The 98,107-nt window shown below is 71.9% G+C and carries 89 protein-coding genes and 2 tRNA genes; 34 read left to right on the top strand and 57 right to left on the bottom strand.

Going from position 1 to position 98,107, the window contains the following annotated elements; genetic code table 11:
* Window positions 1-184: 184 nt before the first annotated feature.
* The 3 genes from AC5JJ1_RS18700 to AC5JJ1_RS18690 form a co-directional block, all read right to left on the bottom strand.
* Window positions 185-1,906, bottom strand: a complete 1,722-nt coding sequence (locus AC5JJ1_RS18700; RefSeq protein WP_495786620.1) for an FAD-dependent oxidoreductase — start codon at window positions 1,904-1,906, stop codon at window positions 185-187.
* A 250-nt stretch (window positions 1,907-2,156) separates the two neighbouring features.
* Window positions 2,157-3,302: a CaiB/BaiF CoA transferase family protein gene (locus tag AC5JJ1_RS18695; RefSeq protein ID WP_495786619.1), complete on the bottom strand. Its 1,146-nt coding sequence runs from the start codon at window positions 3,300-3,302 to the stop codon at window positions 2,157-2,159.
* 90 nt (window positions 3,303-3,392) lie between these two features.
* Complete coding sequence (locus tag AC5JJ1_RS18690; protein ID WP_495786618.1) at window positions 3,393-3,758, bottom strand: cupin domain-containing protein; 366 nt, start codon at window positions 3,756-3,758, stop codon at window positions 3,393-3,395.
* A gap of 169 nt (window positions 3,759-3,927) precedes the next feature.
* On the opposite strand from AC5JJ1_RS18690, the gene AC5JJ1_RS18685 reads away from it, so the two are divergent.
* On the top strand, window positions 3,928-5,475 hold the full coding sequence (locus tag AC5JJ1_RS18685) for a PAS domain-containing protein (RefSeq protein ID WP_495786617.1): 1,548 nt from the start codon (window positions 3,928-3,930) through the stop codon (window positions 5,473-5,475).
* On the opposite strand, the gene tsaD is transcribed toward AC5JJ1_RS18685, so the two are convergent.
* The gene (tsaD, locus tag AC5JJ1_RS18680) at window positions 5,465-6,508 is read right to left on the bottom strand and encodes a tRNA (adenosine(37)-N6)-threonylcarbamoyltransferase complex transferase subunit TsaD (protein ID WP_495786616.1); all 1,044 of its coding nucleotides are present in this window, start codon (window positions 6,506-6,508) and stop codon (window positions 5,465-5,467) included. The two genes, AC5JJ1_RS18685 and tsaD, sit on opposite strands and share 11 nt — an antisense overlap.
* A gap of 43 nt (window positions 6,509-6,551) precedes the next feature.
* Between tsaD and hemC (AC5JJ1_RS18675) the strand changes: the two genes are divergently transcribed.
* The 5 genes from hemC (AC5JJ1_RS18675) (at window position 6,552) to AC5JJ1_RS18655 (ending at window position 11,138) form a co-directional block, all read left to right on the top strand.
* Window positions 6,552-7,541 (top strand): hydroxymethylbilane synthase, encoded by a 990-nt coding sequence (gene hemC, locus AC5JJ1_RS18675; protein WP_495786615.1) that lies wholly within the window; start codon window positions 6,552-6,554, stop codon window positions 7,539-7,541.
* Entirely contained in the window at window positions 7,534-8,265 is a 732-nt protein-coding gene (locus AC5JJ1_RS18670) for a uroporphyrinogen-III synthase (protein WP_495786614.1), read from the top strand. Before hemC (AC5JJ1_RS18675) ends, AC5JJ1_RS18670 begins: the two co-directional genes overlap by 8 nt.
* A gap of 38 nt (window positions 8,266-8,303) precedes the next feature.
* On the top strand, window positions 8,304-9,677 hold the full coding sequence (locus tag AC5JJ1_RS18665) for a COG4223 family protein (RefSeq protein ID WP_495786613.1): 1,374 nt from the start codon (window positions 8,304-8,306) through the stop codon (window positions 9,675-9,677).
* A 4-nt stretch (window positions 9,678-9,681) separates the two neighbouring features.
* Complete coding sequence (locus AC5JJ1_RS18660) at window positions 9,682-11,004, top strand: heme biosynthesis HemY N-terminal domain-containing protein (RefSeq protein ID WP_495786612.1); 1,323 nt, start codon at window positions 9,682-9,684, stop codon at window positions 11,002-11,004.
* A 59-nt stretch (window positions 11,005-11,063) separates the two neighbouring features.
* Window positions 11,064-11,138: transfer RNA gene (locus AC5JJ1_RS18655), tRNA-Thr, on the top strand.
* Window positions 11,139-11,156: 18 nt separating this feature from the next.
* Here AC5JJ1_RS18655 and AC5JJ1_RS18650 read toward each other — a convergent pair.
* Window positions 11,157-11,378, bottom strand: a complete 222-nt coding sequence (locus AC5JJ1_RS18650) for a hypothetical protein (RefSeq protein WP_495786611.1) — start codon at window positions 11,376-11,378, stop codon at window positions 11,157-11,159.
* A 209-nt stretch (window positions 11,379-11,587) separates the two neighbouring features.
* On the opposite strand from AC5JJ1_RS18650, the gene AC5JJ1_RS18645 reads away from it, so the two are divergent.
* Window positions 11,588-11,914, top strand: a complete 327-nt coding sequence (locus AC5JJ1_RS18645) for a hypothetical protein (RefSeq protein WP_495786610.1) — start codon at window positions 11,588-11,590, stop codon at window positions 11,912-11,914.
* Between the two features lie 99 nt (window positions 11,915-12,013).
* Here AC5JJ1_RS18645 and AC5JJ1_RS18640 read toward each other — a convergent pair whose 3' ends face one another.
* The 3 genes from AC5JJ1_RS18640 to AC5JJ1_RS18630 form a co-directional block, all read right to left on the bottom strand.
* The gene (locus tag AC5JJ1_RS18640; protein ID WP_495786609.1) at window positions 12,014-12,337 is read right to left on the bottom strand and encodes a hypothetical protein; all 324 of its coding nucleotides are present in this window, start codon (window positions 12,335-12,337) and stop codon (window positions 12,014-12,016) included.
* A gap of 18 nt (window positions 12,338-12,355) precedes the next feature.
* A complete protein-coding gene (locus tag AC5JJ1_RS18635) occupies window positions 12,356-12,556 on the bottom strand; it encodes a hypothetical protein (protein ID WP_495786608.1) in 201 nt (66 codons plus the stop codon).
* Window positions 12,557-12,639: 83 nt separating this feature from the next.
* A tRNA-Ala gene (locus tag AC5JJ1_RS18630) sits at window positions 12,640-12,715 on the bottom strand.
* Between the two features lie 127 nt (window positions 12,716-12,842).
* Between AC5JJ1_RS18630 and AC5JJ1_RS18625 the strand changes: the two genes are divergently transcribed.
* From AC5JJ1_RS18625 to AC5JJ1_RS18615, 3 genes are all read left to right on the top strand, one after another.
* On the top strand, window positions 12,843-13,553 hold the full coding sequence (locus AC5JJ1_RS18625) for a CoA transferase subunit A (protein ID WP_495786607.1): 711 nt from the start codon (window positions 12,843-12,845) through the stop codon (window positions 13,551-13,553).
* Window positions 13,554-13,565: 12 nt separating this feature from the next.
* A complete protein-coding gene (locus tag AC5JJ1_RS18620; protein WP_495786606.1) occupies window positions 13,566-14,216 on the top strand; it encodes a CoA transferase subunit B in 651 nt (216 codons plus the stop codon).
* Between the two features lie 203 nt (window positions 14,217-14,419).
* Window positions 14,420-16,351, top strand: a complete 1,932-nt coding sequence (locus AC5JJ1_RS18615; protein WP_495786605.1) for a potassium transporter Kup — start codon at window positions 14,420-14,422, stop codon at window positions 16,349-16,351.
* Between the two features lie 118 nt (window positions 16,352-16,469).
* On the opposite strand, the gene AC5JJ1_RS18610 is transcribed toward AC5JJ1_RS18615, so the two are convergent.
* From AC5JJ1_RS18610 to AC5JJ1_RS18600, 3 genes are all read right to left on the bottom strand, one after another.
* Entirely contained in the window at window positions 16,470-17,555 is a 1,086-nt protein-coding gene (locus AC5JJ1_RS18610) for an alkene reductase (RefSeq protein WP_495786604.1), read from the bottom strand.
* An 85-nt stretch (window positions 17,556-17,640) separates the two neighbouring features.
* Window positions 17,641-18,933, bottom strand: coding sequence for an AmpG family muropeptide MFS transporter (locus AC5JJ1_RS18605; RefSeq protein WP_495786603.1), 1,293 nt, complete (start codon window positions 18,931-18,933; stop codon window positions 17,641-17,643).
* A 138-nt stretch (window positions 18,934-19,071) separates the two neighbouring features.
* Entirely contained in the window at window positions 19,072-19,680 is a 609-nt protein-coding gene (locus AC5JJ1_RS18600) for a hypothetical protein (RefSeq protein ID WP_495786602.1), read from the bottom strand.
* A 104-nt stretch (window positions 19,681-19,784) separates the two neighbouring features.
* On the opposite strand from AC5JJ1_RS18600, the gene AC5JJ1_RS18595 reads away from it, so the two are divergent.
* Window positions 19,785-21,026, top strand: coding sequence for an alpha-hydroxy acid oxidase (locus AC5JJ1_RS18595; protein WP_495786601.1), 1,242 nt, complete (start codon window positions 19,785-19,787; stop codon window positions 21,024-21,026).
* Here the strand turns inward: AC5JJ1_RS18595 and AC5JJ1_RS18590 are convergent.
* From AC5JJ1_RS18590 to AC5JJ1_RS18580, 3 genes are read right to left on the bottom strand one after another with little or no spacing between them, the layout of a single operon-like run.
* Entirely contained in the window at window positions 21,013-21,477 is a 465-nt protein-coding gene (locus AC5JJ1_RS18590) for a cytochrome P450 (protein WP_495786600.1), read from the bottom strand. The genes AC5JJ1_RS18595 and AC5JJ1_RS18590 overlap by 14 nt on opposite strands.
* Entirely contained in the window at window positions 21,371-21,748 is a 378-nt protein-coding gene (locus AC5JJ1_RS18585; protein WP_495786599.1) for a hypothetical protein, read from the bottom strand. Before AC5JJ1_RS18585 ends, AC5JJ1_RS18590 begins: the two co-directional genes overlap by 107 nt.
* The gene (locus AC5JJ1_RS18580; RefSeq protein WP_495786598.1) at window positions 21,741-22,325 is read right to left on the bottom strand and encodes a helix-turn-helix domain-containing protein; all 585 of its coding nucleotides are present in this window, start codon (window positions 22,323-22,325) and stop codon (window positions 21,741-21,743) included. Before AC5JJ1_RS18580 ends, AC5JJ1_RS18585 begins: the two co-directional genes overlap by 8 nt.
* Window positions 22,326-22,471: 146 nt before the next feature.
* On the opposite strand from AC5JJ1_RS18580, the gene AC5JJ1_RS18575 reads away from it, so the two are divergent.
* Window positions 22,472-23,278: a class I SAM-dependent methyltransferase gene (locus AC5JJ1_RS18575; protein ID WP_495786597.1), complete on the top strand. Its 807-nt coding sequence runs from the start codon at window positions 22,472-22,474 to the stop codon at window positions 23,276-23,278.
* 9 nt (window positions 23,279-23,287) lie between these two features.
* On the opposite strand, the gene AC5JJ1_RS18570 is transcribed toward AC5JJ1_RS18575, so the two are convergent.
* Together AC5JJ1_RS18570 and AC5JJ1_RS18565 are read right to left on the bottom strand one after the other, a co-directional pair.
* Window positions 23,288-24,586, bottom strand: coding sequence for a VWA domain-containing protein (locus AC5JJ1_RS18570; protein ID WP_495786596.1), 1,299 nt, complete (start codon window positions 24,584-24,586; stop codon window positions 23,288-23,290).
* A complete protein-coding gene (locus AC5JJ1_RS18565) occupies window positions 24,586-25,542 on the bottom strand; it encodes an AAA family ATPase (RefSeq protein ID WP_495786595.1) in 957 nt (318 codons plus the stop codon). The genes AC5JJ1_RS18570 and AC5JJ1_RS18565 overlap by 1 nt, the downstream gene beginning before the upstream one ends.
* Here AC5JJ1_RS18565 and AC5JJ1_RS18560 point away from each other — a divergent pair.
* Genes AC5JJ1_RS18560 through AC5JJ1_RS18550 form a run of 3 tightly spaced genes read left to right on the top strand, consistent with a single transcriptional unit; the run spans window position 25,508 to window position 28,683 of the window.
* Window positions 25,508-26,158: a tripartite tricarboxylate transporter TctB family protein gene (locus AC5JJ1_RS18560; RefSeq protein WP_495786594.1), complete on the top strand. Its 651-nt coding sequence runs from the start codon at window positions 25,508-25,510 to the stop codon at window positions 26,156-26,158. The genes AC5JJ1_RS18565 and AC5JJ1_RS18560 overlap by 35 nt on opposite strands.
* Window positions 26,159-26,162: 4 nt before the next feature.
* Window positions 26,163-27,674, top strand: coding sequence for a tripartite tricarboxylate transporter permease (locus AC5JJ1_RS18555; RefSeq protein ID WP_495786593.1), 1,512 nt, complete (start codon window positions 26,163-26,165; stop codon window positions 27,672-27,674).
* A gap of 31 nt (window positions 27,675-27,705) precedes the next feature.
* On the top strand, window positions 27,706-28,683 hold the full coding sequence (locus AC5JJ1_RS18550; RefSeq protein ID WP_495786592.1) for a tripartite tricarboxylate transporter substrate binding protein: 978 nt from the start codon (window positions 27,706-27,708) through the stop codon (window positions 28,681-28,683).
* An 87-nt stretch (window positions 28,684-28,770) separates the two neighbouring features.
* Here AC5JJ1_RS18550 and AC5JJ1_RS18545 read toward each other — a convergent pair whose 3' ends face one another.
* The 4 genes from AC5JJ1_RS18545 to AC5JJ1_RS18530 all read right to left on the bottom strand — a co-directional run bounded on the left by AC5JJ1_RS18545 (window position 28,771) and on the right by AC5JJ1_RS18530 (window position 35,588).
* Entirely contained in the window at window positions 28,771-32,928 is a 4,158-nt protein-coding gene (locus AC5JJ1_RS18545) for a glycosyltransferase (protein WP_495786591.1), read from the bottom strand.
* Window positions 32,929-32,971: 43 nt separating this feature from the next.
* Window positions 32,972-33,937, bottom strand: a complete 966-nt coding sequence (locus AC5JJ1_RS18540; RefSeq protein WP_495786590.1) for a GDP-mannose 4,6-dehydratase — start codon at window positions 33,935-33,937, stop codon at window positions 32,972-32,974.
* A 9-nt stretch (window positions 33,938-33,946) separates the two neighbouring features.
* Window positions 33,947-34,927, bottom strand: coding sequence for a GDP-mannose 4,6-dehydratase (gene gmd / locus AC5JJ1_RS18535; protein ID WP_495786589.1), 981 nt, complete (start codon window positions 34,925-34,927; stop codon window positions 33,947-33,949).
* A 94-nt stretch (window positions 34,928-35,021) separates the two neighbouring features.
* Window positions 35,022-35,588, bottom strand: a complete 567-nt coding sequence (locus AC5JJ1_RS18530) for a DUF1003 domain-containing protein (protein WP_495786588.1) — start codon at window positions 35,586-35,588, stop codon at window positions 35,022-35,024.
* A gap of 91 nt (window positions 35,589-35,679) precedes the next feature.
* Here AC5JJ1_RS18530 and AC5JJ1_RS18525 point away from each other — a divergent pair, with 91 nt between their 5' ends.
* Entirely contained in the window at window positions 35,680-36,528 is an 849-nt protein-coding gene (locus AC5JJ1_RS18525) for an AAA family ATPase (protein ID WP_495786587.1), read from the top strand.
* Between the two features lie 6 nt (window positions 36,529-36,534).
* Window positions 36,535-37,725 carry a vWA domain-containing protein gene (locus tag AC5JJ1_RS18520; RefSeq protein WP_495786586.1) on the top strand — a complete coding sequence of 397 codons (1,191 nt, stop codon included), beginning with the start codon at window positions 36,535-36,537 and terminating at the stop codon, window positions 37,723-37,725.
* Between the two features lie 122 nt (window positions 37,726-37,847).
* Here AC5JJ1_RS18520 and AC5JJ1_RS18515 read toward each other — a convergent pair whose 3' ends face one another.
* The 12 genes from AC5JJ1_RS18515 to AC5JJ1_RS18460 all read right to left on the bottom strand — a co-directional run bounded on the left by AC5JJ1_RS18515 (window position 37,848) and on the right by AC5JJ1_RS18460 (window position 49,602).
* Window positions 37,848-38,861: a c-type cytochrome gene (locus tag AC5JJ1_RS18515; RefSeq protein WP_495786585.1), complete on the bottom strand. Its 1,014-nt coding sequence runs from the start codon at window positions 38,859-38,861 to the stop codon at window positions 37,848-37,850.
* A gap of 179 nt (window positions 38,862-39,040) precedes the next feature.
* Window positions 39,041-40,114, bottom strand: a complete 1,074-nt coding sequence (gene pufC, locus AC5JJ1_RS18510; protein WP_495786584.1) for a photosynthetic reaction center cytochrome PufC — start codon at window positions 40,112-40,114, stop codon at window positions 39,041-39,043.
* Window positions 40,111-41,088 (bottom strand): photosynthetic reaction center subunit M, encoded by a 978-nt coding sequence (pufM, locus tag AC5JJ1_RS18505; RefSeq protein WP_495786583.1) that lies wholly within the window; start codon window positions 41,086-41,088, stop codon window positions 40,111-40,113. The genes pufC and pufM overlap by 4 nt, the downstream gene beginning before the upstream one ends.
* A 28-nt stretch (window positions 41,089-41,116) precedes the next feature.
* Window positions 41,117-41,941, bottom strand: a complete 825-nt coding sequence (gene pufL, locus AC5JJ1_RS18500) for a photosynthetic reaction center subunit L (RefSeq protein WP_495786582.1) — start codon at window positions 41,939-41,941, stop codon at window positions 41,117-41,119.
* Window positions 41,942-42,043: 102 nt separating this feature from the next.
* Window positions 42,044-42,220 carry a light-harvesting antenna LH1, alpha subunit gene (pufA, locus tag AC5JJ1_RS18495; RefSeq protein WP_082012450.1) on the bottom strand — a complete coding sequence of 59 codons (177 nt, stop codon included), beginning with the start codon at window positions 42,218-42,220 and terminating at the stop codon, window positions 42,044-42,046.
* Window positions 42,221-42,236: 16 nt separating this feature from the next.
* On the bottom strand, window positions 42,237-42,542 hold the full coding sequence (gene pufB, locus AC5JJ1_RS18490) for a light-harvesting antenna LH1, beta subunit (protein WP_495786581.1): 306 nt from the start codon (window positions 42,540-42,542) through the stop codon (window positions 42,237-42,239).
* 52 nt (window positions 42,543-42,594) lie between these two features.
* Window positions 42,595-44,037, bottom strand: a complete 1,443-nt coding sequence (bchZ, locus tag AC5JJ1_RS18485) for a chlorophyllide a reductase subunit Z (protein ID WP_495786580.1) — start codon at window positions 44,035-44,037, stop codon at window positions 42,595-42,597.
* A 4-nt stretch (window positions 44,038-44,041) separates the two neighbouring features.
* Window positions 44,042-45,523: a chlorophyllide a reductase subunit Y gene (gene bchY, locus AC5JJ1_RS18480; RefSeq protein WP_495786579.1), complete on the bottom strand. Its 1,482-nt coding sequence runs from the start codon at window positions 45,521-45,523 to the stop codon at window positions 44,042-44,044.
* Window positions 45,524-45,525: 2 nt separating this feature from the next.
* Window positions 45,526-46,545, bottom strand: a complete 1,020-nt coding sequence (locus AC5JJ1_RS18475; RefSeq protein ID WP_495786578.1) for a chlorophyllide a reductase iron protein subunit X — start codon at window positions 46,543-46,545, stop codon at window positions 45,526-45,528.
* A complete protein-coding gene (bchC, locus tag AC5JJ1_RS18470) occupies window positions 46,542-47,477 on the bottom strand; it encodes a chlorophyll synthesis pathway protein BchC (protein ID WP_495786577.1) in 936 nt (311 codons plus the stop codon). Before bchC ends, AC5JJ1_RS18475 begins: the two co-directional genes overlap by 4 nt.
* Window positions 47,478-47,530: 53 nt before the next feature.
* Window positions 47,531-48,646, bottom strand: coding sequence for a methyltransferase (locus AC5JJ1_RS18465; protein WP_495786576.1), 1,116 nt, complete (start codon window positions 48,644-48,646; stop codon window positions 47,531-47,533).
* A gap of 86 nt (window positions 48,647-48,732) precedes the next feature.
* Complete coding sequence (locus tag AC5JJ1_RS18460; protein ID WP_495786575.1) at window positions 48,733-49,602, bottom strand: polyprenyl synthetase family protein; 870 nt, start codon at window positions 49,600-49,602, stop codon at window positions 48,733-48,735.
* A gap of 68 nt (window positions 49,603-49,670) precedes the next feature.
* Here AC5JJ1_RS18460 and crtD point away from each other — a divergent pair, with 68 nt between their 5' ends.
* From crtD to AC5JJ1_RS18440, 4 genes are all read left to right on the top strand, one after another.
* Window positions 49,671-51,224, top strand: coding sequence for a 1-hydroxycarotenoid 3,4-desaturase CrtD (gene crtD, locus AC5JJ1_RS18455; protein ID WP_495786574.1), 1,554 nt, complete (start codon window positions 49,671-49,673; stop codon window positions 51,222-51,224).
* On the top strand, window positions 51,221-52,087 hold the full coding sequence (locus AC5JJ1_RS18450; protein WP_495786621.1) for a carotenoid 1,2-hydratase: 867 nt from the start codon (window positions 51,221-51,223) through the stop codon (window positions 52,085-52,087). Before crtD ends, AC5JJ1_RS18450 begins: the two co-directional genes overlap by 4 nt.
* A gap of 662 nt (window positions 52,088-52,749) precedes the next feature.
* On the top strand, window positions 52,750-53,916 hold the full coding sequence (locus AC5JJ1_RS18445) for an FkbM family methyltransferase (protein WP_495786573.1): 1,167 nt from the start codon (window positions 52,750-52,752) through the stop codon (window positions 53,914-53,916).
* Window positions 53,909-54,724 carry a class I SAM-dependent methyltransferase gene (locus tag AC5JJ1_RS18440; protein ID WP_495786572.1) on the top strand — a complete coding sequence of 272 codons (816 nt, stop codon included), beginning with the start codon at window positions 53,909-53,911 and terminating at the stop codon, window positions 54,722-54,724. Before AC5JJ1_RS18445 ends, AC5JJ1_RS18440 begins: the two co-directional genes overlap by 8 nt.
* A gap of 125 nt (window positions 54,725-54,849) precedes the next feature.
* On the opposite strand, the gene AC5JJ1_RS18435 is transcribed toward AC5JJ1_RS18440, so the two are convergent.
* Genes AC5JJ1_RS18435 through AC5JJ1_RS18425 form a run of 3 tightly spaced genes read right to left on the bottom strand, consistent with a single transcriptional unit; the run spans window position 54,850 to window position 61,089 of the window.
* Window positions 54,850-55,893 carry a class I SAM-dependent methyltransferase gene (locus tag AC5JJ1_RS18435; protein ID WP_495786571.1) on the bottom strand — a complete coding sequence of 348 codons (1,044 nt, stop codon included), beginning with the start codon at window positions 55,891-55,893 and terminating at the stop codon, window positions 54,850-54,852.
* 2 nt (window positions 55,894-55,895) lie between these two features.
* Window positions 55,896-59,846, bottom strand: a complete 3,951-nt coding sequence (locus AC5JJ1_RS18430; RefSeq protein WP_495786570.1) for a glycosyltransferase — start codon at window positions 59,844-59,846, stop codon at window positions 55,896-55,898.
* Window position 59,847: 1 nt separating this feature from the next.
* Entirely contained in the window at window positions 59,848-61,089 is a 1,242-nt protein-coding gene (locus tag AC5JJ1_RS18425) for a class I SAM-dependent methyltransferase (RefSeq protein ID WP_495786569.1), read from the bottom strand.
* A gap of 524 nt (window positions 61,090-61,613) precedes the next feature.
* On the opposite strand from AC5JJ1_RS18425, the gene AC5JJ1_RS18420 reads away from it, so the two are divergent.
* Entirely contained in the window at window positions 61,614-62,399 is a 786-nt protein-coding gene (locus tag AC5JJ1_RS18420) for a DUF2189 domain-containing protein (protein WP_495786568.1), read from the top strand.
* Between the two features lie 66 nt (window positions 62,400-62,465).
* The gene (locus tag AC5JJ1_RS18415; protein WP_495786567.1) at window positions 62,466-62,714 is read left to right on the top strand and encodes a hypothetical protein; all 249 of its coding nucleotides are present in this window, start codon (window positions 62,466-62,468) and stop codon (window positions 62,712-62,714) included.
* Here AC5JJ1_RS18415 and AC5JJ1_RS18410 read toward each other — a convergent pair.
* From AC5JJ1_RS18410 to AC5JJ1_RS18400, 3 genes are read right to left on the bottom strand one after another with little or no spacing between them, the layout of a single operon-like run.
* Window positions 62,703-63,029 (bottom strand): hypothetical protein, encoded by a 327-nt coding sequence (locus tag AC5JJ1_RS18410; protein ID WP_495786566.1) that lies wholly within the window; start codon window positions 63,027-63,029, stop codon window positions 62,703-62,705. The two genes, AC5JJ1_RS18415 and AC5JJ1_RS18410, sit on opposite strands and share 12 nt — an antisense overlap.
* A 20-nt stretch (window positions 63,030-63,049) precedes the next feature.
* On the bottom strand, window positions 63,050-64,096 hold the full coding sequence (locus AC5JJ1_RS18405; protein ID WP_495786565.1) for a phytoene/squalene synthase family protein: 1,047 nt from the start codon (window positions 64,094-64,096) through the stop codon (window positions 63,050-63,052).
* Window positions 64,077-65,618, bottom strand: a complete 1,542-nt coding sequence (locus AC5JJ1_RS18400; protein ID WP_495786564.1) for a phytoene desaturase — start codon at window positions 65,616-65,618, stop codon at window positions 64,077-64,079. The genes AC5JJ1_RS18405 and AC5JJ1_RS18400 overlap by 20 nt, the downstream gene beginning before the upstream one ends.
* 54 nt (window positions 65,619-65,672) lie before the next feature.
* Here AC5JJ1_RS18400 and AC5JJ1_RS18395 point away from each other — a divergent pair, with 54 nt between their 5' ends.
* Entirely contained in the window at window positions 65,673-67,160 is a 1,488-nt protein-coding gene (locus tag AC5JJ1_RS18395; RefSeq protein ID WP_495786563.1) for an alpha/beta hydrolase, read from the top strand.
* Here AC5JJ1_RS18395 and AC5JJ1_RS18390 read toward each other — a convergent pair.
* The 19 genes from AC5JJ1_RS18390 to bchF all read right to left on the bottom strand — a co-directional run bounded on the left by AC5JJ1_RS18390 (window position 67,138) and on the right by bchF (window position 87,897).
* The gene (locus tag AC5JJ1_RS18390) at window positions 67,138-68,445 is read right to left on the bottom strand and encodes a DUF3422 family protein (RefSeq protein ID WP_495786562.1); all 1,308 of its coding nucleotides are present in this window, start codon (window positions 68,443-68,445) and stop codon (window positions 67,138-67,140) included. The genes AC5JJ1_RS18395 and AC5JJ1_RS18390 overlap by 23 nt on opposite strands.
* Complete coding sequence (gene bchO, locus AC5JJ1_RS18385; protein ID WP_495786561.1) at window positions 68,442-69,338, bottom strand: alpha/beta fold hydrolase BchO; 897 nt, start codon at window positions 69,336-69,338, stop codon at window positions 68,442-68,444. Before bchO ends, AC5JJ1_RS18390 begins: the two co-directional genes overlap by 4 nt.
* Before the next feature lie 49 nt (window positions 69,339-69,387).
* Window positions 69,388-71,094 carry a magnesium chelatase subunit D gene (locus AC5JJ1_RS18380; RefSeq protein WP_495786560.1) on the bottom strand — a complete coding sequence of 569 codons (1,707 nt, stop codon included), beginning with the start codon at window positions 71,092-71,094 and terminating at the stop codon, window positions 69,388-69,390.
* Complete coding sequence (gene bchI / locus AC5JJ1_RS18375; RefSeq protein WP_495786559.1) at window positions 71,091-72,113, bottom strand: magnesium chelatase ATPase subunit I; 1,023 nt, start codon at window positions 72,111-72,113, stop codon at window positions 71,091-71,093. The genes AC5JJ1_RS18380 and bchI overlap by 4 nt, the downstream gene beginning before the upstream one ends.
* A 49-nt stretch (window positions 72,114-72,162) precedes the next feature.
* A complete protein-coding gene (locus AC5JJ1_RS18370; RefSeq protein WP_495786558.1) occupies window positions 72,163-72,435 on the bottom strand; it encodes a high-potential iron-sulfur protein in 273 nt (90 codons plus the stop codon).
* A gap of 102 nt (window positions 72,436-72,537) precedes the next feature.
* Complete coding sequence (gene hemA / locus AC5JJ1_RS18365) at window positions 72,538-73,749, bottom strand: 5-aminolevulinate synthase (RefSeq protein WP_495786557.1); 1,212 nt, start codon at window positions 73,747-73,749, stop codon at window positions 72,538-72,540.
* A 30-nt stretch (window positions 73,750-73,779) separates the two neighbouring features.
* A complete protein-coding gene (gene puhE / locus AC5JJ1_RS18360; RefSeq protein ID WP_495786556.1) occupies window positions 73,780-74,604 on the bottom strand; it encodes a putative photosynthetic complex assembly protein PuhE in 825 nt (274 codons plus the stop codon).
* A gap of 15 nt (window positions 74,605-74,619) precedes the next feature.
* Window positions 74,620-75,693, bottom strand: coding sequence for a magnesium-protoporphyrin IX monomethyl ester (oxidative) cyclase (gene acsF, locus AC5JJ1_RS18355; protein ID WP_495786555.1), 1,074 nt, complete (start codon window positions 75,691-75,693; stop codon window positions 74,620-74,622).
* Window positions 75,690-76,001: a hypothetical protein gene (locus AC5JJ1_RS18350; protein WP_495786554.1), complete on the bottom strand. Its 312-nt coding sequence runs from the start codon at window positions 75,999-76,001 to the stop codon at window positions 75,690-75,692. The genes acsF and AC5JJ1_RS18350 overlap by 4 nt, the downstream gene beginning before the upstream one ends.
* A complete protein-coding gene (gene puhC / locus AC5JJ1_RS18345) occupies window positions 75,998-76,456 on the bottom strand; it encodes a photosynthetic complex assembly protein PuhC (RefSeq protein WP_495786553.1) in 459 nt (152 codons plus the stop codon). The genes AC5JJ1_RS18350 and puhC overlap by 4 nt, the downstream gene beginning before the upstream one ends.
* Before the next feature lie 11 nt (window positions 76,457-76,467).
* Window positions 76,468-77,118, bottom strand: a complete 651-nt coding sequence (gene puhB, locus AC5JJ1_RS18340; RefSeq protein WP_495786552.1) for a photosynthetic complex putative assembly protein PuhB — start codon at window positions 77,116-77,118, stop codon at window positions 76,468-76,470.
* A gap of 14 nt (window positions 77,119-77,132) precedes the next feature.
* On the bottom strand, window positions 77,133-77,909 hold the full coding sequence (gene puhA, locus AC5JJ1_RS18335; RefSeq protein ID WP_495786551.1) for a photosynthetic reaction center subunit H: 777 nt from the start codon (window positions 77,907-77,909) through the stop codon (window positions 77,133-77,135).
* 27 nt (window positions 77,910-77,936) lie between these two features.
* The gene (locus AC5JJ1_RS18330; RefSeq protein ID WP_495786550.1) at window positions 77,937-79,349 is read right to left on the bottom strand and encodes a BCD family MFS transporter; all 1,413 of its coding nucleotides are present in this window, start codon (window positions 79,347-79,349) and stop codon (window positions 77,937-77,939) included.
* The gene (gene bchM, locus AC5JJ1_RS18325) at window positions 79,346-80,041 is read right to left on the bottom strand and encodes a magnesium protoporphyrin IX methyltransferase (RefSeq protein WP_495786549.1); all 696 of its coding nucleotides are present in this window, start codon (window positions 80,039-80,041) and stop codon (window positions 79,346-79,348) included. Before bchM ends, AC5JJ1_RS18330 begins: the two co-directional genes overlap by 4 nt.
* Window positions 80,041-80,955 carry a ferredoxin:protochlorophyllide reductase (ATP-dependent) iron-sulfur ATP-binding protein gene (bchL, locus tag AC5JJ1_RS18320; protein WP_495786548.1) on the bottom strand — a complete coding sequence of 305 codons (915 nt, stop codon included), beginning with the start codon at window positions 80,953-80,955 and terminating at the stop codon, window positions 80,041-80,043. The genes bchM and bchL overlap by 1 nt, the downstream gene beginning before the upstream one ends.
* Window positions 80,952-84,524: a magnesium chelatase subunit H gene (locus AC5JJ1_RS18315; RefSeq protein ID WP_495786547.1), complete on the bottom strand. Its 3,573-nt coding sequence runs from the start codon at window positions 84,522-84,524 to the stop codon at window positions 80,952-80,954. Before AC5JJ1_RS18315 ends, bchL begins: the two co-directional genes overlap by 4 nt.
* A 4-nt stretch (window positions 84,525-84,528) precedes the next feature.
* Entirely contained in the window at window positions 84,529-86,049 is a 1,521-nt protein-coding gene (gene bchB, locus AC5JJ1_RS18310) for a ferredoxin:protochlorophyllide reductase (ATP-dependent) subunit B (RefSeq protein ID WP_495786546.1), read from the bottom strand.
* A gap of 4 nt (window positions 86,050-86,053) precedes the next feature.
* Window positions 86,054-87,337: a ferredoxin:protochlorophyllide reductase (ATP-dependent) subunit N gene (locus AC5JJ1_RS18305; protein WP_495786545.1), complete on the bottom strand. Its 1,284-nt coding sequence runs from the start codon at window positions 87,335-87,337 to the stop codon at window positions 86,054-86,056.
* Window positions 87,334-87,897 (bottom strand): 2-vinyl bacteriochlorophyllide hydratase, encoded by a 564-nt coding sequence (gene bchF, locus AC5JJ1_RS18300; protein ID WP_495786544.1) that lies wholly within the window; start codon window positions 87,895-87,897, stop codon window positions 87,334-87,336. The genes AC5JJ1_RS18305 and bchF overlap by 4 nt, the downstream gene beginning before the upstream one ends.
* 441 nt (window positions 87,898-88,338) lie before the next feature.
* Here bchF and AC5JJ1_RS18295 point away from each other — a divergent pair, with 441 nt between their 5' ends.
* The 10 genes from AC5JJ1_RS18295 (at window position 88,339) to AC5JJ1_RS18250 (ending at window position 98,059) form a co-directional block, all read left to right on the top strand.
* Window positions 88,339-89,025, top strand: coding sequence for a cobalamin B12-binding domain-containing protein (locus AC5JJ1_RS18295; protein WP_495786543.1), 687 nt, complete (start codon window positions 88,339-88,341; stop codon window positions 89,023-89,025).
* Between the two features lie 63 nt (window positions 89,026-89,088).
* Window positions 89,089-90,519, top strand: a complete 1,431-nt coding sequence (gene ppsR, locus AC5JJ1_RS18290) for a transcriptional regulator PpsR (RefSeq protein WP_495786542.1) — start codon at window positions 89,089-89,091, stop codon at window positions 90,517-90,519.
* A 4-nt stretch (window positions 90,520-90,523) separates the two neighbouring features.
* Window positions 90,524-91,411 (top strand): chlorophyll synthase ChlG, encoded by an 888-nt coding sequence (gene chlG / locus AC5JJ1_RS18285; protein WP_495786541.1) that lies wholly within the window; start codon window positions 90,524-90,526, stop codon window positions 91,409-91,411.
* Window positions 91,408-92,703, top strand: a complete 1,296-nt coding sequence (locus AC5JJ1_RS18280) for a BCD family MFS transporter (protein WP_495786540.1) — start codon at window positions 91,408-91,410, stop codon at window positions 92,701-92,703. The genes chlG and AC5JJ1_RS18280 overlap by 4 nt, the downstream gene beginning before the upstream one ends.
* 13 nt (window positions 92,704-92,716) lie before the next feature.
* Window positions 92,717-93,907 carry a geranylgeranyl diphosphate reductase gene (locus AC5JJ1_RS18275; protein ID WP_495786539.1) on the top strand — a complete coding sequence of 397 codons (1,191 nt, stop codon included), beginning with the start codon at window positions 92,717-92,719 and terminating at the stop codon, window positions 93,905-93,907.
* Between the two features lie 16 nt (window positions 93,908-93,923).
* Window positions 93,924-94,925, top strand: coding sequence for a hydroxymethylbilane synthase (hemC, locus tag AC5JJ1_RS18270; protein ID WP_495786538.1), 1,002 nt, complete (start codon window positions 93,924-93,926; stop codon window positions 94,923-94,925).
* A 65-nt stretch (window positions 94,926-94,990) separates the two neighbouring features.
* Window positions 94,991-95,839 carry a substrate-binding periplasmic protein gene (locus tag AC5JJ1_RS18265; RefSeq protein WP_495786537.1) on the top strand — a complete coding sequence of 283 codons (849 nt, stop codon included), beginning with the start codon at window positions 94,991-94,993 and terminating at the stop codon, window positions 95,837-95,839.
* 7 nt (window positions 95,840-95,846) lie between these two features.
* Entirely contained in the window at window positions 95,847-96,518 is a 672-nt protein-coding gene (locus tag AC5JJ1_RS18260) for an amino acid ABC transporter permease (RefSeq protein WP_495786536.1), read from the top strand.
* A complete protein-coding gene (locus AC5JJ1_RS18255; RefSeq protein ID WP_495786535.1) occupies window positions 96,518-97,195 on the top strand; it encodes an amino acid ABC transporter permease in 678 nt (225 codons plus the stop codon). Before AC5JJ1_RS18260 ends, AC5JJ1_RS18255 begins: the two co-directional genes overlap by 1 nt.
* A 108-nt stretch (window positions 97,196-97,303) precedes the next feature.
* Entirely contained in the window at window positions 97,304-98,059 is a 756-nt protein-coding gene (locus AC5JJ1_RS18250; protein ID WP_495786534.1) for an SDR family NAD(P)-dependent oxidoreductase, read from the top strand.
* The last annotated feature ends 48 nt before the right edge of the window (window positions 98,060-98,107 follow it).

Genomic DNA, 98,107 nt, shown 5'->3' with positions numbered 1-98,107 from the left:
CCCGTCGCCAGCAAACCCAAACCCGACAGGCTGCTAGAGCGGTTTCCGTTCGCGTAGGCTCACGGAAGCCGCCCCAGGCTGTTGGTCAGGGGAGCCCATTGCTCCCATTGGGTGACTCCGCCTGATGGGAGCTGGCTCCGGGGCGCGCCACCCCGATCGGGCCCCATCGCCGGGCGAGCCGCAATCAGGCGCCCGATCCCGCCAGCACCTGGTGCACCGAGGAGACGACGACCGAGCCCTCGCCGACCGCGGAGGCGACGCGCTTGACCGAGCCGGCGCGGACGTCGCCGACCGCGAAGATGCCGGGGATGCTGGTCTCCAGCACATGCGGGGCGCGGCCGATGCGGCGGGCCGGGCTGTCCGCCTCGGCATCGCCGGCGCCGGCGCCGACGCGCACGAAGCCCTGGGCATCGAGGGCCACGCCGCAGCCGGCCAGCCACTCGGTGTTCGGCACGGCGCCCAGCATGAGGAAGAGATTGGCCATGCGGCGCGGCTCGCTCCGGCCGGTGCCGCGGTTGGTCCAGGTCACCCGCTCGAGATGGCGCTCCCCGTCCAGCCCCGTGACCTCGGTCTGCGTATGCAGCGTGATGCGCTCCGACGCCTCGATGCGGCTGACCAGGTAGTCCGACATGCTGGCCGCCAGCCCCTCGCCGCGCACCAGGATGTGGACATGGGCGGTGCGGCGAGAGAGGAATATGGCGGCCTGCCCGGCCGAGTTGCCGCCGCCGACCACCACCACCTCCTCGCCCTCGCAAAGCCCGGCCTCGACGGCGGTGGCGGCGTAGTGGATGCCGCCGCCCTGCTCGAAGCGGACGAAATTGGGCAGGTGGTCGAGCCGGCGGTAGCGCGCGCCGGTCGCTAGCACCACGGCCCGCGCGCGCACCGCGGTGCCGTCCTCGAGATGCAGCGCGAAGGGATGAACCGCGCAGTCGAGCCGCAGGACCGGGCAGGCCACGGCGATGCGGGCGCCGAATTTCTGCGCCTGCACCTGCGCCCGCCCGGCCAGGGCCCCGCCGGAGATGCCGGTCGGGAAGCCGAGATAGTTCTCGATCTTGGAGGAGGTGCCCGCCTGTCCGCCCGGCGCCTCCGCTTCCAGCACCAGGGTCGAGAGCCCCTCGGAAGCGGCATAGACCGCAGCCGCCAGGCCGCTCGGCCCGGCGCCGACGACCGCGACGTCGAACACCGCCCCGGCCTCCAGCCGCTCCGTCAGGCCGAGGCAGGCGGCGAGCTCGGCATTGGACGGCCGCTGCAGCACCCGCCCGGGGCCGCAGAGCACCACCGGCAGGTCGTCCGGCCCGAGCCGCTGCGCGGCCAGCAGCGCGGCCGCCTCCGCATCTGCCGAGGCATCGAGCACCCGCACCGGGTAGCCGTTGCGCACGAGGAAGCGCTCGATCCGCAGCGCATCGCCGATGCCGCTCTCGCGCGAGCGGATCAGCGCGACGCCGCCCTGGCCGTGCTGGATGAAGCCGATGCGCCGCAGGATGAAGGCGCGCATGATGGTCTCGGCGATGTCCGGCTCCGCCGCCAGCAGCCGGCGGAACTGGGCGCGGTTCAGCCGCAGCACCTCGCCGCCCCGGCCCATGCGACCGCCGACCAGGATCTCGCGGTCGTTGAAGAGGTCGAGCTCGCCAGTGAACTGGTACTCGGTATGCACGGTGAAGACCTGCGCAGCATCCTCCGGGCCGTCATAGATCTCGATGGCGCCGGAAAGGGCCAGGAAGAAGTCCACGGTCCGGTCGCCGCGGCGGAACAGCACCGTGCCGGCCGGCAAGGCCTCCACCTGGCCGAAGGCACGGGCCCGCGCCACCTGCTCCCCGGTGAGGCGCGGGAAGGTCTGCGCCTCGCGCAGATAGGGGTCGCTCGGGTCGGCGGCGCCCACGGCTGCGCCGATCTGCGCATGGCTCATCCTGGTCCTACTCCTCCTTGGGCGCAGCGGCGGCGCTGCCCTCCCGGTGGCGGGCCTCAGGGCCGGCCTGCCTCTGGCGGTCGCGGACCCTACCCCGCCGGGCAGCCAGCGGATAGGAAGCCGAAAGGCGGGGTCGCAACAGGCCGAATGCGACGTCGGCGGTGCCCAATGGCCGCGATCCGGGAGGGATGGGCGAGGCAAGCCGGCGCGGCAGCCGGACGGTCCTGCCCGGCCGGCGCCCTTCGCCCGGTCAGGCGGCTGGCCGGGACGGCTTCGGCACCGGCGCGCCGAAATCGGCATTCGCCTCGCCGAGCGCCGGCGCGCCGCGCTCTACTGGCGGCCTCGCCCCGTCGAAGGCGACCGGCAGGCCGATCCCGCGCGGCGCATCGGGCGCGGCGACGACCATCCCGAGCGCCTCGGTCTGCGGATGCGCCGCGACCGCGGCCAGGTCATGGATCGGCGAGCAGGGCACGCCCGCCGCCTCCAGCGCCGCCGCCCACTCCTCGCTGCCCCTCGTCCTCATCGCCGCCTCCAGCAGCGGCAGCAGGATGTCGCGGTGGGCGATGCGGTCCTTGTTGGTGCGGAAATGCGGGTCGGCGCCCCATTGCGGATATCCGAGCACGGCCGCGAATTTGGCGAAGAGCCGGTCATTCGCCGCCGCCACCACGATCTCGCCGTCGGCCGTGTCGAAGGCCTGGAAGACGATCAGCTTCGGGTTGCCGCTGCGGTGCCGCGGCGGCTGCCGCCCGGTCTCGAAGAAGCCGGCGAAATGCTGCCCCATCCAGCCGAGCCCGGTCTCGAAGAGCGAGGTGTCGACCGTGGCCCCCTCCCCCGTCAGGTGCCGCCGCTGCAGGGCGGCGAGGCAGCCGAGCGCCGCCCAGACCCCGGTGCCGAGGTCGAGCACCTGCATCCCGACCCGGGCCGGCGCTGCCTCCGCGCTGCCGTTCACGCTGAACATGCCGGCGAAGGCCTGCACGATCGGCTCGTAGCCCGGCTTCAGCGCCAGCGGCCCGGCGGCGCCGAAGGCATGGAGCGAGCAGTAGATCAGGCGGGGATTCAGCGCGCGCACCGCCTCGGCCCCGAGCCCCATCGCCTCGAGCGAGCCGGGGCGCATGTTCTGGACGAAGATGTCGGCCCCGCGCAGGAAGCCGCGCAGCCACTCGACCGCCGCCCGGTCCTTCAGGTCGAGGGCGATGCTGCGCTTGTTGCGGTTCACCGCGTGGAAGGTCGTCGCCGTGCCGGCATGGAAGGGCGGGCCCCAGAAGCGGGCGTCATCGCCCTCCGGCCGCTCGATCTTCACCACCTGCGCGCCGAGCAGGCCGAGGATCTCGCCCGCATAGGGGCCGGCCAGGTTCTGCCCGAGCTCGACCACCGTGACCCCCTGCAAGGGCAGCATGGCGGCGCCTTCCTTCCGCGGACGTTCCGCGGAAAGTCTGGGCGCCGCCGCCGGCTACGGTCAAGCCAAAGGGGGTCAAGCCAAGGTGGGTCAGGCCGGCTCGAAGTCGAAGTCGCCGTCCTTCGACTGCCATTGCTGCACGGTCAGCACCTGCGCCCCGCCCTCGCTCTCATGCGGCCCGTGCACCTGCCCGGCCGGATGGGTGAGGAAGCCCCCCGGCCCCAGGCGCTGCCCGCCATCGATCAACTCGCCGCTGAGCACGTAGTGCATCTCCGAGCCCTTGGCATGCGAATGCGCCGGAATGAAGCCGCCCGGCGGGATGTGGACGATGCTGGTCACTACCCCTCGCCCCGCGTCCTCGTTCAGCACCTGGATGCGGAATTCGCCCCGCGCCCCGGGAATGACGAAGGGCGCCGCCGCCACCTCCGCCGCTGCCTGCCTGATTCCGTCCGCCATGCTCGCCGCTCCCCGCTTGTCGCCGGGCCAACGCCCGCTCGCCGTGCCGGGTTGCCGCCCTGCTCCCGATCTGTTGACCACCACGGAAGGGCCGGACGGGTTCCGCATCTGACGCGATACAGCATTGTGCGCCTCCACTCGTTCAACCTCGGCGCGTCGAACGGCATTGATGACACCGCGATTCATCGGCCTGTGCGCAACGCCGCCGCTCGTCCTGGCGCTGGCAGCGCTTGCCCTCTGGCAAGCCGATGGTGCGGCGCGCCAGCGGCTCGTTCTCCCCATCCTCCTGCTCTCCGCCCTCTGCCTCATCCTCACCGCCTGCCTCATGGCCGAGCGCCCGCGTGCCGATGGGGGGCCGGGCGAGCGCCGCTTCCGCGCCCTGGCCCGGGCCGGCGACCTCGTGCTCTGGCGTGGCGATGCCGCGGGCGCGATCCTCGAGGCCGAGGGCTGGACGGAGCTCACCGGCCAGGGGCTTGAGGCGCTGCGCGGCGCCGGCTGGCTCGAGATGCTGCACCCCGCCGACCGCGCGCCGACGCTTGCCGCCTGGGCCGAGGCGCGCGCCGCCCTGCGGCCCGTCGACATCGAGTACCGGGTCCGCACCAGGGCGGGCGCCTGGCACTGGGTCCGCGCCCGCGCCGTGCCGACGGAGGGCGAATGGGTCGGCCTGGTCGAGGATATCCATGAGCGCCGCCAGGCCAGCCTCGACCTGGCCGAGCGGCAGGAGAAGCTCGCCCTCGCCCTCGCCGCCGCCCGGCTGGTGAGCTGGGAATACGATGTCCGCGCCGACCGCGGCCGCCGCGTCAGCTATGCCGAGGAGGTGCTGGACGCCCCTGTCCCGGCGAATTTCACCCTGGCCGACTGGGCCGCCGCCATGCATCCCGAGGACCGGCCCATCGCCCTCGGCCGGCTGCAATCCGCGATCGACGGCCAGGCCATGGAGGTCGCGGCCGAGTTCCGCGTCCGCCGCCGCCCGCCGGCCGAGGGCTGGGCCTGGGTCTCCTCCCAGGGTGCGGTGACCGAGCGGGACCCGGCAACCGGCCGGGCGCTGCGCATCTCCGGCATCTCCCGCGACGTGAGCGAGCGGCGGGAGGCCGAGGAGCGCCGGGTCCTCCTGATGCGGGAGGTGGACCACCGCGCCAAGAACGTCCTCGCCGTGGTGCAGTCCGTCCTGCGCCTGACCCGACGCGACCGGCCGGAATCCTACATGGCCGCGGTGGAGGCCCGGGTCGCCGCCCTCGCCCGCGCCCATACGCTGCTGGCGGAGCGGGGCTGGGTCGGCGCCGATCTCCGCCTCCTCGCCGAGCGAGAGCTGGCCGTCTGCCCGCCCGGCGTGGCGAGGCTGGAGGGGCCACCGCTCGCCATCGCCGCCGGCGCGGTGCAGCCGCTCGCCATGGTGGTGCACGAGCTGGCGGCCAATGCGGGCAAGCATGGCGCCGCCTCGGTGCCGGCCGGGCGCGTCGTCCTCGCCTGGCGGCTGGAGGCGGGCCAGCTCCATCTCGACTGGACCGAATCCGGCGGCCCGCCGGTGCAGGCGCCCTCGGGGCGCGGCTTCGGCACGCGGATGCTGGAGGCGGTGCTGCGCGGCCAGCTCGGCGGAACGCTGGACCTGCGCTGGGAGGCGGGCGGGCTGGCCTGCTGCATCGCCCTGCCCGCCGCCCGCGTCCTGGCCGGGGCCGGGCACGCCTCGCGCCTGCCGGCCGCCGAGCCTATGCCGTGAGCTGGTCCAGCGGCCAGCGCGGCCGCGGCGCATGGCCGAGCGGGTCGGCCAAGCCGCGCCGCAGCCGCTCGATCCCGGACCAGGCGACCATCACCGCATTGTCGGTGCAGAGCCGGATGGGCGGCGCCACCAGCGGCAGCCCCCGCTCCCCCGCCACCCGCCCGAGCGCCGCGCGGACCGCCGCATTGGCCGCGACGCCGCCGGCGACCACCAGCGCCGTCGCCGCGGGCAGCATGTCGAGCGCATGCCGCGCCCGGTCGGCCAGCACCGCCGCCACCGCCGCCTGGAAGCCGGCGGCGAGGTCGGCCTGGTCCCCTGCCGGCAGCGCGCCCGGCGGGTGCCTGGCGACGGCGTGGGCAACGGCGGTCTTCAGCCCGCTGAAGGAGAAGTCGCAGCCGGCCCGCCCCAGCAGCGGCCGCGGCAGGGGGTAGCGGCCCGGATCGCCGCCCGCGGCCAGTCGCTCCAGCGCCGGCCCGCCCGGCCAGGGCAGGCCGAGCAGCTTGGCCGACTTGTCGAAGGCCTCGCCCACCGCATCGTCGAGCGTGGTGCCGAGGCGCCGGTATTGCCCCACTCCCTCCACCGCGACGCACTGGCAATGCCCGCCCGAGAGCAGCAGCAGCAGGTAGGGGAAGCGCACCCCGCCCTGCACCAGCCCCGGCAGGGTGGCGGTCAGCGCATGCGCCTCGAGATGGTTCACCGCGACGAAGGGCAGCCCATGCGCGATCGCCAGCCCCTTGCCGAGGCTGGCGCCGACGATCAGCCCGCCGATCAGCCCCGGGCCGGAGGTCGCGGCGATGCCGGCGAGGCCGCCGAAGCCGAGCCCGGCCTCCTCGACCACCCGGGCGGCGAGGCGCGGCAGGTGCTCCAGATGGGCCCGCGCCGCGATCTCCGGCACCACGCCGCCGAAGGCGGCATGCTCCTCCAGCTGGCTCAGCACCGCCTCGGCGAGGATCGTCCCATCGGCCCGCAGCACCGCCGCCGCCGTCTCGTCGCAGCTCGATTCCAGGCCCAGCACCGCGGCCGACGCGTCCATTCCCGCTCTTTCCCCTCGTGCATGGCGGTTCTATGTCACCGCGATGCCGCTCGACGAGACCCTCGCCCAGCTTCCGCGCCATGGCCGCGCCCTGCCGCTCCGGGTCGGTACGCGCGGCTCGCCGCTGGCGCTGTGGCAGACCCGGCACTTCCTGTCGATCATCACCCGCGTCTGCCCGGTGCTGCGCGATGCGGAGGCCTTCGAGGAGCGGATCATCGCCACCTCCGGCGACCGCATCCAGGACCGGCCGCTGGCGGATATCGGCGGCAAGGGCCTCTTCGCCAAGGAGATCCACGAGGCGCTGCTCGACCGCCGCGTCGACTTCGCGGTCCACAGCCTGAAGGACCTGGAGACGGAGCTGCCCGCCGGCATCACCCTGGCCTGCACCCTGGCGCGGGAGGATGCGCGGGATGCCATCGTGCTCGGCCCCGGCTGCACCCCGCCGGACCCGGCCGACCCCTATGGCTGCCTGCCGGCCGGGGCCGTGATCGGCACCGCCTCCGTCCGGCGGCAGTCGCAGATCCTGCACAGCCGGCCCGACCTCCGCTGCGAGGTGATCCGCGGCAATATCCAGACGCGACTCGGGCGGGTGCGGGCCGGCGACTTCGCCGCCTCCTTCCTCGCGCTCGCCGGGCTGCGGCGGATGGGGCTGGAGCGCGAGGCCGGCGTCGTCCTCGATGCCGAGGCGATGGTGCCGGCCGCCGGCCAGGGCATCGTCGGCATCACCTGCCGCAGCGCGGATGCCGAGCTGCGGGAGCTGCTCTCCGCCATCGAGGACCTTACAGCGGCGGCGGTCAGCCGGGCGGAGCGGGCGCTGCTCGGGGCGCTGGACGGCTCCTGCCGCACGCCGATCGGCGGCCATGCCCGGCTGCTGCCGACCGGGGCGCTGCACCTCACCGGCCTCGTCGCCCGGCCGGATGGCAGCTTCCTGTTGAAGCGCTCCGTCACCGGCGCGGCGGCGGATGCGGCCCGGCTCGGCGCCGCACTCGGGGCAGAGCTGCGCGCCGACAGTCCGGCCGACCTCTTTGCCTGAGGCCGTCCTCGTCACGCGGCCCGAGCCGGGGGCGGAGGAGACGGGGCGCCGCCTCGCCGCCCTCGGCTGGGAGCCGGTGTTGGCCCCTGCCCTCCGCCTCGCCCCGCGGCCGCTGGCGGTCCCTGCCGGCGTGCAGGCCCTGCTGCTGACCAGCCGTGCCGCGGCGCGGGCGGTGCAGCCCGGCACGCTGCCGGCGAGCCTGCCCGTGCTGGCCGTCGGCGAGGCGACGGCGGCGGAGGCGCGGCATAGCGGCTTCGTGAATATCGAGGCGGCAGCCGGCGATGCGGCGGCGCTGGCGCAACTGGCGGCTGCGCGGCTCGACCCCGGGGCGGGGCCGGTGCTGCTCGCGGTCGGCGAGGGATATGGGCTGGAGGTGGCGCTGGCGCTGCGCCAGCGCGGCTTCCGGGTGCAACGCCGGGTTGCCTATGCCGCCGCTCCGGCGCCCATCCTGCCGGATGCGGCGCGGGACGCGCTGGCAGCCGGCCGGGTCGTTGCTGCGCTGTTCTTCTCGCCGCGTTCGGCCCATTGTGCCATGTCCTTGTTCCAAGAGGCCGGGTTGGCCGAAACCGCCGCGTCGGTCATGGCGTTGGCGCTGAGCCCCAGGGTCGCGGCGGCGCTTCAAGCAGCACCCGCCCCCCTGGCGTGGCGCGCCGTGCGTGTCGCCGACCGGCCCGACCAGGACTCGCTTCTGCAACTGCTCGGACCCAGGTTAGCGAAACGATGAGCAAAGCCCCCGACCCGAAGTCAAAGGTGTCGCGCCCCATGGCGCAGACCCGCCCCCCGAGCGGCCCCCTCGCCGCGCCTCCCGGCGCCGGTCCGGAGGTCGGCGCGGAGCCCATCCCGGCCGCCGCCGGCATCACGCCGCCGGACGAGACGCCGGTGCCGAGGCCGGCGACGGCCGCGCCGCCCCCGCCTCCACCGCCGCCGCCGCGCAATTCGCCGCTGAACGAGCCGGGGCCGCGGCCCATGCTCGGGCGGCGCATCGATCCCGCTGCGATCGTCATCGGCATCGGCGGCGCGGTGCTCGTGCTCGCCCTCTGGTGGCTGCTGACGACGCCGCGCTCTTTGCAGGAGGCCAGCGTCGATCCCGGCCGCGTGGCGCAGATCGAGCAGCGGCTGACCGCGCTCGACGGGCTGCGCGGCGAGGTCGGCGCGCTGAACGGGCGCATCCAGCAGGTGCAGCCGCTCGAGGCGCGCATCAAGAGCCTCGAGGAGCGGCCGGTGGCGACGGATACCCGGCCGATCGAGACCCGCCTCGCCGGCCTCGCCGAGCAGGTGGCGGCGAATGAGCGGAGCGACGGCCAGTCCGGCGAGCGCAACACGGCGCTGGAGCGCCGGGTGCAGGCGCTGGAGGCGAAGCCCGCCGTCGATCCGGCCGGCTTCGCCCCGCGCGATGCCGTGCAGCAGCTCGCCGGCCGCGTCGAGCGGCTGACCGAGCGCGTCGAGCAGCAGGCCGGCGGCATCGACGGCAAGCTGCAGGACGGGGCCCGCGCCGCGGAGCAGCGCCTCGCCGCGCAGGACAAGGCGGTGCAGGACCGGCTGGGCGCGCTGGAGGCTTCGCTCAACCAGCGCCTTGCGGCGCTGGAGGGCACGCTCGGCCAGCGCATGGCGGCGCTGGAGCAGGCGCAGCAGCGGCTCTCGGCGATCGAGGGGCGCACGGCCCGCCTCGCCGCCATCGACGGGATGCGCGGCGCGCTGGCGGCCGGGCAGCCGCTCGGCCAGGCGCTCGGGAGGATCGACCAGCCGCCGCAGGCGCTCTCGCGCTTCGCCCAGTCGGCGCCGCCGACCGAGGCCTCGCTCCGCCTCTCCTTCGAGGATGCGGCCAAGGCGGCGCGTGCCGCCTCCGACGCCGCGCAGGGGCCGGATGGCAGCCGCGGCGGGGCGGTGGACAGCGCCCTTTCCCGCCTCGGCGGGCTGGTGACGGTGCGCCGCGGCGACCAGGTGGTCTGGGGCGATGCGGCGGAAGGCGAGATCGAGCGCGCCCGGCGCGCGCTGGAGGCCGGGGATATCGAGATGAGCCTGCAGCATGTCGACAAGCTGCCGCCGCCGGCGCGGCAGGCCATGCAGGGCTGGGCCGACCAGGCCCGTGCCCTGATCGCGGCGCGCGCGGCGCTCCGCCAGCTGGCGGCGGGCTGAGCCGATGGCGCGCGCGATCTGGGTGCTGCTGCTCCTCGGCATCGGCACCGCCGCCGCCATCTGGCTCGCCGAGCTGGGCGGCACCGTCGAGGTCAGGGTGGGCGAGGCCTATGTGGGCACCAGCTTCGCCATCGCCCTGCTGGTCCTCTGCGTCGGCATCCTCGTGCTGTTCGGCCTCTTCAGCCTGATCGGCGCGATGCGCCGCTGGCCGGGGCGGGCGCGGAACCGCCGCGCCTGGCGCCAGCGGCATGACGGCGACGCGGCGCTGACCCGGGCGCTGGTCGCGCTCTCGGCCGGCACCGCGGAGGCGGCGCAGCTCGAGGTGCGGAAGGCCCGCAAGCTGCTGGGCGACACGCCGCAGACCCTGCTGCTGGCGGCCGAGGCCGAGCGCCTCGCCGGCCACGACGAGGCGGCCTCGGCGGTCTTCCGCCAGCTCGCCGAGCGGGACGACGCCCGCTTCATCGGGCTCCGCGGGCTGCTGCGGCAGGCGATGGCGCGGGGCGACTGGGATGCCGCCCTCGCCCTCGCCAAGGAGGCCGAGATGGTGCAGCCCGGCGCCTCCTGGCTGCGGGAGGAGCGGGCGCAGCTCGCGCTCCAGACGCGGAACTGGCGGGAGGCGCTGAGCCTCGCGCCGAAGGAGGCGCCGCGCGCGCCGCTCGCCCTCGCCGCGGCAGGGCAGGAGCGGGATGCGGCCAAGGCGGCGGAGCTGGAGCAGCAGGCCTTCCAGGCCGATCCGACCTTCGTCCCGGCGGCGATCGCCCATGCCCGGCGGCTGCGCGCGGATGGCAGCCCGCGCCGTGCCAAGGGCGTGCTGGAGGAGGCCTGGGCGGCCTCGCCCCACCCCGACCTCGCCGAGCCCTACCTCGCCGACGAGGGCGACCCGCTGGCGCGGGTGAAGGCGGTGGAGCTGCTGATCCGCCGCAACCCGACGGCGACCGAGAGCCGGCTGCTGCTGGGGCGCGTCGCGCTGGCGGCCGGGCTCACCGGCCGGGCGCGCGGGGCGCTCGAAGCAGTCGTCAAGTCGGGCCAAGCCGACCGGCGCGCCTACCTGCTGCTGGCGGAGCTCGAGGAGGCCGAGCATGGCGAGACCGCCGAGTCCCGTGCTGCCCAGGCCCGCTGGCTGCGCGAGGCCGCCGGGTCCCGGCCGGAGCCGCGCTGGCGCTGCGGGCATTGCGGCACGGAGCATCGCCGCTGGGCACCGGTCTGCGAGGCCTGCGACACCGCCGGGCGGATCGCCTGGGCGGCGGAGCCGGCGACGATGGAGCGGGACACGCTGCCTGCCGGCGCGCGGGCGCTCAGCGGGCCTTTGCAGGCTGTGACCGGCTGACCCGCTCGAAGGGTGTTGCCGTGGCGGGCGGGCGCGGCTATTGAGCGCCCGTCTGCGTTGCCGACATAGCTCAGCGGTAGAGCAACTGATTCGTAATCAGTAGGTCCCCAGTTCAATCCTGGGTGTCGGCACCAGACCTCTTTTCCTTCCGGTCAGGCGGCGATGGGTACGGCGGGCTCGCCGGCTTCCAGGGCGCGCAGCACGAACTGGCCGGCCTTCCAGGCCTCCTCGGCGCAGGCGAAGCCGCCGGCGGCGCGCAGCGTGATGGTATCCGAATCCGAGCGATGAATGGCCCAGACCCAACGGCGCGGCGCGCGGCGCTGGAGCTCGACCTTCACATAGCCATGGAAGTGCTTCTGGCGCTCGGCCTGCATGTCGACCTCCTTCGGGATTCCGGATGAGCCAGGGGCAACCCGGGGATGATTACGCTGCACTGCCGCATGGCACCATGCGTGCCCTGCTCAATTCGAAGTCAAGCCGATACGGCCGCATCACGCAGGGCGGCGCCATTTGTTAAGAACCGGGTGACGAGGCAATTGGATATTACTCAACCTCTGATTATATCCAGCGGAATGAGCGCCAGATGCCGTTGTTCGGCTTGATTCCCCTCTCGGCTGCGGCGGAAGCCGCGGACTGGTCGGCCAGCACCTATCGCGGGCCCTGCTACGTCATGGCGGCGGATGAGCGCCGGGCGCGGCTCTACGCGGCCAGCTACTTCGCCCGGCCGGATGCGGCGCGGCTGGAATCGGGGCTGCGGATGGAGTCGCCCTGGGTGCGGCCGCGGATGGTCGCGCTGCAGCTGACCTTCCGGCATGTCGACCGGTCGGCGCCGGAGGGTACCGTCGTCGTGCCGCAATCCGGTGGGGACAATGTCGTGCGGCTGGCCGATTGGCGGACGCGCCTGGCCTAGGGCGGATAGCCGGAGGACGGCCTCGCCCGGAGGCGTGACCCCGCCCCGTCAACGGCAGCCCGGAGCATGTCCGGCGAACCCGCATGAACCGGGGATGGTCTACGCCTCGCCAGCCAGGGCGGCATGGGCGCGGAGCAGGGCGCCGCACATCGCCAGCGGCAGGGTCCGGGCCCATTGGCGGTGCAGCAGCGTGCCGTCGATGCGGCGGCACGCCATGTAGATGCGCTCGTCGGAGCGCCGGGCCGGCAGCCAGGCATAGAGCAGCGGCAGCAGCTCGAAGGCCAGCGCCGGCTGCCGCGTATAGGGCATCACATCGCCTTCGAGGCCGAGCAGGAGATGCAGGCTGAGGTCCGCACCCGCACCGCCGCGCTCGACCTGGCCGAGGCGATCCGCGAGATGCAGCATTTCCTCGCTGCGCGTCACGCCTCGGGCGGCACGGGCTCAGCCATGCGTTTTGTGGCCCGGGCGGTTGTGCGTCGTCTTCTCGCTGCCGCTGCCGGCGATGCTGCGCTGCTCGTCACCCTTGCCGGCGCTGGCGGAGGAGCTGCCGGGCCCGGTGGCCGTGCCGCCGGCATTGCTCGTGCTGCCCTCGCCGGAATGCTGCTCGGCGGCGCGGCGATCGTCCTGCTTGGCGGTGCTCATGGCGTCATCCCCTTGGTGGAGCGGGATGAACCGGGATGGGCGGGGGAGGTTCCTGCCGGCGGCTCAACGGCCAGCGGGATCCCTGGTGGAGCCAGGCGGAATCGAACCGCCGACCTCTTGAATGCCATTCAAGCGCTCTCCCAACTGAGCTATGGCCCCCCGGGAAGGAGGCGCCGTATAGCCGTGCCCGGCGGGGTGTGCAAGCCCCTCGGTGCCTCTTTCCCGCGGTCATCGACGCGACTAGGTTGCGGCCAGGATTTCCGCCGAAGGCAGGGAGCTGGCGCCCATGGGGAAGGTGTATCGCGACGCGACGGAGGCCCTGGCGGGCACGCTCCGCGACGGCATGATGATCATGTCCGGCGGCTTCGGCCTCTGCGGCATCCCGGCGCTGCTGATCGAGGCGATCCGCGAGAGCGGGGTGCGCGACCTCACCATCGTCTCGAACAATGCCGGCATCGACGATGCGGGGCTCGGCCTGCTGCTGCAGACGCGGCAGGTGCGGAAGATGATCAGCAGCTATGTCGGCGAGAACAAGACCTTCGCCGAGCAGTACCTCGCCGGGCAGCTCGAGATCGAGTTCAACCCGCAGGGGACGCTGGCTGAGCGCATCCGGGCCGGCGGCGCGGGCATCCCGGCCTTCTACACGAAGACCGGCGTGGGCACGAAGGTCGCCGAGGGCAAGCCGACGGCGGAGTTCGACGGCGAGACCTATGTGATGGAGCGCGGCCTCTTCGCCGACCTCGCCATCGTCCATGCCTGGAAGGGCGATACCGAGGGCAACCTCGTCTATCGGAAGACGGCGCGGAACTTCAACCCGATGATGGCGACGGCGGCACGCATGACCGTCGCCGAGGTGGAGCACCTGGTGGAGGCGGGGCAGATCGACCCGGACCACATCGTGACGCCGGGGATCTTCGTGAAGCGGATGATCGAGTGCCCGCCGGATTTCGAGAAGCGGATCGAGCAGCGCACCACGCGCAAGCGCGTGCTGGCCTGAGGGAGAGCGACGATGCCCTGGACGCGTGACCAGATGGCCGCCCGCGCGGCGGCGGAGCTCGAGGACGGCTTCTACGTCAATCTCGGCATCGGCATCCCGACGCTGGTGGCGAACCACGTGCCGTCCGGCATGAGCGTGCAGCTACAGAGCGAGAACGGGATGCTCGGGCTCGGCCCCTTCCCCTATGAGGGGGACGAGGATGCGGACCTGATCAATGCCGGCAAGCAGACCATCACCGAGCTGCCGACGAGCAGCTATTTCTCCTCGGCCGACAGCTTCGCCATGATCCGCGGCGGGCATGTCGACCTCTCCATCCTCGGCGCGCTGCAGGTGGCGGCGAATGGCGACCTCGCCAACTGGATGATCCCCGGCAAGATGGTGAAGGGGATGGGCGGGGCGATGGACCTCGTCGCCGGGGTGAAGAAGGTGGTGGTGCTGATGGAGCACACCGCCGGCGGCAAGCCGAAGCTTCTGCGCGAGTGCACCCTGCCGCTGACCGGGGCGCGGGTGGTGGACATGGTCATCTCCGAACTCGGCGTCTTCGAGATCGCGCGCCGCGGCGAGACCGAGGTGAAGCTCGTCGAGCTGGCGCCGGAGGTGACGCTCGACGAGGTGACGGCGAAAACCGAGGCGGCGTTCACCGTGGCGCTGCGGAACGGCTGAGGCCGGCCTCAAGGAGCTCAAACGGCTTCAATTCGCGGGCCGGCGGGCGGGGCCAAGCCCTTGGCCTGCCTCGCTCTTGCGGCGGATGCCTTGAGGGTTTTAGGACTTTAGGTGCCTGCCGGCCGGCACGGCACCAATGATCGCGCCCGGCGTTCCGGACGGCAGCGGCGGGTCAAGCCGTTCTCGGACGGAGGAGCCCGGCCATGCCCAACAGAACGACCGGCGGCGGATCGCCCGCCGCGACGTCCACGCCGGCGGCGGCCGCCCACCCGCCCGGCATGGCCCTGCTCCTCGGCGCGCTCGGGGTGGTGTTCGGCGATATCGGCACCAGCCCGATCTACGCCTTCCGCGAGACCCTGCGCGCCGCGGTCGCCGAGGGCGAGGCGGCCGCGGCGGCGCCGGGGACCGTCTTCGGCGTGCTGTCGCTGATCTTCTGGGCGGTCTCGCTGGTGGTGGCGCTGAAATACGTCGTCCTGGTCATGCGCGCGGACAACCAGGGCGAGGGCGGCACCATGGCGCTGCTCTCCCTCGCCGTGCCGGCGGCGCCGGAGCGGCTGCGCTTCGGCGTGCTGGTGGTCGGCCTGGCGGGGGCCTCGCTGTTCTTCGGGGACGCGATGATCACGCCGGCCATCTCCGTGCTCTCGGCCGTCGAGGGCCTGGCCGTCGCCACCCCGGTCTTCCAGCCCTATGTGGTCCCGGTCGCGGCGGTGGTGCTGGTCGCCCTCTTCGCCATCCAGAGCCATGGCAGCGCCGCCATGGGCCGGCTGTTCGGGCCGGTGACGGCGGCCTGGTTCGCCATGCTCGCGCTGTCGGGCCTCCTCCATGTGCTGCGGCGGCCGGAGGTGCTGGCGGCGCTCGACCCCCGCATCGCCTTCGCCTTCCTCACCCATCATCCGGGGCATGGGGCGCTGGCGGTCCTGGGCTCGGCCTTCCTCGCGCTGACGGGGGGCGAGGCGCTCTATGCCGATATGGGGCATTTCGGGCGGCACGCCATCCGCATCGACTGGTTCGCGCTGGTCATGCCGGCGCTGGTGCTGAACTACCTGGGCCAGGCGGCCCTGGTGCTGGAGGATCCGGCCGCGGCGGCCAACCCGTTCTTCGGGCTGTTTTCGGGCCCGCTGCTCTATCCGGCGGTCGGGCTGGCCACGGCGGCGACGGTGATCGCCAGCCAGGCGGTGATCTCCGGCGCCTTCGCCCTGGTGCAGCAGGCCATCCAGCTCGGCGCCGTGCCGCGGCTCGAGGTGCGGCAGACCTCGGAGGCGACGGCGGGGCAGGTCTACCTGCCGCATGTCAACTGGCTGCTGGCAGCGGCCGTGCTGGCCCTGGTGCTCGGCTTCCGCAGCTCGGAGGCGCTAGCCAATGCCTATGGCATCGCGGTCGCCGGCGACATGATGGTGACGACGCTGCTGATGGCCGTGGTCGCGCACGGGCACTGGCGGCTCCCCTGGCCGCTGATCGCGGCGGTGGCGGGGCCCTTCCTGCTGCTCGACCTCGCCTTCGTCCTCGGCAACGTCCACAAGATCCCGCATGGCGGCTGGTTTCCGCTGCTGGTCGGCGCCGTGGCGCTCGGGCTGATGCTGCTCTGGCGGCGGGGCCGCACCATGCTGCTGGCCCGGCGCGACGAGGATGCGCCGACGATCGAGGCCTTCCTCGCCGGGCTCGACGCGCCGGGGGCGCCGATCCGCGTGCCGGGCACGGCGATCTACCTGACGGGGCAGCGTGACGTGGTGCCGGCGGCGCTGTCGCTGAACCTCCGCCACAACGGCGTGCTGCATGAGCGGGTGGTGCTGCTGCATGCGATGGCCGAGCGCGTGCCGCGGGTTGCGGAGGCGGAGCGGGTGGTGGTCCATGCGCTGCCGCGGGGCTTCCGCCACGTCACCCTGCGCTTCGGCTTCGCCGAGAAGCCCGACGTGCCCAAGGCCCTTCGCCTGCACAGCGAGGCGGTAGGCTTCGCGCCGGAGGAGGCGTCCTACTTCATCGGGAACGAGGTTCCGGTGCCGTCGATGCGCCCGGAGCTGCCGCTCTGGCAGGAGCACATCTTCGCCTTCCTCACGCGCAATGCGGTCCGGGCGCCGGACTACTTCCTGATCCCGCCGCCGCGGGTCGTCGAGCTGGGGACGCGGGTGGAGCTTTGAGGTCTGAGGATATATTCCTATATCCTGCCCCGGTCGGCGGAGCAAGCCCAAACTCACGCCGGGGCCCGGGGGGACGCCTGTCCCCCCGGTGGGGGTCTCGGGGGCAAAGCCCCCGAGCTTACGCCGCCCGCTGCGTCAGCACCGGGTAGTCCGTGTAGCCGCGCTCGTCGCCGCCGTAGAAGGTCTCCTTCTGCGGCTCGTTCAGCGGCGCGCCGGTGCGGAGGCGCTCCACCAGGTCCGGGTTGGCGATGAAGGGGCGGCCGAAGGCGATGGCATCCGCCCTCCCCTCGCGCAGCGCCGTCTGGGCCAGCGCCAGGTCGTAGCCGTTGTTCGCCAGGTAAGCGCCGTTGAAGGCGCGGCGGAGGGACTGGAAGTCGAAGCCCTGCGCATCGCGGGAGCCGCCGGTCGCGCCCTCCACCACATGCAGGTAGGCGAGGTTGAAGGGCGCCAAGGCCGCGACGGCATGGTCGAAGAGCGCCTGCGGGTCGCTGTCGCGGATGTCGTTGGCCGGCGAGACGGGGGAGATGCGCAGGCCGACGCGCTCGCCGCCCCAGACGGAAGTCACGGCCTCGGTCACCTCGAGCAGGAGGCGGGTGCGGTTCTCGAGGCTGCCGCCGTAGCGGTCGGTGCGCTGGTTGGTGCCGTCGCGCAGGAACTGGTCGATCAGGTAGCCATTCGCGGCGTGGATCTCGACGCCGTCGAAGCCGGCCTCCTGGGCGTTGCGGGCGGCGCGGCGGTAGTCCTCGACCAGGCCGGGGATCTCGTCGGTCTCGAGGGCGCGCGGCGTGACGAAGGGCTGGAAGCCGCTCTCGGTGAAGGCCTGGCCCTCCGGCTTGATCGCCGAGGGGGCGACGGGGAGGGCGCCGCCCGGCTGCAGGCTGGGGTGGGAGATGCGGCCGACATGCCAGAGCTGGAGGACGATGCGCCCGCCGGCCTCGTGGACCGCATCGGTCACCTGCCGCCAGCCGGCGACCTGCTGCTCATTGGCAATGCCCGGGGTGAAGGCATAGCCCTGGCCCTGCTGCGAGATCTGCGTCGCCTCGGCGATGATGAGGCCGGCGGTCGCGCGCTGGGCGTAGTAGATGGCGTTCATCGGGCCGGGGATGCCGGCGCTGCCGGCGCGGCTGCGCGTCAGCGGCGCCATCACGGCGCGGTTGCGGAGGTCGAGCGCGCCGAGGCGCACGGGCTGGAAAAGGTCGGTCATCGAGGCGGCATCCATTTGCTGCGTTGCGGCGAAAGCTGGGCCGGACCCGATGGTTCCTCCAATCCTTATGCCGGATGCGGCGTATTCATGGGTTGGATAGGACTGCGGCCGGCTCGGGCTCCGCCACGGGCGGGGGCGGCAGGCGGCGGAGCAGCCAAAGCATGATGCTCATCGCCGGCAGCGCGGCGAGCGTCGTCAGCAGGAAGAAGCCGGGCCAGGCGAGCCAGGCCGCGAGGAAGCCCGAGGCGCCGCCGATGGTGCGGGTGGCGAAGGCCGCCAGCGAGGAGAGCAGCGCGTACTGCGTCGCGCTGAAGGCCCGGTTGGTGAGGCCGGAGAGATAGGCGAGGAAGGCGGCATCGGCCATGCCGTCGGTGAAGTTCTCGATGCCGACCTGGGCCCAGAGCAGCGGCAGGTCGTGGCCCGCCATGGCGAGCGCGACATACATCAGGTTGGAGAGCATCTGGCCGAAGCCTGTCAGCACCAGGGCGCGGGCAATGCCGAGGCGGCGCACCAGCCAGCCGCCGGCGAGCGCCCCGGCGAGGATCGCGACGAGGCCGAAGACATTGTTGATCGCCGCCAGCTCCAGCCGGGTGAAGCCGAGGGCGGCGTAGAAAGGCTGGGTCATCACGCCCGCCAGCGCCTCGCCGAGCTTGAAGAGCACGACGAAGAGCAGGATCGCCAGCCAGTGGCGGCGCCCCATGAAGTCGAGGAAGGGGTCGATGACGGCGGCGCGGAGGCGGCCGCCCGGCGTCGTCGGGAGGCGGGGCGGGGCGGCGGGCTCCGGGCCGATCAGGACCGCCAGCAGGCCGACGCCGAGAAGCGCGGCGCAGATGCCGTAGCCGAGGGCCCAGCCACCGAGCTCCGTCACGGCCAGCGCCCCGGCACCGCTCGTCAGCAGGGCGCCGCGATAGCCCCAGACATAGAGGGCGAGGCCGTAGCCCTGCTCGCGCTCCTCCAGCAGGTCGATGCGGTAGGCATCGACCACGACATCCTGGCTGGCGGAGAGGAAGGCGACGAAGCCGGCGAGGGCGAAGGTGGCGGCATAGGCGCCGGGCGTCGGCGTGGTCAGGCCGAGGGCGGCGATCGAGAGGATCAGCACCGGCTGGATGCAGGCGAGCCAGCCGCGGCGGCGGCCGAGGGCGCGGAAGAGCGGCGGCGCGATCTGGTCGAGCGCCGGGGCCCAGAGGAATTTCAGCGTGTAGGCCAGGCCGAGGGAGGCGGTGAGGCCGATCAGCTCGACCGAGAGGCCCTGCTCCGACAGCCACCGGCGCAGCGTCGCCGCGGTCAGCGGCAGCGGGATGCCGGAGGCGAAGCCGAGGGCGAGCAGCACGAGATATCGGCGGTCGCGCCACCAGGCGGAGGAAGCGGGATGCGGCATGCGCCCCGGCTAGCAGAAGCGCGGGCCCCTTGCCACGGCGGCGCGGAGCCATGGCAAGGGATCGGCAAGGACTCCCTCCGCAGCACCGCCGCGCGATGCCGCGGGCCGGCCCCTCGGGAGGCTATTAACCGGCGAGCATCAGGAGCGGCCGCCGCTTCCGCCACCGCCGCCGCCCTGGCCGCGCGGGGAGCCGAGGCGGTCCTGCCGGTCGAGCTCCTGCGCCGCGAAGGCGGTGGCCGCGGCGACACGGGGCAAGGCGGGCAGGTTCGCCAGGCGCTGGAGGGTGGCGGCGCCGCCATTGGGGAAGGCCGGATTGGAGAGGACGCGCTCGGCGGCCGCCTGATCCCCCGCATTGATGGCGCGGGAGGCGGCGTAGAGCGACTGCACGACCGGCTGGGCCGGTGCGTTGGGGGCGATGCCGATGGCGGGGCGAAGCTCCTGCAGGCCATCGGTGAAGAGCGGGCCGATCGGGCCGTTGAAGCCGCGCCAGCGCGGGCCGTAGGGCAGCTCGGTCGCCAGGTACTCGTAATTGGCGACGGCGCGGGCGGCGGCGGCGGGGTTGCCCGCGAGGCTCGCCGGATTGCCGAAGGCATAGGCGCTGCCGATGATCGCCGAGCGGGTCGGGTCGCCGGCGCCCTGGACGGCATCGGGCGGCAGGGTGGCGTAGCCCTGGGGCGGCTGGTCGGGCGCAACGCAGCCGGCGAGCAGGGCAAGCGTCGCCAGGAGGGGCAGGCTGGGGCGGGGCATGGTGGTTCCTCTTTTGGTCCTTCAGCGCCGGACGCGGCGGCCGGTTGCCTTCCGCGGCATTGACGTGAAGATGTGGCAGCGGGAACGAAAAGGGAGGGGGCCGGATGAGCGGCACAGTGGCGGAGACGCCGGCGGCACGGCTGCGCCGGCGCTTCCCGACCTTCGGCGACCTGCAGCGCCGGGCGCGCTGGCGGGTGGCGCGCTTCGCCTACGACTTCGTCGCGGGCGGTGTGGGTGACGGGGCGCCGAATGTCGCGCACAACCGGGCGGCGATGGATGCGGTGCGGATCGTGCCGCGCTATGCGCTGGACGTCTCGACCGTCTCGGTGCGGACGGAGCTGTTCGGGCGCGTCTACACCGCGCCGGTGGGCGTCGCGCCGATGGGCAATATCGGCATCGTCTGGCCGGGGGCGGATGCGATCCTGGCCGCGGCGGCGCAGCGGGCGGGCATCCCCTATGTCTCCTCCACCGTCGCCAATCTGGGGATGGAGGAGCTGGCGCGGATCGCGCCGGATGTCTTCTGGTTCCAGCTCTACGGTCTTCCGGGGGACCGGCATGCGCTGTCCTTCGACCTGATCCGGCGGGCGGAGGCGGCGGGGGCGCATGCGCTGGTGGTCACGCTGGATGTGCCGGCGCGGCAGAAGCGGGTACATGACGTCCGCAACGGGCTGGTGATGCCCTTCCGCTACCGGCCGCGGACGATGCTCGACATCGCTCGGGCGCCGCTCTGGGCGGTGGCCTCGCTGCGGGCGGGGCTTCCGAGCTTCCCCAACATGCGGGCCTATGTCGACGAGGGGGCGGGGCTCGCGGAGATGGCGGGCTTCGTGCAGCGGCACATGACCACCGGCGTGACCTGGGAGGATGTCGCCCGCTTCCGCGAGGCCTGGCCGCGGGCGCTGGTGCTGAAGGGGCTGCAGCATCCAGAGGATGCGGAGCGGGCGGTGCGGCTCGGCGTCGACGGCATCTGGGTGTCGAACCATGGCGGGCGGCAATTCGACGCGGCGCCCGCCTCGATCGACACGGTGCCGGCGATCGCGGCGCAGGTGGCGGGACGGGCGAAGGTGCTGTTCGACGGGTCGATCCGCTCGGGGCTCGACGTGCTGCGGGCCTTGGCGGTGGGGGCGGACATGGCCTTCGCCGGGCGGGCCTTCCTCTACGCCGTGGCGGCGCTGGGGGAGGCGGGGGGCGACCATGCGGCGGCCGCCTTCGCCGAGGAGGTGCGGGGGACCTTCGCGCAGGCGGGGGTGCTGAGCGTCGCCGATGCGGCAAGGGCGACGGTGCTGCACCCCGGCGCGGTGCGGTTCGAGCCGCCGCGGAATGCGCCGGGGCCGCTCAGCCCGGGGTGACGGGCAACGCCTCGAGGCCGCGCAGGACGAGGCCGGGGCGCCAGGGCAACCGCTCCTCCGGCACGGCGAGGCGGAGGCGCGGCAGGCGTCGGAGCAGCGTGGCGATGCCGACCGCGCCCTCCAGCCGGGCGAGCGGCGCGCCAATGCAGGAATGGCCGCCGCCGAAGGCCAGGTGCCGGTTGGGCGTGCGGGCGAGGTCGAGCCGGTCGGGATCCGGGAAGGCGGCCGGGTCGCGGTTGGCCGCGGCGATGGAGCCGAGCACGATCTCGCCCCGGGCGATGCGGGTGCCGGCGAGCTCCATCGGCTCGCGCGCATAGCGGTTGGTCGTGGTCTCGACCGGGCCGTCATGGCGGAGGAATTCCTCGATGGCGGCCGGCAGCAGGGCGGGTCCAGCGCGCCTCGACCCGGCGCGGGGTGAAGGCGCGGCCGGCGAGGCGGCGGAGGCGGGCATGGTCCGGGTCGTCGAGGTCCAGCATGTTGCGGGTCAGCGGGGCGATGGCGCGCGGCACCCAGGGTCGCTTGCGGCCGGCGCTGGCGGGGTCCTTCATCAGGCGCGGGTCGCGCAGCATCGCGGCGACATCGGCATGGCGGAGCAGGAGCCAGGCCTCGCGGCCGCCCGGCAGGCGGAGGCGGTGGACCGGGGCCTCGGCCCGCAGCCGGGCGTAGAGCGGGTGGGGGTCGCGGCGCGCCGCGGGGTCGTCGAGGCGGAGCGGCTCAGGCATCGGGGCGGCCGAGGAAGGCGGCGGCGATGAGGTCGGGGAATTCCTCCCAGCGGGCGGTGGTCTCCGCCTCGCCGAGCAGGCGGAGCTGCACGAGGCCGAGCACCGTCGCCATCAGGATGCGGAGCGTGGCGGGCGGCATCGGCAGGGGCGCCTCCGGCGGGGCGAGGACGGGGGCGATGACCCGCTGCAGCAGGCACTCGGCGAGCCAGCCATCGACCAGCGCCTCGGAGAGGACGACGCGCAGCGCCTCCAGCATCTCCGGCGTCAGCGCGGCCCAGCGGAGGCGGAGCAGGTGGCGCAGCAGGGCCGTCGGGTCGGCCTCGGCGGGGAGCGGCGGCGGGGCGGCGGCCTCGCCCAGCGGGTCGAGCAGGGCGAGGAGCAGGGCCAGCTTGTCCTCGAAGACGTTGTAGATCGTGCCGTCGGAAACGCCGGCCTCGGCCGCGATCTCGCGGATCGTCGCGCGGTGGAAGCCGCGGGCGGCGAAGACCCGGCGGGCGGCATCCAGGATGTGCTGGCGACGAAGCCGGGCGGTGTTTTCGGCGAGGCGTTCGCGGGTAGAGCTTGGCGGGCGGGACATGGGAGCGCCTCTTTGAACGATCATCCAAATTATTGAATGTTCATTCAGGGAACTGGGCGCAAGGGGCCGGGTGGCGATCAATCCTGGCTGAAGACGCGCGGCGCGGCCCGGGCTGCGGCATGATCGGCGGCGGGGAGGACGCCGCCATGGACGCCGATCGGAACTTCCGGGGTTCTGTCCCTGCCCTTTACGACCGCTATCTCGGGCCGATGCTCTTCGCGCCCTATGCGGCGGAGATGGCGGCGCGGCTGACGGGGCTGGCGGCGGGGCACCTGCTGGAGACGGCGGCGGGGACCGGGATCGTCACCCGCGCCCTCGACGCGGCCATGCCGGAGGGCCTCTCCATCCTGGCGACGGACCTCAACCAGCCGATGCTCGACCACGCGGCGGAGCGGCTGTCCTCCGCGCGGGTGACGTGGCGGCAGGCGGATGCGCAGGCGCTGCCCTTCCCCAACGCGATGTTCGATGCGGTGGTGTGCCAGTTCGGGGCGATGTTCTTCCCCGACCGGCCGCGCGCCTTCGCCGAGGCGCGGCGGGTGCTGAGGCCGGGCGGCCGCTTCCTGTTCAGCGTCTGGGACCGGATCGAGGCGAACGACTTCGCCGATGTCGTCGTGGCCGCCATGGCGCGGCTGTTCCCGGGGAACCCACCCATGTTCCTGGCGCGGACGCCGCATGGTCATCACGACCTGGCCCTGCTGCGGGCGGAGCTGCGGGCGGCGGGCTTCGCCGGGGTGGAGGCGGAGACCGTCGCGCGGGAGAGCCGGGCGCCGGATGCGCGGGCGGTCGCCATCGGCTTTTGCCAGGGGACGCCGATGCGGGGCGAGATCGAGGCGCAGGGCGAGGGAGCGCTGGCGGCGGCGACCGAGGCGGCGGCGGCGGCCATCGCCGCGCGCTTCGGGGACGGGCCGGTCGCCGGCCAGATGAGGGCGCATGTGCTGACAGCGTGGCGGTAGCGCCGCCGGTCAGGCGCCGTCGCGGAGCAACCCGGCGATGATGCGATCCAGCGCGTCGAGCGTGTTGCAGACGGCGGCGACGCGGCAATGCGGGGCGTAGCGGCGCATGTCGGAATCGCCGGTGCCCCAGAGCGGGCGGGGCTCCGGGTTCAGCCAGACGATCTGCCTGGCGCGGTTGGCCATGGCGGCGAGGAGCTCCGTGCGCGGGTCGGTGCGGTTGCCGCGGCCGTCGCCGAGGATGATGACGGTGGTGCGGCTGTCGAGCAGGGCCATGTGCGACTCGGCGAAGTCGGCGAGGGCCTGGCCGTAGTTGGAGGAGCCGAAGCCGGCGCGGTCCAGTACGGCGGGGATGGCGCGCTCGATCGGCTGGCCCTCCAGCAGGTCAGAGACGGGGACGAGGGTGCCGGAGAAGGCGAAGGCGTGCAGGCCGGAGAGCGCCTCGTTCAGCGAGTAGAGGAAGAGCAGCAGGAACTGCGCCATGGCGGCGACGGAGCCGCTGACGTCGCAGAGGACGACGAGCTTCGGCTTGTCGATCACCTCCTGCTTCCAGACGGGGAGGAAGGGCAGGCCGTCCCAGCCCATGTTGCGGCGGATGGTGCGGCGGGCATCGAGCAGGCCGCGGCGGCGACGCTTGCGGCGGCGGCCGTATTGCGTGGCCAGCCGCCGGGCCATGGCGCGGACGAGTTTCCGCATGCGGTCGTGGTCGCGGCGGTCGATGGCGGCGAGGCGGGTGCGGGCCAAGGTCCGGTCGCGATAGGCCTCGGCCTGGCCGCGGGCATAGAGGGCGAGGTTCTGCTGGACGAGCTCCCTCACCTGCTCGCGCAGGCGGTCGCGGCCTTCGCGCAGGCGGTCGGCCGTCGCGGGCGGGGCGGCGGCGATCTCGCGGTCGAGAGCGGCGAGGCCCATCCGCTCGAGGATGCGGCGGGTGTAGAGGTTCACCTGGGTGAAGATGGTGATGTTGGAGACCCGCAGCTCCGCCGCGGCGCTCTCGGCGGCGGCGGCGAGGCCGGACTGGTCTCCGGAGAGGAGCATCTGCGCGAGCGGGCTTTCGGCCGCGGCGGGCGCCGGTTCCTCCGGCTGCTCGGGGGCGAAGGCCGGGCGGGAGAAGAAGAGGTCGAAGCAGTCGGCGAAGAGGCGCTTCTCCTCCGCCGTCTTGGCGAGCACGAGGGAGAGCGTGTCGCGCAGCGTGGTGCGGTCGGCATAGCCGACCTGGTCCACGGCGCGGGCGGCGTCGATGCTCTCGGCCGGCGAGATGCGGAGGCCGGCGCTGCGGGCGGCGCGCAGGAAGTCGAGGAGCGGGCCCTGCATCAGCGGATGGGGACGGACTCGCGCCGGGCGGCCGCCAGCAGCTCGGCGAGGCGCGGGTCCGCCGTCTCGATATCGGCCTCGTATTTCAGGAGGACGTTGAGCGTGTCGCGCACGACCGCCGCATCCAGCTCCCGCACATGCAGCAGGATCAGGGTGCGGGCCCAGTCGATGGTCTCGCTGACGGAGGGCAGCTTCCGCAGGTCGAGTGTACGGAGCTGCTGCACGAAGGCGACGAGCTGGCGGCGGAGCCCGTCCTCGATGCCGGGGATGCGGGCGGCGAGGATGCGCGCCTCGAGCCGCGCATCGGGCAGGCCGATATGGAGGTGGAGGCAGCGGCGCTTCAGCGCGTCGCCGAGGTCGCGCTGGCTGTTCGAGGTCAGCAGGACCAGCGGCGGGATGGCGGCGCGGACGGTGCCGATCTCGGGGATGGAGACCTGGTAGTCCGAGAGCAGCTCGAGCAGGAAGGCCTCGAATTCCTGGTCCGCCTTGTCGACCTCGTCGATCAGCAGCACGGCGCCGCCGGGCTCGCGCAGCGCGCGCAGCAGGGGACGGGGCTCGAGGAAGGCTTCGGAGAAGAAGAGGTCGCCGAAGCCGTGCAGGCGGGCGAGCGCGGCGTCCAGCCCGGGCTCCTCGCCGAGGGCGCCGCCGAGGCGGTCTTTCAGGATCTGGGTATAGAGCAGCTGCTTGCCGTATTTCCACTCGTAGAGGGCCTTCGACTCGTCGAGGCCCTCGTAGCACTGCATGCGGATCAGCCCGATGCCGAGCCAGCTGGCCAGCGCCTTGGCGAGTTCCGTCTTGCCGACGCCGGCGGGGCCTTCGACGAGGATGGGCTTCCGCAGGTGATGCGCCAGATAGGCCGCCGTCGCGATCGGGCGGCTGGCGATGTAGCCGGCGGAGGCGAGGCCGGCCTCGGTCGCCTCGATGGAGTGGAGCTGGCCGTGCCAGGGCGGTGTCATGGGGTGCGAGGTCTCTCCGTTTCGCCGGATGATGCCTTGCCACGGCGGGGGCGCCAAATCGGCCGGGCCCGATGGGAAGGGGTATCTGGACCTCGAAGGCGGGCGGGGTAGACTGGTTCCGGAGAGAGAGCGTCCAGGGGGGAACGATCCCGTGCAATTATCCGACCGGGTGACCGGAGGGGTCCTGGTGATCCTTGGGGGGCTCGCGGCCTGGAGCGGCTCCCGCCTGCCGGCGGTGCCTGGGCAGGATGTGGGGCCGGCGGCCTTCCCCCTGCTGATCGGCTCCGGCTTGGTGATCTGCGGGGTGCTGATCGCCTTCGGCATCGGCCGCAGCTTCGAAGTGCCGGAGGAGGAGGCGCCGGCGACGGGCTCGCGCTTCAACGGGCTGCGCGTGCTGATCCCCCCTGCCCTGCTGCTCTTCTACATGCTGGCCTCCGAGCCGCTCGGCTTCCTGCCGACGGCGGCGATCATGGTCTTCGTCACCGCGGTGGCGCTCGGCGCGCGGCTGCGGCTGGCCGTGCCGATCGCCCTGGTGGCGCCGGTCCTCGTGCATCTCGCCTTCTACAAGCTGCTGCGGGTGCCGCTGCCCGACGGCGTGCTGCCGGCGCCGTGGTAGGGCCATGAACGAGCTTCTCGAAGCCTTCCGCCTCGTCGCCGCGCCGGATGTGGTGATCGCGATCGTCGCCTCCGCCATCTACGGGCTGGTGGTGGGCTCGCTGCCCGGGCTGTCCGCCACCATGGCGACGGCGCTGCTGGTGCCGGTGACCTTCTGGCTGAGCCCGATCGCGGCCATCGCCACCATCATCACCGCCTCCGCCATGGCGATCTTCTCGGGCGACATCCCGGGCTGCCTGCTGCGCATCCCGGGCACGCCGGCCTCCGCCGCCTATACGGACGAGGCCTATGCGATGACGCGGAAGGGCCAGGCGGAGCTGGCGCTCGGCGCCGGCCTCTGGTTCTCGGCCATCGGCGGGATCGTGGGGACGCTGTCGCTGGTGCTGATGGCGCCGCTGCTGGCCGAGATGGCGCTGTCCTTCTCGACCTTCGAGTATTTCTGGCTCGCCTTCCTCGGGCTGATGTGCGCGACGCTCGTCGCGCGCTCCTCGCCGATCAAGGCGATCGCCTCCATGCTGCTCGGGCTGCTCGTCTCCTGCATCGGGATGGAGAACCCGGCGGGGACGCCGCGCTTCACCTTCGGGCTGACGGACCTGCTGGGCGGCATCGAGCCGATCCCGGCGCTGGTCGGCGTCTTCGCCGTCAGCGAGGTGATGCGGGCGATGGCGACGGCGGAGCCGCCGAAGCTGCCGCATCGCAAGTTCGGCTCCATCCTCGCCGGGCAGTGGAAGCTGACCAAGAAGTACCAGTGGCCGATGTGGCGGGGGAACATCATCGGCATCATCATCGGCGTGCTGCCGGGCGCAGGCGCCGACATGGCCGCCTGGGTCTCCTACGCGATGTCGAAGAAGTTCTCGAGGGAGCCGGAGAAGTTCGGCACGGGGCATCCGGAGGGGCTGGTGGAGGCCGGCGCCTCCAACAACGCCTCGCTCGCCTCGGGCTGGGTGCCCTCGCTGCTCTTCGGCATCCCGGGCGACACGATCACGGCGATCGCCATCGGCGTGCTCTACATGAAGGGGCTCAATCCCGGCCCGACGCTCTTCACCGAGAATGCGCGCAGCATGTATGCGCTCTATCTCATCTTTATCATCGCCAACATCATCATGATCCCGCTCGGGATCGTCATGATCCGCGTCGCCTCCCAGGTGCTGCGGGCGCCGCGGGCGGCGATCATGCCGGTGATCCTGCTGCTCTGCGCCGTCGGTTCCTATGCGACGGGGAACAACCTGTTCTCGGTGCTGCTGGTCGGGCTCTTCGGCATCCTCGGCTTCGTCATGGAGCGGAACGGCTATCCGGTGGCGGCGCTCGTCCTCGGCATCGTCATGGGGACGATGGTGGAGCAGAATTTCATCACCTCGCTCATCAAGTCGGACGGCGACGTGATGCCCTTCTTCGAGCGGCCGGTCTCGGCGGTGCTGGCGGCGATGACCATCGGGGCGCTGCTCTGGCCGCTTGGCGTCTGGATCTGGAACCGCACGGGCGGGCGGCGCTTGCCGGCGCAGGGCGCGGCGGAATAGAAATGAATCAAGCAAAGCCGGAGGAAACGCCATGCCGATGATCGACCGCCGCAGCCTGATGGGGGCGGGCGCCGCGCTGCTCGCCTCCCCCGCGCTTGCCCAGCCGCGCTGGCCCGCGCGGCCGGTGCAGATGCTCTGCCCCTGGGCAGCCGGCGGCGGGACGGATGCGGTGCTCCGCATCATCGCCACGCTGTTGGAGAAGGAGCTGGGCCAGCCCTTCAACGTGGTGAACCGGACGGGCGGCTCCGGCGTGGTCGGGCATGCGGCCATCGCCTCGGCCCAGCCGGATGGCTACACGCTGGGGATGATCACGGCCGAGATCTGCATGCTACACTGGCAGGGGCTGACCGAGGTCACCTACAAGAATTTCACCCCGATCGGGCTGATGAACAACGACCCGCCGGGCATCCAGGTGAATGCCAGCTCCTCCTACCAGAATGTCCAGCAGCTGGCGGATGCGATCAAGGCGAGCCCCGCCGGCAAGTTCAAGGCGAGCGGCACGGGCCAGGGCGGCATATGGCACCTGGCGCTGGCCGGCTGGCTCGGGGCGATGGGGCTGCCGGCCAACCACGTGCGCTGGGTGCCGAGCAACGGCGCGGCGCCGGCGATGCAGGACCTCGCCGCGGGCGGCCTCGACTTCACCACCTGCTCCGTGCCGGAGGCGCGGGCGATGCTCGATGCCGGGCGGGCGCGGACGCTCGCGGTGATGGCGCCGGAGCGGCTGTCGGTCTTCCCCAACTTCCCGACGCTGAAGGAGGCGATGGGGGTCGACTACCAGACCGGCGCCTGGCGCGGGATCGCCGGGCCGCCGGGGCTGCCGGCCGAGGTCAAGGCGGCGGCGGAGGCGGCGCTCGGGAAGGTGTACCAGAGCCAGGAGTACAAGGACTTCCTCAACAGCCGTGGCTTCGGCATGACCTATGCGGATGCGGCGGGCTTCGGGGAGCATCTGGCCAAGGCGGATGCCTCGCTCGGGGAGGCGATGAAGGCGGCGGGGCTGGCGAAGGCCTGAGGGCGAGCCCCGATCCGGTGGGAGTACCCCACCGGACCGCCTGACTGGCTCGGGCAGGAAGTAGGAGCGGTGCGAACGGATGCCGCGCTAGCTCACCTTCCCCCGCCGCTCGACGCGGACGGCCTCCAGCCGTGCCGCCATGCGGCGGCCGGCGGCGTCCATCGACAGGCTTTCCTGCAGCTCGGCTTGGGCACGAGCGCCGAGGCCGCGGGCGAAGTCGCGGTTCTCGAAGACACGGCGCATCAGCTGCGCGGCATGCGCCTCCGAGGGCTCGGCCCATCGCGTGCCGGCATCGTAGGGCGGGATCGGCCTGGCGATCCGAACCAGCCGATGGTCGACGAGGAGGCTGTTCTCCTCCGTCATGAAATCGAGGTTTCCGGAATAGCGCGTGCCGATGACCGGCTTCGCCAGCAGCATCGCCTCCGCCATGGTGAGGCCGAGCCCTTCGCTGCGATGGAGCGAAACATAGCAGTCGCAGGCGTCCATCAGCGAGATGGTCTCGTCGAAGGTGAAGACGCGATCAATAATCATGATGCGGCCGCCTGCCTCGGCCGCGGCGGCATGCAGCTCCGCGATGAGGCCGGGATGCTTCTCGCCGAAGGAGGTCTTCAGGATCAGCATCGCCTCCTCTTCCCTGCGGAAGGCCTGGCGGAAGGCGCGGATGAGGCCGAGCGGGTTCTTCCGCTCCATGATGCTCATCATGTGAAAGGTGAAAAGGAAGGTGAAGCGGCCGAACGGAATGCCGAACTGCTCCGGTGCGCGGCGGGTGAATGGCGGCAGCATGACGCCGGGCATGAACTCGAAAACGGGGATGTCGAAGCGCGAGCGCAGCGCGTCGCCCACGAAGCGTGTTGCGGTCCAGATCTCGTCGGCCTCGGCGGCGGCGCCGGCCCATCCGGCGGGCACGGAGTCGAGCTCCCAGTACCAGTAGCCGATGCGATGCGTGCGCGGCCGTCGCGGTTGCAGTCCGGCGCAGGCATAGGCCCGGCGGAAGAAGGGCTCCGGCTGGATGTGCAGGAGCGTTGCGTCGTGCAGCTCGAAGCCGCCGAACACAGCATGCTCCGGCAGGTCATGTTCGGCATCGACCGGCACGTCACGCAGCGGCAGGTCGTAGCCCTGTGCGCTGAGGCCTTGGACGATGGAGAGGGTCGAGGTGCGGAGGCCCGAGGGGTAGCAAAGATGGCCGATAACGGTCAGCCCGGGGCGGGCCAAGGCTTCCGCCAGCGCCTCCCGCGGTTGGGCGGCGAGCCAGGCGCTTGCACCCTCGTCCAGTCCAGCATCAGGTCCGGCGAGCCAGTCGAGCAGGGCGCGGGCGGCGGCAGGGGTTGCGAAGGGATCCGGGTGGCAATTCCGCCAGTGCGGGCGGCTGGACCAACCGAGGCGGAGTTGCTCGGCCGGGGTCTGAGTTTCGAGCCAGTTGGACGGATCGGTCCAGGCGCCCTCGCAGCGATAAGTGGCGCGAAGCCAGGCGGCCATGCGGCGGCGGCCGAAGGCGGTGGGGCCGTCGGGGAAGAGGGCCTGCCAGCTGGGGTTGAACCGGTGGCTCAGCAGCAGCTCGCGCGCCGGGTCCTCGGCGCAAAGGAGGGCGAGCCACCAGATCTCCTCAAGCCGCAGCGGGACGCCGTCGCGGCGCAGCAGGAAGCCCAGCAGGCTGGCGCGGCCGGCGGGGAGGAAGGCAAGCGCCATATCCCCGGCGAGGCCCGACTGCGTCAGCACGATCTGGCGGGCGCGGGCGGCGGGATCGGCGGCGAAGGCGGCGGCGATCCGTGGCAGCGCAGGGGCAGGAAGGCAGAGCTCCGTGGCGCCCTCGTTGGCGAGCCAGCGGGCGAATGCGCCCCCGGCGCCGGCGGAGAGCGCGTCGGGGAAACGGGCGCGGAGGTCGGGGCGGCGGCGCAGCAGGGTGAGGCACCAGCGGGCGGCAGACCAGGGGTCGTCGATCGCCTCGGCGCGGACGGGGCGCCAGAACAGGGATTCGGCCGGCAGACCGACCGCCTCGGCGATGTCGGCATCGTTGCAGAGGTCGAGGGGCACCAGGCTGGCGAGGCCGGCGCCGTGCCGCCGGATGTCCCGCGCGAGGCTGGCGGAATTGCCCGGCTCCGCCCCGACGCGGAGGCGCGGGACGGTGATGTCGGCATCGAGGGCGGGGTGGAAGAAGGGATCCTCGCGGTAGCCGAGGCGGCGGAGCTCGAGAGCGGTGCGCGTCAGATCCGCCTCCGGGTCGCGGCGGCCGCGGCTTGCGCCCTCCTGGTGGATGAGGCGGGCGAAAGGCGTGTAGGCCGTGCGCCAGCCCAGAGCGCCGGCGGCGAGGCAGAGGGCGGCGTCGCCATTCGCCATGACGAAGCTCTCGTCGAAGCCGCCGGCCTGGGCGAAGGCCTCGCGTCGGACCATCTGGCAGGCGCCCATGACCGCCGAGACCGTGCGCGGCACCGATGGCGAGCCGATGGGGCCCCATTCCGTCTCTGACGCAAGGCGGAAGAGAGCGCCGCAGAGATGCATGCCGAGGGTGGTGCCGGCATGCTGCAGCGTGCCGTCCGGGCCCACGATCATGGTGCCAACGACGCCGACGCCCGGTCGCTGCGCATAGCGGACGAGCTCCGCGAGCCAGTCGGGCTGGGACACCGCGATGTCGTTGTTCAGGAAAAGCAGCAGCGCGCCGCCGGCCGCGCGGGCGCCGGCATTGCAGGCGGCGGAGTAGTTGAACGGGTGGCGGTAGGGGACGAGGCGGATGCGGCCGGCCGCTTCGAGCTTGGCATAGAGGGCGAGCGTCTCCGGATCGGAGGAGCCGCTGTCGACGATGACAATCTCGATGCGCGGGTAGTCGGTCTCCTCCAGCAGGCCACGCAGGCATCGAGCCAGCAGCGCGGGCTGATCCCGGTTCGGGACGATGACGGAGACGAGGGGCGGATCGGCGATGGGCCAGGTTGCGCGCTGGGTGCCGTCGGGCTGGGTCGCCACCTCGGCCGGGATGCCCTGGCGCTGCCAATGAGCGGCAATGACCGCGCGCAGCTCGGCGGCGTCGGGGCTGTGCGCGGGGGGCCGGTCGGCCGGGGCGTCGGCCGGGCGGTGGCAGAGGATGCGGGGGATGCGGGCAACCCGCCCGCTGGCGGCAAGGCGGAGGTGGAGGTCCCATTCCGCGCCGGCGCCGGTACCGGGCGCAAAGCCGCCGACGGCCTCCACGGCGGCGCGGTCCAGCGCGACCGGGCGCCCCGGATAGTTGAAGGCTTCCAGCAGCTCGGGCGACCATTCCGGTTTGAGGAAGGGCAAGGCGCGGCGGCCATTGGGGCCGATGCGATCCTCGTCGCCATGAACGAGCGCGGCCTCCGGCGCGGCAAGGGCGGCGAGGGCGTCCGGGACCAGCCGGTCGCCGGGGTCGAGCACCAGGAGCCGCTCGCCGCCAGCGCCGGCGGCGAGGGCGGCCAGCATCGCGCCGCGCTCGGCACTCTCCAAGACGAGGGTGGCGATGCGAGGATCGAGACCGGCGGGCGGCTCGACCCCCGGCGCCAGGCCGAGGCGGCAATCCCATTCAGCGCCCGGCTGGTCCTGCAGGCTGGCGAGCGTTGCCGGAAGCGCAGCCGCCTCCCCGGCGCGGACCGGCAGCAGCAGGGTGACGCGCCGGGCCTCGGCGCTGACGGCGGGCGGGGCAAGGCCCTCCTGCTCCATGATCCATTGCTGGTAGCGGTCGGCGACGGGAATGGCCGGCGCCGTGGCGACCGTGCCGCTGTCGAACAGGGCCTGGCCGAGTGCCTGGCGCAGGCCGGCTCGGCCCTGGCCGCGCCAGGCCGCGGTCAGGCTGCGCGCCGAGCGGGTGGCCTGTCGCGGCTCCTGCGCCCAGCGCCGGCCGAGCGACAGGGCAAGGCGGGCGCCGACCAGCGGCCGTGTCGTCGGCCGTGCCGCGATGGGGCCGAGATGGAAGGGACCCTGCGTCACCGGCGGGGTCATCGACAGGGCGATGGCCTGCGTCGGCACATGGATCACCAGGCTCCAGCGGCCCTGGGCGGAACGGCGCGCCAGCAGGACCCGGAGCGGCTGGTAGCCGGCACCGGCATCGACCTTGATGCCGGGCAGGGTGAGAGCGTTGCGCGGCGCCTGCACCGCCATGGTGAGGCGGAGCCAGCCCGTCGGCAGGCCGGCCGGGCCCGGCGCCAGGCGGAAGGCGGCCGCGGGGCCCGTGGCTTCCCACCAGCCATCCGCGCCGTCGATCTCCGCCAGGTCGCGCAGCACCTGCGGCTTGAGCGGATGGGACATCGGCATAGGGCGTTCCGTTCAGGTCAGGCGCCGGCCTCGCGGCCTAATCGCCGGCCGCGACGCGGCTGCGCCACTCGACGAGGATGGAGCGTAGGGTCTCCTCCCAGGGGATGGCAGGGGTCCAGCCCAGAGTTGCGCGGGCGCGGCCGGGGTTGCCCTGGATGCGCACGACATCGGTTGGGCGGAGGCGGGCAGCCTCCTGCTCGATACGGGCCTCGACGCCAGCCAGGGCGAGCAGCTGGTCCAGGATGTCGCCGATGCGGCGCGGCTCGCCGCTGCACAGGTTGAGCGGGAGGCCGGGCGGCAGCCGGTCCGCCAGGGCGAGGGCCCGGACATAGGCGGCGCAGATGTCCTGCACGTCGAGAAGGTCGCGCCAGCGATCGAGGGCGCCGGTGCGAAGCACCGGCTCCTGTCGCCCGGCCTCGATCCGGGCAACCTGGCGGGCGAAGCTGGCGACGGCGAAATTCGGCGTCTGGCCGGGCCCGATATGGGTGAAGGGGCGGAGCCGAAGGGCGCGCAGGCCGCGCAGCGCCATCTCGCCGATCGCCAGGTCCGCCGCGGCCTTGCTGGCGGCGTAGGGGTTGGCGGGCTGGAAGGCCGCCATCTCGTCGAGCGGTTCGCCGGACTGGAAGCCGAGGCCATAGACCTCGCCAGAGGAGACGAAGAGGAAGCTGGCCTCGGGCGCCTCGCGCATCACCGCCTCGGCCAGGGCCAGGGTGCCGAGCAGGTTGGACCGCCAGGTCTCGGCCGGGGCGCGGAAGGAGGCGGGGACACTGGACTGGGCGGCGAGGTGCAGCACCGCATCGGGCCGGGCGGCGGCGATGACCGCGTCCAGGCCGGCGGGGTCGAGGAGATCGAAGCGATGGCTCTCATCCATGCCCGGAACGGCGGCCTCGCGGCCGGCGCCGATCAGCACCGCCGCGGGAAAGGCGGCGCGCAGCGCGGGAAGCAGGTTGCGGCCGACGAAGCCGCCCGCGCCGGTCACCAGGATACGCGCCGGTGCGGCCATGGCCCAGGCTCAGCGCATGCGGGCGCGGTGGCGGAACAGGTCGGCCTCGACCATCTCCGTGATCATGTCCTCGAGCGTCGTCCGCGGCTCCCAGCCGAGCTTCGCCCTGGCCTTGGAGGCGTCGCCTAGCAGGATGTCGACCTCGGCGGGGCGGAGGAAGGCCGGGTCGACCTTCACGAACTCCTCGTAGTTCAGCCCGACATGCTCGAAGGCGATGCGCGCCATGTCGCGCACGGTGACGGTGCGGCCGGTGGCGACGACGTAGTCGTCCGGCTTGTCCTGCTGCAGCATCAGCCACATCGCCTCGACATAGTCGCGGGCATGGCCCCAGTCGCGCTTGGCGTCCATGTTGCCCATGAGCAGTTCGGTCGCCAGGCCGAGCTTGATGCGGGCGGCGCCGTCGGTGACCTTGCGGGTGACGAATTCGATGCCGCGCAGCGGGCTCTCATGGTTGAAGAGGATGCCGCTCGAGGCATGCAGGCCGAAGCTCTCGCGGTAGTTCACCGTCATCCAGTGGGCATAGAGCTTGGCGACGGCATAGGGCGAGCGCGGGTAGAAGGGCGTCGTCTCGCTCTGCACCGGCTCCTGGATCAGGCCGTACATCTCGGAGGAGGAGGCCTGGTAGAAGCGGGCGCCGGGGGCCACGAGCCGCACCGCCTCCAGCAGGTTGTTGGCGCCGAGCGCCGTCACCTGGCCGGTCAGCAGCGGCTGGTTCCAGGAGGTCTTCACGAAGGACTGGGCGCCGAGGTTGTAGACCTCGTCCGGCTTCACCTCGTTCAGGATGCGGATGAGGGCGGAGAGGTCGATCAGGTTGCCGTCCATCATCCGCACCTGCCCGGCGATGCCGAGCCAGCGCAGGCGCTCGTCGATCACGTCACCCGAGGAGGAGCGGCGGAGCAGGCCGAAGACCTCATAGCCCTTGTCGAGCAGGAGCTTCGAGAGATACGCCCCGTCCTGGCCGGTGACTCCTGTAATAAGTGCGCGCGGCATGCGAAATCGATCCTGATGGGGGCTTCGGCGGCGTGCTTAGCGGCATCGGGTGGAAATTCCAAGACAGCCGGCCCGGTCCCGGGGCGGCCAGGGCTCAGGGCCGGTGCCCGTCCCCTGCCCTGCCCTCCTGCAGCAGCCGCGTCAGCAGGTCGATCTGCTCCTGCTGGCGCGCAAGCAGCGCCTCGATCTCGCGGGTGCGGAGCTGGTCCAGCTTCTCGTGCAGGGCCATGATCTCGATCTCGGCCTTCAGGTTGACCTCGTAATCATGCGCTGCGTCCACCCGGTCCCGCGCCGCCTGGCGGTTCTGGCTCATCATGATGACGGGCGCCTGGATGGCGGCGATCATCGAGAGCAGCAGGTTGAGGAAGATGTAGGGGTAGGCGTCGAAGGGGCGCGGCAGCAGCGTGTTCAGCAGCACCCAGGCCGTCAGGAACAGGCCGAAGCTGATGATGAAGGCCCAGGAGCCGCCGAATTCCGCCACGCGGTCGGCCAGGCGCTGGCCGAAGGTGAGGTCCCCGTCGAAATCCCGCTCGATGTTGCGGCTGATGACCCGCTGCTCCTTCGCTGAGGCGAGGACCAGGCGCTCGGCGGCGGAGAGGTCGTGGGGCTTGCGGCCGAACCAGCGATGGGCGGCGGCTTCGACGGGCATGGGCTCGGGCATGGCGGGGCTCCGTGGCAGGGGGCGAAGATAGCTTGCCCGATGCCGGGGGAGAGGCCACCTTTCCGGTCCAGGGCGGCATCGGGGGGCAGGCGTGGCCGGGTTCAGGAGCACCGAGAACTACATCGCCTCGCGCGACCTGGAGGTGGCGGTCAACGCTGCGGTCGCCCTGCAGCGGCCCCTGCTGGTGAAGGGCGAGCCGGGCACCGGCAAGACGGTGCTGGCGCATGAGGTGGCGAAGGCGCTCGGCCTGCCGCTGATCGAGTGGCACATCAAGTCGACGACCAAGGCGCAGCAGGGGCTCTACGAGTATGACGCCGTCTCCCGGCTGCGCGACGGGCAGCTCGGCGATGCGCGGGTGCACGACATCTCCAACTACATCGTGCGGGGCAAATTGTGGGAGGCTTTCGCGGCTGACCGGCAGCATGTCCTGCTGATCGACGAGATCGACAAGGCTGACATCGAATTCCCGAACGACCTGCTGCTCGAGCTCGATCGGATGCAGTTCTTCGTCTACGAGACGAAGGAAACGGTGGTGGCGCGGCACCGCCCGGTCGTCATCATCACCTCGAACAATGAGAAGGAGCTGCCGGATGCCTTCCTCCGCCGCTGCTTCTTCCACTACATCCGCTTCCCCGACCGGGAGACGATGGAGCGGATCGTCCAGGCGCATTTCCCCGACATCAAGCAGGAGCTGGCGCGGGAGGCGCTGAACGTCTTCTTCCAGGTCCGCGGCGTCGGCGAGCTGAAGAAGAAGCCGGCGACCTCCGAGCTGCTCGACTGGCTGAAGCTGCTGATGATCGAGGACCTGCCGCCGGAGGTGCTGCGCTCCTCCGACCCGAAGGTGGCGATCCCGCCGCTGCACGGGGCGCTGCTGAAGAACGAGCAGGACGTCCACCTGTTCGAGCGGCTGGCCTTCCTGTCGCGGCAGCGGCAGAGGTAGGCGGCCGTGCTGGCGCACTTCATCCTCGCGCTTCGCACGGCCGGCATCCCGGCGAGCATCACCGAGTACCTCGCCCTGCTGCGCGGGATGAAGGAGGGCGTCGCCGGTTACAGCGTCGACGACTTCTACCATCTCAGCCGGGCGGCGCTGGTGAAGGACGAACGGCATCTCGACCGTTTCGACCGGGTCTTCGGCGAGGTGTTCAAGGGGCTGGAGCCGGCCGAGGGCGAGGGGTTCGAGGAGCTGGTGCGGCAGCTGCCGGAGGAATGGCTGCGCAAGATGGCGGAGAAGCTGCTCTCCGACGAGGAGAAGGCGGCGATCGAGGCCGCGGGCGGCTTCGACAAGCTGATGGAGATGCTGCGCCAGCGCCTCGCCGAGCAGAAGGGGCGGCACCAGGGCGGCAGCAAGTGGATCGGGACGGCGGGGACCTCGCCCTTCGGCGCCCATGGCTACAACCCCGAGGGCGTCCGGATCGGGCAGGAGGAGAGCCGGCACCGGCGGGCGGTGAAGGTCTGGGACAAGAGGGAGTTCAGGGACCTCGACGATTCGGTCGAGATCGGCACGCGGAACATCAAGCTGGCGCTCCGGCGGCTGCGGCGCTTCGCCCGGCAGGGGGCGGCGACGGAGCTCGACCTGCCGGACACCATCCGCTCGACCGCCAACAATGCTGGGTCGCTCGACCTGAAGATGGTGCCGGAGCGGCACAACACGGTGAAGGTGCTGCTCTTCCTCGATATCGGCGGGTCGATGGACGACTGGGTGAAGCTCTCGGAGGAGCTGTTCTCGGCCGCGCGGGCGGAGTTCAAGCATCTCGCGCATTTCTACTTCCACAACTGCCCCTATGAGCGGCTCTGGACGAACAACCGGCGGCGGCGGGAGAGCGAGGTGCCGACCCTCGACGTGCTCAGGACCTATGGGCCGGACTACAAGGCCGTCTTCGTCGGGGATGCGAGCATGAGCCCCTATGAGGTCATCCAGCCCGGGGGCAGCGTCGAGCACTGGAACGAGGAGCCGGGAAGCGCCTGGATGACGCGGCTGACCGGGCATTTCCGCCGGACGGCTTGGCTCAACCCGATGCCGCAGGCGGCCTGGGCGCGGACGCATTCCATCGGCCTGGTGCGGCAGCTGATGGAGGACCGGATGTACCCGCTCACCCTCGGCGGGATCGAGGCGATGACGCGGGAGCTGAGCCGCTAGAGCAAACCCCGATCAGATGGACTCATCCGATCGGAGGTATTTGCCCGCCGATATCATGACCTGGAGCGGGTTCCGTGAGCCCGTGCGAACGGAGATCGCCCTGGGCCCAGCTCCCAGCCACATCAGGGCAGCGGCTGCGGGTTGGCCGACAGGCTGCGCAGATAGGCGATGATGTCCGCCCGATCCTCCGGCTTCGGGATGCCGGCGAAGCCCATGCGGGTGCCAGGGGCATAGGCGGCCGGCTTGTAGAGCCAGCGGTTCAGCTCCTCGTAGTTCCAGGGGCCCTGATGGGCCTTCAGCGCCGCCGAGTAATTGAAATTGTCGAGATGGCCATGCGGCTTGCCGACCACGTCATAGAGGTTAGGGCCGACGCCGTTGCGGCCACCCTCGTTGAAGCTGTGGCAGACGCCGCAGAGGCGGCGGCTGAGGGCTGCGCCATTGTCCGGGTTGGCATTGGCCAGCAGCGGGGCGACCGGCGGGATGTCCGCCGAGGCGGCGGCCGGGGTCGCGGCGGGGGCGCCGCCCGGGGCCGGGGCGGCCGGAGCGGCGGCAGCCGCCGGGGCAGCGGCAGCCGCCGGCGCGGCAGGCTGGCCGGCCGGCGGCAGCGGCTTCGGGCTCGGCGACAGGCTGCGGAGATAGGCGATGACATTCGCCCGCTGTTGGGTGTTGCTCAGGCCGGCGAAGGCCATGCGGGTGCCGGGCGCATAGGTGGCCGGCTTGTAGAGCCAGTGGTTCAGCTCCTCGTAGTCCCAGGGGCCCTGCTTGCCCTTGATCGCGGCGGAGTAGTTGAAGCCCTCGGCATGGCCATGCGGCGCGCCGACGATGTTGTAGAGGTTGGGGCCGATGCCGTTGCGGCCGCCCTGGTCGAAGCTGTGGCAGGCGCCGCAGTTCCGCTGGCTCAGCTGCTGGCCGGCGGCCACGTCGGCGCTGGCCAGGAGGCCGGAGATCGGTTCGATCTCCGGGCCGGCGGCGGGAGCCGCGGCGGGGGCCCCGCCGGTCGGGTCGCCGATGCGGATGGCGCTTTCATGCGGCGCTTCGCCATGCACCAGCAGCTTGCCGACCTGCCCGGCCACCATGAAGGTGATGCCGGCCGTCAGCACTGCGGCGAAAGCCTTGTTCAGCTCGAGCGAATTCATAGGCGGTGACGTCCTCGGAGCGGCGGCGGCCATCGGGCCGGGCGAAATAGAACGCGGGGCGCAAGGGCCAGGATGCATATAGCCGAAGCGGCGGGACCCGCAACCCGTCCCGACCCCCAAACGTGAAGGGGCCGGCACCCCCCTTTGCGGAGGGATGCCGGCCCCTGGTCGGGCGAGCCTTACCGCCGGATGGGCGGAGGCGCGTCGATCTTGGTGATGAGGTTCAGCTCCTGGTAGTCGCGGAGCATCGACACCCCGTTGAGCGGTTTGTTCACCCCCTGGTGGCAGGTGGCGCAGTTCACCTTCAGCGGGTCCCCGGCCGCGCCGAGGCGGGGGCGGTGCGGGCCGCTGGCCGGGCCGTTCGGGTTGGCCGCCCAGACCGGCTGCAGGGGCTCGATGAAGTTGTTGTTGATGTCCCGCACCATCCGGATCCCGTGCCAGGCATTGGTGCGCAGCGGCGAGCTCTGGTCCCAGGCGCCGAAGGCCCGGGTGTTGTGGCAGGTGGTGCAGTTCACCCCGAGCGAGGAGGAGAAGTGGATCATCAGCCCCAGGGTCTGCTCGGTGTCCTTCACCTTCTGGGTGTCGCCGGTCGGCAGGGCCGTCGGGCTCTGCACCCGGATATTGTCGGCCTGCTCGAGATAGGCGCTGAAGGGGTCGTAGGGCAGCGAGCTGTAGCCGACCGACGCCGCGCCGAGGTTCTGCCCCCCCGGATTGGCGGCGAAGCCGGCCGTCCGGCCGCCCGCGTCCTGCGACCAGACATTGGCCGGGATCGGGTTGCCGCGGTGGCAGGTGTAGCAGGTCACGCCGGTTTCCAGCACATGCGGCTTCCACTCCGCATTGATGCGGGCGACCATCTGCAGCATCCGCCGGGCGACGACCTTGGTGTAAACCTCGTCGGAGGCCATGTTCGCCGTGTTGTGGCAGTAGCCGCAGCCCTGCTGGGGCGAGATCCAGGCCGTCATCGCCGCCATGGTGCGGGCGAACTGGGCGACGCCCAGATCGCCCAGCACCTGCACGTTCTGGTAGGCCTGGCCGGCCTTGGGCCCGACCGCCGGCACGTTCGGGATCATGGCCGGGAGCTGGTTGGCCGCAGCCAGCGCCGGCTGCAGCCGCGGGTTGGCGATGTTGCCCAGGGCGACGCCGCGGAAGCCGGTCTGCACCGTCTCCACCGGCGGGCGCTCGAAGGTGAAGAGGATGACCGCCAGGCCGAGCAGGCCGGCGAGCACCGCGCCGAGTTTGAGGGAGAAGCTCATTGTGCGGCCCCCGGCGTGAGGAGTGGGTCGGGCATGGCGCGGAAAACCTCCGGATAGGCAGGGGCGATGCCGTGCTTGACGCCCCAGAGGTACCAGTTGTCGACCACGGTGCCGGTCAGCAGGATGCCGATGCCGCCCGTAATTGGGGTCAGCACGGCGAACCACCAGAGCCAGCGGTGGACGCTCTCGAAGGTGGCGTTGAAGCCCATGGTCCAGCGCCAGAAGATGGCGCAGCGCTCATGCGCCGTCCCGCGGTCGATCACCTGCTCCACCTCGCGCTCCGAGCCGAAGCGGCCGGAGGCCAGGATGGTCGCGCCGTGCATGGCGAAGAGCAGGGTCGAGCCGTAGAGGAAGACGATCGAGAGCATGTGGAAGGGGTTGTAGAACAGGTTGCCGTAGCGGACGGAGAAGGCGTTGGTCCAGTCGAGATGCGGGAAGATGCCGAAGGGCACCGCCTCCGACCAGGAGCCCATCAGCAGCGGGCGGAAGAAGCCGAGCACCAGGTAGAGCCAGATGGCGGCGGCGAAGGCCCAGGGCACATGCGTCCCGAGGCCGAGCTGCCGGGCGCGGCGGTAGGTGCGGGCCCACCAGAGCAGGATCGACAGCGTCAGGAACAGGCCGGCCAGCAGCCACCAGCCGCCTTCCGCCAGCGGCGGGATGCTGAGGCCATAGGCCGGCGAGGGCGGCTCGAGCGCCAGCCAGGGCAGCTGGCGGATGAATTGCAGGGCGTTCCAGTTCACCGAGGCCAGCATGTTGAGGCCGATGATCTCGAAGGCGGCGAAGCCGAAGATGAGCGAGATGATGCCGAGCCAGCCGAGATAGATCGGGCCGACCTGCGCGTCGCCGAGCCAGCCGAGCACATAGGCGAAATTCGGCTTGCCGTCGCGCGGGCTGTCGTGGCGGGCGAGCGGCACGCCGATATAGGCCGGGCCTCTCACCTGGATGCGGGTGAAGATGTTCTGATATTCCGCCATGGGGATGTTCCTCCTCCTTGCTCGGGGCTCAGTTCCAGATCGGCAGGTTGAGCCACCAGCTCCACCACTGCGGCCAGCCATGGGTCCAGAAGGGCCCCGAGATGACGATGCAGACGGCGCTCCAGAACCCGGCGGAGAGCGCCAGGAAGAGGCCGAGGCGGTGGATGCCGAGGGTGCCGATGGAATAGCCGATGGTGTCGCGGAAGAAGGTGTTCTCGTGCTCCGCGGTCTTCACGTCCTCGCCCGGGGCGGGGTTGATGGCCGAGAGCACCAGCGCGCCGTGCAGCGACAGGGCGAGCGTCGTGGTGAAGAAGAAGGTCACCGCGAGCATGTGCGCCGGGTTGTAGTGGAAGTGCAGGTACTGGTAGCCGGTGTTCGACACCCAATCGAGATGGCTGAGGATCCCGTAGGGGAAGCCGTGGCCCCAGGCGCCCATCAGCACCGGGCGGATCACCACCAGGGTGAAGTAGGCGAAGACCGCCATGCTGTAGGCGACGGGGATGTGGTAGCCCATGCCGAGCTTGCGCGAGATCTCCGCCTGGCGCAGCGCCCAGGAGACAAAGGCGCCGAGGGCGCAGACGGTGACGATCTGCCAGATCCCGCCCTCCTTCAGCGGGGCGAGGCCGAGGCCGTATTTCAGGTCGGGCGGGGCGATGTTGATCGTCCACGGGTTCCAGGTGCCGCCGAGGGCGGCCCCGTAGAAGATCATCGCCGTGCCGAGCAGGCTGAAGAAGATGGTCGTGACGCCGAAGAAGCCGACATAGAAGGGGCCGACCCAGAAGTCGAAGAGGTCGCCCCCGATCAGGGTGCCGCCGCGGACGCGGTACTTCCTCTCAAAGCTGAGCATCGCCATGGTGGATACCCCGGATGGGGAGGCGGTCCGTGTGGGCAGCCTCGTTGCAGTCAGGTCGGCGGCGGACGAGGGGTTGCCCCGTCCGCCACCCGGACGGTCGCGCTAGACGACCGAACTGATGGTATCGGTGATCATCGCCTGCGGGCGCGGACCCTCGATCCAGTTGAAGCGGTTCGTGCTGAGCAGGATGAAGTGGATCACCAGTGCGAGCACGAGGAGGAAGGTGAAGAGCCCGACCAGCGCGCGACGCGGATCGAACAGCAGCCAAATGCGCCACATGTGTTCTGCCCTCCTCTCAGGTGAAGTAGGTGGCGAGCGAGGCCGCGCCGTCGATCATCGACTGCGTGTAGCCGCGCGGGCCAGGAAGCCAGGGGCGCCATTGCCAAACCAGGAAGTGCGCAACGATGGCGATGACGGTGAAGATGATGAAGGACGTCACGAAGATTCCGTGGAACTCCTTCGCTTCGTTCTCCGTCAGCCCCGTCAGCGAGCCATCTCGCATGTCAGTACCGGCCATCTCGATTACCTCTGTGATGGCGGCCTTGCGGCCGTTACCGCGCAACTCCCGCGCGGCAGGGATCGACGCGGCCGGTTGAGCCACGCACGACTGGTGGCCGCGCGGCAGGGGCGCGCGGCGAAGGGGTGGGGGCCGGTCATGCGACGCGGCCCTCGGCAAGGTCGCGCAGCAGCGCGGCGATGCGGGATGCGGTGACGACCGGCTCGGCGGCCTCGCGGGCGTCGCGCTCGGCGCGGTCGCGGAGGCGCTTGGCGGCCGAGATGCGGAGCAGGAAGGGCTCCGTCTCGAGATGCGCCTCGAGCAGGGACTGTGCCTCCGGCTCCCAGCGCTCGGCGGGGCGGGCCGGGGTGGCGGCGACGCGGTCCAGGTCCGTCCCCAGTGGGAGGATGTGGAAGAGCGCGTCGAACAGCGCGTTGCAGTATTCCTGGATGAGGTAGGTCGCGCCGGCATATCCCATGAAGGGCGTGCCGATGGCGCGGCGGATGATGGCGCCCGGGAAGCTGGCCGGGATGTAGGTGCTGCGGGCCTTCGCCTCGGCCGCGTACATCCGCTCATTGTAGGAGCCGAAGAGGACGAGGTGCGGCGTCTTGTGGACGGCCGCGCGCACCGCGGCGTTGTCGGTCTTCAGCCCCGGCTGGCGGGCGAAGGAGAAGGCGCAGGGCACGCCCATCTCCTCCTCGAAGAAGCGGCGGAGGCCGCGCACATAGGTTTCCGTCGCCACCACGGCGAAGCTGGCGGTGGCGAAGAAGTCCTGGGTGACGCTGCGCCAGAGGTCCCAGATCGGCTTGATCGTGGTGTGCTTCTCGCGCTCGATGAAAGGCTCCGGGTCGAGGCCGGTCAGCTCGCCGAGCTTGCGGAGGAAATTGGTGGTGGCGAAGAGGCCGATGGGCGCCATCAGGTAGGGCCGCTCCAGCGTCTCGCAGAGCTTGCGGCCGAATTCGCGGTAGAGGCAGATGTTGACATCCGCATCCGGCAGGCGGGCAATGTCGTCCACATGGCTGCCGAGCGGGAAGACGAGGTTGATCTCGCAGCCGATCCCCTCGACCAGGCGCCGGATCTCGGCGAGGTCGGAAGGCATGTTGAAGGTGCCGTAGATCGGGCCGATCAGGTTGACGCGGGGCGGGCTGCCCTCGGCGCGCTTGCGGGCGCGGACCTTCTTGGCGCCGAATTCCGTCCAGAGCCAGTTGATGGCGCGGTCGGCGGCTTGCCACTGATCCTCGTCGATGGTGCGCGGGATGAAGCGGCGGAGGTTGCTGCCCTCGGGCGTCACGCCGCCGCCGATCATCTCGGCGATGCTGCCGGTGACGACGACGGCGGGGAGGTCGGCATCGCCGGTGGCGGCGGCGCGCTTCATCGGGCCTTCGGTGCCGGTCTGGGAGAGGGCTTCCTCGTCGAGGCCGGTGACCACCACCGGCAGCTCGTGCGGCGGCAGGGCGTCGGTGTAGTGAAGCACGGCGGTGACGGGCAGGTTCTCGCAGCCGACCGGGCCATCGATCACGGTGCGCAGGCCGCGCACCGCGGTGAAGGCATAGACGGCGCCCCAGTAGCCGCCGGCGCGATCGTGGTCGAGGACGAGCATCGGGCTAGCTCCCCACCGCTTCGTCGGCCTTGGCCTTGGCGGCGCGCAGCTTGCGCTGGCGGTCGCGGAAGCCGGCGGGCTCCTCGGGCTTGCCCTGGAAGCCGTAGCCGGCGCGGTTGGGCGTGCCGACGCCGTCGAAGAACCCGACCATGCGGGAGAAGCGCTCGCGGCCCTTGGTCTGCGCCGCCACGATCGCGGCCATGGAGCCGGCGCCGGCAGGGCCGAAAAGCGGGCGGGCGGAGACCATGTTGGTGAAGTAGAGGGCGGGGATGCCCATCTCCTTTGCCTTCTGCACCAGCGGCGTGGTGCCGAGGGCGAGGTCGGGCTTCACCTCGGTCATCGCGGCGATGTCCTGCTCGAGGCTGGCGCGGTACTGGACATGGGTGCCGCGGGCGGCGAGCCAGGCGCGGTCGGCCTCGGACCATTCGGTGCGCGGGCAGGCGGTGCCGACATAGGGGACGTCGGCGCCGGCCTCGGTCAGCAGGCGGGCGACGAGCAGTTCGGAGCCTTCATAGCCCGAGACGGTGATGCGGGCCGTGATCGGCGCGGCGGCGAGGGCGGCCTGGACCGCAGGCAGCGCCTTTGCCTTGGCGATGTCGATGCGGGACTGCGGCAGGCCGGCGGCGCGGCCGATGCCCTGCAGCCAGGCTTCGGTGCCCTCGACGCCGACGGGGCCGGAGCCGACGACCGGGCGGCCGGCGGCGGCGAATTCGCGGATGCTCGCGGTGTAGAAGGGATGGGTGGCGGCGGCCACCTCGCAATCGAGCGCGGCATAGAGGTCGCGCCATTCGCGGGCCGGCGTCTGCGGGGCGACGGCGAGGCCCATCGGCGCGAGCAGGGCGGCGACGCCCATCGGGTCGGCGGGGAAGAGCTCGCCGATCAGCGCGACGGTCGGCTCGCCCTCGACCAGGGAGGCGGGGCGGGCGACGGGGCCGGCCTCGGCCTCACGGCGGGCGTAGCGGAGCATGGCGCCGGCGAGGACGTCCTTCGCCTCGGCATGGGTCGGGACGCCGAAGCCGGGCACGTCGATGCCGATGACGCGGACGCCGTCGATCTGCTTCGGCAGCAGGTCCAGCGGCACGCCGGAGGCGGTCGGGACGCAGAGGTTGATGACGATGATGGCGTCCAGCTCGTCGGGCTTCGCCGTGGCGTGGACGGCCTCGCGGATGTCCTCGAAGAGCTTGCCGGTGACCAGCGTCTCGGAGTTGAAGGGCACGTAGCCGACGCTGCGGCGGGCGCCGTAGAAATGGCTGGTGAAGGTCAGGCCGTAGACGCAGCAGGCGGAGCCCGAGAGGATCGTCGCCACGCGGCGCATGCGGAGCCCGACGCGGAGCGAGCCGAAGGCCGGGCACATGCTCTGCGGCTGGTCGTGCGGGCCGCGCGGATAGTCAGCCATCAGCCGGTCGAGCGCATCCGACTTGCCGGCGGCACGGGCGGCCGCCTGCATCGTCTCGCGGCCGCCATGGCAGGATGCGCCCTCGGCCATGCTCAGCTGCCCTCGTAGACGACTTCGAGGGAGGGCTTCTCGACCAGGGCCGAGCCGCACATATCCTCCATCGTCGCCGGGTTCAGCACCACGCCGCGGCCGACCGCATCGCCCTTGAAGAGGCCGAGGAGGTTCTCGTGCGAGAGCGGGTTGGGGCGGACCGGCGGGGCGGTGGCGACCTGCTCGGCGAGGGTCTCGAAGACGGAGGCCCAGGGGCTGCCGGGCATGCCGACGATCTCGTAGTTGGCGGACTTGCGGCGGATGTCGTCATCGGCGGGAATGGCCGAGAGGACGGGGATGCCGACGGCCTCGGCGAAGGCCTGGGCCTCGCCGGTGCCGTCATCCTTGTTGATGACCAAGCCGGCGACGCCGACATTGCCGCCGAGGCGCCGGAAGTAGTCGACCGCCGAGCAGACATTGTTGGCGACGTAAAGGCTTTGCAGGTCGTTGGAGCCGACGACGATCACCTTCTGGCACATGTCGCGGGCGATCGGCAGGCCGAAGCCGCCGCAGACCACGTCGCCGAGGAAATCGAGCAGGACGTAGTCGAAGTCCCACTGGTGGAAGCCGAGCTTCTCCAGCAGCTCGAAGCCGTGGATGATGCCGCGCCCGCCGCAGCCGCGGCCGACCTCGGGCCCGCCGAGCTCCATGGCGTAGACGCCGTCGCGCTTGAAGCAGACATCGCCGATCTGCACGGCCTCGCCGGCCAGCTTCTTCTTCGACGAGGTCTCGATGATGGTGGGGCAGGCGCGGCCGCCGAAGAGCAGGCTGGTGGTGTCGGATTTCGGGTCGCAGCCGATGAGCAGCACACGCTTGCCCTGCTGCGCCATCATGTATGAGAGGTTTGCCAGGGTGAAGGACTTGCCGATGCCGCCTTTGCCATAGATGGCGATGACCTGGGTCTCGCGCTTCACCGGGCCGGTGTGCGGTGCGTCCGGCTCCTGCGCAGCCTCGGCGCGGAGCGCGTCCTGCATGCTCGCCTGCGGTTGGGCCGAGTTGGGCTTGCCGACGGATGCGTTCATGAACACTCGCTCCAATCCAGGACCATCTTCAGGCAGGACGCATCGGTAAAGGCGGTGCGGTAGGCGGAGGCGGCCTGTGGCGCAGCCTCCCGGTGGGTGATCAGGCCGTCGAGGGAGAGGCGGCCGGACGCGATCAGTGCCGTGACGGCGGCGAGGTCCGGGGCGCGCCACTCGGCGGCGATGCGGATCCGCGCCTCGCGCATGAAGGCGGGCGGGAAGGCGAAGGAGAGCGGGGCGGCGTAGAAGCCGGCCAGCACGATCTCGCCGCCCGGCCCGAGGCGGGAGATCAGCGTGTCGAGCAGGGCGCTGTCGCCGCTGACATCGACGATGCTGCGGTAGTCGCGCTTCGGGTCCTCGGCCGGGTCGAGCACGGGGTAGCCCTCAGCGCCGGAGCGGCGGGCGGGGTTGCTCTCCCAGACGGTGGGCGGCGCGGCACCGGCGGCGAGCGCCAGGCGGGCCAGCAGGCGGCCGAGGACGCCGTGGCCGATGATGAGTTCCGGCCGGGCGGCGCCGGCGGTCGCGTGGTGCGCGGTGGCGGCGAGGGCCAGCAGCACGGCGGACTCGCGCAGCTCATCGGCGACGGGGACGGTCTTCTCGCCGGCGACGACCAGGCGGCGGGCGGCGCCGCCGAAGAGGCCGCGCACCGGGCCGAAGCAGCGGGCGCCCGGGACGAAGACGCGCTGGCCGGGCGTGCGGCCGGAGAGCGGGCCGGCCTGGGCGATGCGGCCGACCGACTCGTAGCCGGGGACCAGGGGGTAGCCCATGCCGGGGAAGCTTGGCATCCGGCCGCTCCAGAGCAGGCGCTCCGTGCCGGTGCTGATGCCGCTCCACTCGACGTCGACGACGACATCCTCGGCGCCGGGCGGGGTGAGGTCGAGGCGGCGGAGCATCAGCTGCTCCGGCTCCTGCAGGAAGACTGCCATCGTATCCATCGTCAGCCCTCCCTCTTCTGGTTCGTGTCAGCTTAGACTGACACTAACGGGTGTCAAGGATTAACGACAGCCTCGGCTGTCATGACCCGAACCAGCAGCGGGGTGCTGGTCGGGCGCAGGCGGGGCGCCGTGAAGCCGGCTTGCTGGAGCAGGCCGGCGAGCTCGGCCGGGCTACGGGCGCGGCCGGTGCCCATGGCGAGGAGGTAGAAGCCGAAATAGGCCTCGCCGATCGGCTCGGCGCCGGGGGTGGCGGCCATCGGCTCGGCGAGCAGCAGCGTGCCGCCGCGCGGCAGCGCAGCGCGGGCGGCGCGGAGGATGGCGAGCGCCCGGTCGTCGTCATGGTCGTGGATGACGCGGACGAGGCTGACGATGTCGGCGCCTTGCGGCAGCGGGTCGGCGGTGACGTCGCCGCCATGGAGGCTCATGCGGTTGGCCATGCCGGCGGCGTCGAAGCGCGGACGGGCGCGCTCGGCGACGGCGGGGAGGTCGAAGAGCATCAGCCGGAGATGCGGATGGAGCGTGCCGGCGGCGCGGAGGAAGGAACCGTCGCCTCCCCCCACATCCAGCAGGCAGCGGTGGCGGCGGAGCGGATAGGCCGCCAGCACCTCCTCCGCGATGATGGGTTGGGAGGCGGCCATCAGGTCCGTGTAGGCGGCGACCTGGTCGGGGCGGAGGGTCGTCGGGTCCTCCGTCTCGGCATAGGGCCAGTAGCCGGAGAGGTCGTTCCCGCCGCGCGGGCGGCGCAGCAGGGCGACCGGGTCGGCGAGGTCGCCATAGACGAGGGCGTGGTGCTCGACCATCGCCGTGACGCCGGGGTTGTCGACCATGGCGGCGCCGAGTGGGCCGAGGCCCCAGCGGCCGCCGCTGCGCCGCGCCAGCAGGCCGAGCGAGGCGGCGGCGGCGAAGAGACGGGCGGCGGATTCGGGCGGCAGGCCGAGGCGCGCGGCGAGGCGGGATTCCTCCTCCGGCCCGGCATGGAGGATCTCGAACAGGCGGAGGCGGACGCAGGCGAGCAGAACCTGCGAGTAGACGAAGCCGGCGCAGAGGTCGAAGAGCGCCCGCACGCGGCGGCGGGCGACCGGCCGCGTCAGCGGAAACCGCGTCGCCAGGCTGCGGAAGCGCGGGCTGGCGAGAATGCGGTCGTAAGCGTCGCGCGCCTTATCGAGCAAACTCGAGGTTTCCAAAGGCCTTTCGGCCTTTGGTGGGGAGAGCCCGAGAGGGGCGGCGCCCCTCCCGGCCCAGCCGTCGGACCGCTTCACGCAGCCTGCACCGCGAGGCTCCGCGGCAGCAGGCGTTGCGTCTCCAGCAGGATGACGGCGCGCAGCGCCTCGGCGCCCGCGCAGGGCGGGATGGCGGCGGCCGCATCGGCGGCGAGGGACTCGAGGCGGGCGATGGCGCCGGGGAGGCCGAGCTGCAACACGGCGCTCGGCCGGGCATGGGCAGCGTCCTGGCCGATGGGCTTGCCGAGCTCGGCCTCGTCGGAGACGGCGTCGCGGATGTCGTCGGCAACCTGGTAGGCCTCGCCGAGGCGGTCGCCGAGGAGGCGCCAGGCATCGGGCTCGGCGCCCGCCGCGGCGGCGCCGGCGGCGGTCGCGGCGGCGAAGAGGGAGCCGGTCTTCTGCCGCTGGTATTCGGCGAGGTCGCAACGGAGCTCGCTTTCCCAGCCCTGGCCGGCGACGATGCCGGTGGGCATGCCGACAGAATCCCCGATGGTCAGCATCAGGGGGCCGAGGCGTTGCGGCGCGGCGGCGGAGGCGCGGGCCATGAGCTGGAAGGCGAGGACGATGAGGGCGTCGCCGGCGAGGACGGCCAACGGCTCGCCGAAGGCGCGGTGCAGGCTGGGCTTGCCGCGGCGGGTGGCGGCGTCGTCGAAGCAGGGCAGGTCGTCATGGACGAGGGAGGCGCAGTGCAGGAGTTCGATGGCGGCGCCTGCGCTCTCGGCGAGGCCGGGCTGGTCGTCGCCGAGGGCACCGGCGACGGCGAGGCAGAGGCGCGGGCGGAGGCGGGCGCCGCGGGGGAAGACGGCGTAGCGCATGGCCTCGGCCAGGCGCGGCGGGTGGCCGGGGCCTTCGGCCAGGGCGACGGCGACGTTGAGGGCCCGTTCGATCCGAGTGACGGCGTCCATGGCGGCCTCCCCTGCTGACATAAGTGTCAAGCTTGATTGTCAGTCGGAAGTGTCATCTCTTATGGACGATGACGTCAACGACTAATCCTGCGGCAGCGCGCGTGGTGGTGATCGGGGCCGGGATCGCCGGGCTGGCGGCGGCCGTCTCGCTGGCGGCGCGCGGGCTTGATGTGACCGTGCTCGAGCGGGCGGCTGCGCCGGGCGGGAAGATGCGGGAGGTCGCCGCGGGCGCCTCGCGCATGGACGGCGGGCCCACGGTCTTCACCATGCGCTGGGTCTTCGAGGAGCTCTTCGCCGAGGCGGGGGCGTCGCTCGAGGAGCATGTGGCCCTGCAGCCGGTCTCGGTGCTGGCGCGGCATGCCTGGAGCGAGGCGGAGAGCCTCGACCTCTTCGCCGATATCGGCGAGTCGGCGGAGGCGATCGGGCGCTTCGCCGGGGCGGCGGAGGCGCGCGGCTACCGGGAATTCTGCGAGCGGGCGCGCAAGATCTACCGGACCCTGGAGGGGCCCTTCATCCGGGCGGCGCGGCCGACGCCGCTGTCGCTGGCGGCAGGGGCGGGGTTGCGCGGGCTTTCCGACATGTGGGGCGTCTCGCCCTTCGCCACGCTGTGGAAGGAGCTGGGCAAGCATTTCCGCGATCCGCGGCTGCGGCAGCTCTTCGGGCGCTATGCGACCTATTGCGGCTCCTCGCCCTTCCAGGCGCCGGCCACGCTGATGCTCGTCGCGCATGTCGAGCAGGCGGGGGTGTGGCTGGTCGAGGGCGGGATGCACCGGCTGGCGGTGGCGCTGGGGGGGCTGGCGCAGGCCAAGGGGGCCAGGCTCCGCTACGGCGCCGAGGTGCAGGAGATCGAGGCGCAGGGCGGGCGGGTGTCGGGCGTCGTGCTGAAGGGCGGCGAGCGGATCGCGGCGGATGCCGTCGTCGCCAATGCCGATCTCGGGGCGCTCGCCGGCGGGCTGCTGGGCGCGGCCGCGCAGGGCGCGGTGCCGAAGCCGGCAGCGGAGCGGAGCCTCTCGGCGATGACCTGGTGCCTGGAGGCGAGGACCTCAGGCTTCCCGCTGTCGCGCCACACGGTGTTCTTCTCGCAGGACTACGAGGCCGAGTTCCGCGACATCTTCGAGCGCGGGCGGCTGCCCTCGGCGCCCACCGTTTATGTCTGCGCGCAGGACCGCGACGACCGGGGGGCCGGGCCGGACGGGCCGGAGCGGCTGCTCGTGCTGACCAATGCGCCGGCGCTCGGCGACCGGCGCGCCTTCACCGCCGAGGAGACCGCATCATGCGAGACGAACAGCTTCGACCTGCTCCGGCGCTGCGGGCTGCGGGTGGACCGGCGGCCAGAGGCGACGACCTTGACCACGCCGCTGGGCTTCGAGCGGCTCTTCCCGGCGACGGGCGGGGCGCTCTACGGCCGGGCGCTGCATGGCTGGGCGAGCAGCTTCGGCCGGCCGGGGGCGGCGACCAAGCTGCCGGGCCTCTTCCTGGCGGGGGGGAGCGTGCATCCAGGGCCGGGCGTGCCGATGGCGGCGATGTCGGGGCGGCTGGCGGCGGCGCAGCTGCTTGGGCACCTGGATTCGACCGCGCGGTCGCGCCGGACGGCTATGCCTGGTGGTATGTCGACGCGCTGAGCGATGACGGGCGGCACGGGCTGACCATCATCGCCTTCCTCGGCAGCGTCTTCTCGCCCTACTACGCCATGGCGCGCAGGCAGGGTGCCGCGGATCCGCTGCATCATTCGGGGCTGAACGTGGCGCTCTACGGCGCGCCGCGGCGCTGGGCGATGACGGAGCGCGGGCGCCAATCGGTGCGGCGCAGCGCGACGACGCTGCAGCTCGGGCCGAGCGCGCTGGAGTGGGATGGCGAGGTGCTGACCATCCGCGTCGAGGAGGTGACGGCGCCGATCCCCTCGCGGCTGCGCGGCGTGGTGCGCATCCGGCCGGCGGGGATCAATCCGCGGCGCTTCCTGCTCGATGCGGCGGGGCGGCATCGCTGGCAGCCGATCGCGGCGGTGGGGCGGGCGGAGGTCGCGTTCGAGAAGCCGAGCCTGAGCTGGTCGGGGGCGGCCTATTTCGACACCAATGACGGGGATGCACCGCTGGAGCGGGACTTCGTCGAATGGGACTGGTGCCGGGCGCCGCTGCAGGAGGGGGCGGCGATCCTTTACAACGCGCAGCGGCGGGACGGGACGCGGCAGTCGCTCGCGCTCCGCGTCGATGCGGGGGCGCAGGTGAGCGAGATGGCGGTGCCCTCCCCTGCCCTGCTGCCGCGGACGCGCTGGGGCATCCGCCGGCCGACGAGGGTGGATGCGGGGCATCAGCCGCGCGTCGTGCAGGTGCTGGAGGATGCGCCCTTCTATGCGCGCTCCGTGGTGGAGACGCATCTGTGCGGCGAGCCGGCGACGGCGGTGCATGAAAGCCTGTCGCTCGACCGCTTCGCGGCGCTGCCGATCCAGATGATGCTGCCGTTCAAGATTCCGCGGCGGTGGCGGTGAGGCGGGCTTGGCGCCGCCGCGCCGGCGCGTGACGACGCGCCGCGAAGAAGACGCCTGCCATTCCATGATGGGCCATAGCACCATCTGGGCAGAAACAAAAATTCCAGAGCATTTTCAGACAGTTATTGGCCACAGGCAAAATTTCGTATCACATTGAAATCGCACGAAAATCAGGTCGTTTCCGCCCAGGTAGTGATAGGAGCGGCACAAGGAGGGCCCAACGGCCGGCATTACCATGGTCCCCGCTCATTGGGCTGCGGTGTGCGGGGCAAGGCGCTGGACCCGTGGCTGCGGTGGGGGCCGAGGACCGATGCCACTCCGGGGACCCGCTCGAGCCTGCCTCGCTCACCTCCGGCGGCGCGGGACTGAGGCTCAGGACCTTTCCCTGACGATGGCAAGTCGGGGAAGCGGGCGGCCGCTGCCCTGGAACTCCGCCGTCCTGTGCAGTGTCTCTCCGGCACGGCCCGGGCACCCGATCCCGGCCTGCGCCGCGTCCCCAAGAAGGGACCTGATCTCAAGCGCCACCTTGCGCTGCCCCCTGCTACTTGGCTACCACGCTCCTGTCGTGCCGGCCCCAGGCATGCGGTTTCCATCATGCATCGGGAGTGCCCGGCTTGTCGGTCGACCTCTTCATATCCCATGCCCAGAATGGTGAGGACGTGGTGCTTCACCGTGCGTTCCGGGATCTGGTGGGTCCGGGTTTCTACGTGGATGTCGGCGCCTGCCATCCGACCGAAGACAGCGTCACGCTGCATTTCTACGAGCAGGGCTGGCGCGGCATCAATGTGGAGCCGGATGAGGCGCTGCATGGCGCGCTGGCCGAGGCGCGTCCGCGCGACGCGAATGTCCAGGCAGCCATAGGGCGAACCCGTGGCCGCGCGACCTTCCAGGCAACGGGCATCCGCGGCCATGGCACGCTGGACCCCGACCTCGCCCGCATCCGTGCCGGCCAGGCGGAGGGGACGCAGGTTCCCGTCTTCACCTTGCCGGACATCATCGACTGCTACGGCCCCGAGGATGGCGAGATCGCCTTCCTCAAGGTGGATGTCGAGGGATGGGAGGCGGAGGTGCTCGGCTCCGGCGATTGGGACCGGCACCGGCCACGGGTCGTGCTCGTGGAGGCGGTCGACGACGGCGGGCGCCCGACGCATGAGGCCTGGGAGCCCTCCCTTCTTGCACATCGCTACCGTTTCGCGCTGTTCGATGGCCTGAACCGCTTCTATGTGCGGGAGGAGGATGCCGAGCGTCTTCTGCCGCGGCTGGTCGCGCCCGCCAATGTGCTGGACGGGTGGCGGCACGTGCGTGAGCGGGAGGCCATGCGCCGCGCGGAAGCCCTCGCGGCGGAGCTGGCTTCGGCGGAAGCGCGCGCCGATGCCCTGGGAGCGGATGCCGAGGAGGCACGCCACGAGGCCTTCCTCGCAGCCGGGCTGCGCGAGGAGGTTGCGGCCTTGCAGGGGGAGTCGGCGAGGCTCCGTGAGGAGGTTGCGGCCTTGCAGGGGGAGGTTGCAGGCTTGCAGGGGGAACTGGCGAGGCTGCGCGAGGAGGCCACCCAGGCCCGCCCGTCCGACGTGCAGGAGGTGCTCGAGGCGGAGCTGCAACGCGCCCGCGAAGCCGAAGCCGCTGCCCTGCGCCGCGAGGAGGCCGCCGAGGCACGCCTGGCGCAGTTCGAGACCGCGACGGCCGTGGCAGCCCCGCCCGGTCGCCGCGACGAGGTATCAATCCTCGAGGCGCAGCTCGCAGCCATGCGGCGATCGACCTCCTGGCGGGTCAGCTACCCCATACGCCTCGTCGGCCGGACGGTGCATCGGCTGGCGGGCCGGAATGGCTGAGCGCCCGGTGCCGGAAGCCGCCCCGCCGGAGGCGCCGTTCGAGCCGGGGGATGCCGCGATCCGCGCGGTGCTCGATCAGTACCGTGCGTGGTCCGGCCGTGCGGTGCCACCTTCGGCACCCCCGTTGAACGCCGCGCTCGCGCGCCAGATGGCAGCCAAGCCCTGGCCCTACGCATCCGGCGACGCACGGCAGGCCGCCACCATTCTCGCCGGGTTGAGTTTCGCCCTGGGCCTCAGCCAGGCGCGCCGCGGACATCGGATCCTGGAAATGGGAGCGAGCCAGGGCGCCTTGTCCTTCCTCATGGCGAGGCTGGGATGTGCGACCACGCTGCAGGCGGAGGATCCGACCGAGGCGGAGGCGTTGCGTCACCAGGCAAGGGAAGGCGGCCTCGCGGTGCGGGTCATCGACGGCCCGCTCGCCGGGGTGGACGGCCGGTTCGATTTCGTGCTCAGCCATGGCGGCCTTCGCCTGCGCCCGGATCACCGGGCGCTGCTCGCCCATGCGCGGGATGCGTTGCTGGCCCCGGGCGGCCGCCTTCTCCTCGTCGGTGAGGCATTGACGGAGGACCGGCCTTCGCCCTGGGGCCTCGACACGGCGCCGGAGGCGATGGAGGGCATGCGGCGCGGTGGCGCCTTGGCGCTCTCCTTCCGCCCGAGCTACCTCCTCCGCACGCTGGCGGCGCTCGGCTTCAACGCCACCTTGTCGACATGCCCCTACTCGCCTTTCGGCAACACGATCCTCGCCGGACGATGCCGCCAGCCGAGGCGGGATGCGGCGCCCGGCCTGGCTGCCGCGACGCAGGGTTGACGCGGGCGCCGCCTGTCCTGCCTTCGGAAGGCCTTCCGGCTCGATACCGGGTCGCGCCGGCGACATGGACCCGCTGAATCGTGTCGGTTCTGCCGCTCCCGGCAACTGCCCTCGCCTCGTCGAGCTTACGGAAGCAGTGCCGGGTTCCGCCATCCCTGGACGCCGTCAACCGCTACGGATCCGGAGAGGTCGTTCGGGTTCGGGAAGGCAGGCCGCTCGATCTCCAGGTGCCACCCGGCATCGCGCAAGGCCTGGAAAAGGCGGCCCTCGATCGGCCGGGAATGGGTGCCGATCAACAGATAGGCGACCTTCTCCCGCAGCAGCGCCATGCTGGCCTCGACGAGGTCGGCCTCGCCGCCCTGGATGTCGACGTGCAGCAGGTCGATCCGGGCATGCGGGGCCGCGACCTCCGCGAGGGACACCATCGGCAGGGCCTCGTAATCGCCCGAGAGCAGCGCTGCCTCGCGCTGCGCTTCGGTCGCGCCGAAGATCGGCTCGAGCCCCCAATGCATCCCGGCCTGATGCTGGCGCGGGAACAGCGCGGTGCCCGAGGTCGCGGCGGCGATGCCGTGATGCAGGCTGCGCTCCTCGGCGGCGAAGCCGTTGGCGGCGGTCGCTTCCTCGGCGAAGCCGATATGCCCGCGATCCCCCTCGACGCCGATCAGGTGGACGCGCAACCCGGCGCGCCGGGCGGCGACCCCCGTATTGTTGAGCCAGCACCCCCAGCCGCAACCGAGCTCGATGACCGTGAAGCTGTCCCGCGCGAGGTCGACGGCGCGCAGCGCGGCGCCCCATTCGGCAATGTCCGCATGCCAGTTCGCCGGAATCGGGATGCCCTCCACCGTGCCGGCCCGGTCGTCGAGGATGGTCGGGAAGAATTTCGGGTCGATGACGACGCCGAGAAAGTTGGTGAGGTAGCCCGGCCGCGACAGAAGACCAGGTACCGCATGGCGCCGCATGACCTCCTCCGGGTCGAAGACGGCCGTGTAGTGGAAGAAGCGGCTGACGGCACGGTTCCGCCAGAGCGCAAGCTCCGCTTCGGACTCGGACGTCCGGCCGGTGGCGGCCTCACGCTCGCGCAGCAGGGCGTCGCGCTCCAGAAGCAGGGCATCCCGGGCGTCGCGGAGGCGGCGGAGGCGCGGCACCCGCAGGGCGAGGTCGAGCAGCATGATCAGGGCTGGATTCCGTAGCGTTCGAACAGCGCCTCGGGCGCATCCTCATCGGCGACGATCCGACCAGCCTGCCAGGCCTCGGCATAGGCGGCGTGGACCTTCGCCAACTCGCTCCCGAAGGCCGGCAGGTGCTTGCAGCGCTCGATCAAGCGGGCGATCGAGGTCCCTTCGCGGATCGCGGGCTCCGCCTCCATCAGCGCCATGCGCGTCCATTCCCCGGCATTCCAGGCATGCTTGGTGCGGTGCCGGTCCACGCGCACCGGGTCCACCCCAGCGAGTTCGGCGGCATCGAAGAGATCGGGCATGCGCTCGAGATGCCAGATCAGGGCCCAGCGAAGCCAGGAGACGTTCATGTTGACCACCACGGCCGGCTGACCCACCCACCAGGCGGGCCGGTCCGCCAGCGCCGTCAGCGCGTAGACCGAGGAGGGGACGCAGGTGAGGAGGGACGAGAAGGGCGGCCCCGCGATGTCCTGCCCATAGGCCCGCAGCGCATGGTCACGGCGGAAGGCGCAGGCATAGATCGCCGTGAAGAGGTTCTCGTTATACGCCGCGACCTCCCGCAACTGGCGGACATAGCGGTTCGGCCCGCCATGGCCGATCGGCTTGGCATGGCGGATGACCGAGGCGGCGTCGGAGATCTCCTCCGGGGCGGAGAAGTTGGTGTAGGCGTAGTTCAGGTAAGCCATCTCGACATCCGGATGGGCCCGCAGGCCCTCCAGCACCGTCCCGATCGCCCCGTCGACGACCAGGTCGTCGTCGCCGATCAGCCAAACGAAGCGGCCGTTGGACGCCCGCGCGGTCGCGCCCAGATTGCCGAGCATCCCGACATTGGCCGGATTCCGCCGCAAGGTCAGGCCGGGCGCGCCGGCATGGCGCGCCACCACGTCCGGCGTCGCATCGGTCGAGGCGTTGTCGCAGACGACCACCTCCACCTCCGCGCCGTAGGGCCGCACGGCGTCGAGCAGGCGCGGCAGGCTGTGACGAAGCCAGTTTGCGCGGTTGTAGGTGGTGATGGCGCAGCTCAGCAGCGGGCGCTGGCGGGCCGGCTGCGCCAGTACGGCGGGAAGCGGCCAGCTCGGGGCTGTGCCCGCCCGCGCCAGGGCCATCATCACATCCTCCGCATACTCGTCCCAGTCGCGGATGGGGCGGGACACGGCCTCCGCCCCAAGCCGGCGCAGCAGCCCCTCCTCCGAGGCGAGGCGGGCGATGCCGCGGGCGATCGCGGCCTCGTCGAGCATGTTCAGGGCAAGGGCGCCGCCACCCGGCGCCACCTCGGCGAGCGACGAGCCTTCGTGGCAGAGGCATGGCAGGCCGCGCCAGAGGCTCTCCAGCACGGGAAGGCCGAAACCCTCCTCCCAGGAGGCGAAGATCGTGGCATGGCTGCGCCGATAGAGGGCCAGCACATCCTCATCCGAAAGGTGCTGGTGCAGCGTCACCGCGCCGGCCTCGGCGGCGAGGCGCTCGATCTCCGCATCGAGCGCCTCATAGCCGGCCCGGCGGCCGACCACGGCGAGCTCGATCGGCCGGTCGGGGCTGAGGCGCCGCGCCTCCATCAGGGCGCGGAGGACGCGCGGATAGTTCTTCCGCGGCTCCCATGTTCCGATGGCCAGCAGGCGCAGGGGCTCGCCCGGTGCCGGGCCGGGCTGCGGCTCGCGCTGCCGCGTCGTGCCCGGCAGGGCGCCCGCCAGCGGGCAGGGCACTAGGGCCGGTACGGCCAGGCCGCGCTCCGCCAGGTAGCGCCGCAGGTCGCCGGCGACGCTCCAGGAGATCGGCAGGGCGACATCCACCTCGCCGAAGAGCGCCGCATAGAGGTTGAACGCCTCGAGCGCCACCGCAGGGAAGCCCTTCTGCAGCTTCACCGGGATGGCGTCGTAGAAGATCGACGCGACCCGCATGCCGAGCTGCCGGCCGAGCCGGGCCGGGTTCGATCCGGGGGGCACGGTCGGCACCACGATCTCGGGCAGCAGCAGCCATTCGCCGCGGAGATCGGCCGGGAGAGGGGTTGGCTTGCACGGCGTCGGGCCGCCCCAGGCGGCGAGCGCTTTGGCCTCCTGCATGCTCAGGGAGCCGAGCCGGCCCGTTGCCGGCTGCCATTTCACCGGGACCAGATCCACCCCGATCCTCTGCAGGGCGGCGCCGAGCGCGCGGGTCACCCGTTGCACGCCGGTGTTGAAGGGCTGGGTCGCCGTCAGCCCTGCCCAGTAGTAGACGCGCCTGGGCCGCCGGAGAGCGGCGGCGGCCGAGAGCCGCGGGCGCTCCAGGCCGAGCTCCGCGAGCATGGCATTGGCATCCGCCACAACCCGGAAGCGCCGGCGCAGGGTGGCGGTCCGCGGCAGGATCCGCAGCGCGAGGGCCAGCGCGGCGTCCCGGCCAGCAGGCGTCGGGAACAGCAGCAGGTCGGCGGTGGCCAGGGCGCGCAGCTCAAGCGCCCCGATCGGCCGGTCCGGCGAGATGGCGACCGCGACCTTGAGGCCGAGCGCCCTGGCCTCGGTCTCGCCGCGCATCGCCTCGCCCAGCCCGGCCGCCGTCGAGAGGGGCAGGATGGCCCAGAGGCGGTCGAGCTGCCCGTCGCCGGGACGGACGACCGCCTCGCTGCCATCCGCGCCGCCGGGCAGCCAGGCCGCGGAATCGCTCCGCCAGTGCAGGCGCCTCACGGCGGCACCCGCGGCCCGCAGGGCCTCGACGAGCGGCCCGGCCCCCTGCGCCCTGCCCTCCAGAACCACGAGCCGGGCCAGGGCGGGCGCCTGCCGGAGTTCGGCGAGAATGGCATCGCCATAGCCGGCCCAGTCGAGCAGGCGGCGCCCGCAGGCCTCGGCGCCGAGGCGATGGCGGAGCGCCGGGTCGGTGGCGAGCCGTTCGATGGCGCCCTCGATCGCGTCGGGGTCGGCCGGATCGATGGTCAGGCAGCCGCCGCCCTCGGCGATCTCCCCGATCGATCCCGAATCCGAGCAGAGGCAGGGGCGGCCCTGCCAGAGGCTCTCCGCCACCGGCAGGCCGTAGCCCTCGGCGAGGGAGAGGAAGACCGTGGCGTCGCAGGCGCGCATCAGCGCCGCCACCTCCTCGTCCGAGCGGTAGCCCAGCAAACGGATCGCCCCGGCGGAGGCCGAGGCGAGATGCGTTGCCCGTTCGGCGACCGCCGGATGGAGGTTGCCGACGACGTCGAACTCGACACGCAGGTCGGGGCGCCGTGCCCGCAGCCGGTTCACCGCCGCCATGACGGCCAGCTGGTTCTTTCGCGGCTCGACGGTGCCGAGGGCCAGCAGGTGCAGGTGTCCGGCCCTGCCGGCCGGCGCCGCGCCGGCCGCCTCGCGCGGCATGCCGGTCCGCTCCGCCGCCAGGGGCACCGGGCGAACCGGCGGCAGGCGGGCCGGGTCGTGGTCCTGCTCCCGCCACCAGGCGGACAGGTCTTCGCCCGCCGTGCGGGAGATCGGCAGGACCAGCTCGCAGACGGCCAGCACGCTGGCATAGGTGGCATGGGCGGGCGCCATCGCCTCGTAGCCCGGCACGCGAAGCGGGATCAGGTCGTAGAAGACCGCTGCGGGCCGCAGGCCATAATACCGCGCGTAGTCGAGGATCGCGGCCGGCGCCGGCACCGCGGCGTCGTCCGGGTCGACATGCGGCACCTCGGGCAGGAGCAGCCAGGCCCCGGCCAGGCGGCCGGCTTCCGCGAGGTGCAAGGGCTGCCCGGCACAGGCGGGCGCGGCAAGGCGCGGGCCGTCGAAGCGCGCGAGGGTTTCCACCGCCCCGGCCTCGGCCCCGATGATCGCTTCCTGGACGGGACACCAGCGGACGGGAATGAGTTCGACATCGGCCCGGTCGGCCAGCGCGGCCCCGAGGGCGCGGACCACGCGCTGCACGCCGGTATTGCCAGGGTACAAGGCCGTGTGGTGGACCCAGTAGTAGATCCGGGTCGGGTCCGTCGCCTCCGCAAGCATCGCCCTGTCCAACTCAGACGATCTCGATCTCGGGGAACGGAAAGATCATGCGCCCGCCGCCGGCCAGGAACTCGGCCTCGCGGCGGATGATGCCCTCCTTAAAATGCCAGGGCAGCACGAGGAAGTAGTCGGGCTTCATCGCCCGGGCTTCGGCCTCGGACACGATGGGGATGTTCGTGCCCGGCGTGTAGGCGCCGAATTTATCCGGGTTGACCTCGGCGATGACCTGGACCTCGGCCGTGGTGATGCCGCAGAACTGGAGCACGACATTGCCCTTGGTCGAGGCGCCGTAGCCGAACACCTTCTTACCGTCGGCCGCGAGGGTCTTCAGCAGCCGCGTCAGGTCTGCGCGATGGCGGTACACCCGTTCCTCGAAATCGCGGTAGGGCCGCGGCGTGTCGAGGCCCATGCGGTCCTCCTGCTCCAGCAGCCAGCCGATCACCGCCTCGGAGCCCCGCCGCGGCTCATTGGCGCGGACAGCGCTGACCGCGAAGCTGCCACCGTTCACCGCGTTCATCTTCACGTCGATCGCGCGCATCCCGGCCGCGGCGAGGATCCGCTGTACCGCGCCGAGCGAGTAGTATTCCAGATGCTCGTGGCAGACGGTGTCGTAGCTCGTCAGCCGCAGCATCGAGGGCATGTAGCTCTGCTCGAAATGCCAGACGCCGCCAGGAGCCAGTACCTGCTCGACCTGGCGGGCGAAGGCGATCGGGTCCTCCAGGTCGTAGAACATGGCGATGGAGGTGACGACCTTGGCCGGCTTCCCGCCGGCCGCGAGATAGGCGCGGGCCGAGAAGAAGTCGGGGATCAGTGTCACGTCGTCGGGGTAGTACTGGCGGAACTTCACCCCGGTCGGATCCATGCCGGTCCGGTGCAGGCTGGGCACGGAGTAGGCCTTGAGCGAAGTCGCGTCGTTGCTGCCGATGTCGAGAACGGCGTCGCCCGGCGCGACTTCGGCCAGGCGCTCGAGCTCGCGGATTTTCTGGGTCAGATGCTGGACCATGCTCTGGTTGAGGCCGGAGCGGTAGCCGTAGTTCTCCCCATACATCTCGCCGAGGTCGTAGGAGCAGTCGAGCTGCAGCAGTCCCGATTTGGGGCACCAGACGAGGCGCAGGGGGCCCGTCGTGACCGGTTCGGCGGCGCTCTTCGGGAAGACCCCCGTTAGCGCCTGGTGGCCGAGGTCGAGGACGGGGATCAAGGTCGTTCCCCCACCGATGCGGCACTGCTCGATCGGCGTGTAGCGCTTATCGGTCACAAATAACTCCTTCGATGGCACGCTGCGGCTTGTCAGGATGAGGCTCGATCACCACCGGGCCGATTTTGAGGCCGTCTATTCACACCTTGAGGGCCCAACCGCAAGCCTCGGGGTTGCGAACGCTCGGGGCAGACGGTCGCGGCATACAGACCCTCGCCGGTGCGGCCGAAGTCGATGTCGCCCCGCACCCAATATTATTTCCCTGGAATGGATACGACCCGCTGCGCAACGTGCTTTGCCTTGGCGGCTGGGCGCCGGTCGATGGGCCCAGGCCGAGGAAAGTTGCAGACCGCAGTACCTAGTCCTTCCGCTTGTCCCGCCGCAGCCGGATCAGCTCCCAGACCGCGAGGCCGAGGACCAGCAGGAGGATCAGGGCCCATTCGAACTGGGCGAGGGCTTCCATCATCGCCGAGCCGCCTCGCGGGACTGTGAAACGCTGATCAACACCATGGCAGTCATATATCACCTGTCGCTTGCGGTCCGACCCCGGTCCGGGGTCAGGCTCCAACACTGGAGGATACCCCATGGCAAAAGCCTGGACGACCGAAGCCTATGCAGCCCGGGCCGAGCCGACCATCCGTTCGATCGGCATCAACGACCTGCGCGAGGCGCTGCGGGAAGGCGTCGACGATTTCCTGGCGACGCCGACGCAGCTCGCCTTCCTCTGCGTGCTTTATCCCGTGGTCGGGCTGCTGGCCGCGCGGGCGACGGGGGGCGGCGAGCTGCTGCCGCTGCTCTTCCCGCTGATCGCGGGGCTCTCGCTGGTGGGGCCGGTGGCCGCGGTCGGGCTGTATGAGATCAGCCGGCGGCGGCAGGCGGGGCAGCCGGCAAGCTGGCTCAACGCCTTCGACGTGGTGCGCAGCCCATCCTTCTTCTCCATTGCGGCCATGGGCGTGCTGGTGATGGCCATCTTCGTCGGCTGGCTGATCGCGGCGCGGGCGATCTTCGAGGCGACGGTCGGGCCGGTGCCGGCCTCCGTCGGCGAGCTGGCGCGGATCGTCTTCGACACGCCGGAGGGGCATCGGCTGATCCTCATCGGCAACGCCGTGGGCTTCGTGCTGGCGGTGGCGGTGCTGATGCTGACGGTGGTGTCGGTGCCGATGCTGCTCGACCGGAATGTCGGCATCGGGACGGCGATCCGCACCTCGGTCCGCGCCTGCCTAGCCAATCCGGTGGCGATGGCCGCCTGGGGCCTGCTGGTCGTCGGGCTGCTGCTGCTCGGGAGCCTGCCGGCCTTCATCGGGCTGGCGGTGGTGATGCCGCTGCTCGGGCATGCGACCTGGCATCTCTACAAGCGCGTCGTGGCCTGAGCGCTGCTACCCTCCCCGTCCGATAGGGGCGGGGGCGGGATGGGCCGGTTGTTTGCGGATGGGTTGGTGGCGCCGCTGCTGCTCGGCTTCGTGCTGGCAGAGGCGGCGCTGCTGTATGCGCTGCATCGCAGGAGCGGGCGGGGATTGCCGCCTGCCGACATCCTCGCGCTGCTGGCGCCGGGGGCCTGCCTGATGCTGGCGCTCTGGGCGGCGATGGCAGGCGCCTGGTGGGGGTGGATCGGGCTCGCGCTCACCGCCGCGCTGGTCGCGCACCTCGTCGACCTGCGGCGGCGGTGGCGGGGGTCAGGCGGATAGGCGGTGGCGGGTCTTCATGCCGAGCCAGTAGCTGTAGGCCGCGAGCAGGACGAGGAAGCCGACCAGGTCGAGCGGGCCGAAGATCCCGGCGCCGTTCGTCAGCCAGAAGGCGAAGGCGACCTGGCCGCCCGCGATGATGAGGCCGAGATTGACCAGCGGGGGCATGATGCCGCCCATCATCTCGAGCGAGGGGTGCAGGGCCGGCGGCGCCACGCCGCGGGCGGCCGCGTCCTGGGCGCGGCGGCGGCGGCCGATGGCGGACCAGACGAGCCAGGCAGCGCCGGCGAGCATCAGGATTCCAGGCAGGTTGCGCATGTTCAGCCTCCCACGTGATCCTAGCTATTTCGGCCCACTTCCTGTTGCTGCAAGCGGGTGAAGAGATCGACGAGCCAGGCGATGCGCTCGTCGAAGGACCGCGCCGGCGCGCGGTAGCGCAGGCGGGGCAGCGGGGCGGCGGCGATGGCCTCGACGAGGTAGCGCGTCGCCTCGAGCGGCGGGGCGCCGACCGGCGGGCGGGGCATCAGCAGTGCGCCGAGGCTGCGGGCCAGCAGCACCGCCTTGCGCCGGCTGGGGACGACGGCGCGGCGGGTGACGCTGTCGAGGCCTGCGCGCTCCACGGCGCGGCCGATCTCGGCATAGATGAAGCGGGCGGCGCCGATGCCGGGGCGGCAGGAGACGGGCAGGCAGGCGATGCCGCCCTCTGAGCGGAGGTAGAGCGCGTCGGCGGCGTCGAGCAGGCGCCGGGTGACGGTGGCAAGGCGTGCATCGAAGCGGGGGGCGGCGAGCCAGGCCTCGGGGTCGAGGCCGGCCTCGCGCATCCAGGCGCGGGGCAGGTAGAGGCGGCCGTTGCGCGCATCCTCGCCGACATCGCGGGCGATGTTGGTGAGCTGCATGGCGACGCCGAGGTCGCAGGCGCGGGCCACCACCTCCGGCCGGCGCTCCTCCATCAGCAGCGCCATCATGGCGCCGACCGAGCCGGCGACGCGGGCGGCATAGGCTTCGAGCTCGGCCAGCGTCTCGTATTGCCGGCCGGACTGGTCCCAGGCGAAGCCGTCGAGCAGGGCGGCCGGCAGGGCACGGGGGATGGCGTAGCGCGTGGCGACGGCGGCGAGCGCACGGTCGGCGGGGTACGGGTGCGGGCAGCCGGCATAGGCGGCGTCGAGCCGCGTGTGCAGGGCGGTCAGCGCCGCGGGGCCGCCGCCCTCGTCGATCTCGTCGTCGGCGACGCGGCAGAAGGCGTAGAGCGCCGCGGCGGGTTCGTGGATGCGGGCGGGCAGCAGCTTGCCGGCGGCGTGGAAGCTCTTCGACCCGCCGCGCAACAGGGCGCGGCAGGCGGCGAGGTCGGCTGCGGCGAGGACAGGCTTACGCCAGGGCAGAGGCATGCGGCACCACGCTGTCGAGGACCTTGGCGGAGGAGATGACGCCCGGGATGCCGGCGCCGGGATGCGTGCCGGCACCGACGAGGTAGAGGCGCTCCACCTCCTCCGATCGGTTGTGTGGGCGGAACCAGGCGCTCTGCGTCAGCACCGGCTCGAGGCCGAAGGCGGCGCCGTGGACGGCGAGCATGTCGTCGCGGAAATGCTGCGGCGTGGTGATGCGGGAGGTGACGATCTCCTGCTCGAAGCCGGGCAGCAGCGTCTCGTGCAGGCGGCGGGCGATGAGGCGGCGATAGGGCTCGGCCTGCGCCTCCCAGTCCATGCCGCTGCCGAGATGCGGGACGGGGGAGAGGACGTAGAAGGCGTCGCAACCGGGCGGCGCCATCGAGGGGTCGGTCGCGGTCGGGCGATGGAGGTAGAGGCTGCAATCCTCCGCCAGGTGCTTGCGGGTGAAGATGTCGCGCAGCAGGCCGCGGTAGCGCGGGCCGAGCATGATGGTATGGTGGCCGACGGAGTCGTAGCGGCGCCGCGTGCCGAAATACCAGACGAAGAGGCTCATCGAGTAGCGGGCGCGGGCGAGCTTCGCATCCGTCCAGCGGCGGCGCGCGACGCCGGGGAGGAGCTTGCCGTAGGTCCAGGCCGCATCGGCGTTGGAGACCACGACATCGGCGGGGATGGTCTCGCCATCGGCGAGCGTCACGCCCGTCGCGCGGCGGCCGGTGGTGTCGATGCGGGCGACCTCGGCCTCGCAGCGCAGGTTTCCCCCCTGCCCTTCGATCAGCCGCACCAAGCCCTGGATCAGGCTGCCGGTGCCGCCCATCGCCCAGTGCACGCCCCAGCGCTGCTCCAGGTGGGAGATCAGCGTGTAGATGCCGCTGGTGGCGAAGGGATTCCCGCCGATTAGCAGCGGGTGGAAGCTGAAGACGGTGCGCAGGCGCTCGTCGCGGAAATGCGCGGCGGCGGTGCGGTAGACGCTGCGCCAGGCCTGCAGCCGCATCAGGCCGGGAGCGACCTTGGCCATGTCGCTCCAATGGCCGAAGGGCACATGGCCGAGTTGCTCGAAGCCGATGCGGCAGGTCTCGGCGCTCTGCGCCATGAATCGCTCATAGCCCGCAAGGTCGCCGGAGCTGAAGGCGGCGACCTGGGCGCGCATCGCCGCCTGGTCGCCCGAGTAGGTGAAGGTGGCGCCGTTGTCGAAGCGGATGCGGTAGAAGGGGTCGAGCGGGCGCAGGTCGATGTCGTCCGCCATCCGCCGGCCGCAGAGCGACCACAGGTCCTCCAGCACGAAGGGCGCGGTGACGATGGTCGGGCCGGCATCGAAGGTGAAGCCGTCCTGCCGATGGGTGCGGGCGCGGCCGCCGGGCTCGCCGAGGCGTTCCAGCACCGTTACGCGATAGCCGCGGGCGCCGAGGCGGATGGCGGCGGCCAGCCCGCCGAAGCCGGAGCCGATCACCACCGCATGCGGTCGCGCGGCCTGCGGGAGCAGGGCGGGCAGGCTGGGTGGCGCAGCGGGTGTAAAGTCGGGCATTGATGCCAAGTGTAAACCTAGCTTGACGGAAACCACCAGCGCGGAGAACGAGGCTTGCGACGAATTGCAGGTGTGGTCGTGGCGCTGCTGGCCCTGGCGGCGATGGCCTTCGGCGGCTGGCGGCTGCAGGCGGCGCGTGAGGGGGTGGCGGAGGCGCCGCTCGCGGTCGGGGAGATCCCGGCCCGGGTGTTCCGGCCGGCGGCGGGGCCGCCGGGGCCGGTCGTCGTCGTGGCGCATGGCTTCGCCGGCTCGCAGCAGATGATGCAGGCCTTCGCCGTGACGCTGGCGAGGGGCGGCTATGTGGCGGTGACCTTCGACTTCCCTGGGCATGGGCGGAACCCGGTGCCGCTGGCGGGCGGGCTGAGCAACGACAAGGCGGCGGCCGGGGCGCTGATGGCGGCGCTCGGGCGGGTGGCGGAGGCGGCGCGGGGGCTTGGCGACGGGCGGCTCGGGCTGCTCGGGCATTCGATGGCGGCGGATATCGTGGTGCGCTGGGCGCTGGCGCATCCGGAGGCGGCGGCGACGGTCGCGCTCTCCGGCTTCGGGCCGGAGGTAGCGGCGGACCGGCCGCGCAACCTGCTGCTGCTGGTCGGGGCCTGGGAGGCGCAGTTCCTCCGGGACGCGGCGCGGCGCGTGGCGGGAACGGAGGCGGAGCGCGTCACCACCGGGCGCTTCGAGGAGGGGACGGCGCGGCGCTTCGCCCTCGCCGCCGGGGTGGAGCATATCGGCATCCTCTACAGCCGGGATGCGCTGGCGGAATCGCTGGCCTGGTTCGATGCCGCCTTCAGGCGGATGGGGGGCGGCTTCCTCGATATCCGCGGCGGGGCGCTGGCGCTGCTCTTCGGCGGGCTGCTGGCGCTGGGCTGGCCGCTCTCCCTGCTGCTGCCGCGGGCGGTGGCCGGCGCCGAGGGCGGGGGGATGGGGTGGGGGCGCTTCTGGGTGGTCGCCCTCGTGCCGGCGGTGGCAACGCCGCTGCTGCTGCGGCTGGTGCCGGGGCGCTTCCTCCCGCTGCTGCTCGGCGACTACATCGCGCTGCACTGCGCGCTCTACGGCGTGCTGACCGGGCTGCTGCTCTGGTGGCGCGGCGCGGGATGGAGCCGGGCGCAGCCGGGGCGCGTCGCCATCGGCGCGGCCGGGGTCGCGGCCTATGCGCTGCTCGGCTTCGGCGCCGCGATCGACCTGCTGCTGGCGAGCTTCCTGCCGGCGGGGCCGCGGGCCTGGCTGGTGCCGGTGATGCTCTGCGGCACGCTGCCCTGGTTCCTCGCCGACGAATGGGCGGTGCGCGGGCCGGGGGCGGCGAGCTTCGCGGCGCCGGCGACCAAGCTCGCCTTCCTCGTCTCGCTGCTCTTCGCCGTGGCGCTCGATCCGCGCCGGCTCTTCTTCCTCGTCATCATCGTGCCGGTGATGCTGATCTTCCTCACCGTCTACGGGCTGGTCGGGCGGTGGAGCTGGCGTGCGACGGGGACGCCGCTGCCGGCGGCGATCGGGCATGCGCTGGCCCTGGCCTGGGCGCTCGCCGCTACCTTTCCGCTGGTGGAGTAGGGTTCTTCGACCGCCGCGTGACCATGTGGCGGAACTGGCGGATGGCGAGCGCGACCGCCACCGCGACCACGGGGATGGCGATGCCGGTGACGAGGTCGACATCGAGGTGCAGGCCGCCGGCCTTCAGCCCCTTCGCCACATAGGCCACCAGCCCGACGATGTAGTAGGTGATGGCGGCGACGGAGAGGCCCTCCACCGTCTCCTGCAGGCGGAGCTGGAGCTGGGCGCGCCGGTCCATATTGGCCAGCACGACCTGGTTCTGCTGCTCGCGCGTCAGGTCGACCCGCGTGGAGAGAAGCTGGGTGGCGCGGGCGACGCGGCGGGAGAGCGCATCCTGCCGGGCGGCCATGGCGCGGCAGGTGTTCATCGCCGGCGCCAGGCGGCGCTCCATGAACTCCTGCAGCGTCTGCATCCCCTCCAGCCGCCCCTCGCGAAGCTCGGCGATGCGGCGCTGAACGAGCGCGTCATAGGCCTCGGAGGCGCTGAAGCGGTAGAGGGTGCGGGCCTCGCGGCTCTCGGTCTCGGCGGCGAGGCGGGTGAGGCTCTCCAGCAGCTCCGGCTCGTCGGCGCTGCGGGCGGTGACGAGGGCCTCGGTGATGTCGGCCAGCTTCCGCTCGCTGGCGCTGATGGGCGGGCCGAGCTCGCGCGCCAGCGGCAGGGCGAGGAGGGCGAGCATCCGGTAGGTGTCGATCTCGAGCAGGCGCTGGATGAGGCGGCCGGCCTGGCGCGGCGTGGTGCGGATATCCTCGACCAGGATGCGGCTGAAGCCGCCGGGATGGATGCGGAAATCGGTGAAGACGCGGGCGGCGCCGCCGCTCATCGTGCCGCCGATCATGCTGTTGCCGTCGAAGAGGCGGTCGGCGAGCCGGTCCGGATCGGCCTCGCCGGCGGGGAGCAGGGCGAGATGCGTCGCCACCAACAGCTGGCCGGGCAGCGCCTGCACCCAGTCGGGCGGCAGGGCGTCGATGGCCGGGCTGGCGAAGGGATCCGCCGGATCCGCGCCGGGGGTGATCACCATGATCCGGCTGAACTCGGTATGGCGCTCCCATTTCAGCCGGAAGGGGCCGAGATCGGCGCTGAAATGGCTGGCGCCGGGCAGCGGCGGCGGGATGGCGGAGCGGCGGGCGAGGTCCACGACCGCCTCGTAGGAGGCGTCGCGCCGGGCCGGGTCGGTCAGCAGCGCGAGGTAGGAGAGGCGGAGCGGCGGGGCCAGGGCCTCGGGCGGGCGGGCATGCACCTCGTCATTCAGCTCGAGGCGCTGGGGATGCGAGGGCGGGAGGATCATGCCTCGGCCAGGGAGGCGAGGCCCAGCTCCTCCGCAAGGCCGGTGACGATGGCGGCGATGCGCCCGGGATCCTCCTCATGCGCCAGATGGCCGAGGCCGGGAAGCGCGACGACGCGGATGGCGGGCAGCATCACCTTCAGCCGGCGGGCATCGTCGGGCGGGATGGTGCGGTCGGCGCCGCCGACCAGCAGGACCAGGGGCGGCCTGAGGCGGCGGAGGTCGCGGAGGACAGGGTGCAAGTCCCAGTTCGCCATCATGCCGAGGGCGGCGGCAACATGGGCCGGGCGGCGGACGAGCCGGGCGTAGAGCTCGACCCCTTGCGGGTCGAGGGCGGAGCCGGTGTCGCGCAACAGGCGCTCGACGACGCTGCGCTCGGCGGCGCGGCGGGCGAAGGCCCAAGGGACGATCGGCAGGCCGGCCAGCAGGCGGGCGATGGGCGAGAAGACCTGGCCGGCGAAGCCCTCGAAGGGCATCAGCGCGGCGTTGATGCCGATGATGGCGCGCGGGGCGATGCCGCCATCGAGCGTCATCCGGGCCAGGATCGGGGTGCCGGCGGAATGGCCGGCGGCCAGCGCCGGCGGCAGGCCGAGCGCCCGCGTCAGCTCGGTCAGCGCGCGGGCCATCATCGGCAGGGAAAGACGGGTGCCGGCGGGCGTGTCGGTGAAGCCATGGCCGGGCAGGTCGGGCGCGACGACCGTGAAGTGGCGGGCGAGCAACGGCAGCAGGCCGCGCCAGGAATGGGTCGCGGCGCCGGTGCCATGGGCGAGGAGCAGCACCGGCCCCTCCCCTGCCACCTGGACATGCCAGCCGAAGCCGGCGGCCCTGACGAAGCGGCTGGCGGCGCGGTTCGGCCAGTCCCGGCCGTCGGTTGCCCAGTCCGGGCGGTTGCTCATGCCGTTGTCCGGTCGCCGCAGCGCCGGCGCGGGCGTGGATCGGCCGGCCTCATGCTGTTCTCACGGCCCGGGAGATGGCGGCGGCATCGGCATAGGGCAATGGGATGTAGCGGCCGCCCATGGCGGCGGCGAGCTGGCGGCCGGCCTCCTGCGGCCGGGGCGAGGTGTCGACCAGAAGCGCGGTGATGCGGGCGGCGCGGAGGGCGCGGGCGGCCTCCAGCGCCTCGGCCATGGCGCGCTCGCGGCCGGGCTTGCCGTCGCGGGCGATGTTGGCGCGGCCATCGGTCAGCAGTACCAGCAGCGGGGTCTGGCCGCGCCGCTGGATGGCATCCGCGAGCGCCAGGGCCTCGTCCAGCGCGGCGGCGATGGGGGTGCCGCCACCGCCAGGCATGGCGGCGAGGCTGCGCCGGGCACGGACGAGGGAATGGGTCGGCGGCAGCAGCAGCTCGGCGCCGGTGCCGCGGAAGGCGAGCAAGGCGACGCGGTCGCGGCGGATGTAGCACTCGGCGAGCAGCAGCTCGACGGCGCCCTTGGCCTCGGCCAGGCGGTGCAGGGCGGCGGAGCCGGAGGCATCGACGAGGAAGAGCGTTGCCGTCTCCGCGCGCTGCTGGAAGCGGCGGATGCGGATGTCCTCGCGCGCGATACGCAGGCGGGGGCCGGCCCCGCGGAGGCGCTGCCAGGGGGCGGCGGCACGGAGGGTATCGACCAGGGCGAGGCGGGCGCCGCCGCGCAGCTCGCCGGGGCGGCTGCCGATCGGCCGGCCGCGATGCGGCGAGGCACGGCGGGTGCCGGACTTGCCCTGGGTGCGGCTGCGGGCGGGGGCGAGGCGGAGCTGGTCCAGCAGCCCGACGGGGATGGCGGCCTCGGCGGCGGCGAGGAGGATGTCGCCGAGCTGCTCCGGCGTGGGCTGGGGCGGCTGGTCCTCGGCCGTCTCGGGCGGAGGGGGTGGGGGCGGCGGTGCCTCGGCCTCCGGGGCGGGCGGGGCCTGGGTGGCGCGGGGGCCGAGGACGAGGCGGGCCGCGAGCGCGGCGTCCTCCTCGGCCACGGCCTCGCGGCCGGCCAGGGCGGCGGCGGCGCGGGCGAGGCGGAGCGCCAGCAGGGGCGGGCGGAGGCTGTCGATGCCGAGGGCGGCAGCGGTGGCGCAGAGCGCCTCCAGCACGTCGGGGCCGGCGGCGATGCGGGGCAGCAGGGCGCGGGCGGCGATGACCTGGCCGGCGCTGGGTGCCGGCCCCTTCGCAGCGGGCGGGATCGCCGAAAGGTCCAGGCGGAGCGCCAGGCGGTCGAGCAGCGCCGCGGGCGGGGCTTCCTCCGGCTCGATCCCCTCGTCGAGGGCGATCAGGGCCAGGCGGGTGGGGGTACGGAGGGTCAGGCCGTCGCGTTCGGCGGCGACCTCGCCAGTGTCGAGCGCGGCGGCGAGGCGGGCGGCCGTGCCGGGCTCCAGGCGCTCGGCCATGGCCAGCAGCAGGATGCCGCCATCCGCCTCGGCCAGCAGGCCGCGCTCCGCGATCGGGCGGCCGGCCTGGAGCGTCGCGGTGAGGTCGAGGCCGCCGAGCAGGCGCGAATCGGCGATGCCGAGGGGCAGGCGGCGCCAGGGCGTCGCCGGCGGCAGCAGGGCGCGAAACCGGGCGAGCCATGCCTCCCGCACCGGACCGGGCGGGGCGCGGAGGGCGGCGCCGCCGAGCCCGGCCGGGTCGATGGCCAGGAGGGCGGCGGCCCTCAGCGCATAGGCCCAGGGCTCGGGACCATCCGCAGTCACGCGGCGAAGACTTCCGCGATGGCGCGTTCGACCCGGGTGGTGGAGACGGCCTCGTCCAGAGGGTTGCGGCGCAGCCGGTGGCGGAGGGCGGGCGGGGCGACGCGCCGGAGGGCGGCATCGTCCACCTCCGCCTCGCCCTCGAAGGCGGCCAGCGCCCGGGCGGCGCGGATCAGCGTCAGCTCGCCGCGGAGGCCGTCCGTGCCGAGGGCGAGGCAGAGCCGGGCAGCGCGCTCCAGCGCGGCATCGGGCAGGGCGATGTCGGCCAGGCGGGTGCGGGCGGTGAGGATGCGGCGGCGCAGCTCGGCTTCCGCGCCGGACCAATGGGCGATGAAGCCGGCCGGGTCGCGCTCGAAGGAGTCGCGGCGGCGGATGACCTCGATGCGGCTCGGCAGGTCGCGCGGGGTCGTCACCTCGACCGAGAGGCCGAAGCGGTCGAGCAGCTGCGGGCGGAGCTCGCCCTCCTCCGGGTTGCCGCTGCCGACCAGGACGAAGCGGGCGGGGTGGCGGATGGAGAGGCCCTCGCGCTCCACCACATTCTCGCCGGAGGCGGCGACGTCGAGCAACAGGTCGACGAGGTGGTCCTCGAGGAGGTTCACCTCGTCGATATAGAGGAAGCCGCGATGGGCGCGGGCGAGGAGGCCAGGCTCGAAGCTTTTCACTCCCTCGGCCAGGGCGCGCTGGATGTCGAGGGCGCCGAGGACGCGGTCCTCCGTCGCGCCGAGCGGCAGGTCGACGACCGGCACGGGCGCCATGGCGGCGCGGAGCGGGCGGCGGCTGCGGCAGTCGGCGCAGAGCGTGGCCTCGTCGCCCGGGTCGCAGCGATAGGCACAGCCCTCGACCACGGGCATCTCGGGCAGCAGGGCGGCAAGGGCGCGGATGGCAGTGGACTTGCCGGTGCCGCGGTCGCCGAAGACGAGCACGCCGCCGATGCCGGGGTCGATCGCGGCGATGAGGATCGCCAGCTTCATCTCCTCCTGGCCGACGATGGCCGAGAAGGGAAAGGCGCGCCGCCCGGTCATGGGCGGAGGCCTCGGGCCGGCGCGGCAGGACGGCCGCGCCGGGGTGTCGTCAGCCCTTGGCGGCCCAGACGGCGCACCAGCCTTCCGGCTTGATCTCGCCGTTGACGATGGCGCAGGCATTCGGCGGCTGGAAGTGCAGGCACTGGCTGCACTGCTGGCCTTCCTTCGGCTGCGTCTGGTACATCACCATCTCGGGAGCGAGCTTGTCCTGCGCCTTCGCCTGCGAGGCGACGACCGGCGCCAGGGCGGCAAGCCCGGCGACCTGAAGACCGGTCCGCTGCAGGAATTCGCGGCGAGCCTGCGGTTTGGAACGCTTGTCCATCACGTGAAAAATCTCCTCCGATTGGCCGGCACGCCAAGCTTGGGCGTTCTGACGGATTTGCCAAGCGTTCGGAGGGTGGATTTCGTTCCATGAGAATGATTCTCAAGCAGCGCGCTGCAGGCTGAACTGCGACCAGATCTCAGACAGCGAGGCGACGAGGTGGTCGATATCCGCCGCGCTGTGCAGCGGGCCGGGGGTGAAGCGCAGCCGCTCCGTGCCGCGCGGGACGGTCGGGTAGTTGATCGGCTGGACGTAGATTCCGTAGTGGTCCAGCAGCAGGTCGCTGATCTGCTTACAGATCACCGGGTCCCGCACCATCACCGGGACGATGTGGCTCGGGTTCTCGAGATGCGGCACGCCGGCGGCGTCGAGCTTGGCGCGGAGTTGCGAGGCGTTCGCATGCAGCAGGTCGCGCTCGGCGCTGCTCTCCTTCAGGTGGCGGATGCTGGCGATGACGCCGGCCGCCGCCGCGGGCGGCATGGAGGTGGTGAAGATGAAGCCCGAGGCATAGGAGCGGACGAAGTCGCACATCGCGGCGGACCCGGCGATGTAGCCGCCGACCACGCCGAAGGCCTTGGCCAGCGTGCCCTCGATGACGGTGAGGCGATGGGCGACGCCGTCGCGCTCCGTCACGCCGCCACCGCGCCTGCCGTAAAGGCCGACGGCATGGACCTCGTCGATATAGGTCATCGCGCCGTACTCGTCGGCGATGTCGCAGAGCTCGGCAATCGGGGCGATGTCGCCATCCATCGAGTAGACGCTCTCGAAGGCGACGAGCTTCGGCGTCTCCGGGTCGATCTCCGACAGGATGCGGCGGAGGTCGGCCGGGTCGTTATGGGCGAAGACGCGGCGCTCGGCGCGGCTGTGGCGGATGCCCTCGATCATCGAGGCGTGGTTCAGCTCGTCGGAGACGATGACACAGCCGGGCATGCGCGAGGCGAGCGTCGAGAGCGTTGCCCAGTTCGACATGTAGCCGCTGTTGAAGAGCAGCGCAGCCTCCGTGCCGTGGAGGTCGGCGAGTTCGCGCTCCAGCATGACATGGTAGTGGTTGGTGCCGGCGATGTTGCGCGTGCCGCCGGCGCCGGCGCCGCACTTGTCGAGCGCCTCGTGCATCGCCGCGAGCACCTTCGGGTGCTGGCCCATGCCGAGATAGTCGTTGGAACACCAGACGGTGACCTGCTGCTGGCCGCGCGGCCGGTGATGCGTCGCATAGGGGAAGGCGCCGGCCTGGCGTTCGAGGTCGGCGAAGACGCGGTAGCGGCCCTCGCGGTGAAGGGCACTGATCTGCTTCCGGAAGAACGCCTCGTAGTTCATCGTCCCCTCTCCCTTTCAGGGCCTATGGCTTCAGGCAGCGGGGCGCAGCGCGTGGAGGCGCTGCGGCACCGCCTCCGCCGCGGCCGGTACGGCCGGGCGGCGTGACTTCATGCTCCAGTTCCAGAGCGCCTCTGCCGGAATGGGGAGGACGAGGAACCAGTGTTCGAGGATGGCGAGCGCGGTCAGCACGCCGAGGAAGGTGTATCCCGCCGCCTGGAAGTCGCTGGCGTCGACGGCGAGCGCGCCATGGAAGAACCAGGCGCAGAGCAGGGTGCCGCCGGTGACGGAAAGCGGGAAGAGCAGGTTCATCGGCTTGCGGGCGAAGAAGCTGCCGAGATACTGCATCGGCGGCGGCAGGAACTGCTCGTTCAGGTTCCTGACGCCGAGGAAAACGTTCAGCTTGGCGCTCTGCCGCATGCCCCAGAGCAACAGGAAGGTCCAGGTGCCGATCTGGTTCGGCCCGCCCCAAGTGAGCGCCAGCACGGCCACGGCGCCCGCGATGATCGCCAGCTCATGGTAGAGGATCGTCAGCACCGCGAGGCGGAAGCGCGGCCAGCCGGTGCAGCCCTCCGGGCAGCGCTCGCGGCTCGGGCCGGTTACGAAGCCCATCAGGAAGGCCATCTCCTGCCAGGCCCAGGCGAGCAGCCCGCAGGTGAAGGCGCAATAGGCGCCGATCGGCGATGGATCCGCGCTGCTGGCGGCAAGGCCGCAGAGCGCGGCGACGAGCATCACCGTCGCGCCCAGCATGCTGCGCCGATAGGTCCGTGCCGGCAGCCCGTCCAGCCAGATGATCGCCCCGGTGCTGAACCACCAGACGAACAGCGCATAGAGGGCGGGCAAACCGTAATCGGCCATAACGCGGTGCCGCTCCTACCAGGCGGGCGCCATGCGGATCTGCGCCGGCAGCGCCGCATGCTTGCCCGGGAGGAGGTAGAGCCGCGCGAAGGTGGCAGCCGCGGCGGCGCCGAGCCCGGCGCGCTGCAGGCGGCCGATGATCCCGCCGCGCGCCTTGGCCGCCGCCATCTTCTGCGTGATGCGGAAGAGGCGGTCGAAGCCGCGGCGCATGGCCGGATGGTCGGTGTCGAGCGTGACCGGGAAGACCTGCTTGCAGATCTCGGTGCAGGTGTCGAAGACCTGGTAGTCGTAGTCGGTCGGCGTCATGCCGAGGGCCTTGTGGAACTCCGGCCTCGCATGGTCGCGGACATACATGGTCGCATAGACGGCGAGCTGGAAGAACTTCACCCAGAGCTTGTTGCCGCCCTGGAGCAGCTTCGGGTTGGCGCGCATCAGCAGGGCGAAGGCCTCGCCGTGGCGGAACTCGTCGTTGCACCACTTTTCGAACCACAGGAAGATCGGGTGGAAGCGGAGCTCCGGATGCCGCTCGAACTGGCGGAAGATGGTGATGTAGCGGGCGTAGCCGATCTTCTCCGACAGGTAGGTGGCGTAGAAGATGAACTTCGGCTGGAAGTAGTGGTACTTCTTCGCCTTGGTGAGGAAGCCGAGATCGACGCCGATGCCGATATCCTTCAGCGCGTCGTTGATGAAGCCGGCGTGGCGCGCCTCGTCGCGGCTCATCACGCCGAAGAGGTCCTTCATGTCGGGATTCTTCACCCGCTTCCTGATCTCGGCATAGAGCACGCAGCCGGAGAATTCGGCGGTGACGGAGCTGACGAGGAACTCCACCAGCTCCTTCTGCAGCGGCTCCGGCAGGGCGTCGAGCCTGAACTCGTCGAAGGCCTCGTTGCGGACGAAATGGCCCTTGTTCGGGTCGGCGTGGAACTCGGCCATCAGCGCGTCCCACTCGGCGCGGAGGCTGCCGACATCGATACGGTCCATGGCGTCGAAATCGGTGGTGTAGAAGCGCGGGCTGAGGACGGTGTCGGTCGTCGCCTCGCGGGTGACGGCATTGACCGGCCGGCGGGGCGCGGGGGTTACGGCGTTCATGGCGCTTCCTTGGGCTCGAAGCCGCAATGGTAGAGTTCGGTCAGCTCCAGGATGGCGGAGGCCTCGGTCCAGGCGCGCTCCAGCCAGCCGGCGCGGATGACGGTGGCGCGGGCCTCGAAGCTCATCGTCTCGCCATAGCCGATGGCGGCCGGCATGCCGTGGACGACGACGCGGTCGCCGGGGCGGAGCTGCACGCCTTCCGGAATGGCATGGGCATGCAGGCTGTCAAAGCTCTGCTCGATATCGACGGTGCAGGGCACCTCGAAATGGCGGCCGCCGGTGAGGCGGGAGAGAAGGCTGAGGCTCATGGCGAGGTCCTTCCTGCGACGAGCAGGCGGGCAAAGGAGTCCACATTGGTCGGCCCGAAGGCCTCGATGCCGATCCGCGTGCCCGTCGCCGGGTCTTCCAGCGTCAGGCGACCATCGGGCCAGGCGGCGAGGCGGAAAGGCGCATGTCCACCGATCTCCTCGCGGCGGCGGTCGCGGACCAGGGCGCGGAGGACGCCGCGGATGAAGCCGTTGCTGCCGGGCTCCAGAACGGCGATGTCCCGGCCGGCCTCGGCGTCGCGGACGAGGATGGCGCCGTCGGCACGGTCCTCGAAGCCGAGCATCCGTGCCAGCACCGGCGTCTCGCTCTGCGGCGTGCTGGTTCCTGCGCCGGTCATCCGCCCGAGGCCGGTGGCGACGAGGACGGTGAGGATGAGCGCACAGGCGCCGATCAGCGGAACGCGTGACACCGCCGCGTCGTGGGAATGGCTGCTCATCCTCCCTCTCCTCAGGCCGCGGCCGTCTGCGGGCCGGTTGTGGCCCCGGCGGAGGCGGCGGCAGCGACCGGCCGAACCGGCATCGCAGCCGCCGCGGCCAGGGCCCGCGACAGGACCTGCGCCACCGCATCCACATCGGGGATCGCGCGCAGCGCAGGCTCGGGCTGAGCGTAGCGCCAAGGACGGACATGCGGCCAGAAGAAGATGTAGGAAACGCGCTGCTTCGGCGAGATTGTCAGCGTGAGGTCGCCGCTGCCATCGGCATGGCGCCGCAGTGCCGCGGCCTCGATGGCGGCGAAGGGGATGTTCACCGTCATCGACAATGCGATGCCGATGCGAAAGACGATCCGCCGGCTGGTGATGGTATAGACGCTGGTGCGCGCCACCAGCACGGCGAGCAGCAGGGCCAGCCCCAATGCTGTCGCGGCCAGCGGCAGGAACCAGGCGGCGTCGCGCAGCGCGACAGGCAGGCTCGCGCCATCCATCAGCGAGGCGGCGCAGCGGGCGCCGAGCAGCAGCGAGAAGTAGAGCGCAAGGCCGCGAAGATGCAGGCCGCGCCGGGCATAGGTGCGCCAGTCGGGCGCGCCCTGCCACAGGATGGTCTCGTCGGCGGGTGGCCGCTGGGGCAGCCCCCAGACCGGCTCAAGCTCGTGTTCCTGCACGGTCGTGGTCTCCCTCAGATGAGTGGGCCGAGGCGCTGCGGCGTCGCATACATGTGGCCGCCGGCGAAGTAGCCGCTGATGCGGTCCTCCTCGCGCAGCGTGATCGTGTCGGCATCCTTCAGCATCGGTGCCTCGACGAACTGGTTCGAGAGGACGGAGACGACCTTGACGATGCGGCGCTTCGGATCGACACGGGCGAGCGCCATCGGGAAGACGACGCGGCGGGCGCCGGCGGAGCCCTCCGCATCGGCCTCGAGGTAGCGGACCACCGTCTCTGAGCGGTCGACCCAGCAGTCGACCACCGTGCCGGCGATGCGGCCATCGGCGGTGACGACCTGGTAGCCGCGCGGGTCGGGGTCCTGCGCTGCGAGGTAGTAGCCGGTCGCGGCGCGGAGCGGGACGATCTTCGGCAGCTGCTCGTCGAAGGTGACGTCCGGCACCTCGGCACGGAGCGCGTAGGAAGCGGGGCCGACGCCGTCCTGCATCGGGTCGCCGAGCGGCTGCATCGGCGCGCCGGGCCAGGCGGCCGTCGGGATGAGGAGGCCATCGAGATTCCGCTCCTGCGGGCGCGGGATCCGGTGGCCCTCATGCGCGAGCTTGAGGGCCTTCGGCGCCGGGATCGCCGGGAAGCCCTGCACCGTCACGTAGGGCGACCGTTCGTTCTCGAGCGGGTAGCCCTCGCGCTTGTCCTCCCGGTGGAGATAGAGGATGAGGCCGGCGAAGAAGAACCAGAAGACGTAGAGCGCGACCTGCGCCACGTCGATGTAGCTGGTGATGGCACCGGTTTGCATGACGGCGTTCCTTCGTTAGCTCGGGCGTTAGCTCGGGGACCCGGCGAGGCCGAGCGAGGTTGCGGGCTGCGGCCGGACGATGCTGACGAGCGGCCCGATGACGGCGATGGTGGCGAACAGCAGGATGATCTCGAACAGGTAGACGGCGCCGTAGCCGGTGGCGGCGCCGGTGAGGGTGGGGCCGAACGCGCCGCGCAGGGCGAGGTCGGAAACGACGTCGCGCAGCACGCCGCCCATGGCGACGGCGGCGCCCGCGCAGCTGGCCTGCACCGCGCCCCAGGCCCCGAGCGCGAGGCCAGCCTGGCCGCTGCGGGCGAGGTCCATGCAGGCGGTCAGCGTGCCGACGGTGAAGAGGCCGCTGCCGAGGCCGATCGCCACCGTGCCGAGGCCGAAGATGATCGGGCTGTCGAGGGGTGCCGCGAAGATGACGGCGGCGAAGCCCGTCGCGCCGGCCAGCGCGCCGAAGCCGGCGAGGCGGTGCGGGTCGAAGCCGCGGCCGAGGCCACGGGCGGCCATGGCGAAGCCGGCGATGCCGCCGCCCGCGAAGAGCGCGGTCAGCGTCGTCGTCGCCGCGACGGAGAGGCCGAGGATCTGGCCGCCATAGGGCTCAAGCAGGATGTCCTGCATGCTGAAGGCGGCGGAGCCGAGGCCGATGGCGGCGAGGCGCCGCGTCCAGCGGCCCTCGCCGCGGAGGCGGCGCCAGGACTCCAGAAAGCCGGGCTGCGGGCGGCTGACGCGGGTACGGCCCGGGTCGCGCGGCTCCTGCTTCCAGAGGGCGATGCAGTTCAGCACCATGGTCGCCAGCGCGGCGCCCTGGATCACCTGGATCAGGCGGAGCTGGCTGAAATGCTGGAGCAAGGCGCCGAAGCCGACGGCGCTGACCAGCATGCCGAGGAGCAGCATCAGCGAGAGCAAGGCGACGACGCGGGGTTGGGATTCGGGCGGAGCGAGGTCGGTGGCAAGGGCGAGGCCCACGGTCTGTGTGGTGTGAAGGCCGGCGCCGACCAGCAGGAAGGCCATGGCGGCGCCGATATGGGCGACGATGGGCGGGGCGTGGCTGTCGCCCGAGAGCAGGATCAGCGCGAAGGGCATGATCGCCAGCCCGCCGAACTGCAGCAGCGTGCCCATCCAGATATAGGGCACGCGGCGCCAGCCGAGTGCGGAGCGGTGATTGTCGGACCGATGGCCGACCAGCGCGCGGAACGGGGCGAAGAGCAGCGGCAGCGAGACCATCGTCGCCACCAGCCAGGCAGAGACGCCGAGCTCCACGATCATCACCCGATTCAGCGTGCCGATCAGCAGCACGGAGCACATGCCGACCGAGACCTGGAAAAGCGAGAGGCGCAGCAGGCGGCCGAGCGGCAGCTCGGCGGTCGCGGCATCGGCGAAGGGGAGGAACTCGGGGCCCAGCTTGGTCCAGGCGCGCGCCATGCGGCTCATGCGCGGTTCACCTCCAGGGCCTGGGAGATGTAGAAGCCCGCGTTGATGCGCCGCGTGCGCCCGGTCTGCCAGCCGGGGAGGCCGGCGGCGACCAGCTGGGCGAGGCGGCGCTCGGCGACGGGCTCGATGGCGGGAGAGCGGTCGCCGCGCGGGAAGAACTGGCCGATGGCGTGCATCGTCGCCAGCAGCGGGGTGCGCGGCGCGAAGGTGAGCAGAATCGAGTGCCGCGTGCGGGCGGCGAGGCCGGCGAGAACCGCCACGACGTCGGGCGCCTTGTAGTGGATCAGGCTGTCCATGGCGACGACGTGGTCGAACTCGCCGAGCGCCGGGTCCTGCATGTCGCCGGTGCGGAAATCGACATGGCCGGCGCCGTAGTCGCCGCTGGCGCGCTCGGCGGCGAGCGCGACGAGGGTCGGCGAGAGGTCGATGGCGGTGACATGGGCACCGCGCCGGGCGGCCTCGACCGCGAGCGCCCCGGTGCCGCAGCCGGCATCCAGCACCCGGCGGCCGGTAAGGTCATCCGGCAGGCAGGAGAGCAACGTGGCGCGCATCGCGTCGCGGCCGGCGCGGACGGTCGCGCGGACGCGGCCGACCGGGGCGGTGGAGGTGAGGCGCTTCCAGGCCTCGACCGCGGTGCGGTCGAAATAGGTCTCGAGCTCGCCGCGGCGGGCGGAGTAGGTGCTGCTCGGCATCAGTCGAATCCCAGCAGGTCGAATATGTCGCGGTCCTTCATGGGGGAGGCGGTAAGCGCTGCGGTCCCGGCCCACAGGTTGGCGGCGAGGCGGAGATATTCCTCCTGCACCGCCACCAGCTCCGGCGTCGGGTCCATTTCGAAGAGGGTGGACTTCTTCAGGCGCGAGCGGCGGATGACGTCGAGGTCGGGAAAATGCGCCAGCGTCTGCATCCCCGTCGCGGCGTTGAACTTGTCGATCTGGTCGGTCGCCGCGCTGCGGTTGACGATGACGCCGCCGAGCCGGACGTCGTAATTCTTCGACTTCGCCTTGATGGCGGCGACGATGCGGTTCATGGCGAAGATGCTGTCGAAGTCGTTGGCGGCGACGATGATGCCGCGGTCGGCATGCTGGAGCGGCGCGGCGAAGCCGCCGCAGACCACGTCGCCGAGCACGTCGAAGATCACCACGTCGGTGTCCTCCAGCAGGCGGTGCTCCTTCAGCAGCTTCACCGTCTGGCCGACGACATAGCCGCCGCAGCCGGTGCCGGCCGGGGGGCCGCCCGCCTCGACGCACATGACGCCGTTATAGCCCTCGAAGACGAAATCCTCGGGGCGCAGCTCCTCGGAGTGGAAATCGACCGTCTCGAGGACGTCGATCACCGTCGGGATCAGGCTCTTGGTCAGGGTGAAGGTGCTGTCGTGCTTCGGGTCGCAGCCGATCTGCAGGACGCGCTTGCCGAGCTTCGAGAAAGCGACGGAGAGGTTGGAGCTGGTCGTGCTCTTGCCGATGCCGCCCTTGCCGTAGACCGAGAAGACCTTGGCGCTGCCGATGGTCATGTTCGGGTCCAGATGGACCTGCAGGCTCCCCTCCCCGTCCATGCGGGCGGGCATGGGTCGGCGGTGGAGGGCGGCGTGCGGCGTCTCGATTCTCATGCAGCCATCTCCACGGTGATGCCCTCGAGCCGGTCCTCCAGCTCCTCCCCGGCCTGGCGCAGGGCGTCGAGCACGGACTGATCGGGCGACCAGTAGTGGCGCTCATGCGCTTCCAGCAGGCGGTTGGCGATCTTCGCCGAGGCGGTTGGGTTGAGGGCGGCCAGGCGCTCGCGCATCGCGGCGTCCAGCACGAAGGTTTCGGTGAGCTTCTGATAGACCCAAGGGTCGACCTCGCCGGTCGTCGCCGACCAGCCGAGGGTGTTCGTGACCTGCGCCTCGATCTGGCGGACGCCCTCATAGCCATGGGAGAGCAGGGCCTCGTACCATTTCGGGTTGAGGGCACGGGTGCGGGTCTCAAGCGCGACCTGCTCGGAGAGGGTGCGGACGGCGCCGTCGCCGCGGGTCTGGTCGCCGATATAGATGGAGGCGCTGCTGCCGCGCGCCCGCTTCACCGCGCGGCTGATGCCGCCGAGCGTGTCGAAGTAATGGTCGACGGTGGTGACGCCGAGCTCGACCGAATCGAGGTTCTGGTAGGTGACCTCGACGCTGGAAAGGACATGCGCCAGGACGGCGGCGTGGCGGACGGGCTTGCCGTTGACGCCATAGGCGAAGCCCTTGCGGCGCTCATAGGCGTCGGCGAGTTCGTCCTCGTTGGTCCAGGCACCGTTGCCGACGAGCTGGTTGACATTGGCGCCATAGGCGCCGTCGGCATTGCCGAAGACGCGGAGTGCGGCCTCGGCCATCGACCCGCCATGCGCCGCCTGGAAGGCCAGGGCATGCTTGCGGATGAAGTTGCGGGAGGGCGCTTCCTCCGCCTCGGCGGCGAGCAAGGCGGCCTCGGCGAGCAGGCGGGTCTGCAGCGGCAGCAGGTCGCGGAAGATGCCGGAGAGGGTGACGACGACGTCGATGCGCGGGCGGCCGAGCGTCTCCAGCGGCAGAAGCTGGGCGCCGCAGAGGCGGCCGTAGCTGTCGAAGCGCGGGGCGGTGCCCATCAACCAGAGCGCCTGGGCGATCGGGCCGCCCTCGGTCTTCAGGTTGTCGGTACCCCAGAGGACGATGGCGACGGTCTCGGGCAGCCGGTTGCCATCGGCGGCATGGCGGGCCAGCAGGCGGTCGGCCTGGCGGGCGCCATCCTGCACGGCGAAGGCGCTCGGGATGCGGAAGGGGTCGAAGCCGTGCAGGTTGCGGCCGGTGGGCAGCACCTCCGTCGTGCGGAGCAGGTCGCCGCCCGGGGCGGGGTGGAGGTAGCCGGCATCCAGCGCGTGGATGAGGGCGGGGATCTCGTGGTCTTCGGCCAGCAGGGCGTCGAGATGGGCGCGGCGCTCGGGCTCGGTGACGCCGGCGGCGTCGAGCATGGCGGCGCGGTCCTCGGCCTTAGGCGGCTCGCCGATGACGTGGAGGCCGTAGGGGATCAGCGTCTCCTCCAGCGCCAGCAACTCGCGGCCGAGGGCAAGGATCGTCGCATCGGCGTCGTCCCAGGCGGGCTCGGCGGCGGCGAGGTCGACGGCGGCGGCCTGGGCCTGGATCAGCGTGGCGAGGCTCGCCTGCTGCTCCGGGTCGCTGCCCGGCTCGAGTGCGCGCCAGCGGTCGATCGAGGCCTTCAGGTCGAGCAGGCCGCGGTAGAGGCCGGCATGGGCGACGGGCGGGCTCAGATAGCTGATCAGCGCGGCGCCGGCGCGGCGCTTGGCGATCGTGCCTTCGGAGGGGTTGTTGCTGGCATAGAAATAGAAATTCGGCAGGTCGCCGATCAGCCGGTCGGGCCAGCACTCGCCCGACATGCCAGCCTGCTTGCCAGGCATGAACTCCAGCGCGCCATGGGTGCCGAAATGCAGCACGGCATGGGCGGCGAAGTCGTTGCGAATCCAGCGGTAGAAGGTGCTGAAGGCATGGGTCGGGGCGAAGCCGTGCTCGAAGAGCAGGCGCATCGGGTCGCCCTCATAGCCGAAGGCGGGCTGGACGCCGATGAAGACGTTGCCGAGCTGGAGGCCGAGCACCAGGATGCCGCTGCCATCGGTCTGCAGCCGGCCCGGCGCCGGGCCCCATTGCGCCTCGATCTCCGGAAGGTAGGTCTCGCGGCGGAGGATGTCCTCGGTCGGGACGCGCAGCGCGACATTGGCATCCGTGCCATGGCGGGCGCGGTTGCCGTCGAGGATCATGCTGCGCAGCTCGTCGACCGTCGCCGGGACGTCGAGCGTGTAGCCGGCCTCGCGCAGGCCAACCAGCGTGTGGTGGAGCGAGGCGAAGACGCCGAGATAGGCGGCGGTGCCGGTCGCCCCGCTGTTCGGTGGGAAGTTGAAGAGGATGATGGCGAGCTTGCGCGCCGCCCGCTCCTCCCGCCGCAGCGCGACGAGCTTGGCGACGCGGGCGGCGAGCATGGCCGCGCGCTCGGGGTGGGCGGCCATCTCGTGCGAGGTCTCGCCGTCGGAGGCGCTGGAGCGGCCGCCGAAGGTCATCGGCCAGATGCCGCCGTCGAGCTCCGGCAGGGCGACCATCATCGTCGCCTCGACCGGCAGCAGGCCGCGGGTGTCGGCCTGCCACTGCTCCATCGTCTGGAATTCCAGCGGATGGGAGGCGATGTAGGGGATGTCGAGCTGGGCCAGGATCGCCTCGGCGGCGCGGGCGTCGTTGTAGGCGGGGCCGCCGACCAGGGAGAAGCCGGTGAGCGAGACCAGCGCGTCGATGCAGGCGACGCCATCCTTCAGGAAGTAGCGCTCGATCGCCGGACGCGAGTCGAGACCGCTGGCAAAGGCGGGGATGACGCGGAGGCCGCGGGCTTCGAGCGCGTTGATGACGCCATCGTAGTGGGCGGCGTTGTTGGCCAGCACATAGGAGCGGAGGATCAGCAGGCCGACGGTGCCGGCGCTGCCGGCGGCCGGCAGGTCCTCGGCGCGCTCGGTGATGCGGGCGGCGGCGCGCGGGTGGTAGAGGCCGACCTCGGGATACTCGATGGGCGGCGCAGCGGGTTGCAGGCGGCCCGGGGCCTGCTGGCGGGGCCCCGTCGCGTAGCGGCCGACCAGCAGGCGGATCATGTTCGCCAGGTTCTCTTCCGAGCCGGCGAGCCAGTATTGCAGGGCGAGGAAGTAGGCGCGCACGTCCTGCGCCGTGCCGGGGACGAAGCGCAACAGCCGCGGCAGCTGCCGCAGCATCTTCATCTGGTCCTTACCGCTGCTCTGCCCGCCGGGCTTGCGGTTGCCGCGCAGGCGCTTGAGCATGCCCATCATGCCCGTCGCCTCGGCATCCATGCGGAAGCGGCCGATGCGGGTGAGGCGCATCACCTCGCCGGCGGAGAGCAGGCCGAGCATGGCGTCGCAGCTCTCGCGCCGCGCAGCCAAGGCGGGGAGGACGGCGCGGATATGGTCCTCGAGGAAGAGCATCGAGGCGACGATGATGTCGCCGCGGGCGATGTCGGCGTGGCAGGCGGCGAGCGCCACCTCGTCCGAGCCCCATTGGTCGGCGGCGTGGACCACAAGCTGCAAGCCGGGAAGCTCGCGCCGCAGCGCCGTCACCGCATGCATCACCGCGCCGGACAGGTGGCTGTCCATGGTGACGACCACCACCCGGACGGGCACGGCGCTAACGGGCGAAATGGGCTTTGGCATCGTAGAGGGTCTCGATGGTGATTGTGCCGATGCCGCGTTCCGTAGCGAAGCGCTCCGTGTTCCGACGGGCCTTGCCGCGGACGAAGAAGGGAATCTTGCCGAGTTCCCGCTCGGCCTCGGTCGCCCAGGCGAGGGTTGCCGGGACGGTGGCCACCGCTGGCGCGGTGGCCGCGCCAGCGCCGAGATGCGAGGGGGCCGAGTCCGCCTGGAACTCGAAATCCTCGCGGAACATGCCGAGCAGATGCTCCTCGAGGCCCATCATCAGCGGGTGGACCCAGGTGTCGAAGAGGACGTTGGCGCCCTCGAAGCCCATCTGCGGCGAGTAGCGCGCTGGATAGTCCTGGACATGGACGGGTGCGGAGATGACGGCGCAGGGGACGCCAAGGCGCTTGGCCGTGTGGCGCTCCATCTGCGTGCCGAGGATCAGCTCGGGTTGCGCCGCCTGGATGGCGGCCTCGACGGCGAGATAGTCATCGGAGATGGTCGCCTCGATGCCGTGGGCCTTGGCGGCGTCGCGCAGCTCGCGGGCCTGCTCGCGGCTGTAGCTGCCGAGGCCGACCAGGGTGAAGCCGAGCTCCTCGGTCGCCACGCGGGCAGCGGCCAGCGCATGGGTCGCGTCGCCGAAGACGAAGACGCGCTTGCCGGTCAGGTAGTTCGAGTCGACCGAGCGGGAATACCAGGCGGAGCGGGCGGATTCCGCGGCGAGGATCGGCGCGGGATCGAGGCCGGCGAGGCCGGCGACCTCGGCGACGAACTCGCGAGTCGCGTTGAGGCCGATGGGGATGGTCTTGGTCGCCGGCTGCCCATGGGTGCGGGTGAGCCATGCGGCGGCGGGGGCGGCGATCTCCGGGTAGAGCACCACGTTGAAATCGGCCTCGCCGAGGCGGGTGAGATCGGCCGGCGTCGCGCCGAGCGGGGCGGTGACGTTGATCGCGATGCCCATGCGCGTCAGCAAGCCAGTGATCTCGCGGACGTCGTCGCGGTGGCGGAAGCCGAGGGCGGTGGGGCCGAGGATGTTGCAGCTCGGCGCGCGGCCCGTGGGGCGCGGTGCCGGCGGCGCGCAGAGGCCGCGGACCAGGCGGTAGAAGGTCTCGGCGGCGCCCCAATTCTCCTTCTTCTGGTAGCTCGGCAGCTCCAGCGCGATGACGGGGACCGGCAGGTCGAGGGCGCGGGCGAGGCCGCCCGGGTCGTCCTGGATCAGCTCAGCGGTGCAGGAGGCGCCGACGATCATCGCCTGGGGCTGGTGGCGGCGGAAGGCGTCGCGGGCGGCGGACTTGAACAGCTCGGCGGTGTCGCCGCCGAGGTCGCGCGCCTGGAAGGTGGTGTAGGTCACGGGCGGGCGGGCGCCGCGCCGCTCGATCATGGTGAAGAGCAGGTCGGCATAGGTGTCGCCCTGCGGCGCGTGCAGAACGTAGTGCAGGCCCTGCATGCCGGTGGCGACGCGCATCGCGCCGATATGCGGGGGCCCCTCATAGGTCCAGATCGCGAGCTGCATGGCGCTACACCTTCAGCCGCGTGCGGCGGTGGAGAGGCCGGGCGAAGAGCTCCGCGAGGTCGCCGGCCTGGTCGTAGCCCTGGATCGGGGTGAAAACCAACTCGATGGACCATTTCGTGGTGAAGCCCTCCGCCTCCAGCGGATTGGCGAGGCCGAGGCCGCAGACGACCAAGTCGGGTCGGGCGGCGCGGCAGCGGTCGAGCTGGCGGTCGACATCGCCGCCCTCGCTCAGCGCGGCATCGGCGGGGAGCAGGGCGAGTTCCTCGGCCAGATGCTGGCGGTGGAGGTAGGGCGTACCGATCTCGACCGGTTGCATGTCCAGCTCGCGCGACAGGAAGCGGGCGAGCGGAACCTCGAGCTGGCTGTCGGGGAAGAAGAAAATTCTGCGCCCCGCGAGTTGGTCGCGGTGGCGGGCGATGGCGGTGCGGGCGCGCTGCTCGCCGATCGCCGTGACCTCGCGGAAGCGGCCGGCGGGGACGCCCCAGGCCTCGGCCGCCGCGCGGAGCCAGGCGGTGGTGCCCTCGGCACCGAGCGGAAAGGGCGCGGCGAGGCGGTGGGCGCCGCGCGACTCGAGCAGCCGCGCCGTCTCGGCGAGGAAGGGCTGGGCGAGGAGGAAGCGCGTGCCGGGGCCGATGCCGGGCAGGTCGGCGGCGCGGCGCGGCGGCAGGAAGAAGACGGGGCCGATACCGAGCGCATCGAAATGCCGGCGCATCTGGTCCTCGACCACCTCGGCCAAGGCGCCGACGACGAGGAGGCCGGGCGCCGGGTCGGCGCGCATCTCGGGGACGAGGGCGGCGAGGCAGGCATCCTCGCCCTGGGTGAAGGTCGTCTCGATGCCGCTGCCGGAGTAGTTCAGCACGCGGACGCCGGGCGAATGCTGAGTATTCAGGCGGGCGGCGGCGCGGGAGAGGTCGAGCTTGATGACTTCGGACGGGCAGGAGCCGACGAGGAAAAGGAGGCGGATCTCCGGGCGGCGGGCAAGAAGCTGGCCGACCACGCGGTCGAGCTCCTCATTCGCGTCGGCCATGCCGGCGAGGTCGCGCTCCTCGATGATGGCGGTGGCGAAGCGCGGCTCGGCGAAGATCATGACGCCGGCGGCGGATTGCATGAGGTGGGCGCAGGTGCGGGAGCCGACGATGAGGAAGAAGGCATCCTGAATCTTGCGGTGCAGCCAGATGATGCCGGTGAGGCCGCAGAAGACCTCGCGTTGGCCGCGCTCCCGCAGCACCGGTGCCTCGGTGCAGCCGGCCCCCGAGGCAGGGGTGCGGGCAAGCGCGGCGCCGCTCACTTGGAATAGCCCATGGCGGCGGGCCAGGCCGCTTCGTCGCGGCGGGCGGCCCGCAGCTTGAGGAGGAATTGCGCGGCGTTGATGACGTAGGAGGCGTAGGCGGCGAGGGCCAGCAGCATCAGCTCATGCGCACTGCCGATCCCGGCGGCCAGCGCCACGAGATAGGCCGTGTGCAGCGCGAGGACGAGCATGCTGAACACGTCCTCCCAGAAGAAGGCGCGGGCGAACAGGTAGCGGCCGAAGACGACCTTCTCCCAGATCGATCCGGTGACCATGATGGCGTAGAGCACGACCGTCTTCGCCAGGATGGAGAGGGTCGCGGCCTCGTAGCCCTCGCCGGTCGCCAGGTAGTTCAGCACCAGGCCGAGGCTGACGAGGAAGACGAGGAACTGCACGGGGGCGAGGATGCCCTGCACCAGGGTCCAGCCGGTGGCGTCGCGGCGCCGCCGCTCTTCCATGGTGTAGAGGGCTGGGCGGCGCGTGCGGGCTGCCTGCCGGCCGGATGCGGTGCCCCAAGGGCAGGCATCGATGGAAGCGATGATTCGTGTCACGACGCCCATTGTAAACATTGCTTGACAACCCTCTGCCCAGAAGGCCCGCTGAGGAACCGGCCGAGGACGATTGGCGCGGGCGGTGACGCATTTCAGGGAAAAATACTGCGCCGCTTTTGCTATTCGCCTTGGACCAGTTGCCTCCCGTTGCGTGACATTCAGTCAGGGGAGGCTAGGGCTGCGTCCTTCGGAGTGTCAAGCACGATTGACGTAAAGACAGATTGACAGCGATCGGAAGCCGGGCCGATATATCCGGGCGGGAGACAAGCAATGGCCGCCATGGGACGACCCTCCGGCTCCAGCCGGAACCTGGCTCAGGCTCTGGCGGAAGCCGGCCCGGCGCCCTCGCCCGCCGTCGCGGCCCTGGGGCGGCCCGGGGACTCCCCCCGTTTTGGAAATGCGCTGGCCGATGACGTCATCCCAAGGCTCCACCTCGCCCAGGCCGCCCGGATGCCGGGCCTAGCCCTCGCCGGGACCGGGCCGGTGGATGCGCTCGCGGCCATGCTGCTCCGGCATGACGGCATCTCCGCCAGCGCCTATGCCGATGCGCTGCAGCGCGGCGGGATGCCGGCGGAGGACATCTGCCTCGACCTGCTGGCGCCGGCGGCGCGCCTGCTCGGCCAGTGGTGGGAGGATGACGTCTGCGACTTCGCCACTGTCACGCTCGGCGTGCTCCACCTCAGGCGAATCCGCGAGGCGATGGTGCCGCGGCTCATGCAGGATGCCTTGCCGCTGCGCCCGGGCGCGCCGAGCATCCTGCTGGCGCCGGTGCCGGGCGAGCAGCACATCTTCGGCCTCGAGATGGTGGCGGATTTCTTCCGCCGCGCCGGCTGGCATGCGCTGGTCGTGCCGGTCCGCAGCATCGTCGACCTTACCGGCCTGCTGCGGCGGGAGCATGTCGACATGCTGGGGCTTACCTCTGGCGCGTCCGAGCGCATGGACATGGTGGCGACGACGATTCGCAAGACGCGTCAGGCCGCGCGCAACCGCAACATGGGGGTGATGGTGGGCGGCCCCGCCTTCACCCTGAATCCGGGCCAGGCGCCGCTGGTCGGCGCCGATGCGATGGCGGCCGATGCGAGGGCTGCGCCGGCCCAGGCGGCGCGGGTCATCCGCATGTTGGCCCAACGTGGCTGAGGCGAGGTCCGGCCAGGATGTCAGGGAGGACGCGGCCCCTCTAGACAAAGGACTCTCAGGCCCGTGAAGGCGTTCAAGGCCCCGAAGACATCGCTCGGCAACCTCGATGCCGAAGCCGCAGCGATCCTGATCACCGCAGCGGCCGATATTGCCCTCATCATCGATGAGCGTGGCGTGATCCGGGACGTGGCCTTCAACAGCGAGGACCTGGCCGGCGACATGGAGGGCGAGGAAAGCTGGCTCGGGCGCCGCTGGGTCGACACCGTGGCGGAGGACAGCCGGCCGAAGGTGGAGGCCATGCTGAAGGATGTCGCCGAGCGCGCCCTGCCGCGCTGGCGGCACATCAACCAGGGCACCGAGCGCGACGGCTCGGTGCCGATCCTGTTCTCGACGGTCCGCGTCGGCGAGGGCGGGCGCGTGGTCGCCTTCGGGCGCGACCTCAGGCCGCTCTCCGTCCTGCAGCAGCGGCTGGTGGAGGCGCAGCAGTCGATCGACCGCGACTATGCGCGGCTGCGCCACGCCGAGACGCGCTACCGCATGCTGTTCCAGCTCTGGACGGAGCCGGTGCTGATCCTCGATGCGTCGACCCTCGCGGTGCTGGAGGCGAACCGCGCGGCGGACCAGCTGCTCGGCCGCGGCGGCAAGCGCGGCGCGGTGCGGGTCTTCCTCGACATCTTCGCCGAGCGGGGGCGGGAGCGCATCCAGCTCGTGCTGGCGGGGATGCGCGCGACCGGACGTGCGGAGGACGTGCAAGCGACGCTGCAGGAGGATGGACGGGAGGTGCTGGTCTCCGCCACGCCCTTCCGCCAGGAGAATGCGAGCCTCGTCCTGGTGCGGCTGACCTATCCGCAGGGCGAGGCGGGGGCGGTGCTGCTGCCGCGCGCCAAGTCGAAGATGCTGCGGCTGGTCGAGAGCGTGCCGGATGCCTTCGTCGTCACCGAGCAGGATGGGCGCATCATCACCGCCAATGCCGCCTTCGTCGAGATGGCGCAGCTCGGTGCCGAGGACCAGGCGGTGGGGCAGCCGCTGGAGCGCTGGCTCGGCCAGCCGGGCGTCGAGATGGAGGTGCTGACCGCCAATCTCCGCCAGCGCGGGCCGGTGCGGCTCTTCGCCACGACCATGCGCGGCGAGTATGGCGCGACGGTGGATGTGGAGATCTCCGCCGTCTCGGTGATGAACGGCACGGGGCCGTGCTTCGGCTTCGCCATCCGCGACATCGGCACCCGCGTGGCGCTGCCGGCGCGGGCGGCCGGGCGGGCACCGCGTTCCGTCGAGCAGCTGACCGAGCTGATCGGGCAGGTGCCGCTGAAGGACCTGGTGCGCGAGGCGACGGATGTGATCGAGCGGCTCTGCATCGAGGCGGCGCTCGAGCTGACGGGCGACAACCGCGCCTCGGCGGCCGAGATGCTCGGGCTCAGCCGGCAGAGCCTCTATGTGAAGCTCCGGCGCTACGGCCTCGGCGACCTGCCGGCCGAGAATGGCGAGATGGGATGACCGCATGAGCGACCGCGCCCTCCGCCTCGACCCCGCCGCCTGCCTCGAGCTGCTGAAGCCGATCACCTGGTTCGCGCCGATGTGGGCCTTCTCCTGCGGCGTGATCTCCTCGGGCGTCGGCGGCGCGGGGCGGTGGCACGTGATCGCGGCGGGGCTGCTGCTGACCGGGCCGCTGGTCTGCGGCACGAGCCAGGCGATCAACGACTGGTTCGACCGGCATGTGGATGCGATCAACGAGCCGGGGCGGCCGATCCCCTCCGGGCGCATCCCGGGGCGCTGGGGGCTCTATATCGCCATAGGCTGGACGCTCGTCTCGCTCGTCGTGGCGACGGTGCTCGGGCCCTGGGGCTTCGCCGCGACGGTGCTGGGGCTGGCGCTGGCCTGGGCCTACAGCGCGCCGCCGCTGCGGCTGAAGACGAATGGCTGGTGGGGTAACGCCGCCTGCGGCGCCTGCTACGAGGGCCTGCCCTGGATCACCGGGGCGGCGGTGCTGGGGGCGGCGGCGCCGGATGCGCGCGTGCTGGCCATCGCTGCGCTCTACAGCATCGGCGCGCATGGGATCATGACGCTGAACGACTTCAAGTCGGTCGAGGGCGATGCGCGCATGGGCGTCGGCTCCCTCCCCGTGAAGCTCGGCGTGGAGCGGGCGGCGCAGCTGGCCTGCGTGGTGATGGCGGTGCCGCAGGTCCTCGTCGTGGCGCTGCTGCTGGCCTGGGGCAGCGTCTGGCAGGCGGGGGCCATCGGCCTGCTGCTCGCGGTGCAGCTCTGGCTGATGCAGCGGCTGCTGGCCGATCCGCGCGGCAAGGCGCCCTGGTACAACGGGACGGGCACGACGCTCTACGTGCTCGGGATGCTCTTCGCCGCCTTCGCTCTGCGTCCGGTGCTGCCGTGATCGGCTGGCTTGGCATCCTGCGCCTCGGGCTGGTGCAGACGGCGCTCGGGGCGATCGTCGTGCTGACGACCTCGGCGATCAACCGGGTGATGGTGGTCGAGCTCGGCCTGCCGGCGACCATCCCCGGCCTGCTCGTCGCGCTGCACTACGCGGTGCAGCTGATGCGGCCGGCGATGGGCTATGGCTCGGATGCCGGGGGCAGGCGGACGCCATGGATCCTCGGCGGCGTCGGCGTGCTGGCGCTGGGTGGCATCGGCGCGGCGCTGGCGACGGGGCTGATGGCGGAGTGGCGCCTGGCCGGGCTGGCCCTGGCGGCGCTGTCCTTCGTGATGATCGGGCTCGGCGTCGGCGCGGCCGGCACCTCGCTGCTGGCGCTGCTGGCGACGCGGGTGGCGCCGGCGCGGCGGGCGCCGGCGGCAACCATCGTCTGGCTGATGATGATCTTCGGCTTCATCGTGACGACGGCGGTGGCGGGGCGGTTCCTCGACCCCTTCTCTCCGGCACGGCTGCTCGCGGTGGCGGCCGTGGTCTCGGCCCTCGCCATGCTGGTGACGCTGCTGGCGGTCTGGGGGATGGAGCCGGCCGCGGCGCGCACCGCCCCGGCGACGGCGCCGCGCGGCGGGTTCCGCGCCGCGCTGGCGGAGATCTGGGAGGAGCGGCAGGCGCGGCAGTTCACCGTCTTCGTCTTCGTCTCCATGCTGGCCTACAGCGCGCAGGACCTGATCCTCGAGCCCTTCGGCGGCGTGGTCTTCGGCCTCTCGCTCGGGGAGACGACGAAGCTTGCCTCGCTGCAGCATGGCGGGGTCTTCGGCGGGATGATCCTGGTGGCGCTGACGGGCGGGCGGCTCGGCTCGCTGAAGGCCTGGACGGTGATCGGCTGCGGCGCCTCGGCCGCGGCGCTCTTCGCCCTGGCCGGGGCTGGCTTCGTCGGGCCGGCCTGGCCGCTCGGCGCCTCCTACATCGCGCTCGGCGTCGCCAACGGCGCCTTCGCCGCGGCGGCCATCGCCACGATGATGCAGCTGGCCGGCCAGGGGCGCAGCGGGCGCGAGGGCATGCGCATGGGGCTGTGGGGCGCGGCGCAGGCCATCGCCTTCGGGCTTGGCGGGCTGGCGGGGGCCGGGGCGAGCGACCTGGCGCGCAGCCTCATCGCCTCGGCACCCATGGCCTATGGCGCGGTGTTCTGCGCCGAAGGGGCACTGTTTCTCGCCTCGGGGCTGCTTGCGGCGCGCATCGGCCGCGCCGCGGCCCCAAGGCTTCGCCTGGGCGGCCTCGCCGTCTCGCGCAACGGATAAGGGAGGACCAACCATGGCCAACGAGCCTGGAGACTTCGATGTCGTCGTGGTCGGCGGCGGGCCGTCCGGGGCGACGGCGGCGGATGACCTGGCGCGGGCAGGGCGGCGCGTGCTGCTGCTCGACAAGGCGGGGCGGATCAAGCCCTGCGGCGGCGCCATCCCGCCGCGGCTGGTCCGCGACTTCGACATCCCGGACCGCATCATCGTCGCACGGGTGAACGCGGCGCGGATGATCGCGCCCTCCGCCCGCGAGGTGGACATGCCGATCGATGGCGGCTTCGTCGGCATGGTGGACCGCGAGCATTTCGACGAGTTCCTGCGCGAGCGCGCGGCGGAGCACGGGGCGGAGCGCGCGACGGGCAGCTTCGAGCGGATCAGCCATGGGGCCGACGGCACCGCCGTGGTCGAGTACACCGCGAAGGACGGCAGCACGGCGCAGGTGCGGACGCGGCTGGTGATCGGCGCCGACGGGGCGAAGAGCAAGGTCGCCAAGCAGGAGGTCCCGGTCGCCGCCAAGGTGCCCTGCGTCTTCGCCTATCACGAGATCGTCGCATCGCCGGCCGACGGCACCGGCAAATTCGACGCCAAGCGCTGCGACGTCTTCTACCAGGGGCAGCACTCGCCGGATTTCTACTCCTGGATCTTTCCGCACGGGGAGACGACCAGCATCGGCACCGGCTCGGCCCATAAGGGCTTCTCGCTGCGCGGTTCGGTCGGCGCGCTGCGCGAGGCGACGGGGCTGGCAGGCCAGGCGACCATCCGCCGCGAGGGCGCGCCGATTCCGATGAAGCCGGCCAGGCGCTGGGACAACGGGCGCGACGTGGTGCTCGCCGGCGATGCGGCGGGCGTGGTGGCGCCGGCCTCGGGCGAGGGCATCTACTACGCCATGCTCGGCGGGCGGCTGGCGGCGGAGGCGGCGGAAGCCTGCCTCGCCACCGGCGATGCGCGGGCGCTCGGCCTGGCGCGCAAGCGCTTCATGAAGGCGCATGGCCGCGTCTTCTGGATCCTCGGGATCATGCAGTATTTCTGGTACTCCTCGGACAAGCGGCGGGAGAAGTTCGTCGCCATCTGCGAGGACAAGGATGTCCAGCGGCTGACCTGGGAATCCTACATGAACAAGGAGCTGGTGCGGCGCGACCCGATGGCGCATGTCCGCATCTTCTTCAAGGACCTCGCCCACCTCTTCGGCTTCGCCCGCGCCTGATACGGAGTGCCCTGACATGAGCCGACTGCACTCCCTCGACGCCCCGACCGCGCCGCGCCATGCCCGCGGCCAGACCCTGCCGCTGAAGGTGGGCACGCGCGGCTCCCCGCTCGCGCTTTGGCAGACGCGGCATTTCCTCTCGATCATCAGCCGCTTCTGCCCGGTGCTGCGCGATGCCAAGGCCTTCGAGGAGCATGTCATCAGCACCGAGGGCGACCGGGTGCAGGACAAGCGCCTCGCCGATATCGGCGGCAAGGGACTCTTCGCCAAGGAAATCCATGAGGCGCTGTTGGATGGGCAGGTGGACTTCGCCGTCCACAGCCTGAAGGACCTGGAGACGGAGCTGCCGCCGGGCATCGTGCTGGCCTGCCTGCTGCAGCGGGAGGATCCGCGGGATGCGATCATCCTCGGACCCGTCTGCGGCGCGCCTGACCGGCGGGACCCGCTGGCCTGCATCCCCCACGGGGCGCTGATCGGCACGGCCTCCGTCCGGCGGCAGTCGCAGATCCTGGCGGTGCGGCCGGACCTGCGCTGCGAGATCATCCGCGGCAATGTCCAGACGCGGCTCGGGCGGGTGCGGAACGGCGACTTCGCCGCCTCCTTCCTGGCACTCGCCGGCTTGAAGCGGATGGGCCTCGAGCGCGAGGCGGGCGTGGTGCTCGATGCCGATGCGGTGGTGCCGGCGGCGGGCCAGGGCATCGTCGGCGTGACGGTGCGGGCGCGCGACGTGGAGCTGCACGAGCTGCTCTCCGCCATCGAGGACCGGGAGGCGCGGATCGTCGCCACGGCGGAGCGGGCGCTGCTCGGCGCGCTCGACGGCTCCTGCCGGACGCCGATCGGGGCCTATGCGCGGCTGCGGGACGACGGGACCGTGCATCTGACCGGCCTCATCGCCCGGCCGGACGGCAGCTACCTGCTGCGGCATACGGCGGAGGGTCCGGCGATGGAGGCGGAGCGGCTGGGCCGGATGCTCGGCGACCGGCTGCGGCGGGAGGCTCCGGCCGACATCCTCGCCTGAGGACCGCTTGACGGATCGGCTCCGCACCGGAAGGCTGCATGCGTCCCGGTGGATGGAGAGACCGCGTGCTGAGACGCCTGATGCTGGCCGCCCCGCTCCTGGCCCTGGCCGTCGCCGCCCCGGCGCAGGAGGCGGATCACCCGCAGGGCCGGCCGCTGGTCGTCGGCTCGGATTTCGGCGTGGCGCCCTGGATGGTGCGGGGTGCCAACGGCCCGGAGGGCTTCGGCGTCGACCTGATGACGGAGATCGCCCGGCGGCTGGGGCGGCCCGGGGTCGAGATCGTCGACGTGAATTTCTCGGGCCTCTTCGCGGCGCTCTTCGCCAGGCGCTTCGAGTTCACCGCCAACCCGCTCAACATCACCGAGGAGCGGGCGCAGCGGATGCTCTATACCGAGCCCTTCTTCGCCACGGGCAACGGCTTCATCACCCGGCGCGGCGACAGCATGGCGGGGCTCGAGGCGTTGAAGGGCCGGGCGGTCGCGGTCAACCGCGGCACGATCAGCGACACCTGGGCGACGGCGAATGCCGAGAAATACGGCTTCGAGGTGCAGCGCTACGACACCTTCCCCGACAGCGTGCAGGCGGTGCTGACGCGGCGCGCCTTCGCCGCCATCAACGAGATCCCGACGACGGTGTATGCGGCGAGCCAGAACCGGCAGATCACCGTCGCCTTCAAGGACTATACAGGGCGGAATTTCGGCATCGCCTTCCGGCCGGAGAGCCGGGAATACCGCAACCGGGTCGAGGAGATCCTGGAATGCATGAAGGGCGACGGCTTCCTCGCCCGGCTGCATGAGAAGTGGTACGGGGCGCCGCCGGATGCGGGCTCCTCCATGACGCAGGTCTTCCCGGGCTACGGGCCGCCGGGCCTGCCGGGCTTCGAGGATACGGCGCACACGCCGCGCTGCAGCTAGCCGCTGCATGGAGCGGCTGGCGGAGTACTACCTCAACCTCGAGGTGCTCGGGACCTATGGGCCCGACATCGCGGCGGGGCTCTGGGTGACGCTGGCGGCGGCGGTCGCCACGGTGGTGCTCGGCATCGGGTGCGGGCTGCTGATGGCGGTGGCGCTGGCGGCGCGGGTGCCGGTGGTGCGGCAGGCGGTCGCCGTCTGGGTCGAGCTGTTCCGGACGCTGCCGCAGCTCGCCGTCATCGTCGTGCTCTATTTCGGCCTGCCCTATGCGGGGGTGACGCTGTCGCCCTTCTGGGCAACGGTCGGGGCGCTGGGGGCGGTGCTCTCGGCCTTCGCCGCGGAGATCTTCCGGAGCGCGATCCAGGCGCTGCCGCGCGGGCAGTGGGATGCGGCCTATGCGATGGGCTTCCGCTTCCGCGGCGCCTTCTTCCTCGTCATCCTGCCGCAGGCGGTCAGGCTGGCGATCCCGCTGCTGACGAACAGGGCGATCGCCATCACCAAGGGGACGGCGCTCGGCAGCGCCGTCTCGCTCCCCGAGGTATTGGGGCGGGCGCAGAGCGCGATGGCGATCGCGGCCAACCCCTCGCCGCTGACGCTCGCCGCGGCGCTCTACTTGGTGTTGTTCCTGCCGCTGGTCGTTGCCAGCCGGTGGCTGGAGGCGCGGCGGGTGGTGCCGCGCTGATGCTGCAGGACCTGATCGACAATTTCGCGGATTGGGAGAGCCTGGTGAAGGTCTGGCCGTTGCTGGCGCAGGGGCTCTGGCTGACGGCAAAACTCGCCTTGGTCACCCTGCCGCTCGGCCTGGCGGCGGGGCTGCTGGTGGGGCTCGGCTGCGCGCTCGGGGGCCGCGCGGTGCGGATCGGGCTGCTCTGCTGGATCGACCTGTTCCGTGCCTTCCCGGTGCTGGTGCTGCTGGTGCTGATCTATTACGGCCTGCCCTTCCTCGGGCTCACGCTGCCGGCCTTCGCTGCGGTGGTGCTGGCGCTGGTGCTGAACAATTCCGGCTATTACGGCGAGATCTTCCGGGCGGGGCTGGCCAGCATCCCGCATGGGCAGCGGGAGGCAGCGGCGGCGCTCGGCCTCACGCCCCTGAAGGCCATGCTGCTGGTCGTGCTGCCGCAGGCCTTGCGGGCGGTGATCGCGCCGCTCGCCTCGAACAGCCTGGAGCTGGTGAAGGCGACCTCCATCGCCGCCATGGTCGCGCTGCCGGAACTGCTGCGGAGCGCGCGCGTCGCGCAGGAGCAGACCTACAACCCGACGCCGCTGATGGCGGCGGCGGTGCTCTACTTCCTGCTGCTCTGGCCCTTCGCCCATGTGGTGGCGCGGCTGGAGCGGCGGATGCTGGCGGCCAGGCCGTGACCCCCGGCCATAAGGCCACAGGTCACGGCTTGGCCTGTTGCTTGGTCGCGTGACTCACGCCTCGGGCCGTTCCGGCCCGTGGCGATCACGCTTCAGCGGAGGCGGGCGATGAGGCTGAAGGATCGGGTGGCGCTCGTCACCGGCGGGGCTTCGGGGATCGGGCGGGCCATCGCGGCGCGCTTCGTCGCGGAGGGCGCTGTGGTTGTCATCGCCGACATCACCACCACCGTGCGGGAGGGCGGGCAGCCGACGCATGAGTGGCTCGGCATCGAGCATGTACGGACGGATGTGTCGGTGGAGGCGGAGTGCGAGGCGGCGGTCGCGCATGTCGTGGCGCAGCATGGGCGGCTCGACGTGCTGGTGAACGATGCGGCGATCAGCCTGGGCAAGCCGCTGCTCGACTGCACGCGGGAGGAGTGGGACCGGGTGCTGGCGGTGAACCTCACCGGCTGCTTCCTGATGAGCCGGGCGGCGGTGCGGGCGATGCTGGCGCAGGCGCCGCGCGGCGAGGTGCGCGGGCGGATCGTCAACATCTCCTCCCAGCATGGGATGGTGGCCTCGCCGGGCGACATCGCCTATGGCACCTCGAAGGCGGGAGTCGCCTATCTGACGCGGCAGGTCGCGGTGGACTACGCGGCGCAGGGCATCGTCTGCAATGCGGTGGCGCCGGGGAAGATCCTGACGGGGAAGGCAGGGCGGGCCACCGATCCGGCGATGATCGCCTATTCCCACGCCCGCACGCCCTGGCCGCGGCTCGGCAAGCCGGAGGACGTGGCGGGGGCGGCGCTCTTCCTCGCCTCCGATGACGCGATGTACGTCACCGGGGAGAACCTGATGGTCGATGGCGGCTGGATGGCCTACTGAGTCGGCTCTGAATAACCCCGTTAGGCCGCGCGGGCTGTAGCTGGGAGA

Source organism: Belnapia sp. (assembly GCF_059504005.1).
Note: the sequence above shows the minus strand (reverse complement) of the source record. Positions and strands in the feature narration are given on the sequence as shown.

Coding starts and splice junctions, on each gene's coding strand:
- AC5JJ1_RS18700 (WP_495786620.1), bottom strand. CDS start 1,906: ATGAGCCATGCGCAGATCGGCGCAGCCGTGGGCGCCGCCGACCCGAGC.
- AC5JJ1_RS18695 (WP_495786619.1), bottom strand. CDS start 3,302: ATGCTGCCCTTGCAGGGGGTCACGGTGGTCGAGCTCGGGCAGAACCTG.
- AC5JJ1_RS18690 (WP_495786618.1), bottom strand. CDS start 3,758: ATGGCGGACGGAATCAGGCAGGCAGCGGCGGAGGTGGCGGCGGCGCCC.
- AC5JJ1_RS18685 (WP_495786617.1), top strand. CDS start 3,928: ATGACACCGCGATTCATCGGCCTGTGCGCAACGCCGCCGCTCGTCCTG.
- tsaD (WP_495786616.1), bottom strand. CDS start 6,508: ATGGACGCGTCGGCCGCGGTGCTGGGCCTGGAATCGAGCTGCGACGAG.
- hemC (WP_495786615.1), top strand. CDS start 6,552: ATGCCGCTCGACGAGACCCTCGCCCAGCTTCCGCGCCATGGCCGCGCC.
- AC5JJ1_RS18665 (WP_495786613.1), top strand. CDS start 8,304: ATGGCGCAGACCCGCCCCCCGAGCGGCCCCCTCGCCGCGCCTCCCGGC.
- AC5JJ1_RS18660 (WP_495786612.1), top strand. CDS start 9,682: ATGGCGCGCGCGATCTGGGTGCTGCTGCTCCTCGGCATCGGCACCGCC.
- AC5JJ1_RS18650 (WP_495786611.1), bottom strand. CDS start 11,378: ATGCAGGCCGAGCGCCAGAAGCACTTCCATGGCTATGTGAAGGTCGAG.
- AC5JJ1_RS18645 (WP_495786610.1), top strand. CDS start 11,588: ATGCCGTTGTTCGGCTTGATTCCCCTCTCGGCTGCGGCGGAAGCCGCG.
- AC5JJ1_RS18635 (WP_495786608.1), bottom strand. CDS start 12,556: ATGAGCACCGCCAAGCAGGACGATCGCCGCGCCGCCGAGCAGCATTCC.
- AC5JJ1_RS18625 (WP_495786607.1), top strand. CDS start 12,843: ATGGGGAAGGTGTATCGCGACGCGACGGAGGCCCTGGCGGGCACGCTC.
- AC5JJ1_RS18620 (WP_495786606.1), top strand. CDS start 13,566: ATGCCCTGGACGCGTGACCAGATGGCCGCCCGCGCGGCGGCGGAGCTC.
- AC5JJ1_RS18615 (WP_495786605.1), top strand. CDS start 14,420: ATGCCCAACAGAACGACCGGCGGCGGATCGCCCGCCGCGACGTCCACG.
- AC5JJ1_RS18610 (WP_495786604.1), bottom strand. CDS start 17,555: ATGACCGACCTTTTCCAGCCCGTGCGCCTCGGCGCGCTCGACCTCCGC.
- AC5JJ1_RS18605 (WP_495786603.1), bottom strand. CDS start 18,933: ATGCCGCATCCCGCTTCCTCCGCCTGGTGGCGCGACCGCCGATATCTC.
- AC5JJ1_RS18600 (WP_495786602.1), bottom strand. CDS start 19,680: ATGCCCCGCCCCAGCCTGCCCCTCCTGGCGACGCTTGCCCTGCTCGCC.
- AC5JJ1_RS18595 (WP_495786601.1), top strand. CDS start 19,785: ATGAGCGGCACAGTGGCGGAGACGCCGGCGGCACGGCTGCGCCGGCGC.
- AC5JJ1_RS18590 (WP_495786600.1), bottom strand. CDS start 21,477: ATGCCCGCCTCCGCCGCCTCGCCGGCCGCGCCTTCACCCCGCGCCGGG.
- AC5JJ1_RS18585 (WP_495786599.1), bottom strand. CDS start 21,748: ATGCCTGAGCCGCTCCGCCTCGACGACCCCGCGGCGCGCCGCGACCCC.
- AC5JJ1_RS18580 (WP_495786598.1), bottom strand. CDS start 22,325: ATGTCCCGCCCGCCAAGCTCTACCCGCGAACGCCTCGCCGAAAACACC.
- AC5JJ1_RS18575 (WP_495786597.1), top strand. CDS start 22,472: ATGGACGCCGATCGGAACTTCCGGGGTTCTGTCCCTGCCCTTTACGAC.
- AC5JJ1_RS18570 (WP_495786596.1), bottom strand. CDS start 24,586: ATGCAGGGCCCGCTCCTCGACTTCCTGCGCGCCGCCCGCAGCGCCGGC.
- AC5JJ1_RS18560 (WP_495786594.1), top strand. CDS start 25,508: ATGGAGTGGAGCTGGCCGTGCCAGGGCGGTGTCATGGGGTGCGAGGTC.
- AC5JJ1_RS18565 (WP_495786595.1), bottom strand. CDS start 25,542: ATGACACCGCCCTGGCACGGCCAGCTCCACTCCATCGAGGCGACCGAG.
- AC5JJ1_RS18555 (WP_495786593.1), top strand. CDS start 26,163: ATGAACGAGCTTCTCGAAGCCTTCCGCCTCGTCGCCGCGCCGGATGTG.
- AC5JJ1_RS18550 (WP_495786592.1), top strand. CDS start 27,706: ATGCCGATGATCGACCGCCGCAGCCTGATGGGGGCGGGCGCCGCGCTG.
- AC5JJ1_RS18545 (WP_495786591.1), bottom strand. CDS start 32,928: ATGTCCCATCCGCTCAAGCCGCAGGTGCTGCGCGACCTGGCGGAGATC.
- AC5JJ1_RS18540 (WP_495786590.1), bottom strand. CDS start 33,937: ATGGCCGCACCGGCGCGTATCCTGGTGACCGGCGCGGGCGGCTTCGTC.
- gmd (WP_495786589.1), bottom strand. CDS start 34,927: ATGCCGCGCGCACTTATTACAGGAGTCACCGGCCAGGACGGGGCGTAT.
- AC5JJ1_RS18530 (WP_495786588.1), bottom strand. CDS start 35,588: ATGCCCGAGCCCATGCCCGTCGAAGCCGCCGCCCATCGCTGGTTCGGC.
- AC5JJ1_RS18515 (WP_495786585.1), bottom strand. CDS start 38,861: ATGAATTCGCTCGAGCTGAACAAGGCTTTCGCCGCAGTGCTGACGGCC.
- pufC (WP_495786584.1), bottom strand. CDS start 40,114: ATGAGCTTCTCCCTCAAACTCGGCGCGGTGCTCGCCGGCCTGCTCGGC.
- pufM (WP_495786583.1), bottom strand. CDS start 41,088: ATGGCGGAATATCAGAACATCTTCACCCGCATCCAGGTGAGAGGCCCG.
- pufL (WP_495786582.1), bottom strand. CDS start 41,941: ATGGCGATGCTCAGCTTTGAGAGGAAGTACCGCGTCCGCGGCGGCACC.
- pufA (WP_082012450.1), bottom strand. CDS start 42,220: ATGTGGCGCATTTGGCTGCTGTTCGATCCGCGTCGCGCGCTGGTCGGG.
- bchZ (WP_495786580.1), bottom strand. CDS start 44,037: ATGCTCGTCCTCGACCACGATCGCGCCGGCGGCTACTGGGGCGCCGTC.
- bchY (WP_495786579.1), bottom strand. CDS start 45,523: ATGGCCGAGGGCGCATCCTGCCATGGCGGCCGCGAGACGATGCAGGCG.
- AC5JJ1_RS18475 (WP_495786578.1), bottom strand. CDS start 46,545: ATGAACGCATCCGTCGGCAAGCCCAACTCGGCCCAACCGCAGGCGAGC.
- bchC (WP_495786577.1), bottom strand. CDS start 47,477: ATGGATACGATGGCAGTCTTCCTGCAGGAGCCGGAGCAGCTGATGCTC.
- AC5JJ1_RS18460 (WP_495786575.1), bottom strand. CDS start 49,602: ATGGACGCCGTCACTCGGATCGAACGGGCCCTCAACGTCGCCGTCGCC.
- crtD (WP_495786574.1), top strand. CDS start 49,671: ATGACGTCAACGACTAATCCTGCGGCAGCGCGCGTGGTGGTGATCGGG.
- AC5JJ1_RS18440 (WP_495786572.1), top strand. CDS start 53,909: ATGGCTGAGCGCCCGGTGCCGGAAGCCGCCCCGCCGGAGGCGCCGTTC.
- AC5JJ1_RS18435 (WP_495786571.1), bottom strand. CDS start 55,893: ATGCTGCTCGACCTCGCCCTGCGGGTGCCGCGCCTCCGCCGCCTCCGC.
- AC5JJ1_RS18420 (WP_495786568.1), top strand. CDS start 61,614: ATGGCAAAAGCCTGGACGACCGAAGCCTATGCAGCCCGGGCCGAGCCG.
- AC5JJ1_RS18410 (WP_495786566.1), bottom strand. CDS start 63,029: ATGCGCAACCTGCCTGGAATCCTGATGCTCGCCGGCGCTGCCTGGCTC.
- AC5JJ1_RS18405 (WP_495786565.1), bottom strand. CDS start 64,096: ATGCCTCTGCCCTGGCGTAAGCCTGTCCTCGCCGCAGCCGACCTCGCC.
- AC5JJ1_RS18400 (WP_495786564.1), bottom strand. CDS start 65,618: ATGCCCGACTTTACACCCGCTGCGCCACCCAGCCTGCCCGCCCTGCTC.
- AC5JJ1_RS18390 (WP_495786562.1), bottom strand. CDS start 68,445: ATGATCCTCCCGCCCTCGCATCCCCAGCGCCTCGAGCTGAATGACGAG.
- bchO (WP_495786561.1), bottom strand. CDS start 69,338: ATGAGCAACCGCCCGGACTGGGCAACCGACGGCCGGGACTGGCCGAAC.
- bchI (WP_495786559.1), bottom strand. CDS start 72,113: ATGACCGGGCGGCGCGCCTTTCCCTTCTCGGCCATCGTCGGCCAGGAG.
- AC5JJ1_RS18370 (WP_495786558.1), bottom strand. CDS start 72,435: ATGGACAAGCGTTCCAAACCGCAGGCTCGCCGCGAATTCCTGCAGCGG.
- hemA (WP_495786557.1), bottom strand. CDS start 73,749: ATGAACTACGAGGCGTTCTTCCGGAAGCAGATCAGTGCCCTTCACCGC.
- puhE (WP_495786556.1), bottom strand. CDS start 74,604: ATGGCCGATTACGGTTTGCCCGCCCTCTATGCGCTGTTCGTCTGGTGG.
- acsF (WP_495786555.1), bottom strand. CDS start 75,693: ATGAACGCCGTAACCCCCGCGCCCCGCCGGCCGGTCAATGCCGTCACC.
- AC5JJ1_RS18350 (WP_495786554.1), bottom strand. CDS start 76,001: ATGAGCCTCAGCCTTCTCTCCCGCCTCACCGGCGGCCGCCATTTCGAG.
- puhC (WP_495786553.1), bottom strand. CDS start 76,456: ATGAGCAGCCATTCCCACGACGCGGCGGTGTCACGCGTTCCGCTGATC.
- puhA (WP_495786551.1), bottom strand. CDS start 77,909: ATGCAAACCGGTGCCATCACCAGCTACATCGACGTGGCGCAGGTCGCG.
- AC5JJ1_RS18330 (WP_495786550.1), bottom strand. CDS start 79,349: ATGAGCCGCATGGCGCGCGCCTGGACCAAGCTGGGCCCCGAGTTCCTC.
- bchM (WP_495786549.1), bottom strand. CDS start 80,041: ATGCCGAGCAGCACCTACTCCGCCCGCCGCGGCGAGCTCGAGACCTAT.
- bchL (WP_495786548.1), bottom strand. CDS start 80,955: ATGAGAATCGAGACGCCGCACGCCGCCCTCCACCGCCGACCCATGCCC.
- bchB (WP_495786546.1), bottom strand. CDS start 86,049: ATGCAGCTCGCGATCTGGACCTATGAGGGGCCCCCGCATATCGGCGCG.
- bchF (WP_495786544.1), bottom strand. CDS start 87,897: ATGGGCGTCGTGACACGAATCATCGCTTCCATCGATGCCTGCCCTTGG.
- AC5JJ1_RS18295 (WP_495786543.1), top strand. CDS start 88,339: ATGCCGGGCCTAGCCCTCGCCGGGACCGGGCCGGTGGATGCGCTCGCG.
- chlG (WP_495786541.1), top strand. CDS start 90,524: ATGAGCGACCGCGCCCTCCGCCTCGACCCCGCCGCCTGCCTCGAGCTG.
- AC5JJ1_RS18275 (WP_495786539.1), top strand. CDS start 92,717: ATGGCCAACGAGCCTGGAGACTTCGATGTCGTCGTGGTCGGCGGCGGG.
- hemC (WP_495786538.1), top strand. CDS start 93,924: ATGAGCCGACTGCACTCCCTCGACGCCCCGACCGCGCCGCGCCATGCC.
- AC5JJ1_RS18260 (WP_495786536.1), top strand. CDS start 95,847: ATGGAGCGGCTGGCGGAGTACTACCTCAACCTCGAGGTGCTCGGGACC.
- AC5JJ1_RS18255 (WP_495786535.1), top strand. CDS start 96,518: ATGCTGCAGGACCTGATCGACAATTTCGCGGATTGGGAGAGCCTGGTG.
- AC5JJ1_RS18250 (WP_495786534.1), top strand. CDS start 97,304: ATGAGGCTGAAGGATCGGGTGGCGCTCGTCACCGGCGGGGCTTCGGGG.